A 113,444-nucleotide genomic window follows, 5' to 3' on the forward strand; every position below is an offset into this window, starting at 1 on the left:
TTCTCGTGTGACGTACTTCCCGTGTGACGTCGAACCGTGACAGCCGAAGGATGACCTCCCGTGCAAAGCCCACCGGGCGACAGCGCCCTCCTGCGTGACATCGCGATCGCCGAGATCGGACGGGTCCCGGCCCGCGACTGGTCGGTCACCGACGGGGAATTCTGGTGCCTGGTCGTTCCCGGCGGACACGCGATGCCCGCGCAGGGCTGGAAACTCCATGTCTCCGCGACGATGCTCTCCGCTCCGATCGTGCTTTCGCGGGTCGTACGAGTGCTGGCCGCCGAGGGGTGCGCCTTCAAGTTCCCCGCGCGGCTGGGTGACTACTGGGAGCTCCTCTCCCCCCACTGCGCCCGCGCCCAGGCCGGGAAGTTCGTCACCGCCTACCCGGCGGGCAGCGCCGAGGCGGCCCGGCTGGCGCCGCTGCTCGACCAGGCCACCCGGGGGCTTCCCGGTCCGGCGATCCTGTCGGACCACCCCTACCGGCCCGGCGGGATCGTCCACTACCGCTACGGGGCCTTCGGCGGGCACCGGGTGCTCGGCAACGACGGTTTCTACGAGATCCGGATCCGCACGCCGGAAGGGACGACGATCCGCGACGAGCGGCTGCCACGCTTCTCCCCACCCTCCTTCGCCACCTCGCCCTTCACCACCCCCGGCGCCTCGGGAGCGACGGACCGCGTCTCCGGGGTCTCCGGGACACCGGAGCGGCGGCCCGCCGTGATGCTGAACGGTCGTTTCGTGGTCCGCGAGGCGGTGCGACACGCCAACAGGGGCGGCGTGTACATCGCGGAGGACACCGAGAGCGGCGCCGAAGTCGTGATCAAGGAGGGCAGGCCGCACGCCTCGTCCGATCTCGGGGGCCGGGACGCGCGCGACCGGCTGGCGGCGGAGAGGTCCCGGCTGGAGGCCCTGGCGTCCAGCGGGGTCGTCCCGGCCGTGGTCGACTTCTTCGAGCAGGGCGGCCACGCGTTCCTCGTCGAGGAGCGCGTGCCGGGGACGACGCTGCGACGCTGGTCCGAGGGGAACGCCGGGCCCCTCGGACGCGACGGCTTCGGGAACGGTGCCGCCGAGGTCCGGCCGATCCTGCGGCGTCTCGTCGACGCGCTGCGGGCCGTCCACGACCTCGGCCACGTCTTCCGCGACCTCTCGCCGGACAACGTGATGCTCCTGCCCGGCGGTGACCTGCGACTCGTCGACCTGGAGTACGCGACGGTGCCGGGCGCCATCGTCATGATCGGCGGAACCCCCGGCTACCTGGCCCCGGAGCTGGTGCCGCACACCGGCGAACTCCGGGCGGCGCCGGGAGAGACGGCCGACCTGTTCGGCCTCGGCGGGCTGGCGTACTTCCTCGCGACCGGCTCCGGGCTGGAGCTCCCCGAGGACGGCACGACGGGCCCGGCCCGCGGTCGGCGCCTCCTCGACCACGTCGCCGCGGTGTCCGGGGCCAACCCCACCCTCGCCCTCCTCCGCCCCTTGGTGGAGGGACTGGTCACCGAACCGGAGGAGCGCTGGTCACTGAACCGCTGCGCGAGGTATCTGGACACGCTCGCCCCGGCCCCCGCCACCGACCTCGTGACGGCGCGGGGGACGGGCAGGGCGGGCGGCCTCGGCGGTCCCGTCCTCTCGGGGATACGGGCGGACGGGGTACGACGGGCGGACCTCCTGGTGGCGGACGGGCTCGCGCGGCTGGTGGGGACCATGGACACCCGGCAGGACAGCCCGTCGCCATGGCCCAACGCGGTCGGCGGGGCCGGCGGGGCCGAGGCGGACCCGTGCTCGGTGAACGGGGGCGTACCGGGCATCCTGGCCGTCCTGACGCTCGACTCCCGCGCGATCACCACGGGCAGCGCGGTCACCGGCAACACCGTCACAGGCAACACCGTCACGAGCGACACCATCACAGGCAGCACCATCACAGATAGCACCGCCGCAGGCAGCACCGCCACGGGCGACACCTTCATAGACGACACAGCGGACGCGAGAGGCGCGGCGGAGGTCGCGGCCGGGTGGCTCCGCCGACGTCTCTCCGACGAGGACGTCTGGCCCCCCGGCCTGTACTTCGGGCGCTCGGGAGCCGTCTGGGCCCTCTACGAGGCGGCGGAGGCCGCGGGTGACGACGAGACGAGGGAGTTCGCACTGCGAGCGGCGGCCCGGCTTCCGGTGGACCACCCGAGCCCCGACGTGACGCACGGGCTGGCCGGGTCCGGCATGACGGTGCTGCGCCTCGCCCTGCGTTCGGGCGACCCCGTCCTCAGGAAGCGGGCCGTGGAGACGTTCGAGAACCTGCACGGCGCGCGGTCCTACCGGATGGGGCACCCTCGGTGGCCGACGCCGGAGTCGTTCGACTCCGGTCTCGCGGGCGCCGACCACCTCGGCTTCGCGCACGGGATCGCCGGGGTCGGCACGGCGCTGCTCTACGCCGCCGTCACCCTCGGCCGCCCGGAGTGGATGGCGACCGTGCGCGAGGTCGCCCGCGCCCTGTACGAGCACGCCGACGTCGACGGCGACACCGCCTGGTGGCCCACCCTCGCGGGGGATCCTCGGACGGTCCTGCCGCGTCGGCCGCACTGGTGCAGCGGCTCGTCGGGGATCGGCTCGTTCCTCGTCCGCTACTGGCGCGCCACCGGCGACCCGGACGCCCTTCGGCTCGCCGGTCAGGCGGCGGTCGCGGTGCACAGGACCCGCTGGCAGTCGGGGGCGGTGCCGTGCCACGGCCTGCCGGGCGACGGCGAGTTCCTCCTCGACATGGCCGGGTTCACGGCCGACGAGCGGTATCTGCGCTGGGCCGGGGACCTGGCCGGATGCCTGGAGGCCAGAGCCGTGACCCGCTCCGGCAGGCTGCTCGTGCCGGACCCCTTCTCGAAGGTCGTCCCGACGTTCCTCGGCGGTACGGCCGGGATCGTCGCCTTCCTCCTCCGGCTGCGCCACCGGCACGCGCGGCCGTGGATGCTCGACGACGTCGTGGGGGACGCCTGGCGTCCTCCCGTCCCAGGCTCGCCGCCCGCTCCGGGGCGGCGGAAGGAGAAGCGGTCCGCGCTCGGCGCGGCCACGAGATCGGCGAGGGGGTGAAATCGATGTCGTTCGACGTTCAGGACCTTCAGGGTCTGGAGGAGCGTGAGCCGGCCTCCAGCGAGGCGGGCCGCCTCACGAACTGCCGTATCCACATGTTCTGCACCGACAACTGATCACACGGGTCCCCTGCCCTCTCCGCGGCCGGGCAGGGGACCCTCGGCCGCCACGCGTCCTAGCTCCGCGACGATGACCTCCAGGGCGGACCGGGGAGCCCTGCCGAGCAGGTCGCGCAGGTCGCCGTCCGTCGCGTCCATGAACCCGTTCGCGATCGAGGAGTAGGTGCTCACCAGCATCGGGACCTGGAAGGGCGCCAGGCCGAGGGCGGTGAACGCCTCGCGGGCCCCGGCGAGGGTGCCGGGCTCGTACGAGACTGCGCCTCTGCTCACCGCGGTCACCGCGGTCACTTCGGCGGGCGGGGTGCCGGGTTCGTACGAGACAGTGCCTCCCGTGGCCCCGCTGAAAGCCTCGGCCAGCTCCGCGCCGCCGACCGCCTCCTCCCCGACCAGTTCGTAGGTCCGGCCCGCGTGCGCGGAGGCCCCGGTCGTGACCAGGGCGGCCACGTCGGCCAGGTCCTCGCGGGCCACCGCGGCCAGCCGTCCGGAGCCCAGCGGCGCGGTGATCCTGCCGTCCACGACGGGCGCGAGCGTCGCCAGCAGCTCGGCGTAGAGGCCGTTGCGCAGGATCGTCCAGCTCGCGGCCCCCTCGCGGAGCCTGCGTTCGGTCCAGCGGTGGGCGAGCGCGTAGGCCAGGTGGTCTCCGGCGGCGCTGAGGCTGGTGTAGACGATGTGCGAGACCCCGGCCTTCTCCGCCGCGTCGATCGCCGCGCCGTGCCTGGCGATCACCACGTCGTCCTCGCCATAACCCGCGGAGATCAGCAGGAGCGTGTCCGCCCCGGTGAAGCCCTCCTCCAGCGAGGCGGGATCCTCGAAGTCGATCAGGCGGGCCGGTGTCCCGGCGGGGACCGCCTCCGGGGCGCGGCTCCCGGCCACCACGTCGTCCCGCCCGGCCAGCCGCGCGGTGACGAGCCGCCCCAGCGCGCCCGTCGCCCCCGTCACCAAAATCATGGAATCTCCCCAGAGTGAGTGGTTCTCTTCGGTAACCGGGTCCATCATCGACAACCAGGACGCGTGACATAAGGAGGCACTTCGATGTCAGTGGGGCACACCGCGGTAACCACGGAGCCGGTCGTCTCCTGCGGGGGTGAGGACTGCGGCATCCGCGAGGTCCTCGACCGGATCGGCGACAAGTGGTCGGTGCTGGTGGTCGTGGAACTGGCCCAGGGGGTGCGCCGGTTCCGCGAGCTCCAGCGGGCCGTGCCCGGCATCTCGCAGCGGATGCTCACCCTGACCGTGCGCCGCCTGGAGCGCGACGGCCTGATCTCCAGGACCGTCCACGCCGTCGTCCCGCCGCAGGTCGACTACGAACTGACCCCGACCGGGCACAGCCTCACCCACCTGGTACGGGCCCTCGCCGACTGGTCGGCCGAGCACCGCGACGGCATCGCCGAGTCGCGCCGCCGCTGGGACGCCGCCCACCCCGACTCCGGGATCCACTGAGGCCCGCCGAAAACCGTCCCGGACTCCCCGGAAACCGGCCACCGCGCACCGGCCACACCGTCCAGCGAGGAACCGGCCACGGGGGTCCGGCCCTCCGGACGTGGGTTTCCCCCGCCACCGGCCACACCATCCGACGAGAAACCGGCCACGGCGAACCCGACTCCCCGGACGCGGGTTCACCCCGCCACCGGCCCCCGGACCTGGTCCACCTGGTCCACCTGGTCCATCTGCCGTAAACGAGGCCCTGCTCACCGGGGACCGGTCGTGGTCTCCGGTTCGGTGATCCGGTCGAGCAGCGCCTCCAGCGTCTTGTCGTCCGTGGCGGGGGCCATGACGGTGATCCGCAGGTGGCGGACCCCGCCGACCTCCGCCGAGGTCAGGTGGAAGGCGCCGTCGTCCATCAGTCGCTCGCGGATGCCCACCTGGTCGCCGGTGCCGTACCAGAAGCAGACGATGTTGCTCTCCGGCTCGTACGGGCACTCGAAGCCCGGCCGCTCGCGGGCCAGTTCCCAGAAGCGGTGCGCGGTGGCGTACTGGCTCGCGACGTACTCGCCCAGGCCTCGCTCACCCCGCCAGGCCAGGTTGAGGAAGATCTTCAGCCCCAGCTCGGCCTTGCTGCACTCCACGGTCCTGCCGATGAGGTCGAAGCCCTGCTCCCCGTAGAACAGGTAGCTGGCCCGCTGCCGGAAGGCCGCGTCCAGGTCGCCCTCGCGCCGGGTCAGGACCGCCGCGGCCAGGCTGGAGGTACGCAGCATCTTGTGCGCGTCCCAGATCAGCGAGTCGGCGAGGTCGATCCCGTCGAGCAGGTGGCGGTGCCCCTCGGAGAGCAGCGCGGAGGCGCCGTGGGCGCCGTCCACGTGGAACCAGACACCGTTGGCGGCGCAGAACTCCCCGATCCCGCGCAGGTCGTCGTAGAGGCCGGTCCCGGTCGCGCAGGCGTTCGCCACCAGGGCCATCGGCCGCCGTCCCGCCCGGCGCACCCGCTCCAGGGCCTCGGGCAGGCGGGCGACGTCGATCCTGCCGAGCGCGTCCACGTCCAGCGACATGACCGCGCGCTCCCCCAGCCCGAGGATCGCGGCGGCGCGGGTGAGCGAGTAGTGGGACGACACCGGGGCCAGCAGTGCCAGGTCACCGGGGACGCCCTCGGTCCACGCGCCGGGTGCGGCCGAGGCCCGCGCGGCCAGCAGCGCGGTGAGGTTGGCGAGCGAGCCGCCGTGGGTGAGGACCCCGCCGCCCGCCTCGCCGAAACCGGCTTTGCTCAGCATCCAGCGCAGGACCTCGAACTCGACCGTCGCCGCCGAGGCACCCATCTCGTAGATCGCCATCGGGTTGTTGTGCGCGCCGTGCACGAAGTCGGCGAGCGCCGAGGGGAAGTCGGGGGCGGCGACCTGATGCCCCAGCTGGGCGGGGTGGTGCAGCCGGGTGCCCTCGGCGAGGTAGACGCGGAGGAACTCCGCGTACCCCTCCGGCGTCATCCCGCCTTCGCGGATCCACCGCGCGAGCCCGAGCCGCCCGGCCAGCTCGCGCGGGGGTGTGCGACGGATGACGGGCGCCACTCCCCGCTGACTCTCGTCCACGTAGGCGGCCAGCTCGTCAACGGTCACACCCGCCGCGCGTACGAACTCTTCGACATTCCACATCACACCGGGATCCTGCCAGCCACGTCGTCCGGCGCGTACGAGGGCTCCGAGGGCTCCGAGGGTGACCTTGACGACCCCGGTGGCCCCGGGGTCCTCACTTCAGGTGGAGCGTCTTCATGATTTTGAAGGCGGTCGCGAGGGTGTCGGCGTACTTCTCGTACGCCATGCCGAGGATCGGCTCGAAGCCCAGCCAGGGCGCCTGGCTGGAGACGGTCTGCCCCTCGGTGTATCTCAGCAGCCCCTCGGTCCCGTGGCGGCGGCCGAGACCCGAGGACTTCATGCCGCCCATGGGCGCGTCGTAGGAGGCGTAGGCCGACCCGTAGCCCTCGTTGATGTTGACCGTGCCCGCCCTGATCCGGGAGGCCAGCGCCCGCCCGCGCGGCACGTCGCGGGTCCAGACGGAGGCGTTGAGCCCGTACGCGGTGTCGTTGGCCCGCTCGACCGCCTCGTCGTCGTCGCCGACGCGGTAGATCGCGACGACGGGGCCGAAGGTCTCGGCGCGGCACAGCTCCATGCTCTCGTCGACGCCGGACAGGACGGTGGGCTCGTAGAACAGCGGGCCGAGGTCGGGGCGGGCCCTCCCTCCGGCGAGGACCCGGGCGCCCTTCGCGACGGCGTCGTCCACGTGGGCGCCGACCGCCTCCAGCTGCCTCGGGGAGGAGAGCGAGCCCATCTGCACGTTCCAGTCGAGCCCGGCACCGAGCCGCATGTTCCCGACCTGCCGGACGAACCGCTCCACGAACGCGTCGTACACGGAGTCGTGGACGTAGAGCCGCTCGACGGACAGGCACAGCTGCCCGGCGTTGGTGAAGCAGGCGCGCAGCGCGCCCTGGGTCGCGGCGTCGAGGTCGGCGTCGTCGAGCACGAGCATCGGGTTCTTGCCCCCGAGCTCCAGCGAGCAGCCGATCAGCCGTCTGGCCGCCTCCTCGGCGACCTTCCGGCCGGCCCGGGTGGAGCCGGTGAACGCGATGTAGTCGGCGTCGTCGAGCAGCGCCTCGCCCACCTCCGAAGGGTCGCCGAGGACGACCTGCCAGATCTCGCGGGGCATGCCGAGGGAGACCAGCAGGTCGATCGTCCACAGCGTGGACAGCGCGGTCTGGGTGTCGGGCTTGTGGACGACGGCGTTCCCGGCGAGCAGCGCGGGGACGACGTCGGTGACGCCGAGCGAGAGCGGGTAGTTCCACGGCGAGACGAGCGCCACCGTTCCCCGGGGCTGGCGCGTCTCGACCGTCCTGGTGGCGACGGGCAGGATCCCGGCCCGCCTCCTCGGCTCCAGCAGGCCGGGGGCCCTGCGCGCGTAGTACAGGGTGCAGCCCGCGACGTCGAGGACCTCCTCGAAGGCGTGCCTGCGGGCCTTGCCGGTCTCCCACTGGACCACGTCGAGGATCTCCTCGCGGCGGTCGAGGATGGCGTCGTGCAGGCGCAGGAAGGGCTCGGCACGCTCCCGCGCGGGCCTGGCCGCCCACGCCCGCTGTGCCTCCCGCGCCGCGGCGTGGGCGGCGCGGACGTCGTCGGCGGTGGAGACGGGCAGCTCGGCGAGGACCTCACCGGTGAACGGCGCCGTGATCTCCCGCGTCTTCCCGCCGGAGGTCACGTGCCGTACGACGCGCTCGATCATGCGGGGGTCGAGAACCCGTGTCATCTCGGCCCGTGTCGTTTCAGGGGGAACGGCCATGTTCGCAGGGTAATCGCGGGAGGCATGCCATGACTACCAGTGAGTAGCGGGGTGTTGAACCGCGCGGCCCCCCGATCCGTCGTAGGGGCATGAGGACATCGATTCGTACGGCCGGCGCGGTCACCCTCGCCGCCGCGCTGCTCGCCACGGCGTGCACCTCGACGGGGACGAAGACCGCGGCGGGCCGTACGGCACCGGTCGATCTGGGGAACGTCAAGCTGGTCTCCTACAGCGGCTGTGACGACATGCTGGCCGGGCTGCGCGCGGCGACGGCGAAGAACGTCGGCCCCTGGGGCATCGGCGGCCCCGCGGTCATGTACGCGGAGGCGCGGTCGGACGCCGCCGCCAAGAGCACGGCCGGGGCGCCCGAGCACTCCACCACGAACACGCACGAGGCCGGGGTCGACGAGCCCGACCTGGTGAAGACCGACGGCGACCGGGTCGTCACCGTGAACCGCGGCGTGCTGCGGGTGGTGGACGCCGCGACCAGGAAGGTCACCGGCACGCTCAAGCTCGTGGACGCCGAGCAGGTGTGGGCCCCGGCCGACCTGCTGGTCAGCGGCGACAGGGCGCTGGTGCTGTTCTCCGGTGGCGGGATCATCCCGTACGGCGCGACGGCCAAGCGCGCGGCGAGCCCGGGACCGCGCTACGTCCTCGTCGACCTGTCGGGGAAGCCGAAGGTGATCGGCTCGCTCACCCCCGACGGCTCCCACGTGGACGCCAGGATGGTCGGCTCGACCGTGCGGATCGTGGTCCGTAGCCAGCCGAGGATCGAGTTCCCCGACGCCGGGCCCGACCTGTCGGACAACGAGCGCACCCGGCGCAACGCGGAGATCGTGGCCAAGGCGCCGATCGAGGCGTGGCTGCCGAAGTACGAGCTGACAACTGCGGACGGCGAGACCTCGGAGCGCACGGTCGACTGCGGGCGGGTCAGCCACCCCGCGGAGTACACCGGGACGTCGATGCTGACCATGCACAGCCTCGACCTGTCCCAGGCGCTCACCGAGACGGCCCCGATCAGCGTCGCGGCCGACGGCGACACCGTCTACGGAACGGCCTCCAGCCTGTACGTGGCGAGCAACCCGCGCTGGTGGTGGCCCCGGCCGATCGACTCGATGGTCGTCGAGGACACCCCGGCGACCCCGGCTCCCACCCCGGTGACCCCCGCGCCGTCCGGCTCCGTGAGCCCGTTCGCCACCCCCGCGGCGCCCGATCCCGCGAGCCCACCCGTGGCGCCCGGTTCCGCGAGCCCACTCGCCACGCCCGGTTCCGCGAACTCGCCCGCGACGCCGGAGCCGGTGCCCGCGACGCCCGCCGCCGCGTCGGGCCTCGACCCCGCTCCGAGCCTGCTCCCCGAGCCCTCGTCGGGCCAGACCGTCACCGTCACCCCGACCCACACCCCCGCGCCGTCCCAGAGCCTCAGCCTCCCGGCGTCCCCGATCCCCTCGCCCACCGAGACCGCCCCGCCGACCCCGACGGCCGAGGTGACCCCGGAGCAGCCGCCGGAGGAGACCGAGGTCCACCGGTTCAACATCACCGCGGCCGGGGCGCCCCGCTACGTCGCCTCGGGCAAGGTTTCCGGCAGGCTGCTCAACCAGTACTCGCTGTCGGAGTACGAGGGACACCTGAGGGTCGCCACCACCTCGACCGCCACGCAGAACGCCTCGGCCGCTCCCCCTACCGCTCCCCCGGACACCTCCAGCGCCGTCTACGTGCTCGACGCCGACACCCTGGTCAAGACCGGCGAGGTCGGCGAGCTCGGCCAGGGCGAGCGGATCTACTCGGTCCGCTTCATCGGCCCCGTCGGCTACGTCGTGACGTTCAGGCAGGTGGACCCGCTCTACACGCTCGACCTGCGCGACCCGGCGGCACCGAGGAGGACGGGCGAGCTGAAGATCACCGGCTACTCGGCGTACCTGCATCCGGCGGGCGACGGGCGGCTGATCGGCGTGGGCCAGGAGGCCAGCGAGGAGGGCCGCACGCTCGGCACCCAGGTGTCGCTGTTCGACGTGAGCGACCCGGCCAACCCGCGCCGCCTGTCGCAGATGTTCCAGAAGGACTCGGGCTCGGAGGCCGAGTGGGACCCGCACGCCTTCCTGTACTGGGCGAAGACGGGGATGGCGGTCCTCCCGCTGAGCTCGTGGACGGGTACCGAGCAGACCAACGGGACCGCCCTGGTCCTCACGATCGACGACTCCGCGGTCACCAGGACCGGCACGGTCGTCCACCCGAGGCCCAAGCCGGCGAAGAACACCGGCTTCGCCCCGTACGACCCGGGCATCCGCCGCTCGGTCGTCATCGGCGACAGCCTGTGGACGGTCTCCGACCTCGGTCTCAAGGTGAGCGACATGAAGGACCTCGCCGACCGGGCCTGGATCCCGTTCTCCTGAACCCCTCGCGACCTGGCGAACTCCCGCGTCCCCGGCCCGACCGCCGGGGGCGCACCCGTTTGCACGCTCCAAAGCCCCTATAACACTGACATATACACCTTTACAAGATCTTGTCATGACACTTGAATCGGTGTTACTTCTTGCGCAACACACGCGATCTGCGTGTGGCATGGCCGGCGACGGCCATATTTCGCAGGAGGATCGGTGTCGACCAAACCCTGGTCACGCGTTACCGTCATCGCCGCCGCCACCGCGGCGCTCGTCATTCCCCTGCCGGGGGTCGCCCAGGGCGAACCCGGCGGCCAGCCCCCCAAGGTCCACGACTTCCAGGCCGAACACGGCGCCAAGCCCGACCTGGACAACCGGCGCGGCAGCGTCGCGCCCCCGACCACACTCTCCAGGTCGGCGGCGGCGAGCATCGCGACGATCCGGTGGAACTCCCTCGGTACCCCGGCCGTCATCTCCGGTTCCGCTCCCCTCGCCGAGGGCCTGGACGCCGACCCCGAGCGGGCCGCGCGGGCCTACCTCAAGGCGAACGAGAACCTCTTCGGGCTCTCCGGCGAGGCCGTGGACGCGCTTGAGAAGATCGCCGCCAACCCCATCGGTGACGGGTACGCCGTACTGCTGCGGCAGAAGTTCGGCGACCTGCCCGCGGGAGTGGACGGGCAGGTCGTGGTCGGCGTGAAGGGCGGCAAGGTCCTCCACGTCACCTCGACCCTCTCCCGCTCCTCCGAGGCGCCTCCCGCCGCCAGGCTCACCGAGCAGCAGGCGCTGGAGATCGCGGCCAGGGACGGCGGGATCGACCTGGCCACGGCCAGCGTCAAGAAGGCCACCGCCACGGCGGTGCCCGCGCCCGACGGGACGCACAACGCGTTCCAGATCACCCTGATCGGCGGCGGCGAGGGCGAGCCCGCCGCGTACACGACGCACGTGGACGCGGTGAGCGGCGAGATCCTGACCCGCGAGAACCTGGTGGACCACCACAGCGCGCCGGACGACCCCAGGTGGAAGGCGTTCACCGCCAATCCCCCGGCCGACTACTCCTCCACCGACACCCGCGTGACGTGGTGCTCCAAGACCGGTCCCGGCTGCGCCGTCGTCGGGGCCGACCCGGCCACCGGCAAGGCGTGGGACGTCGACCACACCACGGACACCCCGACGAACACGAGCGTCGGCAACGCCGCCAAGACCGTGGAGAACCGCGCCAGCGGCGACGCGTTCTCCGTCGGCACCCGCAGCAACGTGGCCACGCCCAGCCGCGAGTACGTCTACCCGTGGACCAACAAGTGGTACACGGCCAAGTGCGACCCGGCCTCCCTGGACCAGCCCGGCGAGGCCGACCTCGAAGCCGCCATCTCCAACCTGCACGTCATGCACAACCGCATGCACGACTGGTCCTACCGGCTCGGCTTCACCGAGACCGCCTGGAACATGCAGAACGACAACGGCGAGCGCGGCGGCCTCGGCGGCGACCCCGAGCAGGGCAACGCCCAGGCGGGCGCCCGGGTGCTCAGCGTGCGCGACAACGCCAACCAGATCACCGGTCCCGACGGCGTCGCGCCCATCACCAACATGTACATGTGGCAGCCGATCGCGGGCTCGTTCTACTCGCCCTGCGTGGACGGCGACTACGACATGTCGGTGATCGGGCACGAGTACACCCATGCGATCTCCGGCCGCATGATCGGCGGCCCGAACGCCGGGTGGAGCGGCGCCCAGGCCGGGGCGATGAACGAGAGCACCTCCGACCTGTTCGCGATGGAGTACCTCTCCGAGTACGGCTTCCGCCCCGCGGGCGACACCCCGTACGTCACCGGCGGCTACGTCACCGGTGACAAGAAGGCGGGCATCCGCAACTACGACATGTCCGACTCCCCGCTGAACTACAGCGACATCGCGTACGACATCGTCGGCCAGCAGGTACACGCCGACGGTGAGATCTGGTCGGCGACCCAGTACGACGTGCGCAAGGGCTTCCTGCAGAAGTACGGCCAGGGCACCCCGGCCAGGCAGAAGGCGTGCGCCGACGGCACGACCCCGCTCGGGGAGTGCCCCGGCAACCGCCGCTGGGCGCAGGTCTCCTTCGACGCGCTGCTGCTGATGGCGACCGGCGCGGTCAGCTACGTCGACCACCGCGACGCGCTGCTCGCGGCCGACGCCATCCGCTTCGGCGGCGCGAACCAGGCCATCATGTGGCGCGCGTTCGCCGAGCACGGCCTCGGCCAGGGCGCGGCGAGCGTCGGGGCCAACGACCCCGACCCGACGCCGAGCTTCGTCGACCCGTCCGGCAAGAACGGGAAGATCCAGCTCAAGCCGCTGCTCGACGCCAAGGACGCCGCGCTGCGGCTCTACGTCGGCGACTACGAGGGCCGCGTTGTGCCGGTGGCCGACACCGACCCGGCGACCCCGCTCGGCGACACCGTCGAGATGACCCCGGGGCTCTACGACTTCGTGGTCGCGGGCAACGGGTTCGGGCACACCCGGGTGAAGTTCGCGGTGCTGCCCGGCCTGAAGCTGCCGCTGCCGCTCGCGATTCCGAAGAACCTCGCCTCGGCGGCGCTGGGCGCCACCGCGACCGGTGACGGCGTCAACCAGGCGAAGCTGATCGACGAGACGGAGGCGACGAACTGGGCCTCGCTGACCGGACCGGTCAAGGGCAAGGGCGTCACCGTGGACCTGGCCGGTACCAAGCCGGAGAAGATCCGCCGCGTGCAGGTCAGCGCGATGCTCCGGCCCCCCGCCGCCACCGACCCGGCCGACCCCGGCACCCAGAACCGCTTCAGCGCCCTGCGCGCCTTCGAGGTCCTGGCCTGCGACGCCACCAAGAAGGACTGCTCCTCCCCCGCGTCCTTCTCGGTCGTCTACACCAGCCCGTCCAACGCCTTCGACACGCGCAGGCCACGTCCTCGCGGCGCCGACCTGGTCATCGAGTCCTTCAAGATCCCCACGACCACCGCGACCCACCTGACCCTGCGGGCCGTCTCCACCCAGTGCACCGGCAACCCGGTCTACGCCGGTGAGCAGGACGCCGACCCCAACTCCGCCACCGACTGCGCCACGGCCAGCCCCGCCAGGGACCACCTGCGCGCGGCCGAGTTCCAGGCCTTCACCCGCTAGTCCTCCCGGAGCCCGTCAGTCCCTCCGGAGGAATCCCCGGGTCCCGAGCTTCTCGGGACCCGGGGCTTTCGGGTTTCTGGGGCTTCCTTCGGGTTTCTGGGGCTTCCTGAGGGCTCTCCGGGTCCGAGGGATCCGGTTTCTGAGACTTTCCGGGGCCGGGGGCACCTTCCGGGTGAACAGCACCGGGATTGCCGGAGGCTTTGGCATGCCCCTGGTCTTGTGGACCCGAAGCCTTCGACCCACCTGAAGATCCGAGGTCCATACAGGCCCTAGTTGGTTCCGGCGGTGAGCTCGCCGAAGAGCTTGTTCGCCGTGGGAGAGGTGAACAGGCGCTGCAGTTCAGCTCGGGCGACCTGCTTGCGGAACTCCCCTTCGTAGGAGGCGTCGCCGGCGTTGTGCATGAGGTCGGTGATCCATGAGGCGAACGCCTGGTAGTTCCAGATGTGGCGCAGGCAGTCCGGGGAGTAGCTGTCGAGCAGGCTCCGATCACCCTGCCGGACCTGGTGGATGACGGCGCGGGCGAACACTTCGGTGTCGTGGAGGGCGAGGTGGATTCCCTTCGCGCTCATCGGCGGGACGATGTGGGCGGCGTCCCCGAGCAGGTACAGGTTGCCGTAGCTCATCGGGTCGAAGACCACGCTCCGAAGAGGGACGATCCGCTTGTCGATGATCTGACCGGTCGATGGCGGGGTGCCGAAACGGGCTTCCAGTTCGCTCCAGATACGCTCGTCCGGCCACTGCTCGGGGGTGTCGTCGAGCGGGCATTGAAGGTAGAGGCGGGTGGCGTGGGCGCCGCGGTGGATCATTCCCGCGAGGCCGCGCGAGTGGATCGCCATGCCTGAGGGGCTGGTCGGTGCCGCGGCGAGGACGCTGAGCCAGGAGTATCCGTGCTCGTGGGAGTAGCGGGTCAGGGCGTCGGCGGGGATGGTCGCCCTGCTGATCCCGTGGAAGCCGTCGCAGCCGGCGATGAGGTCGCAGGACACGCCCCTCGCCGAGCCGTCCGCGTCGCGGTAGCGCACCAGGGGACGGTCGCCGTCGATGTCTTCGAGGGACACGTCGGCGGCCTCGTAGCGAAGGTCGCCGCCGTCGCGCAGGAACACGTCGGTGAGATTGCGGACGAGGACCTGCTGAGGGCAGAACATGCTCTCGTTGTCCTCGTCCTCCATGTCCATCGGCACCCCGTGCCCGTCGATGAAGAAGCCGCCCTCCTCGCGCGGGATGGGGTCGCCCTCCAGCACCTCCTGGAGTCCCCACTCGCGGAACATGCGTACCCCGAAGCCGTCGATGGTCCCGGCCCGCTGGCGCTGCTCGACGTAGGAACGGCTGTGCTTTTCCAGCACGACGCAGCTGACGCCGTTGCCCAGCAGGAAGTTGCCGAGCGTCAGACCGGCCACCCCGGCTCCGACGATGACGACCGTGGTGGTCTCGTATGTTTCGGCCATGAAGTCCCGACCCTCCTTGAAGAACACGGTGGTCGAACACGCCCGAGGCGTGAACGACGGCGCCGCGCCGGACGACGCGGCACGCGTTCGACCACTGTGGACCCGGTACGGAAAGGCAGCCAACCGTTAAATAGACACTGAATACCGGAAAACCGCCAACTGTCTCCTTCGCCCCATGCAGGATCGACAGGAGCCACCTCTCGCGCCCGGCGTCGTCGAGTGGCTACTTCGGGTCGTCGCGCAGACCTGCCTGGTAACGGCCGGGGGTCTGGCCGACGACCTCGGTGAACGCGTCGATGAAGCTGGACGGATTGGACCACCCGCACGCCATGGCGGTGTCGGTGACCGACAGGCCGTTGGCGAGATGAGCCAGAGCGTGGTGGATGCGCAGGGTGGTGCGCCAGCGGTGGAAGCCCATGCCGAGCTCGGTGTGGAACAGGCGGCTCAGGGTTCGCTCGCTCGCTCCGACGGCGCGTCCCAGCTCGGCCAGGGGGGCGGGCCGGCCGGGATCGGCATGCAGGAGATCGGTGGCGGCGCGCAGCCGGTCGTCGCGGGGTTCGGGCAGGTGCAAGGACTGCTCAGGGGTATCGGCGAGCTCGTCGACCGCCACCGCCAGCAGTCGCTCATAGGCGCCGGGCCGGAACCGCTGTCTGTCGGTCAGCGCCAGCAGGCATTCGCGCAGCAGCGGGCTGACCGCGAACACACTGGGATGAGCTACCAGCCCGCCACATAGCCCGACCGGGATGGTGAGGAGGCGAACGTCGGTCCTGCCGTAGAAGCGATGGGAGTGGACGAACCCCGGCGGCGTCCACGTCACGCGGTTGGCCGGGGCGACCCAGGTCCCGCGTTCGGTCGTGGTGGCCAGGGTGCCGGCGGCCGCGTACACCAGCTGGCCCTGGATGTGGGAGTGAGGGTCGAGGTGGTAGCCGTGCGGAAGCCATCCTCCACCGGAAGATGTCATCTCCCATGGTGTCGAGGACTCCGGGACAACGTGGCGGCTTTCCGGCATCAGCCGACAGTTTACCGGTGGCCGCGCGGCCACGGCATACGCGACGGTGGTTCCCATGATCGTGGTCCTCATTATCGACACAGCAGCGCGCGCCACGGGGAGTGGATAGCGATGGCAGCCAGGAACCGGCGTCCGCACCACCGGCGCATGCTGACGCTGACCGTCCGGGACACCGAGCGGATCAGCCCGCACTTCGTGGCCGTCACGCTGGGCGGAGACGATTTTCACCATCTGGAGCGGACCGGGTACGACCAGTCGGGCCGCCTGTTCTTCGGCGACCCCGGACAAGACGAGGTCGTACTGCCCAGCAGTGAGAGATGGATGCTCCAACGCACCCTGCAATCGGCTCGACAGCGTCCTCGCGTCAGGTCGTATTCGATCCGGCGCTTCCGGCCGGAGGCGTCCGCGTTCGACATCGAAATCTCCATCCATGGACCGCACGACCCGGCCGCCGCGTCCGGGACCACCGCGCCGGGGAGCGTCTGGGCACTGGCCGCCGAGCCCGGCGACGAGGTCGCCTTCCTTGACGAGGGCCACAGCTACCGGCCTGTCCCACAGGCGGCCTGGCAGCTTCTCGTCGGCGACGAGAGCGCGCTACCGGCGATTCTCGCCATCTTGGAGAGCTCCGCCGACGCGCTGCCCGCCGTGGTCTTCCTCGAAGTTCCCGGCAGCGAGGACATCCGTAGCGAGGTCACCGCGCCCACGGGAACGAAGATTCACTGGCTGCCCCGCGACGACTCCTCCGTCAGGCCGGGCACCCTCGCCCTGCGAGCCGTGAAGGACGCGCGACTGCCTCCCGGTCCCTTCTACGCCTGGGCGGCGGGCGAGTCCTCGCTGGCGGGCGGCGTTCGCAGGCACCTGGTCGGCGAACGCCACGTCTCCAGGTCCGACATCACTTTCCATGGCTACTGGAGATACGGCAGAGCCAGCCTCTGACCGCGTCGCGCCCTCACGCTCTGGCGTCGGAGCAGGGAGTCGCGCCCCCATGACGGCCGGCACCGGTGGGGCCGGACGAGGCGAGTTCACCTTCGATATCGACATCGAGGCCGAGCCGGCCAAGCTCGATGGCGGGTGGCGGTCGCCGCGCCCCACGCGGGTTACCGAGTCCGGATTGGCCCCGAAGCCGCGGGCGAAGGTCTGACGACCTTGGTGAACTCCGGGGCCGTCATCCCCGAAAAGAGCGACCGGGCGGCCAACCGTGAGACCCGCGGTTCCCAGGCTTCCCGGTTCTCGGGGACTACACCGGGTTCGTCTCGGGACTGGCCACCGGCACGATCTCCGGGGCGCCGAGGCGGATGGCGTCGGCCTCCTGGTCGGTGTCCTGCTCCTGGGAGAGGCGCTCGGACTCGACGCGCTTGGTGTAGTACTCCACCTCGCGCTTGATCTGCTCGGCGTCCCAGCCCAGCGGCTCGGCGAGGAGCTGGGCCGCCTCCTCGACCACGGCCAGCCCCCGATGGAAGGTCTCGATCGAGATGTGCGTACGGCGGGTCAGCACGTCGTTCACGTGCCGGGCGCCCTCGTGGGTCGCCGCGTAGACCACCTCCGCCCGGAGGTAGTCGTCGGCCCCCGTCAGCGGCTTGGCCAGCGACGGGTCCCGCTCGATCAGCGCCAGGACCTCGTCGATCATCGACCCGTACCGCTGGAGCAGGTGCTCGATCCTGGCCACGTGCAGCCCGGAGGACTGGGCCAGCCGCTGCCGGGAGTTCCACAGCGCCTGGTAGCCCTCGGCCCCGGCGAGCGGGACGCGGTCGGTGCAGGAGGGCGGGACCCGCTGGTCCAGGCCGTGCGCCACGGCGTCGACCGCATCCTTCGCCATAACACGATATGTCGTGTATTTTCCACCGGCCACCATGACCAGCCCCGGCACGGGGTGGGCCACCACGTGCTCGCGGGAGAGCTTGGACGTCTCCTCCGACTCCCCCGACAGCAGCGGGCGCAGCCCGGCGTAGACGCCCTCGACGTCCTCGCGGGTGAGCGGGACAGAGAGCACCTCGTTCACGTGGTCGAGGACGTAGTCGATGTCCGACCGCGACGCCGCCGGGTGGGCCCGGTCCAGCTCCCACCGGGTGTCGGTGGTGCCGACGATCCAGTGACGGCCCCAGGGGATGACGAACAGCACCGACTTCTCGGTGCGCAGGATGATCCCGGTGAGGGAGTGGATCCGGTCGCGCGGCACCACCAGGTGGATGCCCTTGGAGGCGCGTACGTGGATCTGCCCGCGCCCGCCGACCAGCTCCTGGATGTCGTCGGTCCACACGCCGGTGGCGTTGACCACCTGGCGGGCCCGTACGTCCATCTCCCTGCCGGTCTCCAGGTCGCACACCCGGACCCCGGTCACCCGCTCCCCCTCGCGGAGGAAGCCGACCACCTGCGCCCGCGAGGCGACATTGGCCCCGTACGTGGCCGCCGTCCGCAGCAGGGTCATGACATAGCGGGCGTCGTCGACCTGGGCGTCCCAGTACTGCACCGCGCCGGAGAAGGCCGTCCTGCGCAGCGCGGGCGCGAGCCGCAGCGCCCTCGTACGCGACAGGTGCCGGTGGCCGGGCACCCCCCGGGTGAGACCGGCGGAGAAGCCCATCGTGTCGTACATCACCAGGCCCGCGCCGACGTAGGGCCGCTCCCAGCCGAAGTGTGTCAGCGGGAACAGGAACGGCACCGGCCGCACCAGGTGCGGGGCGATCCGCTGCAGCAGCAGGGCCCGTTCCTGGAGCGCCTCCCTGACCAGCTCGAAGTTGAGCTGTTCCAGGTAGCGCAGCCCGCCGTGGATGAGCTTGGACGACCTGGAGGAGGTCCCCGAGGCGAAGTCGCGCGCCTCCAGCAGCCCGACGGACAACCCCCGGGTCGTCGCGTCCAGCGCGACCCCCGCTCCGACGACCCCGCCTCCGATCACCACCACGTCGAGTTCTTCGGCGCTCATCTGCGCCAGTGCGGCGGATCGCTCGGCAGGACCGAGCCGTCCGGTGCCCATTCGCGCCGTCATTCTGCAACCCCCTGGGGTACGGCTTGTCGCCTTACGTGAGGTATCTACCCATATACCCTAGGCATCATTACCGACCAGTAGGAAACGGCCGCGGTGATTCACGCCATACCCCCGTGAACAGCGAGAATACAACGAGCGACCAAAGGGAGGGCAACGCCGCGGGAACGCCTCGCCGAGATTGGTGAACTCCAGGCCGGGCACCCGCCGACCAGCCCACGGGAACGGAAAACCGGTCTCGGCACCGGCCGGAAGCGACGGACCGCACTTCCCGGCGTGATCTTGAGTAGGCGTGACCGCGTGAGGCCCCTCCAGATCTCACACGGCCACGCCGTCTAACGGGCGCTTCCGGACAGCAGCCCTGTCCAGATCGCCCGAGCTTCACCGATCGAATAGACGAAGGTGTCGTGGATTTCGGGACTGCGGTCGAGCTGGACGGTTCGCCGGATGAACGCCTTCCCACCGCCCTCGTACAGCTCGTAGACCGTGGCACGACACAGGCAGGTCCACCGCACCGAGCGAGCCCGCTCAAGCACCGAATCCGCGTACCGTCGCCGCCACTCCAGCCGCACGTGATCCCGCTGAACCATGGCCACGTGCGGACTCAGGCACTCGTCAAGCAGGATCACAACGCGCTCCCGCCGTCAGCTCGGACGGGGGATGGACCTCGCGCAGCTCCACATAGCGGAACGCGATCCGACGAGCGGCCTGGACAGCGTCCCCCGCCGGATGCCAGGCGTAGACGGGCCGGTGCCGTCGGGCGTCCCAGCCGGTACGCCACCAGTAACGATCGTCCTTGCACCAGACGACCAGCCCCACCCACACCGACACCAGCGCCAGCCCGTACCCGTCATGGACGTCGGCCACGATTCCCTGGCGCTCCAGTTGGATTCGGAGTTCTTCGGCGATGTCAAGCGAGGTTATCGAGGTAGAGCCGGAACCGGTCATTGACGGCTTCATGTACCCGACCCCCAGATGGTCACAGTGTGTGATGGTCCGCTAACCATCGGAAACAAGTGAACCGAAGCGGAAGGGATCTTTGAACTTCGCCGAAGGCCGTTGTGAGGACGTGTTGGCGACCATGAAAACGTCCCAAGAAGGGCTTGAAACGTCCCACAGGGTCCTGTCCACTGAGAGCGTGAACGAGCGCCTACGTACAGCGATGCTGCGTCACGGTGTCGCGCTGGAGGATCTGGCCAAAATATGCGGAGTCGAGCCCAAGACCGTCGAACGCTGGATCAACACCGGCCGGGTTCCGCATCGCCGTCACCGCTGGGCAGCGGCCAAACTACTCGTGGCCGACGAGACCTATCTATGGCCTGACGTGCTGCGACACAGCGACACTCGTAAAAGTGCAGCCAATCGCTCCGAACTGCTAGAAATCTACGCCGACCGGGCGAGCGTCCCGCGTGAGCTGTGGCTGCGTCTTCTCAGTGCGACCCAAGAACGCATAGACGTCCTGGTCTTTTCCGGGACGTTCTACGCCCAGACACAACCGAAGATAGCCCGCATGCTCACTGAGGCGGCTCAACGCGGCGTGACGGTTCGCCTATGCTTCGGCGACCCCGGCTCCCAAGCCGTCGAGATCCGCGACCGCGAGGAGGGATTGGGAGGCACACTCGCGGCGAAAATCCGTTCTTCTCTCACCTACTACCGTCCCCTCACCGACCTTGACGGGTGCGAGGTACGGCTCCACTCGACGACGCTATACGCCTCCCTTTTCCGCTACGACGACGAGATCCTCATCAACCCGCACGCTTACGGCGAGCCCGCGTCGGCTAACGCGACCTTTCACTTCCGCCGACTCGACGGAGGAACGGTCGCAGACCACTACATGACATCATTCGACCGAGTGTGGGCCGGGGCCGTGCCGTGGTCCGGCGCCGAGATCTGAGGAAGACCCATGGGACGAGTCGAGTTCTGGAACGACCCGAACGCGCCGAAGGCCAACACCCTGGTCCCCGCCTGCGGAACCGTCACCGTCGACGACACCGGCCGCATCCTCCTGCAACGCAGGCGCGACACCGGCCAATGGGCACTGCCGATGGGCAAGATGGAGATCGGCGAGACACCCTCGCAGTGCGCCGTACGCGAGACCGAGGAGGAAACCGGGATCACCGTCGAACCGGTGAGCATGCTCGGCGTCTACTCCGACCCCGGTCACATCGTCGCCTACACCGACGGAGAGGTTCGCCAGGAGTACGAGGTGATGCTGATCGCCCGACCGATCAGCGGTCAGCCAGGAGCCAACAACGAGGCCAGCGACGTCCGATGGGTGGCGCCCCAAGACCTCCCAGCCCTCGATATCCACCCGACGCAATGGCGCCAGCTCAACGACTACCTGAACGGCGCGTACCCGCACATCGACTGAGACCGTCACCATCACTGAAACGATGCTCGACCGGATACAGGGCATGGAGTCCGAACGCATCGCCGAACGGATCACCATGGTGGCCAACGCTCTGCGGCCCTTCGACGCCCGCGTGGTCGAAGAGTTTCCGACACGTGCCCTTGTAGCGTGGTGCCGAGATCAGGTATCCACGCTGGGAGTACGCCGCATGCGCTGGCAGGTCCACTCCGAAGAACCTCTCTACACCGATCCGTGGCTTGATGTCCGAGTGGCGGATGTGGAGCTGCCCGACGGCAGGCACCTGAACCACCGGCTGATCCGTACCGCGCCGGGGGCCGGGGCCGTCGTCACCGACGATCGGCAGCGGGTGTTGCTGATCTGGCGGCATCGCTTCATTACCGACTCGTGGGGGTGGGAGATCCCCATCGGCAAGATCGAGGACGACGAGGAGCCGATCGCCGCTGCCGCGCGCGAGGTCGAGGAGGAGACCGGATGGCAGCCCGGACCGCTCCGCCCGCTGCTGCGCGTCCAGCCAACGAACGGCATCTCGGACTCGGTCCACCACATCTTCCGCGCCGACAGCGCCATCTACACCGGCCCGCCGACCGAGGCGTGGGAGGCCGAGCGCGTCGAGTGGGTACCTCTCGCCGACATCCGCGACCTGGTCGGCAAGGGCGACATCGTGGGCGGCACCAGCATGGTCGGACTGCTCTACGTCCTCACCGAGCCGTAGAAGGCGAAGCGCTCCGTGCCTGATCGGAGGTGGCTGTCAGCCAGAGCCCAGATGATCACGCTCATGAGCCATCCGACGTCGTTCCCGCCACAAGATCCCGGCGCCGGGAGTGCCGGGAGCCGGTTTTCGCGGGGACCCGCGAGGATGGGGAGCATGAGCATCACACTCGCCGACGCCCGCGTCGTGACCCCCGAAGGTGTCCACGAAGGCTGGCTCACCATCGAAGACGGCCACATCACCCACGTGGGCCAGGGCTCGGCCCCCGGCGCCGGGCTCGGTCTCGGCGGCCGGTACGTCGTGCCCGGCTTCGTCGACATCCACAACCACGGCGGGGCGGGCGGTTCCTTCCCCACCGGTGACCCGGACCAGGCGAGCCGGGCCGTCGACCTGCACGCCCGCCACGGCACCACCACGCTCATGGCCAGCCTGGTCACCGCGTCCACGGACGATCTGGCCAGGGCCGCCGCCTCCCTCGCCGACCTGTGCGAGGACGGCCTGCTCGCCGGGATCCACTTCGAGGGCCCCTACATCTCCGCCGCCCGGTGCGGCGCGCACAACCCGGCGCTGCTGCGCGACCCCTCGCCGGTGGAGCTCACCGGGCTGCTCAAGGCCGGACGCGGCCACGTGCGGATGGTCACCATCGCCGCCGAACTGCCCGGCGCGCTGGACACCGTACGGGAGGCGGTCGCCAACGGCGTGATCGCCGCCCTCGGCCACAGCGACGCCACCTACGAGCAGACGGTCTCCGGCATCGAGGCGGGCGGCAGCGTCGCGACCCACCTCTACAACGCGATGCCGCCGCTGCACCACCGCGACCCCGGGCCGATCGCCGCGCTGCTCCAGGACGAGCGCGTCACGGTCGAGCTGATCAACGACGGCGTGCACCTGCACCCAGCCATGACGCGCCTGGCATTCGAGGTCGCGGGCCCCGGCAGGACCGCGCTGATCACCGACGCGATGGCGGCGGCGGGCATGGGCGACGGCGTCTACGGGCTCGGCCCGATGACGGTGAACGTCGTGGACGGGGTGGCCCGGCTCGCCGAGGGCGGCGCCATCGCGGGCAGCACCCTGACCATGGACGTCGCGTTCCGCCGCGCCGTGCGCGAGGTGGGCCTGTCGCTGGCCGAGGCGTCCGAGATCGCCTCCCTGACCCCCGCGCGGGTCCTCGGTCTCGCCGACCGCCTGGGATCCGTCTCGGTCGGCAAGCGGGCCGACCTGGTGGTGCTCACCGACGACCTGGAGGTCTCCGGCGTCATGCGCGGGGGCGCCTGGATCACCGAGCCCCGCTGACCCCGCTGACCCCACTGACCACGCCGACCACCTAGATCACCGTCCCCGCGCGGGGCCTCCGGCGCCCCCGATCCGGCGCTCTTGAACCCGCGCCCCGGACCCGTGTCCCGGACCCGTGTCCTGGGTGCCCTGGACCCGCGCCCCGGCCGGAAAGCCGGGGCCGGAGAGCTAGTGTCCTGCGCCAGAAATTCGTCGGCAATATCGGGCTAAGGATTCGAGGATCTCCTCGGCGGTCTTCTTCCAGACGAACGGGCGCGGGTTGTCGTTCCAGTCGTCGATCCAGGCGCGGATGTCGGCCTCCAGGGCTTGCACGCTTTTGTGCGCTCCGCGCCGGATCATCTGGTCGGTCAAGAAGCCGAACCAGCGCTCGACCTGGTTGATCCAGGAGGAGCCGGTCGGGGTGAAATGCATGTGGAAGCGGGAATGACGGGCCAGCCACGCTTTGATCGCCGGGGTCTTGTGCGTGCCGTAGTTGTCGCAGACCAGATGAACGTCCAAGTCCGCGGGGACGCTCTTGTCGATCGTGATCAGGAATTTCTTGAACTCGGCGGCGCGATGCTGGCGGTGCAGTTCACCGATGACGGTGCCGTCGGCGACATTGAAGGCGGCGAACAGGCTGGTGATCCCGTTGCGGACGTAGTCATGGGTGCGCCGCTCGGGCATGCCCGGCATCATCGCCAGCACCGGCTGTGAGCGGTCCAAGGCCTGGATCTGGGACTTCTCATCCACGCACAACACCACGGCCCGCTCGGGCGGGTTGTGATACAGCCCCACGACGTCGACGACCTTCTCCACGAACAGCGGATCACTCGACAGCTTGAAGGTGCCGGCCTGGTGGGGCTTGAGGCCGAAGTCACGCCAGATCCGCCCGATCGTGGACTTCGACAGTCCGCTTCGGGTGGCCATCGAGGTCCTCGACCAGTGGGTGGCGTTCTTCGGCACCTGCTCCAAGGTCGTCACCACCACCTGCTCGACCTGATCCAGGGTGATCGAGGGCGGGCGGCCGGGGCGTTGTTCGTCCATCAGCCCCTCCAGTCGCAGCCGGACGAACCGCCGCCGCCATTCGGACACCGTGTCACGGTGAATCCGCAAGGCGGCGGCGATCTCGATGTTGTCCAGACCGTCCGCGCACGCCAGCACGATCTTCGACCGCATCGCCAGGACTTGTGAGGACTCCGCACGCCGGGCCCAGCGTTCTAATGTGGCACGTTCATCAGCGGAAAGTGTCACCGGAGTCTTGGGCCGTCCCGTCCGCGCCATGCAGCCCATTCTAGACTTAGCCGACGAACTTTAGACGCAGGACACTAGGTCGGCGAAGGCGTCGTAATGGGCGGCGGCGTGCTTGCTCAGCCAGGCGACGTAGGCGGCGCTCTGGCGCCGGTAGGCCTTGATGGTGTTGGTCGCCAGCTTGCACCGAACCCATCTGCGGTCGGCGATCGCGCCCAGTCTGTCACCGATCAGGCCTGGCACCGAGATCGAAATTGATTTTAATTTTCATGTTTATAGAAATTCAGTACGGCATTGCGTTGATCTTCGATGCTCACGACTTCAGACGGTTCTGCCGGTGAAAATATATCCACCATATCCTCGGAAGTGATTTTCCTGTCTCGCCTAAGATGATAGGCGAATCTCCCGTCTCCCATCTGTCTGGCCATGCCGGAAGGAAAAACATCAGGCCTTGCCCCCTGGCAGCACAGGAGAATTCCTTTGCTTTCTAGATCCTTTCTTATTTCTATTAGGCACTCGAAGAGATCGACGCCATGGACTTCCCAGGCAGGTCTTTTTTCATGCGCCACCATGACTGTTAATGGAGGACGGTCTGGGATTTCCAGAGTTACATGTCCACGTAGGCCGGAGCTGTTTATAGTTGTTAGGGTAACTCGATCGGTCATAATTATCCCTTGAAGTTAGGGTTTGCGACCCACGATCCGTCAAGGAGTGTGCATCCTACGATATTGCACGGACTAACGGGTCCTGGAATCGCTATCTCTTTCTCGTGAGAGAAAGGATTGCCTGGAAATTCCTTGTTGACATCAACTCCGTCCTTGCCGCTGATAGTGTAAACATTTCCGCCTCGTCTAGCTGCGATCTTCTGTTCGGTGGTGGTGGAAATAAACCCAGAATCTTTAGACCAGCCCGAAGCGTGTTCCAGGACATCCATGTTGTTTCCGCGAGGCTCAAACCCATTAGTGAAAATCTCATCTGGGTCCCGAGTGTCACTGCGAAAAAGGTCATCACAGTCATCGTTGTGGACAAGGATGGCTTGTTCGTTTGCGAGGACATGGTAGGTGTGGATGTCATCGACGGTGAGGTTGTGGACGCGCCGGGTGGTGGTCCACTTCTTGATAGCGGCGATCTGAATGTACGTGCCAGCTGAGGTTTGCAGCCACATGCCGGGCTGAAGCTCGCCTGCGTCGGTCCACTCGCGCAGGGAGGGTATCCAGAAGGGGTGTTCGTCGGTCGCGGTGATCGGGGCGGTGGCGTCGCCTCTGTCGCCGTCGGTGTCCACGGTGATCTTGACGAAGTTCTTGGTGCCTTCGCCTGGGATTAGGACGGTGACAGCTCTGGCTTCGGTGCGGCCGGTTTCGGGATCGGTGGCGAGCACGTAGTCGCCGACCTCGACGTCTTCGATGGGTTTTTGGGTTCCGTCGCCCATCAGGACGAGGGTGCCGGCCACGAAGCTGTTGCGCTTGCATGCCTTGGCGGCTGTCTCCGCGCCCTTGGCGAGTTTGCTACCTACTTTAGCTGCCGTGGTGGCGATTTTTCCGCCGGGGATGAATCCGATCACCGTCATCGCGCAGCTGCCCAGGGAGGGGTTGGTCACGCAGTCGATGGCGTCCCCGACAAAGAAGTTGCACAGGAAATTACCTGAGCATCCGTCCGCAATGCTGGTCAGGAAGGTCGGGGGTTCTTCTGGACTGGTCGAGATCGTAGGCGAATCGGGCTGAGTGTCACTGACTGGTTTTACGGAGCTTGTTTCGCATGAGTGTTTGAAGCCGCCTTCGGCCACGTACGTTTTTCCAGCTCCGCAGATGCCTCCGCCGCCTCCGCCGCCTCCGCCTCCGCCTCCGCCTCCAATGATCTCAATGCCAACATGGCCTGGGTCGCTCGGGCACGGTCCTTGGGCGCATTGATAGGCAATCCACTCTTTTGGGGTTCGGTTCGAGCCAGGGCCCTTGTCGTGCGTAGCATTATTTTTATCGTTTTTGAATGCTTTGCTGTTCGGGTCCGGGTTCGGAGGGGTTTTGTTTCCCCCGCTGCAATTCTTAGTGCACTTTCCTGTGCCGGTTGGGTTGTTACTTCCGGGCCCCCCTCCGGTGCATTTTTGGACACACTGTCCGCCGCCGCCTCCGCTACCAGTGCAATTGCCTGTGCATTTTCCGCTTCCTCCACCGGAGCTACCGTTGCAGCCGCTTCCGGAACATCCGCTGCTGCTGCTACTACTGCTACCACCACTACTGCCTTTGCTATCGACGTTTTTGGGAGTAGTAGGCGGCCCCTGTGGAGCAGGCTGAGGCGGGGGCGGTGTGTTGTCGACTTTTACCGTTGTTGTCCCGTCACCTCCGTTATTAAACCAGCATCGAACATTAACCCAGCCGTACCATGCATCGCAGTCCCAGTGACCGCCAGGGTCAGTTCTCGTCATGGGATTCGCGCTTGCATACGTGTATCGGTTGAGGCGCATGGAGGACTGAGGGGGAAGGGTCCAGTCGTCGCGTGAGGTGAAGGTGCCGGTGCCGGGCTGGTACCAGCGAGCGTGCATGTTGACTTTGCCGGTATCAGGATCGGTGTATTCGCCCTGGTAGCCGAGAGTGCGCCGGGTGCCGGAGTGATGGATGACCTCGCCGAAGGGGTCGTAGGCGACCGAGTCGACCAGCGCGGTACCGGAGAAGGTGGCGACCACGTCATCGTGCAGGTCGGTCATGACGGCGAGGGCGGGGCCACTGCCTTCTTGCAGGCTGAGCAGGCCGCCGAAGGGGTCGCGGCCGTACTTGGCGAGGGCGGCGCCCGCTCCGTCGGTGACGGCGACGATGTCGTTGTCCAGCCCGGAGTAGGTGAAGCGCTGCTGATCGGTCCCCTTGGTGCGCGACATCATTCGGCCGAGCGCGTCGTAACCGTAGGTGGCCTCTCCGTCGGAGATCAGCCGGTCGAAGGCGTCGAAGGTGAGGTTGCGGGTGACGCCGTCCTTGGTTTCTGAGGCCACGGTACCGCGGGGGGTGTAGGTGTAGTCGGTGCCGCCACCGGAGATCAGCCGGTTACGCTCGTCATAGACGAAGGTCTTGTTCCCGGCTTTGGTGCGGTTACCGGAGTCATCCCATTCGTAGGCGGTGACGGCGCCGCCAGGGGCGGTCCAGGAAGTCAGCCGTCCGGCGTGGTCGTAGCCGTAGGTGTTGGTGCCGGCTCCGGCGGTGCCGGAGGTGGTTTTGGTGGTGAGGTTGTCGTCCTTGTCCCACCCGTAGACGATCTTCGACAGTTCGGTGCCGGAGCTGTTCTTCAGCGTGTGGGAGGTAGGCCGATCTACGGCGTCGTAGGTGTAGATCTGGGTGTTGACCGGACTGGCCGAGGTTTTGCTGGTGAGGCGGTCGGCGTTGTCGTAGCCATAGGTCCAGGTGCGCCCGGTTACCGGGTCAGCCGCTGTTTTCAGGCGGCTGGCATCGTCCCAGGTGTAGTTCGCGGTGCCGGTGGCATCCACGCGCTGGGTGGTGTTGCCCAGGGCGTCGTAGGTGTAGGCGGCGATCTGGTTGGTCGCCTTGGACGTCTTGGTCATCAGGCCACGGTCGTTGTAGTCCAGGGTGTAGTCGCCGATCGCGGTCAGACGCCCCACCTGGTCGTAGGTGATGTTTCGCTCAGGAGTGGCCACTGATCCGCCACTGCCGGTCTCCTTGACCACCTGTCCCAGGGGATCGAAGGTCCGGTCGATGCGTACCCCGCCGGGCTGCAGTGTGGAAACGGCGTTGCCTGCTGCGTCGTAGACGGTGGTCCAGGTCCGGTCGGCCGCATTAGGGTGGGCCGCGGTCGGCGGCTCGATGAGTGATTCGGGCAGGCCGAGGGTGTTGTAGCCGGTCCAGGTCGCGTTGCCGCGGCCGTCGGTGGTGCGGGTACGAGCGCCGACGGCGTCGTAGCCGAACGTCGAAGTGATCGACTTGCTGGCGGAGACCGGCTCGGTCAGCGCGGTCATCCGCCCCAGAGCGTCAAATTCCCTGCGGGTGATGTGCCCCTCGCCGGAGGTGCGGCTGGTCAGGTTGCCCGTCGAGTCGTAGCTGAACCCGAAGGTGCGCACGAGCGCTCCGGTGCTGGTCAGGTCCCTGGCGGCGATCTGGCGACCGGCCAGGTCGTATTCGGCTTCGGTGGCGTTGCCCAACGGGTCGGTCACCTTGGCGGTGCGGCCGAGAAAGTCGTATCCGACGGTGGAGGTCTTGGTGAGCGGGTCGGTGATGGCGGTGACCTGCCCGGCGGCGTTGACCGTGTAGCTGGTGGTCTTGTTACCCGGTCCCGGTGCGACGGTTTTGGTGAGGTTGCCCGCGGTGTCGTAGGTCAAAGTGGTGGTCAGGGCGACGGTGGTGGGCTTGCGCTCTATCTGGGTGGTGGTGATCCTGCGGCCAAGATCGTCGTAAGTGGCCTCCCGGCGCGCACCGGTGGGGTCGATGGCCGCGCGCGGCTCGCCCAGCAAGTTGTATTCCGACACCCATTGACCACCCGGCCCGGACGGGCCAGGATCGGTCACCCGGACTTGACGACCCAACGCGTCGTACTCGGCGGAGGTGACATGGCCTCGCTGGTTGGTGACGCTGATCACCTGGCCGGCCGCGTCATAGCCATAGCTGATCTTGGGAATCAGGGCGGTTCCGCCCGGCGGGGTGTAGGACGGCAGGGTGGTCGAGGCCAGACGGCCGACCTTGTCGAACGTCGAGGTGACCGTGCGGCCCTCCGCGTCGACAACCTGGGTGGTGAGCCCTGCACTGTTGTAGCCGTACTTCACCGTTGGGCGGCCATCGGCGACGGAACCAGCTTTGCTGATCTTCACCTGCGGGGATTTCGACTCCACGAGTTGTCCGGCGATGTCGTAGCGCAGCGTGGTGGTGAAGTCCGCAGGCGTGGCTCCGGCGGCGTTACCTCGCGGGTCAGTCGCCTCGACAGCCAGGCCGCGGTCGTCGTAGGTCCAGGTGGAGACCAGATCGTCCGCGCCGTTCTCCACGGTCTGCCTGGTCACCTGGTTCACGGCGTTGTAGGCATACAGGGTGGATTCGGTCCGGGTACTGCCCGCGCCGGTGAAAGCCTTTTTCGAGACGTTCCCGGCCGCATCGTACTCGTAAGCGATTTTGCGCCTAAGGGTGGCGGGGTCGAACGTGGTGGAGGTCACCTGGTTGGCGGCGTCGTAGACGTAGTCCTCGGTGACCTTACCGCCACCGGTCACCTGCCTGGTCAGGTTGCCAGCCGCGTCGTAGGTGTTGTCTTCCAGCACCACGTCGGTCGTAGCGGTGGAACCGTTCAGCCGGGCATCGTCGGCGGTGGCTTGGGATAGGCGGTTGTCGGTGAAGTATTTGTAGGTGGTCTTGCGGCCCATCGCGTCGGCCTCGCCCGCCAACCGGCCTGCCGGGTCATAGGAGTAGGACTCCAGCACCACGTCCTGCGGGGCCTGCGGAGCCACCGGACTACCCGTCCAGTTCTTGAGTGTCCGAGAGGCGAGCTCGCCACGCTTGGTGTAGACGTAGGTGTAAAGCGTCCCCCTCTCGTCGGTGAGACTGGCCTGGGCCCCCACCGTATTCCACGTCACGCGGGCCACGCCGCCCTCAGGCGCGGTGACCGTCTCCAGCCGGCCTCCGGAGTCGTAGGTGTAGGTGATCTTTCGCTCAGGGTCACCGCCGGTCAGGTCTGTGACCGTCTCGGTGAGCTTGTTGCCGTCCGGGTCATAGGTGTAGCTGGTCTTGGCAGTGTGGGTGACGTTGGTGACCTCGTTCTTCACCCCGGCGCCGGTATGGGTGATCAACCGGCCCAACCCGTCATAGGTGGAGGTGGTGACCACACCAGCGGGGTGAGCCTGCGAGACCTCTGTCCGTGAAACCACCCGGCCCAGCGCGTCATAGGCGAATTGGATCTTCAATCCCAAAGAACTGGTCTGCTCAACCTGATCACCAGTCGCGTTGTAGCGATACGTCGTCTCGCTGTTTCTGGCGTCCTTGACCGACTTCACCAGGCCTGCCGGGGTAGTACCGCCACCGACGGCGGGCTCGGTGCCATCGGTGTAGGTGGTGCTGGTCGAGCGGCCGTTCGGGAAGTCCGGGGTGGCTGGGGTGGTCTGCTTGGTCACCTCCCCTTGGGGGGTGTACTCCCACTTCGTGGCGTAGGTGGCGTCGAAGGAGTGGGCGGAGCGGGCGTCGCGGCTAGCGGTCACCTGGTCGTTGCGCGGGTCGAACTCATCGGCGCTGTTGCGGTAGAACTCCCGGTAAGTGCTCTGACAGTTGCCCGTCGCCCGGCAGGTTTTAACCTCGATCGGGTTGCCCTGCTCGTCGTTGACCTGCTCGGTGACGACGCCGTTAGGATCGGTGATCTTTGCTGTGAAGCCGCCGGTGTCGTACTCGTACTTAGTGACCTTCTCCAGTTGGTCCGTTCGGCTGACCGGGCGGTGGCCGCGCCAGGCGTCGTGGACGTATTTGAGGGTGTTGTTGTTGGGGTCGGTCACCGAGACCGTCATCAGCTCAGTGAAGTCGACCATGTCGAAGGAGTAAGCAGGTTCGCCGAGTTTCCAGGTGCCGCCGTGCTGGTCGACGTGAGTGGCGACCCGGTCGTTGGCCGGGTTGTAGGTGGTGGACATCCATTGGCGCCCCGAGGGCAGCGCGATCGCGTTCAGCTTGAACGGCGCTTCGGCGCGGGCGGCGTAGTGAGCGCTGACCTGGGCGGGACTGAGCACCTGGTCGTAGACGGCGACCTCGTCGATGGTCCCCTTGAAGCCGAATTCGGTGGGATTGGGGCGGCCTGCCGGGGAGCCGGGCAGTGATGAGTCGGCGGCGCCGCTGCCGATGACGGTGCTGCCCATCCAGCTCATCGACTCCACGCCCAGGTTGACCGAGCCGGCGGCGGCGCCGTCGACATACAGCTTTGTCACACCGGCACCGGCGGTGATCACCGCGTGGTGCCACTGGCCGTCGTTGACCACCTGCGGTGAGGTGACGGGGGTGGATGGGCCCTCCATCGTCGATTGCAGTTGCCCGCGCAGTTTGCCGTCGGTGCCCACATACAGGCCGGGAACCCCGTGCCAAGGCGAGCTGGGGTTCCAGCTGCCGCCCCCGGCCCAGAAGATGAAGCCCGAGTTGGTGGTCTTGAACCACGACTCCACCGACATGCTCTGGCCCAGCTTGGGAAACAGCCCCCACTGCTCGATTCCTGAGGAGGTGCCGCTGCCTTGGAAGTTGGCGGAGGCGTTCGTGGTCCCGCTCAGCGCGCCGGGCTTGCCGGTCTGCACCCCCGTAGGCAGGGGGTTGCAGCCGTTTTGGCCGCTCTCGTCGGGAAAACAGGTATAGCTCCATCCGGCGTCGTTGACGGTACGCACCTCGCCCATCCGCCAGTACCCCAGCGGGCGGTCATCGAGCACAACACCCCGATACCGCGATCCGGTGGTGTAGCCGTAGGAGGTGCAGTTAGGGGCCGCCACCGGGGCGCAGACCTGGCTCAGACGCTGTGCGTCGTAGATGTAGGTCCACGTCAGTGGCTGGCCGTTGACCGGGGCGGTGGACACGGCCGTGACGCGATCCCCGGTCCAGGTGAAGGCCAGGGAGCGTCCGCCGGTGGCGGTGACCGTGGTCAGCTTGCCACCTGCGTCATAAAGCAGCGTTTGTGCGCGGCCCCGGCTGTCGGTCAGCGTGGTCAAGCGCCCTTGAGCGTCGAAGAGGTAGGAGGTCGACGCGGAGTCCTTCAGCCGCCAGCCGCCACCGGAGACGGTGGCCAGCGTGGCGTTGATGCCCGGCGGAGGCTGAAAGGAGATGATCCCTCCGGCGGTGCGTTTGTGGGCGAAGCGGAGCACGCGGCCATCAGGGTAGGTCACCAGCAGCGACTGCGGCGTGCCGGCCTCCGGCTGGATTTTCGTGTCGAACCGGGTCGACCAGCCGGCCCCGAACATCCCGTCGGTGCGCGCGTCGAGGCTGTTGTAGGAGCGCACCACCGACAACGGCGGGCCCGCGGTGGGAATGGAGGCGTCGGTGAAGGTGGTGGTGTAGTTACCCGCGAGCTGGTGGAACTCCTGGCCGTTGGCGCCGCGGGTGGCGAGCTGGGAGCTCACCACGGGCTGACGCACCGCGGTCAGAAAGCTCAGATTCGACAGGGTGGCGGTCTCCTGGGTGGTGGTGTCGCGGATCGTCACCTCCCACACGTACGTCTTGCCCCACTTCAGCACGCCCGCCGGAACCTTCCACCCGGCCTCGGTGAAGTACCGCCACTCCGATAGCGTGCAGAGGCCGAGGTTGCCGTTCTCCAGCAACGGGCAGACCTTGTACCGGTACTCGTAATACGGCCCTCCCAATCCGGTGTTGTAGCCGTCGGCACGCAACTCCGGAGTGAGGGTGTCCACCAGGGACCGATCATCGGGGTAGTAGCTCGCGATCGTCATGCCCATCAACGACGCGCTGTCACGCGCCTGCGGCGACAACACCCCCGCACCCGGCTTACCCGGCGAGGAAAGGGTGAACTTCTTACCGGGCACAACGTCTTTGACATCAACCGACAACGACCCCGGAGGTCTTTTCCGGTCCTTGGCGGCGCCATCAGGGGCCACTTTCACCGTCGTCGCCGTGGCCGCCGAATCGACCAGCGACGGAAAACCCGCCGCGGAACCCGTCAACTGCTCAGGAGTGACCGGTTCGCCGTCAATGAGCACGACCGGCTGCACCGCAGCCGAAGCCGTAGCGGGGAGTGCCTGAAATAGCAGCAGGCCCGGCATCGCCGCGGCGATAACCGCCACTACTTGCCAGGCTCTGCGGCCGACTGGACGCGGTCGCGACAGACTGCGGCGCATACGCCGTCACCCTCCGAACAAGTCAGCGCGAGAGCCAACCGCCCCCGCGTTACCCCAGCCCGCCACCAGGCCCACAGCAGGGCCAGGTTCGACGGTTCGGAGCGCGCAACAAGCAAACGATCAGAAATTACCCATAGATCACTTAAGCGCGCAAGATCTACATAAGGAGCAAATAAAGGACACAAAGCTATGTTTGAGATGAAAGGATCATGTAAGCGTACACGAGCGACCCCCGTGGGTAACCAAACCGGAAAGTCTAAATTCAACGCAGAGGTGGTGTGCGGTGACGTTTCGCTCAAACAGTGAGGTCTCCGGCCTGCCCGAGCGAGACTATTCTCGGATCGCGTCCGACGGCGCTCATTTCGCGCAGGTCGCGGCATGTCCGGATGTGGACATGGGCGAGAACCTCTCGCGAGCCGGTACTCCCTGGATAAGTGACATTATCCAGGGAGTCTGAGTGTGATCTCCCCGGATAACCTCCGGGCGGCGTGTGACCTTCGGGGCTTGATGACCGGTAGTTTGCAGAACTATCTGGCAGGCTCGCGGTTGGTGGGATGCTCGCTGAGTGCAAGGGCGATCCGGCGTCGGGCGAGGTCGACTTCGATGATTTTCACGGCGAGGATGTCGCCTGTTTCTACGGTGCCGTCGGTCAGTTCGGAGGTGGGCAGGAGGCCCTCGAAGCCGTGGGCTGCGTCTTCGATGCGGACGAAGGCGCCAATGGGAGCGACCTTGGTGATGGGGCCGGTGACAGTCCGGCCGATCTGTTTTTGGAGATCAAGTAGTGGGTCTTCCTGGAGCGCTTTGAGAGAAAGAGATACGCGCCCGCGTTCGGTATCGATGTCGAGGATTTCGGCGGTGACCTCTTGGCCGACGGCGACAACGTCGCAGGGGTGATGGATGGGCCGCCAGGACAGTTCGGGGATGTTGATCATTGCGGTGAAGCCGCCGATGTCAACGAAGGTGACTCCGAAGCTGGCGATCTCGGTGACCGTTCCGGTGATGATCTGGCCTTGGTGCACTGTTCGGAGGAAGGCCGACTCGCGCTCGTTCAGGACCGGGTTCGGCATGTCATTACTCCTGGACCTTGGCGGGGGCGTCGGCGAGGTAGCGGTGCAGGGAGGTTTTGGGGATGCCGGTCTTGGCCGCGACTTGGCCCAGGGTGTTGCCTTGGGCTTTGAGCAGGCGGGCGTAGTCGATTTTGTCGGCTGGGTGGGCGACGGGGCGGCCGATGTGGCGGCCGGCGGTTTCGGCGACGGCGCGGGCGTGGGCGGCGCGCTCGGCGGTGAAGGTGCGTTCCATCTCGGCGAACAACGCGAGCAGCAGGAAGGCGATGCGACTCATGCCTTCGTCGGTGGTGTTGATGGGCAGCGGGTCGGCCAGGGAGCGTACGCCGATGCCGCGCTCGGACAGCTCGTGCACCAGGTTGAGAACTTCGCGTAGGTTGCGCCCTAGCCGGTCCAAGGTGTGGACCACGATGGTGTCGCCCGCTCGGGTGTAGGCGAGCAGGGCGGCCAGGCCCTCGCGGTCGATGCTGGTGCCGGTCTTCTTGTCGGTGTAGATCCGCTCGGCGGGGATGCCGGTCGCGTTCAGGGCGTCGAGTTGGCGCTCCAGGCTCTGTTTGGTGGTCGAGACGCGGGCGTAGCCGAGTTCGAGGCCGCGCGAGGGGTGATCGGAAGCCGATGCCATCGGCCAACCATACCGGAGGTCATCTCCGTACTACTGTTGTGGAACAGTTGTTGTGGAACGATTTCCGGAACGCTCCGAGGCTGGTTTTCGAAGCTTGGCGGCCGACACGGGCGGGGTGTTCCACTTCCAAGGTTGTGGAACAGCAAGCAGGCGATCATCGGGGCGGCGATTCTGACGGTATGACCTCACTCGCGGCGAACCAACCGGAAGATCCACCCCAGCCGCTCACCACGCCGCCTGCGCTGACTGAACTGACCGAGCCCCAGCGACAGTCGGCGATGGACCGCTTGATGATCCTTCGGCCTCATCTCGATGACGCCGTCCCGATCGTCCGCTTGGCCGAGACGGCGGGCATCCCGGAACGAACGCTGCGGCGATGGCTGAGCGCCTACCGCCGCGACGGCCTAACCGGTCTGGCCCGGCAACCGCGTGCTGACAAAGGCCGACGCCGGATACCGGATGAGCTCGTCCTGCTGATCGAAGGCCTCGCCCTGCGGCGGCCGCGGCCGAGCATCGCGACCGTACACCGCCACAGTGCCGAGGTCGCCGCCCAGCGCGGCTGGCCCATCCCCTCCTACGCCACCGTGTACGACATCACCCACCGCCTCGATCCCGCCCTGTCGGTACTCGCCCACGAAGGGACCGCCCGCTACCGGGAATTGTTCGACCTGATCCACCGCCGCCAAGCCGAGCGGCCCAACCAGATCTGGCAGGCCGACCACACCCAGCTGGACCTGTGGGTGATCACCCCTTCCGGAAAACCGGGGCGGCCCTGGCTGACGGTGATCGAGGACGACTACTCGCGAGCGGTCGCCGGCTACGCCGTCAATCTCAGCGCACCCTCAGCACTGACGACCGCGCTGGCCTTCCGCCAAGCGATCTGGCGAAAGGCCGAGCCCGACTGGCACGTGTGCGGCATCCCCGAGGCCTTCCACGTTGACCACGGATCCGATTTCACCTCGGTGCATCTGGAGCAGGTGATGGCCGACCTGCGGACCCGCCCTTTCTTCTCCCTGCCGGGGCAGCCGCGCGGCCGCGGGAAAGTCGAGCGCCTCTTTCGCACCGTCAACCAGCAGTGCTTGGCGCACCTGCCCGGATACGCCCCGCGCGGCACGCCCGACCGTGCCGGGCGGGCGCAACTGAGCCTGGCCGAGCTGGAGGAAGCCATCGGCCGCTTCGTCCGAGAGGTCTACAACCTCACCCCGCACAGCGAAACCGGCGCCCCACCGCAGCAACGCTGGGAATCAGGTTCCTTCCTGCCCCGTCTGCCCGGCTCCCTGGAGCAGCTGGACCTCCTGCTGCTCACCGTCGCCAAGCCGCGCACGATCCACCCCGATGGGATCCACTTTCAATCCCTGCGCTACCTGGACCCGCTGCTGGCCGCCTACGTCGGCGAGCGCGTCATCATCCGCTACGACCCCCGCGACATGGCCGAGGTCCGGGTTTTTCACCGCGAGCAGTTCCTGTGCCAGGCCATCTGCCCCGAGCTCGCCAGCCGCACGATCAGCCTGAAGGACATCACCGCGGCACGCAACGCCCGGCGTCGTGATCTGCGTTCTCAGCTTCGTGAGCGGGCCAGCGTGGTCGATCGCCTGATCGACGTTCATCGCCCATCTCCATCCGACCTGCCCCTACCTGAGGCACCCGCCGCCGACCCGGCGCCACCGGTTCCCGCGCGGCCGCGGCTCAAGCGATATCGAGAGGAATGACCACGACATGGACACCGCCCCGCCCCCCGAACAGAAACCTTCGCCAGATAATGAGCGGCCGTTCCTTGTAACCAAGGAGCACCGGCGATTCACCGAGTTCGCCGAGGCCTGCCGCCGCGAGCGCTACATCGGCCTGTGCTACGGACCTCCCGGCGTCGGCAAGACCCTGTCGGCCCGTCACTACGCGAGATGGGACCTCATCGAGCGCTACCTACCGCAGCGTTTCTGCGACGATTCGCCCCTTCCGCCGCAGGCGCTGGCCGTACGCACCGCGATGTACACCGCACCAGTCGTCGCCTCCCTGCGTCAGATCAGCTCCGAACTGCGCGGCATCAGCTCCCAGCTCAGCTCGGCGATCGAAGGCCACCTGTTCCCCGACCGATACACCAGCACCTACACACCCCACGCCTACACCGACCTGGTGATCGTGGATGAAGCCGACCGGCTCAAGACCACCGCGCTGGAGGTCGTCCGCGACCACTACGACCGAGCTGAGCTGGGATTGATCCTCATCGGCATGCCCGGCATCGAAAAGCGCCTGGCCCGCTACCCGCAGCTGTACAGCCGGATCGGCTTCGTCCACGAATACCGGCCGCTATCGCCCGACGAGCTCACCTTCGTCCTGCACCACCACTGGAACCGGATCGGACTTCCCCTATCGGTCGGCGACTTCACCGATACCGAAGCCCTGGCTGCGGTCTACCGGATCACCGTCGGCAACTTCCGCCTCGTACACCGCCTATTCGCGCAGATCACCCGCATCCTAGAGATCAACGACCTGCGTACCATCACCAAGGAAGTCGTCGAAACCGCCCGCGAATCGCTGGTCATCGGCACGCTTTAGCGCAACAGCGGCCAACCTCAGCGCGATGCCCACCGTCGAACAAAGCAGCCACGTCAGGCGAGCAAGAAAGAGGTGCCAGCGCTGTGAGCCGGCAACGTCCCGAGGAACAATTCGCCTTCGAGGTGGTACGCCACGTGCTGAACGCCAGGGTGGAGCACTTCGACACCGGCGGACGGCAGCGCGTCGTCGACGCGATGGTCCACTACCCGGACGGGCGGACCGCGGCACTGGAGGTCTCCTCTATCGGGTCACGCGACGAGGCGATCACCGGCTATCTGAACAGCAGAGGAAGCCGCCGAGCCATCTCCGGCCTGACACGCGTCTGGTACGTGCAGGTCCCACTGCAATTCCACCCCTCCGACCTGCGCCTGATCGACAAGATACTGCCACGCTGCGAGGCCCTGGGCGTCACCGAACTAGATCATGCAGCAGCACAGGATGCTGACGCCGCAGCACTGTTCCACAAAGGCGTGCGGGCCTTCGTCATCCCACCCCTGGCCGGGGCGACGCAGATGTCTGAGGCCCGAGCGTATGTCTGCGTCCGCGGCGTCGGTGGTTTCCTGAAAGAGGGCATCGAACCGCTGGTCGAGGAACTGTCGGCGGTCCTGAACACCCCGACGATGCAATCTAAGATCGACAAGCTCGCCGCGACAGGCCTTGAGGAGCGGCATCTTCTCCTCCACGTGCGTCCATCAGCATTCAGCTTCCCCGTCTACGACGGATTGTCTTTCGGTAGACCGCTCCCCAGCAGGTCCCCGCGACTACCCGACGGGCTAAGCCAGGTATGGCTGCTTAGTGGATGGAAAGCCGGCGGCGTAGTACGGGCCATCGCCAACGACAGATGGCATCGAGACCATCCATTCGACCCGCCCAGCCACGCCACCACCTGAAACGCCAGAAGATCACTAAGCAGCACAACGTCACCAGGCTGACGGCAGAACATGCCATTTACCAGCGAAGATCCTCTGCCAATGATCACTGAAAGTCACAGGGCGGCGGGACGGCTAACGCCGGAAAAACTCCCCGGATAATAAGGAGAGGGGTCCGGCGAGTGACCGCGAGCGCCGACAGCAAGATCAACAACGGTGGCGACGGCGAGACCGGCAACCAGGTTGACGATCACAATGGCGAGCGAGACGGCAGCCGAGTCGACAACCGCGTTGCCGATCAGGGTGGCTCCGGGGCGGGCAACGTGGTGCTGCTCCGGCCGGGCCGTGAGCCGGGGTCGGTGGCGGCCGCCGCGGAGATGGCGTTGGCCGCGTTCGGCACGCATCTCGATCGGTGCGCGCTCGCGAAGAACACCGTGACCGCCTACCGGCGCCAGGCGTTGGCCTACCGGGAGTGGTTGCTCGCTCAGGCGGCCGAGCACGCGGACGCGTTCGTCGACCTGGTCGGCGCCGAAGCCGCCGTCACCGCCTGGCGCCGCCACCTGCTGGCCGCGGGGGCGTCGCCAGCGACGGTGAACCAAGCGCTGGCCGCCGTCACGCTGCTGTATGAACACGGACCCGCACTGCGGCTGGCGGTCAAGCGCGCCCGGGTGCCCAAGCCCGGGGCTCCGGAGGCGTTGTCACGGGCGCAGGAAAACGCGGTCCGCCGCGCCGCCGACCGGCGCGGACCCCGCGACACAGCCCTCATTGCCCTGCTGCTCGGCGCCGGAGCCCGCGCCGAGGAATGCCAGCGCCTACGCGTCGGAGACGTTCCCATCACCGCGCGCAGCGGCACCGCCCGCCTGCACGGCAAGGGAGATGAGGTCCGCACCGTCCCGCTGCCCGTCCCGGCCCGCGAACGGCTGACCGCATGGCTGCAGGTGCGGGCCGAGCTGTTGGCCGCGCGGCCCGCCCTGGCGGAGACGGTCGAGGACGGGCTGTGGGTCGGCCAGCGCGGACGGCTGTCGGTCGATGGCGTCACCGACGTGGTCCGCGCGGTCGGCAAGGACGCCGGCTTGCCGGGTCTGCGCCCGCACCGGTTGCGGCATACCTACGCCACCCGGCTACGCGAAGCCGACGCCGACCACGCCCAGATCCAAGCCCTCCTCGGCCACACCTCCATCGAAACCACCGCCCGCTACTTCCGCGCCTCCCCCACCGAAGTCGCCGAACTGATCGACCGCGCCCCCGACTACTGATGGGTTACGCCGTAGATGCGAGAAGCAACAGGCAGAGCGTATTACCAGCATGGCGCGGGACTATCCCCGCGCTTGCGGGGAGCACGCCACCGGCAACGCCGACGACCCCAACACCGAGGGACCATCCCCGCGCGTGTGGGGAGCACACGCTTCATCTCAGTCAGCCACTCACGGTGCAGGGACCATCCCCGCAGGCACGGGGAACACTTCGAGTTGAAGGTGTTGTCCTTCCCGCCGAAGGGGCCATCCCCGCGGGCGCGGGGAGCACTCAACACTAGTGTCCTGCGCCAGAAATTCGTCGGCAATATCGGGCTAAGGATTCGAGGATCTCCTCGGCGGTCTTCTTCCAGACGAACGGGCGCGGGTTGTCGTTCCAGTCGTCGATCCAGGCGCGGATGTCGGCCTCCAGGGCTTGCACGCTTTTGTGCGCTCCGCGCCGGATCATCTGGTCGGTCAAGAAGCCGAACCAGCGCTCGACCTGGTTGATCCAGGAGGAGCCGGTCGGGGTGAAATGCATGTGGAAGCGGGAATGACGGGCCAGCCACGCTTTGATCGCCGGGGTCTTGTGCGTGCCGTAGTTGTCGCAGACCAGATGAACGTCCAAGTCCGCGGGGACGCTCTTGTCGATCGTGATCAGGAATTTCTTGAACTCGGCGGCGCGATGCTGGCGGTGCAGTTCACCGATGACGGTGCCGTCGGCGACATTGAAGGCGGCGAACAGGCTGGTGATCCCGTTGCGGACGTAGTCATGGGTGCGCCGCTCGGGCATGCCCGGCATCATCGCCAGCACCGGCTGTGAGCGGTCCAAGGCCTGGATCTGGGACTTCTCATCCACGCACAACACCACGGCCCGCTCGGGCGGGTTGTGATACAGCCCCACGACGTCGACGACCTTCTCCACGAACAGCGGATCACTCGACAGCTTGAAGGTGCCGGCCTGGTGGGGCTTGAGGCCGAAGTCACGCCAGATCCGCCCGATCGTGGACTTCGACAGTCCGCTTCGGGTGGCCATCGAGGTCCTCGACCAGTGGGTGGCGTTCTTCGGCACCTGCTCCAAGGTCGTCACCACCACCTGCTCGACCTGATCCAGGGTGATCGAGGGCGGGCGGCCGGGGCGTTGTTCGTCCATCAGCCCCTCCAGTCGCAGCCGGACGAACCGCCGCCGCCATTCGGACACCGTGTCACGGTGAATCCGCAAGGCGGCGGCGATCTCGATGTTGTCCAGACCGTCCGCGCACGCCAGCACGATCTTCGACCGCATCGCCAGGACTTGTGAGGACTCCGCACGCCGGGCCCAGCGTTCTAATGTGGCACGTTCATCAGCGGAAAGTGTCACCGGAGTCTTGGGCCGTCCCGTCCGCGCCATGCAGCCCATTCTAGACTTAGCCGACGAACTTTAGACGCAGGACACTAGGGCCGGAGGGATAGGGCCGGAAGGCCGGGCGCGGACGGGTCAGGGCCAGTCCCAGCGGATGCCGACCAGGCCGGGTTCCAGCGACCCGGCCACCAGGTGCACGGCGTTGTGGGCGTTGAGGGAGAGCTCACCGAGGTCCCGCTCCCCGGCGCCGGAGCCGTGGCGGGCGAACCGCCGGACGCGCACCGGGAGGGCCTCCGGGGCGAAGTTCACCCGGAGCACGTACTGCCCGGCCGGATACCGGAAGCCCCGCTCGTACTCGACGGTCTCCACCCCGCTCGGGTCGGCCAGCTCGTAGCGGATGATCTGCGTCTCGCCGATCCCCAGCACCCGGTCGAACAGCAGTTCCGCCACGACCAGGGCGGTCGGCCCGTCGCGGCGGACCCGGCCGACCCGGCAGTCTTCCAGGGCCCGTACACGCACGCGCTCCACGTCGCATCCCAGATCACCCCGGTAGACCATGATGTAGCGGTCGGTGGTCTCCTCCTGCGCCTGCACCACCTGGAGCGTCTCGCGCCGCACAGTGCTGCGGTCCGGACCGATCCTCAGCGTCTCGTACATCCCGGCGATGTGCAGGCGCCGGTCGTCGGCCACCCCGTTCAGGTCGTGGATCATCGCCGACAGCGTGTGGGAGGACTCCATGATCGCGGAGTAGGGCAGGGCGCCCACCGGCAGCTCCCTCGCGTCCCGCCCGCGCGGCCGGGGCGGGCCGAGAAGGGCCATGAGAGAGCGCGGCGGCAGGACGAGGATCTCCTCCAGGGCACGCACCGCGCGCAGCGACTCGGGGCGCTCGGGACGGCGCAGGCCCTGCTGCCAGTAGCTCAGGCTCGTCAGCCCGACCCGGAGACCGCGTTCCCCGAGATGCTGGCGGAGCCCGCTCAGGGTCATCCCACGAGCCTCCACCGCGGCGCGCAGCGCGGCGTGGAAGGGACCTTCCTTGAGGGCGACCCGGAGTTCTTGATCATTTGGCACGTATGAATGCTCACAGATTTCGTCCCGCACGTCATTTGGAAATCTCACCGGCGCGGGAGACGGCGAACACCCGGCCCGCCCGGCCGGGTGTTCGCGCACGAGACCTCGACCGGCCGGGCCGCGAGATCCGTCCGGCCTCGCAACAGCCCGCCCTCGCGCGACAGGGCCGGATCACGTGAGATCCGGCCCTGCCCCGCGAGGTGTCAGCCGATCTGCGGGGCGACGACGACCTCGACCCGCTGGAACTCCTTGAGGTCGGAGTATCCGGCGGTGGCCATCGTGCGCTTGAGGGCGCCCATCAGGTTCATCGAGCCGTCGGCCACCGAGGAGGGGCCGTGCAGGATCTGCTCCAGCGTGCCGACCGTGCCGAACTCGACCCGCTTGCCCCTGGGCAGCTCGTGGTGCTGGGCCTCGGACCCCCAGTGGAAGCCCTTGCCGGGAGCCTCGACGGCCCTCGCCAGCGGCGAGCCGACCATGACCGCGTCCGCGCCCACCGCGATCGCCTTGGCGATGTCGCCGGAGGTGCCCATGCCGCCGTCGGCGATGACGTGGACGTACCGGCCACCGGACTCGTCCATGTAGTCGCGGCGGGCGGCGGCCACGTCGGAGATCGCGGTGGCCATCGGCACCACCACGCCCAGCACCGTGCGGGTGGTGTGCGAGGCGCCGCCGCCGAAGCCGACGAGCACCCCGGCCGCGCCGGTCCGCATCAGGTGCAGCGCCGCGGTGTAGGTGGCGCACCCCCCGACGACCACGGGGACGTCGAGCTCGTAGATGAACTGCTTGAGGTTGAGCGGCTCGGCCCTGCCGGAGACGTGCTCGGCGGAGACCGTGGTGCCGCGGATCACGAAGATGTCCACGCCCGCGTCGATGACGGCCTTGTGGTACTGGACCGTGCGCTGCGGGGACAGCCGGACGGCCGTCGCCACCCCGGCGGCGCGGATCTCCTCGATGCGGCGGCCGATCAGCTCCTCCTTGATCGGCGCGTTGTAGATCTCCTGCAGCCGCCTCGTGGCGGGCTCGCCCTTGAGCTCGGCCACCTCCTCCAGCAGCGGCATCGGGTCGTCGTACCGGGTCCAGAGCCCTTCGAGGTCGAGCACGGCGAGACCGCCGAGCCTGCCGACCTCGATGGCGGTCTTCGGCGAGACCACGCTGTCCATCGGGCTCACCACGACGGGCAGCTCGAAGCGGTAGGCGTCGATCTGCCAGGCGATCGAGACCTCCTCCGGGTCGCGGGTGCGCCGGGACGGAACGATGCCGATCTCGTCGAGCGCGTAGGCACGACGGCCGTTCTTGCCGCGGCCGATCTCCACCTGAGTCATATGTCTGTCTTTCCCGTTCCGTGCGTGCACAGCGCACGCCGCGTTCCATGCGTGCGCAGCGCACGCCCGTTCCGTGCGTGCGCCATGCACGCCGCGTTCCATGCGGTACGGCCGGGCGCGCGGCGTCTCGTGCGTGCGGGGCGCACACCACGTTCTTCCGCGGGCGCGGCGCGCGCCGCCCTAGCGACCGTGGTAGTTGGGAGCCTCGACCGTCATCTGGATGTCGTGCGGGTGGCTCTCCTTGAGGCCCGCCGCCGTGATCGGCATCAGCTCGCACCGCACGTGCATGTCGGTGACCGTACGGCACCCGGCGTACCACATGCCCTGGCGCAGGCCACCGATGAGCTGGTGGGCCACCGCGGCGACCGGGCCTCGGTAGGGGACCTGTCCCTCGATGCCCTCGGGGATGAACTTGTCCTCGTTGCCGACGTCACCCTGGGCGTAGCGGTCCTTGCTGAAGGAGGCGCCGCCGCGCTCGCGGTTGCGGACCGCGCCGAGCGAGCCCATCCCCCGGTACGACTTGAACTGCTTGCCGTTGATGAAGATCAGCTCCCCCGGGGACTCCTCGCAGCCCGCCAGGAGGGAGCCGAGCATGACCGTGTCGGCCCCGGCCGCGATGGCCTTGACGATGTCGCCCGAATACTGCAGGCCGCCGTCGCCGATCACCGGCACCCCGGCGGGACCGGCGGCCAGGGACGCCTCGTGGATCGCCGTCACCTGCGGGGCGCCGACACCGGCGACCACGCGGGTGGTGCAGATGGAGCCGGGCCCGACCCCGACCTTGACGGCGTCGACCCCGGCGTCGACCAGCATCTGGGCGCCCGCGCGGGTGGCGATGTTACCGCCGATCACGTCGACCCGGCTGTTGGACTTGATCTTCGCGATCATGTCGGCGAGGCCCTTGGAGTGGCCGTGCGCGACGTCCACCACGATCACGTCGACCCCGGCCTCGATCAGCGCGATCGCCCGCTTCTCCGCGTCGCCCCCGACACCGACGGCCGCCCCCACGACGAGCCGGCCGTCGGCGTCCTTGGTGGCGAGGGGATACTGCTCGCTCTTGGTGAAGTCCTTGACGGTGATGAGCCCGCGCAACCGCCCCCCGGCGTCGACCAGCGGGAGCTTCTCGATCTTGTTCTGCTTGAGCAGCGCGAACGCGTCGTCGGTGGAGACCCCGACCGGCGCGGTGACCAGCGGCATCGGGGTCATGACCTCGCGGACCGGACGGTTCTCATCGGTCTCGAAGCGCATGTCGCGGTTGGTGACGATGCCGACGAGCACGCCGGTCTCGTCGGTCACCGGAACGCCGGAGATCCGGTACGTCGCGCAGAGGCGCTCGACGTCGGCCAGCGTCTCGTCCGGGGAGCAGGTGACCGGGTTGGTGACCATCCCGGCCTCGGAGCGCTTGACGAGGTCGGCCTGCTGGGCCTGGTCCTCGATCGACAGGTTGCGGTGCAGGACGCCGATGCCGCCCTGGCGTGCCATCGCGACCGCCATGCGGGCCTCGGTCACGGTGTCCATCGCCGCCGAGACCAGCGGGATGCGCAGGGTGATGCCCCGAGACAGCCGCGTGGTGGTGTCGGCCTGCCCCGGCTGCAGGTCCGAATACGCGGGAACGAGGAGCACGTCGTCGAACGTGAGCCCCGGCTCGGTGAACTTGGCCATCTGCAACCCTCCTGCCGCGGCGCTCTCATGACGGGGAAAGGCGCCGACCCCCGGATCACAGTTTAGAGTCTGGCGCCAAACCCGGTGGACCCGGGGGAAAGGCGAGGCAGGAAGGTCGCGGGGAGAGGGCCGAGGGAAACGGGGAGAGGGCCGAGGGAAGAGGCGGGTCCCGGGGGGCCCGGGGGAAAGACGGGCCCCCGAGGACCCGGGGGAATAGCGAGGGACCGAGCGGTCGGTGACCCGCTCGGCCCCTCGGATCACCGGCGTCGGCGCGGAGACGCCCTGACACCAACCGAACCCCCCTCCGCATCCGGATGGTGGTGTGATCCGCGCCTTGTGCCGACGCTGCGTCAAGGGTGCGTCACGATGCGTTCGCCTCGCAATGTCCAAACGTGCAATTGCACGAAGCTGCACACGACGGCGGGCGAGCGGAGGCCGAGCGGGAACCGAGTAGAAGCAACGCCCGGACAGGGATGATTCGCCGGGTTATCCTCGCCAGACCTCGTGTCACTTGCAGGAGTCCCTCACCGATGCGCACCGACACCCCCGCACTGCCCGATCCGCTGGAGACCCTGGGGCTCACCCCGGACCAGACGGCCCTCTACAACGCGGTCCTGCGCCTGCACCGCGCCACCTGCGCCGAACTCGCCCAGGCCACCAACGGCTCGCCCGATCTGCTCGGCCGCGAGCTGGCCACCCTGGTACGTCTAGGGGTGGTCGACGAGCAGGCGGGTGAGTACCTCGCCCGCCACCCGGCCGCGGCCCTCGGCCATCTGATCGCGGAAAGGCTGGACCGGCTGGCCGCCGAGAGCCGCAGGATCGACACCGTGCTCGGCTCGATCCGCGGCTTCATCCACCAGTACGACGCCGGGCGCGACTACCAGAGCGGCCAGTTCTCCGTGGACCTGGTCGGAGGGGCCGAAGAGCTCTACGAGAGCGTGATCGGCATGGCGGTCCAGGCCCCGCCGCTGAAGCTGCTGTCGGGCATTCCCGACAGGCGGACGATGAGCGACTTCGCGCACCGCTACGCCGACCAGTGGATCGGGGCCCAGCGCGCCGGTCTGCTCTCCTGCCGGGTCGCCATCCCGGTCCACACCCTGGAGATCCCCGGTCTGCGCGACAAGCTGGACCAGTTCGAGGAGGCCGGGGCCGAGGTGCGCACCCTCGACACGCTGCCGAGCTGGTTCCTCGTCGCGGGGGACGACGCCGCGGGCATGCCCGCCCAGTGGGGCGGCGCGCTGGCCGAGAACGCCTACAACTTCCACCTGGTCAGGGCTCCCGTCGTGGTGGCCGCGCTGCGCTCGCTCTTCGAGGAGCTGTGGGCCCGCGCGGCCCGCCTGCCCTGGACCTACCGCGACGACGGGGTGGTCCGGGTGCTGCGGCTCGCCGGCCAGGGCGTCCCCGACGAGATGATCGCCCGGCAGCTGGGCGTCTCGGTCCGTACGGTGCGCGCCAGGTTCGCCGACGCGATGGCCGAGCTGGGGGCGCAGTCGCGGTTCCAGGCGGGGGTGGAGGCCAGCCGGCGCGGCTGGCTCGTCTAGGGTCTCCCGCTTCACGGGGTCTCCGGCCTGGGGCCGAGCGGTGGTTCGGAAGCAGGAGGCGGAGATCTCCCGCCCCTACGAAGCCTCCGGCCTGGGGCCGAGCGGTGGTTCGGAAGCGGAAAGCGGAGATCTCCCGCCCCACGGGGCCTCCGGCCTGGGGCCGAGCGGTGGTTCGGAAGCGGGAAGCGGAGATCTCCCGCCCCCGTAGGGCCTTCGACCTGCCTGGCCCGCCCTGTAGCGTCCTACTTGTACAGTTCGCAACCTGTCTGTCACATCCAGGCCATAAGGTGGGAGCGTGCTCGACGATGTCCCTCGCGACCCGTTCGCGGATGACCCCGACGACCCGGCGGCGGCGCTGGGCGGTCCCGACGATCCCGAGCCGCTGACGACCGACGAGCGTGACGAGGCGATGACCGACCTCGCCGACGTGGAGGTCTTCCGCTCATTGCTTGAGCCCCAGGGCGTGCTCGGCCTGGTGCTCGACTGCCCCGAATGCGGGGAGCAGCACTACTTCGACTGGGAGCTGCTGCGCGGCAACCTGCGCCAGATGATCGAGAACGGTAAGCCCCAGGTGCACGAGCCCGCCTACCAGCCCAACCCCACCGACTACGTGAGCTGGGAATACGCCCGTGGTTACGTGGACGGCGTGATCGACACCGAGGAACACCGCTGATCCACGTCGTCGATCAGGGCCGCCAGCAGGGCGACCGCGGCGTCTGAGGTGGAGACGGGCGTCCTGCCCGAGAGCGCCTCCACGAGCTCGTCGGTCTCGGCTACCGACGGGTCCTCGTCCGGCCCGTATCTCCGAGCCGGACGTCGCGGGTGAACCGTTGTCATGATCGTTCTCGCTCCGGGTCGTCGCGAGCCCCGCCCCGCGGTTCGGGCTTCCGCTCGCGCCCCCTGCTCGACAGCTCCGCGGTCAAGCTATCGACTCCAGCTCCGCCATCGCTCGTAGCCGGGCCAGCGCCCTGTGCTGGGCCACGCGAACCGCACCTGGTGACATGCCAAGTACATTACCGGTCTCCTCGGCGGAAAGGCCCGACACCACCCGAAGCATGAGGAGCTCGCGCTGGTTGTCCGGCAGCCTCGACAGCAGCCGGCGGGCGTGCTCGGCCTCGATGTAACGCACCACGGTCTCCTCCGGCCCCGGCCCCTCGTCGGGCCCGTCAGGAAGGTCCTGGGTGGGCACGGCGGATCGCACGGAGCTGCGCAGCGCGTCGGCCACCTTGTGAGACGCGATGCCGAAGACGAAGGACGCGAACGGGCGCCCCATGTCACGGTAGCGGGGCAGTGCGGAGAGCACCGCTATGCATACTTCCTGGGCCACGTCGTCCGCGATGTGATACTGACCGGAAACCCGGCCCAGACGACCACGGCAATATCGGACGACCATCGGCCGCAGTTGCGCGATCAGAGATTCGATCGCGGTGCGATCCCCCTGAACGGCGAGGCTCGTCAGATCCTTGAGATCATCCCTATGGGCGACCCCATCGGACCTCGTCGCAAGCCTCACCCCATTTTTGGCGTCGGCGACGCATCCCTCGGTCACGTTAGGCATGATGCCCGCCCCGATAGTGACTGTCGTCATCGCAAACGGCTACGGATTGGTCACATTGAGGCGGAGATAACGGGGCGTAATCAAACGGCGACGGCGACGACTACAGAATGTGCAAATATTTCATTCGATTGCCAAATACGTCGGCTATTCGTTAGAACCGCGTTTGGTCTTCCGCCCGGCGGGACGCCTGAGATCGTTTTTGGTTTACCGCAAAACGCGAACGGCTCGCGCCTCCGGGGAGACGCGAGCCGCGCGGAACCGTACGGGGATCAGTGACCGTGACCGTGGCCGTGACCCTGGCCGCCGGCGGCCGGGGCCTCCTCCTCGGGCTTGTCCACCACGAGGGCCTCGGTCGTCAGCAGCATGCCGGCGATGGAGGCCGCGTTCTGGACGGCCGAGCGGGTGACCTTGACCGGGTCGATGACGCCCTGGGCGATCAGGTCGCCGTACTCGCCGGTGGCGGCGTTGAGGCCCTGGCCGACGGGCAGCTCGACGACCTTCGCCGTCACGACGTAGCCCTCGAGACCGGCGTTCTCCGCGATCCAGCGGGCCGGCTCGACGAGAGCCTTGCGGACGATGGAGACACCGGTCGCCTCGTCGCCGGTCAGGCCCAGGTCGTCGAGGACCTTGGAGACGTGGATGAGCGCGGAGCCACCGCCGGAGACGATGCCCTCCTCGATCGCCGCACGCGTCGCCGAGATGGCGTCCTCCAGGCGGTGCTTCTTCTCCTTCAGCTCCACCTCGGTGGCCGCGCCGACCTTGAGCACGCAGACGCCGCCGGAGAGCTTGGCGAGACGCTCCTGGAGCTTCTCGCGGTCCCAGTCGGAGTCGGACTGCTCGATGGCGAGCTTGATCTCCTTGACGCGGTCGGCGATCGCCGCGGCCTCACCGGCACCGTCGACGACGGTGGTGGAGTCCTTGGTGATGACGACGCGCCGGGCGGTGCCCAGCACCTCCAGGCCGACGTGCTCCAGCTTGAGGCCGATCTCCTCGCTGACGACCTGGCCCCCGGTGAGGATGGCGATGTCCTGCAGCATGGCCTTACGGCGGTCACCGAAGCCCGGCGCCTTGACGGCGACGGAGGTGAAGGTGCCACGGATCTTGTTCGTGACGAGGACCGCGAGGGCCTCGCCCTCGACGTCCTCGGCGATGACCAGCAGGGCCTTCTTCGTCTGCGCGATCTTCTCGAGCAGCGGCAGGAAGTCCGCGACCGAGGCGATCTTGCCCTGGGTGATCAGGATGTAGGGGTCCTCCAGGATCGCCTCCATGCGCTCCTGGTCGGTCACCATGTAGGGGGACAGGTAGCCCTTGTCGAACTGGAGACCCTCGGTGAACTCCAGCTCCAGGCCCATGCTGTTGGACTCTTCGACGGTGATGACACCGTCCTTGCCCACCTTGTCGAACGCCTCGGCGATCAGCTCGCCGATCTTGGCGTCCTGCGCGGAGATCGTCGCGACGTTCGCGATCTCCTTCTTGTCCTCGACCGGGCGGGCCGACTCGATCAGCCGGTCGCTCACGGCCTTGGCCGCGATGTCGATGCCGCGCTTGAGGGAGAGCGGCTGCGCTCCGGCGGCCACGTTGCGCAGACCCTCGCGGACCATGGCCTGGGCCAGGACCGTCGCGGTGGTGGTGCCGTCACCGGCGACGTCGTTGGTCTTGGTCGCCACTTCCTTGGCCAGCTGGGCGCCCAGGTTCTCGTACGGCGTCTCCAGCTCGACCTCGCGGGCGATGGTGACGCCGTCGTTGGTGATGGTCGGCGCACCGAACTTCTTGTCGATGACGACATTGCGGCCGCGCGGGCCCAGCGTCACCTTGACCGCGTCCGCGAGAGCGTTCACGCCGCGCTCGAGAGCTCGGCGCGCGTCCTCCTCGAACGACAGGGTCTTCGGCATGACAATCCTCTCTATAAGTACGTCGGCGCATCAAAGCCCCGGGCGCTGCTGCGACCCGGGGCTCGATACGTCATCTTTGTGAAGCGAGAACTACTTCTCGATGATGGCGAGCACGTCACGGGCGGAGAGCACGAGATACTCCTCGCCGTTGTACTTCACCTCGGTGCCGCCGTACTTGCTGTAGAGGACCACGTCGCCCTCGCTGACGTCGAGCGGAATCCGCTTCTCGCCTTCCTCATCCCAGTTGCCGGGACCCACCGCGAGGACCTTGCCCTCCTGCGGCTTCTCCTTGGCGGTGTCCGGGATGACCAGACCGGAAGCGGTGGTCTGCTCGGCCTCAAGCGGCTGGACCACAATGCGGTCGCCGAGCGGCTTAACGGGAACCTTGGTGGCGGTCGTCACGTCGGACCTCCCCTTCAGATTTGAATGATCTAGAAGAGGCGACCAGCGGTCTGCCGTCGCGGGTGTCAGACCTGCCTCGTCGCATGTATTTGGCACTCTCACCGGGAGAGTGCCAATACGGAACAGTATGCAAGGTGGCCTTGACAGTCAACACGAAGCACCCCTTCTCCGCTTCACGCGAACGTCAAACCAGGTGGAAGCCCCTCGCGAAGCCCTACGGCCGAGGCGGTAGCGTCGGCCGGTGTGAATCTCGACGCATTCCGGGAGCTCCTGACCCCGCGCGGCCAGGAGGCCCTGGGCGCGGCGGCCGAGACCGCCGCCGACGACCCGGTGGCGGCGGTGACGAGGCTAAGGAAGATCTACGACGCGGACCTGACCTCCGCGGCGCTCACCCAGGCCACGCTCCGGCTGCGCGCGCGGGAGAAGTTCGGGGCCGACGCCGACCTCATGTACTTCACCCGGACCGGCCTGGAGCAGGCCACCCGCCGCGAGGTCGCCGACCACAGGGCGCGGCGCGTCCCCGCCGGGTCGCGGGTCGCCGACGTCTGCTGCGGCATCGGCGGCGACCTCCTCGCCCTGGCCAGGGCCGGGTGCTCCGTCGAGGCCGTCGACACCGACCCGCTCACCGCCGCGATCGCCCAGGCCAACGCGGACGCCCTGGGCCTCGGCGACCGCGTCTCGGTCCGCGCCGCCGACGCCTCCACGCTGGACCCGGCCGCCTTCGACGTCCTGTTCGCCGACCCCGCGCGCCGTACGGCGCGGGGCAGGACCTTCGACCCGATGGGCTACTCCCCGCCCTGGCCCGCCGTGCTGGAGATGGTGGCCCGAGCCGGGGTCGCCTGCCTGAAGGTCGCCCCCGGGATCCCGTACGAGTTCGTCCCCGAGGGCGCGGAGGCCGAGTGGGTCTCGTACAGGGGCGACGTCAAGGAGGCCGTGATCTGGTGCGGCACGCTGGCGGGCGAGACGGCGCGCAGGGCCACGATCCTGCCGTCCGGGGCCACGATGACGCCCGACCCCGCCCTCGGCGAGCCCGGCACCGGCCCCGTGGGCCGCTACATCTACGAGCCGGACGGCGCGGCGATCCGCGCCCACCTCGTCGCGGAGATCGCCGCGATGGTCGGCGGGCGCCTGCTCGACCCGCAGATCGCCTACATCACCGGCGACACCGCGACGCCGACACCGTGGGCGTCGCGGTACGAGGTCCACGAGACGCTGCCGTTCTCGCTCAAGCGGCTGCGGGCGGCGCTCCGCGAACGCGGCGCGGGCAATGTGACGATCAAGAAGCGCGGCTCCGCGGTGGACGTCGACCGCCTCAGGAAGGATCTCCGGCTTTCCGGCGGCGAATCCGCGGTGGTCATTCTCACCCGGATCGGCGACCGGCCGTTCGCCTTCGTGTGTAGTCCCGGCTAACCGGCGAATCAGCCCGGTCTGACCAGCCAAAATAGTCAATTCTTCCGCACAACCGACAATTCCTCTCTTTTAATCTCGCTGTCGGAAAACCTTGATCCAGGGGCTAAGGTTGCCGGGCGGGAGTTCTCTCTCGACTGCGGTTTCATCTCGTTCATCAGCGAATACCATCAAATCCAACCGCGCGGCTGAGCGTCGGCGAGCGAAGGAGCTCTCGTGGATCACTCCGACCACACCCTGCTCCAGGCGGGCAGCCAGACCGCCATCTCCGACCGGATGCGCGAGCTCCTCGCCCGCGCGGCACAGGACCACGTCTACGAGCAGCGGACCCAGGGCGCCGTGCTCGACGAGATCCGGCAGCGACTGGAGGGCATGGAGTGGCTGCTGCGCGAGGTCAGGGAGCGTGAGATCGGCGGGCTGAACGGCACGCTGGAGTCCGTCCACGGGCGGCTGGACGACATCGCCGCCCGCCCGCCCTCCTGGGCCGAGGGCCTGGCCCAGCACGTCGAGGCGGTACGCGACCACGTCGACACCGTCGGCGAGCGGATCGACTCCCTCGGCCGCCGCGTCGACACCGTCCGCGACCGGGTCACCCCCCTCGGCGAGCTGCCGAACCTGTGGACCGACCTCGGCGCCGTGGGCGAGAGCGTGGACGAGGTGCTCACCCGCCTGCGGGCGATCTCGGACGGCACCCAGGGTCTCGACGAGCAGGTACGGGAGCTGGCCGAGCACCTCGGCAGGCTCCAGGCCGACATGGGCGTCGCGGCGCACCGGTTCAGCCGCCTGGACAGGGCCGTGGCCGACCTCTCCCAGCGCACCGGGCGCGTCGAGGCGGGGATGCTCGACCTGGCGGCGAGCCTCCAGCAGACCGTCGGCACGGCCACCGACCGGATGCTCGCCGCCGTCGAGCAGGTCAACGGCAAGGTGGACCTGATGAGCGGCAGGATCGAGCAGGTGGGCGCCAGGGTCGACCTGGTCGTGCCGAGGATCGACGAGCGCGCCGCCGCCGTCGAGAGCCGCATCGACAGCCGCATCGACCGGCTGGACGGCCATCGCATGGCGGCCGGAGGCCGCTTCGACACCCTCGACGAGCGCCTCGACGACATCGAGGGCCGCCTCACCGGCCGGATGGACGTCATCGACTCCCGGCTGTCCACGCTGGACGGGCACGCGGAGAAGTCCGCCGAGCGCCTGGAGAGCCTGGACGAGCGCCTGGAGGACCTGCCGGTCGTCCTCGGCGTCGGCGCGCTCATCGGCGTTCAGACCGACGAGCAGCGCGAGCGCTTCGACTCGCTGGACGAGCGCGTCATCAGGGCCGAGGCCGCGCTCGCCCCCCTCGCCGAGACGCTCCGCACCCTGCCCGACCGCGACCAGCTCTCCGAGGCCCTGAGCGAGACCGTGGAGCCCGCGCACACCGACCTCACCCGCCGCCTGGGCGCCCTGGAGGAGACCATGCTGGCCCTGGCCGAGGCGCTGCTCCGCCCCACCAGGGCCGACAAGGACTGACCCGGCCTCCCTCGTACGGGGCGCGGACGCCGTTCAGCCGAGGCGCGCGGCGCCCACCGGGTGACTCCCCGGCCCTCCCTCGTACGGGGCGCGGACGCCGTTCAGCTAACGCGCGCGGCGCCCACCGGGTGGGCCTCCGGGCCTTCGACGACCCGCGCCTCGCGGCACAGGTTGTCCCTGACCACGGTGAGCAGGGACGACAGCTCGTCGGTCTGCGCGGCCGTCAGCCCCTGGGTCATCCGGTGGTGCATCTCGGCGAGGACCCGGTCCACCTCGGGGCGGAGCGCGTGTCCCCTGGGCGTGATGTCGACGATGCTGATCCGCCGGTTGGCGGGGTCGGGCCTGCGGCTGACGAATCCGCTGCGCTCCAGGCGCTGCAGGGTCTTGGTCATGGTGGACACGTCGATGCCGACGATCTTCGCCAGGGCGTTCTGCGACTGGGGGCCGTTGTCCCACAGGGCGCCCATCACGCGCTCCTGGCCCGGGTAGAGGTCGATCTCCCCGAGGAGGCTGGCGAGCAGCACACGGTGGCCGCGAGTCGCGTAGGTCATCAGACAGTTGAGGCCGCTGCCGTACTCGACGCAGCCCTTGACCGTCTCATCGTCCGCGGCGCCTCCTTGGGGCGCGGGGCACGCCTCGGTCGCGTCGCACTCTTCGTCGATCAGCGGCTCCGCCATGGTCAGGTCCTTCCGTTCTCCCCCCGAGACTACCCGCTTGCATGTTGGCCGACCAAGTTGTAGAACTACTTATTGGCTAGCCAAGTTGGCCAGCCAATAAAGGGAGTCACCATGCCGTTCTCACCGTTCACGCTCGCCGGTCTCCAGTTGCCCAACCGCCTGGTGATGGCGCCCATGACACGCTCGCGGTCCTATGTCGACGGGATCCCCTCGTCGCTGACCGCCCTCTACTACGCCCAGCGGGCCTCGGCGGGCCTGATCGTCACCGAGGGGGTGCAGCCCAGCCAGGCCGGACAGGGCTACATGAACACCCCGGGGCTGCACACCGACGAGCAGGTGGCCGGGTGGCGCGAGGTCACCGACGCCGTCCACGCGGCGGGCGGCAGGATCTTCGCCCAGATCATGCACTCCGGCCGGATCGGTCACCCCGACAACACCGGCGCGCTGCCCATCGGGCCGTCCGCCGTACGACCGGCGGGCCAGATCTTCACGCCCTCCGGCCTGCAGGACTACCGGACCCCGCGCGAGCTGACGACCGCCCAGGTGGAGTCGACCATCCAGGACTTCGCCGACGCCGCCGCGCGCGCCGTGGACGCGGGCTTCGAGGGGATCGAGCTGCACGGCGCCAACGGCTACCTCATCCAGCAGTTCCTGTCGCAGAACGCCAACCTGCGCGAGGACTACTTCGGCGGTTCGGTGGAGAACAGGATCCGCTTCGCCGTGGAGACCGCGCGGGCGGTCGCGGACCGGATCGGCGCCTCCAAGGTCGGCATCCGGCTCTCGCCCGGCGTCGGCGCGGGCGACCTGGTCGAGGAGGACCGGCACGAGGTCTACCCGGCGCTGGTCTCCGAGCTCGCCGGGCTCGACCTGGCCTACCTGCACCTGGTGACGGGTCCCTCCGACGACCTCAACCAGGAGATCCGCAAGTCCTGGCCGAACGCCCTCATCGTCAACGACCCCTCCGTCGCCGACCCGGCGACGAGGATCGCGCGGTCGCTGGAGCGCGGCGCCGACCTGGTCTCACTGGGCCAGTCGTTCCTGGCCAACCCCGACCTGCCGGTCCGCCTGCGCCTCGGCGCCGAGCTCAACCAGGCCGACTTCGCCTCGGCCTTCGGCGGCGACCACCGCGGCTACACCGACTACCCGGTGCTGGCCCTGCACTCCGCCTAGGGGAAGCCCGAAGAGCCCAGGGGAAGCCCGAAGGAGGCCCCCCGAAGGAGGCCGCCGGGAGGAGCCCGCACAGCCGCCGCCCGACGGGGGCGCGACGGCCGGCGGGCACCCGCGGAGACGCGCCCCGGACAAGGGCCCGTCAGACGTTGACGGTGGTGACGGGCATCGAGGAGTCGGCGGGGATGTCCGGCCGCGAGGGCGCCACACCGGCCGCCACCAGGTCCGACCCCAGGGCCGCCACCATGGCGCCGTTGTCCGTGCACAGCACGGGGCTGGGAACCCGCAACCGGACCCCGGCCGCGTCACAGCGCTCCTGGGCCATCGCCCGCAGCCGGGAGTTGGCCGCCACCCCGCCACCGATCAGCAGGTCCTGGACGCCGTGCTCGGCGCAGGCGCGCAGCGCCTTGCGGGTCAGCACGTCGACAACGGCCTCCTGGAACGATGCCGCCACGTCGGGCACGTGGATCGACTCCCCCGCCTTCTCCCTGGCCTCCACCCACCGGGCCACGGCGGTCTTCAGGCCGGAGAAGGAGAAGTCGAGCGTCCCGTCGTCGTACTTGCCGCGCGGGAACGCGATGGCCGCGCCGGAGCCGTCACGGGCCACCCTGTCGATGTGCGGCCCGCCGGGGAAGGGCAGGCCGAGCACCCTGGCCACCTTGTCGAACGCCTCGCCCGCGGCGTCGTCCACCGTGGACCCCAGCGAGATGACCTCCCTGGCGACGTCGGGCACCAGCAGCAGCGACGAGTGCCCGCCGGAGACCAGCATCGCGATGCAGGGCTTGGGCAGGGCCCCGTGCTCCAATTGGTCCACCGCGACGTGGGCGGCCAGGTGGTTGACGCCGTACAGCGGCACGCCCAGGCCCAGCGAGTACGCCTTGGCGGCGGCGACGCCGACGAGCAGTGCGCCGGACAGGCCGGGCCCGGCGGTGACCGCGATCGCGTCGACGTCGGCGAGACGCAGGCCCGCCCGCTCCAGTGCCCGCTCCACGGTCGGGGTCATCGCCTCCAGGTGCGCCCTGGAGGCGACCTCGGGCACCACCCCGCCGAAGCGGGCGTGCTGCTCGACGCTGGAGGCGATGGCGTTGGCCAGCATCGTGTGCCCCCTGACGATGCCGATCCCCGTCTCGTCGCAGGAGGTCTCGATGCCCAGGACCACCGGTTCGTCACGCATGGAGATCCTTCCTCATCATGATCGCGTCAGTGCCGTCCTCGTAGTAGCGGCGGCGCAGGCCGATCCGCTCGAACCCGAACCTGTCGTAGACGGCCTGCGCGCCCAGGTTGTCGGCGCGCACCTCCAGGAAGACCGACCCGGCGCCCCTGCGGGCGGCCTCGGCCAGCAGCTCGGTCAGCATGGCGCCGCCGACCCCGCTCCCGCGCCACTCGGTCAGGACGGCGATGGTCTGCACGTCTGCCTGGTCCCCCGCCGCAGCGAGGCCCGCGTAGCCGACGATCACGCCGTCGACCAGGGCCACCACGTAGTGCCTGGTCCTCGGCTGGTCGTTGAGCTCGCCGCGGAGCATGCCCTCGCTCCAGGCGTCGGCGGGAAAGGTCTTGCGCTCGACCTCCATGACCGCGGGCAGGTCGTCGGCGGTCATCTGGCGCAGCACGGCGGTCATGTGGAGACCTTCTTGGGCGCCGAGGGCACCGTGGCGTCGGGGCGGCGCAGGTAGATCGGGCGGGGCGGGCCGAGCACGGGATGGGCACCGCTCTCCACGGCCTCGCGGACGCCCGGCTCACCCAGCCACCCGGCGGCGAGCGCCGCCATCGCGCCCGCGTGGGGATACTCCGGCGCGTCCGGCAGCCGGGAGGCGCCGACGACCTCGGCGTACATCCGCGCGCCCGCGCCGACCAGCGGGAGCTCCCCGGGCAGATCCTGGGGCCTGTCCACCGCGGGACCCGACAGCCGGGTGTGCGGGTCCCCGTAGTGGGCCCAGAACACCTCCTTGCGCCGGGCGTCGGTGGCCACCAGGAACGGCCCGGCCAGCCCGCTGCCGTACGCGAGCGCGTCGAGGGTGCACACGCCGTACGCCGGGACGCCCAGCGTCGTCGCGAGGGCCTGGGCGGTCACCAGGCCGACCCGGAGGCCGGTGTAGGGGCCGGGTCCCGACCCCGCGACGACGGCGGTGACGTCGCGGAGCGAGGCTCCGGCCTCCCGCAGGACCGTCTCGATCGTGGGCACGAGCAGCTCACCGTGGCGGCGCGCGTCAATCGTCGTCGACTCGGCGAGGACCCTCTCACCGTCGTGCAGAGCTGCGGTGACGGCGGGGGTGGCGGTGTCAAAGGCCAGGACCAGCACGAACAGTTAGCCTATCCCGTCCCGCGAGGGCTCAGGCGCCATACCCCGGCGCGATCCAGAGCTGGGCCGCGCCAGGATGGGTGAGCGGAGCTCAGGTCTTGACCAGGGTGGCGTAGACGATGAGGTTGTCACGGTACTCGTTGCTGTCCCAGTCGAAGGCCCCGCCGCAGGTGATCAGCCGGAGGCCATCCTCCAGATAGACCTTGTCGGCCGGGAACCGGTTCTTGCTGATCTGCTCGACCGTGTCCACCCGGTACTGGGCGATTTTGCCGTCGCTGCGCACGACCTTGATGACCTGTCCCTCCCGCATGTCCTTGAGCTTGTAGAAGACCGCGGGCGCCGTCTTGGTGTCCACGTGTCCGAGGATCACCGCGGACCCCTCGTCGCCGGGGACCGCGCTGTCCTTGACCCAGCCCGCGACGTTCGGCTTCTCGTACGGCGGCAGGTCGACCCGGCCGTCCGTCACGCCGAGCTTCATCAGGGGCGCCTTGATCCCCAGGGACGGGATGTCGATGCGGCTGGGCGCGATCGAGGCGCGGGCGGGCGCCTTCTCCTTCTCGACGTCGCCGCCCCTGTTGCCGAACGCGACCATGACGGCACCGGTGATGACTCCGGCCAGGACGATCCTGGACCAGCGGGTGGAATCGGCCATCGGGAACTACGAACGGCGGCGACGCACGATCGCGATGCCGATGCCACCGGCCAGGGCGGCGGCGAGCAGGACGCCCGTCGTGCCGATCGGAGCGCCCGAGTCGTTGGGGCCTCCGGCGGCGGTGCCGCCGCCGCCCGTACCCGGCGCCTCGGTGCTGATGATCGTCCTGGTCGGCCTGGAGGTGGGAGTGGAGCTCGGCTCGGTGTCGGCCACGATCCTGAGGTTGGCCTTGCCGGTGTCGTTGGTCCCCTCACACCTGGCGTTGACCTCGTGGACCCCGGTGGCGGCGCCCTCGGCGACGGTGGCCTGACCGCGGACCCACGGGCGCGGCGCCGGGGTCGCGGTCGAGGCGGGGTCGGGCGTGGGCGTCGCGAGGATCGGGTCGAGGGTCACCGGGGTGCGGAAGATCCGGGAGGACGCGGTGCCGCGATGCTCGGGACCGCCCTGCGGGATCGGGCAGTTGGCCAGGATCCACACCTTCTGCCCGGCCCTGGCGCGGGCCGGCTGGAGCTGGACCTCGATGTCCTGCCGGCTGATGCCGGAATCAGGCGGGGTTGGGGTGGGTGTGCCCGACGGGTTGGCCGATTCGGCGCCCGCCGAGCACCCGACCAGTCCGAAAAGGACGATAGCTCCCAGAACCGCGACACGCTTGACGCTTGGCACCGTCGAACTCCACTTCGCCCTCCGGCCGACGACCCTCGCCCGGCACGATTTCCCACCTGTTCCCCATTAAACATGGGCAAACCCGCCAGAGTCGATCATCACGCCTGACGATCTAGACCAATGGGGAGTAGTGCCAGCGTGCCAGGATTTTCCCGTCTTCGTAGGCACATCAGAGGACCCCGTGCCAACGCGGTCCGACTCCCCGGAGGGTGACGGTCCGCTCCTCGCCGGGCTCACCGGAGGCGCTCCTGCCGATGAGGATCTCCAGCCGGTCGTCGGCGAGCCCCTCCACCAGGCCCTCGCCCCACTCCACGACCGTCACCGACTCCTCCAGCGAGGCGTCCAGGTCCAGGTCGTCGACCTCCAGATCGCCCCCGAGGCGGTAGGCGTCGGCGTGGACCAGTGCCGGGCCTCCCGAGAGCGAGGGGTGCACCCGGGCGATGACGAAGGTCGGCGAGGTGATCGGGCCGCGCACCTTGAGCCCCTCGGCGATCCCCTGCACCAGGGTCGTCTTGCCCGCGCCGAGCGGGCCCGTCAGCACCGCCAGGTCTCCCGGGCGCAACAGCGCCGCCAGCTCCTCGCCCAGCTCCCGCATCTCCTCGGCGGTCGCCACGATTCTCACCGCTTCGTCACTCCTGTTCGATACCTCTCGACTGTTTCGACCTCACCCCGCGCCGTACGCGTGCCCCGGCTCACTGGTCGGCGTCGCCCGCGTCCGCCCGCTTGAGCAGGTCGTGCAGGGCCTCGTTGACCACGGTAGGACGCTCCAGCTGGACCAGGTGCGAACTTTCCGGAACCTCGGTGAACCGGGCAGTGGGCAGCGCCGCCGCCATCGCCCTGCTGTGCTCGACGGGCGTGAGCCAGTCCTTGTCGCCGACCATGATGGCGGTCGGGACGCGGTCCAGGACGCCCAGCGCGCTCAGCTTGTCGTGCGACATCAGCGCCGGGTAGAACTCGGCGATCACCTCGAAGGGGGTGGAGCGGATCATCGACTCGGCGAAGTCGACGACCGTGGGGCTCACGTTCTTGGAATCGCCGAAACCCAGGTGGCGCAGGGCGAGGAAGGCCACGTCGTTGCCGACCTGGCGGCTCTTGTCGACGAGTGCGCCACCGCGCCGCAGGATCGACACCGTGCCCGGCGTGGCCTTGTGCACCGCCTTCGACAGCAGCGCGGGCAGACCCAGGGAGATCTCGCCGAGCTTGCCGGTGGAGGTGGAGATCAGCGCGACGCCCCTGATCTTGTCGCCGAACAGCTCCGGGTGCCGGTCGGCGAGCGCCATGATCGTCATACCGCCCATGGAGTGGCCGACGAGCACGCACGGGCCGGGCACCAGCGCCTCGATGACCTCGGCCAGGTCGTCGCCGAGCCGGTCGATCGAGCAGTCCTTCATCGGGATGCGCGGCGAGCGCCCGTGGGAGCGCTGGTCCCACAGGACCAGGCGGTGCGTGCCGCCCAGGTCGCGCCGCTGGTAGTGCCAGGAGTCGAGGTTGAGCGTGTAGCCGTGGCAGAACACCACGGTCAGCGGGGCCTCCTCCGGGCCGTCGACCTCGGCGTACAGGGGAACGCCGTCGGAGGTGGTGACCGTGGTGGGGCGGCCGCGCAGCTCTCCGAGCGGCTCGCTCGCCTCCAGGTCCGGGCGGAGCCTGATGCGCCCGACGGCGTACCGCTTGGCGAGGGCCCCGGCGGCCACTCCCGCCGACGCCACACCGACGATCGTGCCCGCGATGCCGACCCTGCGCCGTCTGGTACTACTCATGCGACCCCCTGAGCTGCCTCTCATCGGTAAACGCGCGGGACCCGCGAACCGATCCTGGTCACGATCTCATGCGTGATCGTGCCGAGGGAATCCGCCCACTCCTGAGCGGTGGGCTCACCTCGCGATCCGTCACCGAACAGGATCACCTCGTCACCCTCCGCCAGCGGATCGTCTCCCACATCGATCATGAACTGGTCCATGCAGACCCTGCCCGCGATCCGCCGCCTGCGGCCACCGGCCAGAACCTCCGCCAGGTTGGTGGCGTGCCGCAGGACCCCGTCCGCATACCCGAGGGGGACGAGGCCAAGCGTCGTCTCCCGATCCGTGACGTACAGGTGTCCATACGACACGCCCGATCCGGCGGGCACCCGTTTGACCAGCGCGATCCGCGCGGCGAGCGTCATCGCGGGACGCAGCCCGAAGTCTCCGAGCCGGGGCACGGGACTCAGCCCGAAGGTCGCGATCCCCGGGCGGACCAGGTCGTAGCGCGCTCGCGGCAGGGTCAGGATGGCCGCCGAGTTGGCGATGTGCCTGATCACGTGGGAGCCCCCCGCGCCCGCCTTCTCCGCGATGAGCAACGCCTCGTCGAACGCGGCGATCTGGGCCGCGACGGACGGGTCTCCCGGGATGTCGGCGCAGGCGAAGTGGGACCAGAGCCCGACGATCTCGACCGTGCCCTCGGCCCGGTGCCGCAGCGCCCGGTCGACCAGGGCCGACCAGTCCGCCCCCGTCGCGCCGCCGCGCGACATGCCGGTGTCGGCCTTGAGGTGCACCCTGGCCGTCCCGCCGGTCCTCGCGGCGGCGTCGGCGATCGCGTCGATCCTGGCGACAGAGCCCGCCGACAGCTCGACGTCGTAGCCGACGGCCCGCTCCAGCGGCTCGCCCGGGGGGATGATCCACGCCAGGATCGGCGCGGTGATCCCTGCGGCCCGCAACTCCAGGGCCTCGCGGACGTAGGCGGTGCCCAGCCGTGTCGCCCCGGCCTCCAGGCAGGCGCGCGCGACGGGAACCAGCCCGTGCCCGTAGGCGTCGGCCTTGACCGCGACCATCATCTCGGCGCCGGGGGCGTGGCTCGCCAGCAGCGCCAGATTCTCGCGAATCGCCGAGAGGTCCACCCGTGCCTCGGCGGGAGTCATCGGGAAACTCATGCCCCCAGTTTGGCAGGTGGGAAGGTGTGCCGGGATCCGTCGACCAGGGAGCGCACCACCTCCGGCAGGGCCTCGGCGACGCCGGTGGCGGTGAGAGGGCCTTCCCTACCGGCGATCCCGTGCAGGTAGGCGGCACAGGAGGCCGCGTCGTACCCGCTCAGCCCGGCGGCCAGCAGCGCGCCCGCCAGACCGGCCAGCACGTCGCCGGTGCCGCCGGTCGCGAGCCAGGGGCTTCCGGTGGGGTTGATCCTGACCGGCCGCTCGTCCTCGGCGACCAGCGTGGTCGAGCCCTTGAGCAGCACGGTCACGCCCAGCTCCGCCGCCGCCCGCCGTACGTTCTCCAGGCGCCGCGCCTCGATCCGCGCCCTCGGCACGTCGATCAGGCGGGAGAGCTCGCCCGCGTGCGGGGTGATCAGGACCGGCGCGGCGCGGCGGAGCAGCGACCTGTCCTGGGCCACCAGGGTGAGCGCGTCGGCGTCGACGAGCACGGGGACCGCGCTCGACAGCACCGAGCGGGCGATGGCGCGCGCCTCGTCGCCGGTGCCGAGGCCGGGGCCGAGCACCCACGCCTGGACGCGGCCCACCTCCTCGATCCCCTCGCCGGGGGCGAGCGTGGTGATCACTGCCTCGGGCCAGCGGGCCCGCACCTGGGCCACCGGTTCCGCGACCCCCGCGTAGCGGACCATGCCCACCCCGGCCCGCAGCGCCCCGCCCACGGCCAGCACCGCGGCGCCGGTGTAGCGCTCGCTGCCTGCCGCGATCCCGACGACGCCCCGGCGGTACTTGTCGGAGGAGGCGCCGGGCCTGGGCAGCATCGCGGCCACGTCGGCGGCCGTCGGCGCGGCCGTGTCGGGGTCGGGCAGGTGGGGGCCGAGGCCGATGTCGACGAGTTCCGCACGGCCCGCGTGCCCGGAGCCGGGATCGACGAGCAGCCCGGTCTTCCACGCCCCGAACGTGACGGTGGCGTCCGCGACGACCGCCGGGCCCTCCGTCCGGCCGCTGCTCGCGTCCACACCACTCGGCACGTCCACCGCGAGGACCTCGCCGGGCGCGTCGTTCGCGAGCCTCGCGAGGGTCGCGTACGGCTCCCTGAGCGCCCCGGCCCCACCGATCCCGAGCATCCCGTCCACGATCAGGTCCGCCGCGTCGAGCAGGGCGCGGACGCGCGCTCCCGCCGGGTCCTCCGCGGGGCCGTGGCCGGAGTTCGGGTCGGGGCGCAGGCCGGTCGCCCGGCCGCCCGCGCGGCGCAGGGCCTCCAGGCCCGCCGCGTGGACGCGCGTCCCGGCGAGGAGCGCGTCGACCCTGGCTCCCCTGGCCGCCAGACGGGCCCCGGCGTAGAGGGCGTCGCCGCCGTTGTCACCGCCGCCGACGAGCAGCACGACGCGGGAGCCGTACACGCCGCCGAGCATCCTGGCGCAGACCACCGCGAGCCCGGTGGCCGCCCGCTGCATCAGGGCGCCCTCGGGCAGCGTCGCCATCAGTGCCGCCTCGGCCGCCCTGATCTGATCGGAGGTGTACGCGGTCCGCATTCCACCGAATCTATCCCTCGGCGATCACGTAGGCGATGGCGACGCCCCCGTCATGGGTGAGGGAGACGTGCCACCGGGTCACGCCCAGGGCCCTGGCGACGTCCGCCACCCGGCCGGTCACCCGCAGCTCGGGGCGTCCGTGCTCCCCGCTGATCACCTCGGCGTCCAGGTGCCGCAACCCGGGAGGGGCGCCCAGGGCCTTGGCGACGGCCTCCTTGGCCGCGAACCTGGCGGCCAGGGACCTCGGGGCCAGCGTGCTCTCCCCCTCGGTGAACAGGCGCCCCCGCAGCGCGGGCGTCCGCGCCAGCGTCGCCTCGAACCTGGCCACGTCCACGACGTCGACGCCGATACCAACGATCACCCTCCCAGGCTAGCCAGGCCAGAGGGGACGGGAGGTCAGAAGCCGCCGCGCTGCCAGGGGCCCCAGATGGCGAAGCTCGTCCCCTTGGACGACTGGACGTTGACGTAGAGGGTGTGGCCGCCGGGGCCGAAGGTCGATCCGGCGAACTCGGCGCCGGAGTCGCCGTCGACGGGGACCAGGCGGGAGAAGTCGAAGATCTCCCCCTTGCGGGTGAGGCCGCGCAGGTAGTTGTCGCCCGAGCCGTCCTCGCAGAGGACCAGGGTACCCCGGGGGCTCGCGGTGACGTTGTCGGGCAGGTCGAGGGTGACCGAGCCCGGCGACTCGTAGACGAGCCTGAGCCGCCCGCTCCACGTCTCGTACGCCCACACCTGGCCGCGTCCCTTGCCGAAGCCGCTGGGCGGGGTGTCGCCGGACGCGGTCGCGCCGCCCTGGGTGGAGACGAAGTAGATCGTGCCGTGGTGGTTGATCGCGCCCTCCAGCCGGGAGAAGAGCGCCGCCCCCTTGGCCCTGCCCTGGTTGCCGACGGCCTGGACGGCGACGTCGTTGGCGGGGGTGCCGATGAAGGCGGGATCGGGGTCGTCGATGTCCACCCAGGTGGTCGCGTACGAGGCCCCCTTGGGCTGGCCGAGCGAGAGGTCCTTGCCCGGGGCGCCCCGTACGGCCAGCATCTGGAGTTTGCCGCCGTCGAGGATGCGGCCGGCCGTCAGCGGGTTCTTCGGGGGCAGGTAGCGGTAGAAGCCGGAGGCGAAGCCGAAGTTGTCCTCGGTGAGGTAGATCGCGCCGGTGAACCCGTCGAACGCGGCCGACTCGTGGGCGAACCGCCCGGCGCTCCTGATCGGCCCCCTCGCCCTGCCGTCGATCGGGACCTCGAAGATGTAACCGTGCTTCTGGGTGAGCTTTCCGTTGTCCTGGCCGCTGAAGTCGTTGCCCACGTCCGGCCCGTTGACGGTCTCCTCGCAGCTCACCCAGGCGCCCCAGGGCATCGGGCCGCCGGAGCAGTTCATCTGGGTGCCGGTCAGGCTGGGCGCGGACTTGAGCACCTTGCCGTAGCGGGTGACCCGCAGGGTCGAGGTGCCGCCGCCCGCCGCCGGGTCGTAGGCCCTGGCCGGGTCGCCGAACGCGCCGACCGGGCCGTTGACCTCGTGGTTGCGCACCAGGATCGCGGTGCCTGAGGGGCCGCGGAAGGCGGCCATGCCGTCGTGCCGGGAGGGGACGGCGGATCCGTCGCCGTACTTGTCACCGGCCGAGCTGAAGGACCTGTAGTGGAAGCCGTCGGGCAGGTGGAGCCGCACCACGCCGTCCCGCTCGTCCTTGGCGGGCTTCAGCGGCCCGTATCCGGCTCCCGGGAGGATCTCCCCGTTCGCTCCCGCCCGTGCGACACCGGCGAACGGGCCGGCCACCCCCAGGGCGGCCAGCGCACCGCCTCGGGCGAGGAAACGACGACGATCCATCTTGCGGCTCCCTTGGGTCCGGTGGATTCACGCCACGTTAATCCGCCCCAGTAAACCGCCATATGGCATATATAGACAATTAATCGGGCACGAGGGCGGGCAGCCTCCATACCCACTTGTGGTTGTGATTAATCCATAGACTTTATCCACAGGCTGTGGAGAACTCCCGGGGAGGGCTTACTCCACCGTGACCGACTTGGCGAGGTTGCGGGGCTGGTCGACGTCGTGCCCCTTGGCCGTGGCCAGCTCACAGGCGAAGACCTGGAGCGGCACCGTGGCGACCAGCGGCTGCAGCAGGGTCGGCATGGCCGGGATGTGGATCAGCGTGTCGGCGTACCGCCCGACCGTGAGGTCCCCCTCCTCGGCGATGACGAGGGTCCTGGCCCCCCGGGCCCGGATCTCCTGGATGTTGGACACGATCTTGTCATGGATCACCCGCTGGCCGGACGGCGAGGGGACGACGACCACGACGGGGAGCCCCCTGTCGATCAGCGCGATCGGGCCGTGCTTCAGCTCCCCCGCCGCGAAGCCCTCGGCGTGCATGTACGCCAGCTCCTTGAGCTTCAGCGCCCCCTCCAGCGCGACGGGGAAGCCCACGTGCCGCCCCAGGAAGAGCACGCACCGCTCGTCGGCCAGCGACCTGGCCAGCGCGCGCACCGGCTCGACGGTCGAGAGGACCTCGCTCACCTTGGACGGCGTCTCCGCCAGCCGGTCGACGATCTGGGTGATCTCGTCGCCGAACTTCGTCCCCCTGACCTGGGCGAGATAGAGCGCCACCAGATAGCACGCCACCAGCTGGGTGAGGAACGCCTTGGTGGAGGCCACCGCGACCTCGGGACCGGCGTGCGTGTAGAGGACGGCGTCGGACTCGCGGGAGATCGTGGAGCCGTTCACGTTGCAGACCGCCAGCACCCGCGACCGCTGCCCACGCGCGTGCCGTACCGCCATGAGGGTGTCCATCGTCTCGCCCGACTGGCTGATCACGATCACCAGCGTGTCGCGGGTGAGGATCGGGTCGCGGTAGCGGAACTCGCTCGCCACCTCGACCTCGCAGGGCAGCTGGGCCCAGTGCTCGATGGCGTACTTCGCGATGAGCCCGGCGTGGTACGAGGTCCCGCAGGCGACCAGAATGATCTTGTTGATGTCGCGCAGCTCCTGGTCCGACAGCCGCATCTCGTCCAGCACCAGCCTGCCGTCGGGGCCGATCCTGCCGAGCAGCGTGTCGGCGAGGACCCGGGGCTGCTCGGCGATCTCCTTGAGCATGAAGTGGTCGTAGCCGTCCTTCTCGGCGGCGGAGGCGTCCCAGTCGACGTGGTAGTCACGCGTCTCGGCCGGGAGCCCCTGGAAGTCGACGACCGTGATCTTCGAGGGACGCAGCTCGACCACCTGGTCCTGGCCGAGCTCCACCGCCTCGCGCGTGTACGCGATGAAGGCCGCCACGTCCGAGCCGAGGAAGTTCTCCCCCTCGCCCCTCCCGACGACCAGCGGCGAGTTGCGCCGCGCCCCCACCACCACGTCGGGCTCGTCGGCCGAGACCGCGAGCAGGGTGAACGCCCCCTCCAGCCGCAGGCAGACCCGGCGCATCGCCTCCATGAGGCCCCCGGCGGCGAACTGCTCCAGCAGGTGCGCCACCACCTCCGTGTCGGTCTCGGAGACGATCCGGTGCCCCGCGTTCTCCAGCTCGGTCCTGAGCGCGGCGAAGTTCTCGATGATCCCGTTGTGGATGACCGCGATCCGCCCGTCGCAGTCGGTGTGCGGATGGGCGTTGCGGTCGGTGGGGGCCCCGTGGGTGGCCCACCGGGTGTGCCCGATCCCCGTGGTCGCCGCGGCCTGCGGCACGGGCCGCGAGACCAGAGCCGCGCGCAGGTTGGCCAGCTTTCCCGCCCGCTTCTCCACGACCAGGCCGTCCGCCCCGACCAGGGCGATCCCCGCCGAGTCGTACCCCCGGTACTCCAGCCGGCCGAGCCCCTCGACCGCGACCTCGATCGCCTGCCGCTGTCCGGTATATCCCACTATTCCGCACATTGTCATACCCCCTCCCTGAGAGATCGTCCGCAGCGTCTATGGAGAACCCCCAGGACAGACCAAGAATCCCGCCCGGAACCCGTTCTCGACGGACCAACACCCACCGGGAACCCGCCCCCGACAGACCAACACCCACCGGAAGCGGGGCCCCGACGGACCAACACCCACCGCAAACCCACTCCCCGACGGACCAGCACCGGCCAGGAGCCGCTTCCCAGCCGACCAACACCCGCCAGGAACCCGCCCCCGGCGGATCAGTAGGCTCTCTGAACATGGCCAACGGTTTGGACACCGCGACACCGTACGTGCAGCTCAGCCGGGCTCAGTGGAGCGAACTCCGCAAGAACACGCCCCTCACGCTCACCGAGGACGAACTGGAGGAGCTGCGCGGCGTCGACGATCCGATCGACCTGGCCGAGGTCACCGACATCTACCTGCCGCTCACCCGGCTGCTCAACCTCCACTTCACCGGCGCCAGGCAGCGCAGCGCGGCGCTCAACACCTTCCTCGGCGGCGGGCAGCGGACGGCCCCGTACGTCCTGGGCATCGCCGGGAGCGTCGCGGTCGGCAAGTCGACCACGGCCAGGCTGCTGCACACCCTGCTGGCCCGCTGGCCCGAGCACCCGCGGGTGGACCTGATCACCACCGACAGCTTCCTGTTCCCGAACGAGACCCTCACCGCCAGGGACATCATGCACAGGAAGGGTTTTCCCGAGAGCTACGACCGGCGGGCCCTGGTCAGGTTCGTCGCCGACGTCAAGGCGGGCCTGCCGGAGGTGACGGCCCCGGTCTACAGCCACCTGGAGTACGACATCGTGCCCGGCGCGACCCAGACCGTGCGCCGCCCCGACATCCTCATCGTCGAGGGCCTCAACGTCCTCCAGCCCGCCCCGCCCGCCGCCCTCGCGATCAACGACTACTTCGACTTCTCCATCTACGTGGACGCCAAGGTCGAGCACGTCCGCGACTGGTACGTGGACCGCTTCCACAAGCTCCGGCGCACGGCCTTCGAGGACCCCAAGTCCTACTTCAAATACCTCGCCGACCTGTCGGAGGAGGAGGCGACCGACTTCGCCAGGAACGTCTGGCGCGACATCAACGAGCGCAACCTCGTCGAGAACATCGCCCCCACCAGAGGCCGAGCCGACCTGGTCCTCCACAAAGGCGCCAACCACTCCATCCAACGCATCCGCCTCCGCCGCATCTGACCTCCTTCGGCGCTCCGCACTGTGTCCCGTGGGGCTCCGCCCCACACCCCGGACGAAGGGCCTCCCGGCCCCTCGCGCTCCCCGGCCAATAGCCGGTTGCTCAGTTTCGAGGCATACCGACCCAATCTGATGTACCCGCAGCCACCCGCCGGACCTCCCGGCCGTTTCGGGCGGGGGCGCGTGGATAGTTTCGGGGGCAGGAGCGGGTGAGGTTCGGGAGCGGGTGAGGAAGGCGGGTGGCGTGCGCGAGACGGTGAGCGATCGGGTGATCGTGAAGGTCCTGGGCCCGGAGGAGGCCAAAGCGATCACCGAGGAGGTCGGCACGGCGTACCGGGAGTCGTTCGGCGCCCCGCCCAACAACGAGGGGGCCGCCGAGTTCGCACACCAGCGCGCCTCCTACGCCGACCTCCTCAAGCGGCGGGGGTTCCGGCTGTCGGTCGCCCGGCGGGACGGGCTGCTGGTCGGCTTCGCCTACGGGGCATTCCTGCGGGAGGGCGGCCGCTGGTGGAACGGCATGCGGGACCCGCTCCCCGCCGGGTTCACCGACGAGTCGGGGTCCCGCACCTGGCACCTGGTGGACCTGGGCGTGCTGCCGGGCCACCGCGGGCGCGGCGTCGCCAGACGGCTGACCGAGGCGGCGCTGGCCGGGTGCGGGGCGCGGCGGGCGGTGCTGGCCGTGGAGCCTCGGCTGGAGGGCAACCAGCGGCTCTACCGGTCGTGGGGCTGGCGACGGGTCGGGACCGTGGACGCCCCGGCGTCGTCCGTCAACGACGTCTACGACATCTACGTACTGGAAGACCTGCCCGCGGGCAGACCGTAGGAGCGCAGCCGCTCGTCCAGGCGCACCACGGGGTCGGCGTGGTTCCAGGGTGACAGGGCCTGGCGGGCGTCGGCGGTGGCCGCGACCAGTCGCGGGGACCGGTTACGACCGGCGAGCTCGGCGGCTCGGGCCAGCTCCGCGCATGCCTGGTCGATCTCACGTTTCTGGGCGAACGCGCGGCTGAGGTACAGGTGACCGAACGCCAGGTTGCGGGGGAAGGCCGTCCCTATCGAGGTCATCGCCTCCCGCGCGCAGGCGATCGCGCTGTCGGGTTCGCGCATGTCGAGGTGGCACAGGGCCCGGGTCAGCGTGAGCATGGCCGGACCGAAGAAGTACGTCAGGTTCCGGCCGGGGTCGTCCTCCGTGGAGTCGTCCAGCCCCGCGCGGGCGGCCGACAACGCGGCACGGCACCGCGCGCGGTCCTTGGCCCGGTTCTTGTCGTTCTCGCGGCGCAGGACTCCCGCGTAGGCGCGGGCGCCGACGTCGTTGGCGTAGGCGATCAGGATGGGACTGCCGCCTCGCTGTGCCCAGGCGAGTGCCCCGAGGGCGTGCTCGACCCCGAGGCGCGGGTCACCCGACCAGGTGGCCAGGTGGCTCCACTGGGCGAGCACGTAACTGGACATGAGGTCGTCGTCGGCTTCGTGGGCGGCACGCCTGGCCTGGCCGTAGTAGTGCTCGGCTCCGGCGAAGTCACCGGAGTTGAACAGCAGCCACCCGATGAAGCGGGATATGTCAGCCAGCAGCGACATCAGCCGGTGCCGCAGATCCTCGTCCGCGGTGCCGGTCAGAAGTCGGCGGACCAGCCCGTGCTGCGCCAGAGCCGTCTCCAGCACGGCCTGGGGACCCAGGATGTCCTCCTGCCTGATGGCGTGGTGAAGGATCGTCTCCACGTGCCCGACCACCTCGCCGTCGACCCGCGAGGGCGCCCGGGAGGCCAGCGTCAGGCGTTCGAGGGCGTCGCGGTCCAGGTGGGCGAGGAGAGGAGAGGCGTGCGCCGTGGCGGCCGCGGAGGCGATCACGGCCAGGAGGTCGCGGCGTTTCATCCCGTCCGCCCACTGGGTGAGAGCGGCGACCAGGTAGCCGAACTCCTGCCCCCGCAGATCCGCGACGGCGAGGACCCGATCGGCCTCGTCGCCGGGCGACCGTGTCGGTAACCCGCCCAGAAATGAGGCGATATCGGTAACGGTGAGTACAGGCCGGGGAGCGGGCTCGTCCGTGGCCGCCGGGCGCCTGCCGGCGCGGTCGTCGTCACGGCTGTGGTCCTCCCCATGGACCAGGTCCCCGGCCCGGCACTGGTAGATGCGGGCCAGGCGCTCCAGGCCGGAGATGGGAGGCTCGTTGCCGGTCACCGAGGGCCAGGCCTCCCACGCCCCGAGCCGGCGTTCGCTGAGCACGTCGTCGGGCCAGCGCAGATTCCATAGTTGGACCACCTTGGACTGCGTGTATCGGTGTGCCTCGCGGAAGCCGCGCAGCGGATTGAGCTTGAACCGGAGCTGGTAGTCAGCGGCGATCTGGCTCCACGTCGCCCCGTGCTCGCGCATCTGGGTCGTGAGAACGTCCATCTGCCGCTTGAGGCTGCGGGGTCTGGGTGGCATCGCTCGCCCCTTCCGGGCGTCAACTCCCCCGAGGCGGTGTGTTGTTTTGCAAACGCTACGGCATCGCTTACGCCAAGTGACGGCCGATTCAAAAACCGGCGACCAGATCGCCGATTTTGGTCACGGGGGTGCCGGACAGGTGATGGCACTCGCCGGAAACCACGGCCGCACGGCTCGACGCACTCGCCGGGGCAACCTCTGCGTCAAGGTGGCCCCGGCGTCAGGGGCTCCGGCATCACCACCGCCCGGTGTGATCCGTTGCGGGCGGGTCACCGGAAGGCGTCGGCGTTGCGGCGCGCCCAGTCGGCGAAGGCGCGGGGGGCGCGGCCGAGGATCCGTTCCACGTCGGGGCTCACCCGCCGTTCGGCGGCCGACGGCTCGCCCAGGATGGCGAGGGTGCCGTCCACGACCGGCTCGGGCATGAACCGCAGCATCTGCTCCCGGGCCTCCTCGCGGCTCTGCTCGACGAACCGCACCGGCTCGCCCAGCGCGTCCCCGATCGACTGGGCCCGCTGACGCGGAGTGGTCGGTGCCGGGCCGGTGATCTCGTACGTGTGGCCGGAGTGCCCCCTCTCGCGCAGGACCACGGCCGCGACCTCGGCGATGTCGGCCGGGTCGACGGTCGGCAGCCCGACGTCGCCGAACGGCGCGGCGGCCGTCCGCCGCGAGCGGATCGTCTCCGCCCACGCGAACGCGTTGGAGTCGAAGCCTCCCGGCCGCAGGACGGTCCACTCCAGGCCCGACCGCCGGACGGTGTCCTCCAACGCCCGGAGGGGTGAATGGGAGCCGGACTCCGGTCGCGTCCCGGCGGCCTGGGAGGACTGCAGGACGATCCGCCGGACCCCGGCCGCCTTCGCGACGTCGAGGATGCCCCGCGGGTTCAGGTGCTCACCGGCACCGGCGACGAGGAGGAACAGCGCGTCGGCCCCGTCGAGGGCCGGTTCGAGGCTCTCCGGGTCGGCCAGGTCGGCCACGTGGTGCGTCACGCCCTCCGGCATGTCCGAAGGCCGTCGCGAAACCGCCGTCACCCGCTCTCCGGCCTCGGCGAGCGCCCGTACGAGCACCCGTCCGACGTTCCCGGTCGATCCCGTAACCACGATCATGAAAGTTCCGTCCGTCGTTTATGAGTTAGTCAACTGACTAAATAGACCATAGCCAGCCCTCGCGTCGGCTGTCTACACTTGTCAGTGAGATGACTGACTCAGTTGAAACGAAGCGGGGAAAGAGGGAGCGGCTGGTGGCAGCCGCGTCCCGGGTCCTGCACGAGCAGGGTGTCGAGAAGACGACGCTGGCCGACATCGCCCGCGTGGCCGAGGTCCCCCTGGGCAACGTCTACTACTACTTCAAGACCAAGGACCAGCTCGTCGAGGCGGCGATCGACGCGCACGCGCTCAACTTCCACGCGATGACCGCCTCACTCGACCTGCACACCGCCGCCCCCCGGGACCGCCTGAAGGCGCTCCTGCGCGGCTGGGTCGAGCAGCGCGAGCTCACCGCGCGGTACGGCTGCCCCACCGGCACCCTCTGCTCGGAGCTCGACAAGCGCACCGACGGCCTGGACCGGGTCGCCGCCGAGGTCATGCGGTTGCTGATCGACTACGCCGAGCGGCAGTTCAGGTCGATGGGCCGATCCGACTCCCACGAGCTCGCGATCGCGCTGGTCGCCGCCTACCAGGGCATCTCGCTCCTCACCAACACCTTCAGGGACCCCGAGCTCATGACCGGGGAGTGCCGTCGCCTGGAGCGCTGGGTCGACTCACTCGCCTGAAAGGGCCCCGGTCTCCTATCTCTGACCCACGGCGCAAAGTAGGCCGCTGGGCTTGCTGACGGTCCCGTTGCTTCGCGTCCGCCTCCTTCGTCAGGCCGAACGAGTAGTCGGCGGAGGGGCGGGAGCGTTCATGCGGCGGGAGTGGTCCCCGGAAGACGTGGTGGCGTGCTGGACACCAGTGAGCGGTGACTGGGACCTGGTCGCGAACGCCCGATACGTGTTGGCGCCGAAGACCATCTGCTGCTCCTCGCCGTACAGGGCGAGGCGGTGGTCGAGCAGCTCGGGTCCTTGCTTGCCCCGGTAGCCGGTCCAGCTGCCGCCGGCGGAGCCGTAGCCGTCGAGGCCGGAAAAGACATCGAAGGTGTAGGCAGCGGTCATGATGCCCTCCTGAAGTGCGATTGATCGCCAGCACATGGGAAGGGTTCATTGCCGCCGTCCATGCTGCGCGGACAGCTAGGACGGCGACCACATGAACAAACCGCCCGAAAATGCCATGTCACGTCGTCAAGGACGACCCTGTCTAATTCGCACGTGCCGCGGTGCTCGACGACGGCGCCGACGAGATCGTCCGGTGTGACGCCACACGCTGCGGGCCGGGCATCAGCATCCGGACCCACCGGATTGCGGGCGGCTTCACTAGCGGCGCACCTTGAACCTCAGGTGCAGCACCCGGTTGCCCTGGATGACCACGTGGGGATCCTCCAGCAGCTGCTGCCCGTCGAAGCTACCGAAAAAGCGCTTGCCCGACCCGAACACCACCGGCACCACGTCCATCGCCACCTCGTCCACGAGGCCGGCGGCGAGGATCTGGCCGCCTACTTCGCCGGCGCTCACGGCGACGACCCGGTCGCCGGCGAGCTCCTGGGCCTTCTCGATCGCGGCCTTCACGCCATCGACGAAGTGGTACGGAGCCTCGGGGTGCCAGCCCTCGGGCTTGGGCCGGTGGGATACCACGACCACGTGGTCGCCCGCGGGCTGCTGGCCCTCCCAGCCGTTCACCAGGTCGAACTGGTGGCGGCCCATCACGATCACGCCGATCGAGTCCCACATCGGCTGGACGTACGCCGCCGAAACACGCGAGAGCTTGAAGCCGCCTCCACTCTGGGAGTGGTCGTAGTCCCCGCCCCCTGCACCGGTTTTCGTGAGCTGGGTGTCCCCACTGAAGTACCAGTCGTGGAGCGGCCCGACTCCGTCGTTCTTGTCGGCAATGAAGCCGTCCACCGACACCACGTTGTGCATGATCACTACGCCCATGGGGGTTTCCTTAAGTCTTCTGGAATGGTCACCTCCGATTGTGCTGGCCCCGGAAAGGGCTGCGCTTGTAGAAAATCAAGGAGCAGGCATCGGACCGTCGTCCGGCGGGAACTCCCGCTCGGCCGGCATCCGGCGTCTCAGCGCCAGGTACTCCGTCGGGGTGTGGCCGGTGAAGTCCTTGAACTCCTTGCTGAAGTGGGCCTGGTCGAAGTAGCCCGCCACGAGAGCGAGCTCCGACCAGTCGACCGGGCGCAAGGCGTCCACGGACCTGATCAGCTGCGCGAAGCGGTATATCCGAGCCACCTTCTTCGGAGTGACCCCGACGTGCGCCTTGAACTGCGTGGCCAGGGTGGTGCCGCTGACTCCGGCGGCGTCGCTCAGCGCACCGACAGGGATCGCACCATGGGAGGTCTCCAGCCACCCGCCGACGTGCTGGACCAGGTCGAGCCCGCGCGACGGCGCCTCGACCAGGCGCGAGCGCAGCTCCTCCTCCAGGATCCGCAGCGTCTCGGCGGCGGACGTGGCCTCGCCGACCCTGTTGCGGATCCGGTCCACGGACCCTTGCCACACGGCGTCGACGGGCACCCACCGGTCCCGCAGATCGGTCGCCGGCATGTCGACAAACGCCGCCATCCCCCAAGGCTTGAAGTGCACCCCGACGAGCCTTGCCCGCGTGGGGTACTCATAAAGGAAACGCCTGGTCCACAGACCCACGAACCACCCGTCCGACACCACTTCCGGAGGCACCGAAGGGTCGGAATCCCACAGGCGGGCAGGTTCGCCCAGGTTGATGACCAGGTGCGCCGACGGCATCGGCGGGACAACCATCCGACGGTGACCAGGCACCCCGGTCAGGCAGTAGATGTCGTCTATGAACCGGTCGAGCGGCGGGGCGGGCACCCGGCCGACATACTCCATGGACCCAGTATCGCCGACGAGGGTTCGGCCCGCCTCAGGCGATTCGCACCCACCGCAGGCGTCAACGACCGGAGGCGCGGGTGAAATTCGTACCTGGGCAGGGACCCCGGCTGCCGTCCGGCGGGCTCACACCGGCAACTACGACGCTCAGTGGCCAACCGGAACGCTCAGTCACACCGAGTCGCCGAGGCCGGGGTGACCCGGGTCTTCTCGGAGAAGATTTCTACCCGGGCCGCGCGGCGCCCCGATCTGGAGGCCGCCGTGAAACTCGCCGGGGAGATCCGTTCCTCCGGTGTCGCCGTCACCCTCGTCGTTCACGAGCACAAGCGGCTCGGTCGCGGCATCGAGCTGGCCATGCTCGCCGAGGAGCTGAAGGCCAGCGACGTCGGCCTGGAGTTCCTCACCGGCGAACTCAAGGGATCGCACGACCCCTCCGGCATCGTCTTTACCGTGCTCGCGGCCATGTCCGGCATGGAGCGCGAGTACATCCGCGACAGCACTCTTGAAGGCCACGAGTCCGCCCGCAAGCGCGGCAAGACCATCGGCGGCGCCGGCGTCACCGACCCCGACATGCTGTCCATGGCCCTCCACCTGCGTGACCAGGAGATGAGCCTGCGCGACATCGCCAAGCGGCTCGTCATCACCACCGGCGCAAAGAAGGGGCAGCACCCCTCACCCGCCACCGTCACGCGGATGCTCCGCGAGCACGACGAGCAGACTGCGGTCTCGACGAGCGCATGACCTCGGTCTCTACTTTGCACCGTGGGTCAGGGATAGGAGGCCGGGGCCGAAAGCCGCCGTCGAACATGCCGGACGCGGCACCGGTCCGGCGCCCAAGGTCACGCCCGAGGTCACATCCGAGGTCACGTCCGAGGTCACGTCCGGGGAAGAACCTCGTTCAGTCGGCCCGGCGGGCGACGTACAGGATCCGGTCGTGGCCGTCCTCGTCGGCCGGTTCCCGCGCCGACGTCCCCACCAATCCGCAAGTGGCCACGACGCGCAGCCCGGCCCGCTCGGCCACCCGGCGCACCGTCCGGTCGGAGTGGTGCCGCTGCACGTGCCGCATCGACACCCGCTCCCAGCCCGCGCCGGCCCGCTCGAACAGGTCGAACTGGGTGACCACGACCGCGTCGGCCTCGATCCTCGGGGACACCGCGAACCACGCCACGTACCGGTCACCGCGGTCGGCGACCGTGGGGACGCCGAACGCGCGCCGGTAGTAGCCGATGGTGCTCAGGTCGAAGACCAGCACCCCGTCCCCGGCGAGCTGGTCGCGCGCCGACGCCAGCGCCCGCCGCAGTTCGTCCGTGCCGGTCAGGTACGCCATCGGCAGGTCCACGCAGGCGACCACGTCGAAGCCGGTCAGCCCCGGCGGGGGTTCCTGCAGCCGTCCCACCAGGAACCGGACGTCCTCGGCTCCGGGCCTGCTCCTGGCCATCGCCACCATCGCCGGGGACAGGTCGTAGCCGGTCACCTCGAACCCCCGTGCACGGAAGGCCACACTGCTGCGGCCGGTCCCGCACCCGGCGTCCAGCAGCCGCCGCCCGCCCGTACCGTACCGGTCCGCCATCTCCACGTAGCGGTCCACCAGGGTGGCGGTGTCCATCCGCGCGTTCAGCTCGTCGTACCGGGCCGCGACGCTCTCGTACGCCGCCAGCGTCTCGTCCACATCCGTCATGGGCGCCTCCTGTGCGCGGACGTCCCGTCGGGGCCGCGCCGGGCCGTCGGGCCCGGCGCGGCCGGGGGGGCGAAGACTTACCAGATGAACCACGCCTGCCGGTTGACCCGGCGGCCGGTAACCCGGCGCAGCAACTTCCTCACGGAGTTCACCTCCTTTCCCGGTGGCCGCTGGCGGTCAGGGTCTGATGGGGGTCCGGCGCAGCTGGAACGGGGGCGGGGTGATGATGCCCGCGACGTGGGGGCGCCCGTGGCCGCCGCGTACCTCCAGGCGGGCGCCGTCGGTCACGGCGGTGAGCAGGCCGGTGGCCAGGGTCTGGGCGACGGCGGCCCCGGCGCAGGTGAACGGGCCGCCACCGAAGGGCAGGTAGGCCCCGCGGGGGCCGGGGCCGTCCCACCGGCCGGGCCGGAACCGGGCGGCCTGCGGCCAGTGCCGGTCGTCGCGGTGCAGCAGGTAGACGCAGACCGACACGCTCTCCCCCGGCTCCAGCCGCACGCCGCCGATCCGGTGGGCGCGGTGTACCGGCCGGCCCAGCAGCCACGCCACCGGCCACAGCCGCAGCGACTCCCGTACGGCCGAATCCGCGGGCACGTCCGCCAGGTCGACGCCGTGGGTCGCGGCCGCCAGCAGCGCCCAGGCGACCACGTGGCCCACCGGCGCCACCGAGGTCCGGAACAGCAGGAGGTACACCTGGGCGACCTGCGCGGCGGGCGTGTCGGGCGGGGTGGACCCGAGCACGGCGTCCAGCAGGTCGCCGGTTCCGCCGGGCCTCGCACGAATCCTCCGGGCGCGCACCTCACCGGCGACGGCCCGCACCACGCGCACCCACAGCGCCGTCCGCGCCACGCGTGCCAGCCGGCCGCCGGGACGGATCAGCACGTCGCGCTCCACCACCCGCGCCATCAGCTCCCGCAGCGCCGGAGAGCTGTCCGGGCGCAGCAACATCCCGGCCAGGAACCGGTGCACGGCGGCGCGCCCGGCCGACGGCCACTCGCTGACCTCCCCCAGCCCCGCCACGACGGCGGGCAGCCGCTCGCGGTGGGCGGCCAGGTGGGCGCGCACCGTCGCCCGCGCCGCGCGCCCGATGGCGACCTGCGTCTCCCTCGGCCCCAGCCGTCCGCCGCGGACGTGGAAGAAGTCGGACACCTCGTCGTAGTGGCCCTCCTCGTTGTGCAGCACCCGCAGGGCCTCGACCGGGTCGGCCACGCACAGCGACCCGTCGTCGGGCAGCCGGAACACCGGGCCGTGCTCGCGGGCCGCCCGCTCGACGAAGCCCAGCGGGTCCCGGCGGTACCGGCGCGCCGCGCCGCCGGAAGCGGTCCGATCCGATTCGCCGGTTGTCGCCATCCCACCCCCATGCCGTCCGTGACCTCGGGTGCACGCGCGGGTGGTGCCGCCCGCCACCTTCGCCGGGCGGGCGACCGGGCCTTCGGGCCCGCCGGTACGCGGCGACGACGGAAAGGGCGACACCAAACCAGGAACAGCGGAAGCCTATACCTGCGAACCATTCTCGATGGTCATTAAGTGAATGGTGGGGAATATCAGTGTTTTATTTGCAGAATTGGCTGGATAAACGTTGCGGAGATATCCCCGGAATAGGTCGTCCGTTCCCGCCCCGATGAGATGGGAGCGCACGCCCACCCCTTCCCCGAAACCGCGCGACGAGACGCGACTGGTAACCGTCCGGTTACCAGTCGGCACGTCAGGGCAATGATCGCGACGCAGCGGACCCTTGGCGTAACGCCCCGTTACCTTTCCGGCCCCCGATTCGGCCGATCACCCATCGGAGGTAAAAGACTTCCCCGCCTGCGGTTATGCATGCCGTAACAGCGCCAAGTCCCGGCCAGTGGGGTGAATTAGTGTCTTATATGTGAGCATCTCATCCCATGGTCCGCTGAGGCTGAGTGTTGGCGCGAGCACCGGCATGAAGATCGGCGCCATCCTCCTGGCCGTTCCCTTCGTCGGTATTCCGCTGTTCGCGATCTCGAAGCTCGAACGGGCCGCCGAGCTGTCCGCCGGAGGCTCCGCCCTCGAATCCCAGATCCTGATGGTGCCCTTCGTCGTCATCCTGACGGTCTTCCTCGTCGTCCTCCTCGGCATCCTCCGCTTCCGGGCGGAGATGGAGGGAAGCGTCGTGGAGGTCCACGGCGCGTTCACGACGCGCAGGGTGGATCTCGCGCGGGCCCGCGTCTGGCTGGACTCCTTCCCCGAATGCTCACGGGCCCGTGACCTGACCGGCCACCGGCTCCCGTACCTGTACCTGTACGCCCAGGAGCGGGGCGGTCGCAAAGTCCTGCTGCGGCTGCGCGCGGCGCGCGCCTTCCTGCCGCCGCCCGAGCTGGCGGTCCTGGCGAACGCCATCGAGTCGGATCACCGGACCGGCCAGGACGCCGAGCGGGCCTCCCGGACGGCCGACCTGCTCCGGCGGCTGAGCGCCGACCCCGCCATCAGGGTCCCCTGAGGCATGTCGGCAGGGGACCGGCGCGAGACGGCGGCCAGGCGATCCCGACCTCCCCGAAACCTGACCCGGGGCGCCCTCCGGCCGACGGCGAGACCGGCTTCGACAAGAGGCTTCGGGAAGGCGGGCAGCCGCTCGACCGGCGTGCGGCGTGCGGCGGTGGCCCACCGGGGGTGCCGGATCGGGATGCTCCCCCCGGGACGGATCCCCAACCGGGGCACACGTCTAAGGTTGGCCCGTGCTGCATCTACGTGTGATCAGTCCGCCGGAGCTGTCGGACAAGGTGCTTGAGGTGCTCGACGGATGCGTAGGCGTCGTCAACATCGTCGTGTTCCCCGGTGCCGCGCGCTCCCCGGCCGGGGACCTCGTCCAGTTCGACATCGCCCGCGAGGCCGCCAACGAGGTGATCGAGCGGCTGCAGGAGCTCGGCCTGCACACGGAGGGCTCGATCGCGGCCGAGCAGATCGACCTGTCGATCTCGGAGGTGGCCGAGCGCGCCCAGGAGGAGGCGCCCGGCGACAGCGAAGACGCCGTGGTCTGGGCGGAGTTCGCCCAGCGGGTCGACGACGACACCCGGCTGACCTGGGCGTTCCTGGCGTTCCTGGCGATCGCCACCCAGCTCGCGGCGATCGGTGTGATCGTCAACTCGCCGATCCTCATCATCGGCGCGATGGTGCTGGGGCCGGAGTTCGGCGCGATCGCGGCCATCTGCTTCGGCCTGCTCCGTACCGACCGGGGCCTCATCGGCCGCGCGGCCAAGGCCCTGGTCCTGGGTTTCGCCGCCGCCATCGCGATCACCTTCGCCTGCGCGCTGGTCTCGCGGGGGCTCGGCTGGATCGACGTGGGCACGCTGACGACCGGGCACGAGGAGATCGAGTTCATCGTCAAGCCCGACAGGTGGTCGTTCATCGTCGCGCTGCTCGCCGGGGCCGCCGGGGTGCTCTCGGTCACCGCGGGCAAGTCCTCGGCCCTGGTCGGCGTCTTCATCTCGGTCACCACGGTCCCGGCCGCCGGATACTTCGCGGTCGCCGCCGCGCTGTCGCGCTGGGACGACATGGCCGCCTCGGCCGTCCAGCTCGGGGGGAACGTCGCGGGCATGGTCATCTCCGGTGTGGTGACGCTTCTCGTGCAGAAGGCGTACTGGTCCCGGTTCGGCATGCGGCTGCCGCCTCGCCCGGGTGGGAGTTAGGGACTGAAGAATTGCCCTTTCGGACGAGGGGCGACTCCTTCGCATGACGGAGGTACGCCCCGGTGGCGACGGATAGTGTCCGAGCATGACTATCCTCGCCACCGAGGGACTAACCAGACGTTTCCCCCGGGTGACGGCGCTCGACCAGCTCACCGTCACCGTCGGCCCCGGTGTGACCGGCCTGGTCGGCGCCAACGGCGCGGGCAAGTCCACGCTGATCAAGATCCTCCTCGGTCTGCTCGAACCCAGCGCGGGCAGTGCCCATGTCCTGGGCATGGACGCGACGACCCAGGGCGCGGAGATCCGCCGGACCGTGGGCTACATGCCCGAGCACGACTGCCTGCCCCCCGACCTGTCCGCCACCGAGTTCACCGTGCACATGGCCCAGATGTCGGGCCTGCCGCGCACCGCGGCCCGCGAGCGCGCCGCCGACGTCCTGCGCCACGTCGGGCTGTACGAGGAGCGCTACCGGGCGATGGGCGGCTACTCCACCGGTATGAAGCAGCGCGTCAAACTGGCCCAGGCCCTGGTGCACGACCCGCGCCTGGTCCTGCTGGACGAGCCCACCAACGGCCTCGACCCCCGGGGCCGCGACGAGATGCTCTCGCTGATCCGCAGGATCGGCTCAGAGTTCGGCATCAGCGTGCTGGTCACCTCCCACCTGCTGGGCGAGCTGGAGCGGGTCTGCGACCACGTCATCGTGATCGACGGCGGCAAGCTGCTGCGCTCCTCGTCCATCGGGGAGTTCACCCAGATCACCCAGACCGTGACCGTCGAGGTCGAGGAGGGCCAGGACGCGCTGGCGGCCCGCCTGACCGAGCTGGGCGAGACCGTCACCCCGCACGGCAGGATGCTGCTCGTCCAGGTCCGCGCGCCGGAGACCTTCGACGCGCTCCGCGACGCCGTCTGCGAGCTCGACCTCTGCCTCGTCCGCGTGGAGCAGGGCCGCCAGCGCATCGAGGACGTCTTCAGGGAGCCCGTCAATGCCTGAGCCCATCTCCGAACCCATCTCCGCGCCCATCTCCGAGCCCACGGGTGTCATCCACGACATCGGATACCGCCACTACGAGGGGGCGCGGCTCGGCCGCGGCCACGCCACCGCCGCGCTGACCCTGCACAGCCTGCGCGGGATCTTCGGGCTCGGCCGCACCGCCCGCTCGAAGATCATCCCATTCGCGCTCCTGGCCGTCATGCTCCTGCCCGCGGTCGTCTCCATCGCGATCATGGCGCTGGCCAAGGAGGAGGGGATGCGCTACACCGAGTACGCCGTCATCATGCAGGCCGTGCTCGCGATCTTCCTGGCCTCGCAGTCGCCGTACGCCGTCGCGCCCGACCTGCGCTTCCGGGTGCTGCCGCTCTACCTGTCGCGCCCGGTGACGATCTGGGACTACATCGGGGCGAAGCTCGCGGCGATGACGACCGCCATGTTCCTGCTGCTCGCGGCCCCGCTCACCGTGCTCTACATCGGCGAGATGGTCATCGACCTGCCCGGCGACGCCCACACCGCCGAATACCTCACCGCCATGGCCGGCGCGGCCTGCTACGCGCTGCTACTGGCCTGCCTGGGCGTGGCCATCGCCTCGTTCACCCCCAGGCGCGGCCTGGGCGTGGCCTCCGTCATCGCCTTCTACCTGCTCGCCTCCGCCGTGTCGACCGTGCTGTTCGCGACGCTGGAGTCGATGGGCGACGACACCGCCGCCGCCTGGGCGTGGCTGATCAACCCCTTCTTCCTGGTGGACGCCGCCGTACACGTCGGGCTCTTCGGGGCGGCACCCACCGCGGGCGTCGTCTACCCCTCGGACGGCGGCACCCTGGTCGCGGGAGCGATCATCATCGTGCTGATCGCCCTGTCCCTCACGGCCCTGATCGCGCGCTACCGTAAGGCGGCCTCCCGATGAAGATCGAACTGGCCCAGGTGTCCCGCTGGTACGGCAACGTGGTCGCCGTCAACGACATCACCATGACCGTCGGCCCCGGCGTCACCGGACTGCTCGGCCCGAACGGCGCGGGCAAGTCCACGCTGCTGCACATGATGGCCGGGTTCCTGGCCCCCTCGGGCGGCACCGTCACCCTCGACGGCGACCGCATCTGGCGCAACCACCAGATCTACCGCTCCATCGGCCTGGTCCCCGAGCGCGAGGCCGTCTACGGCTTCCTCACCGGCTGGCAGTTCGTGCTGTCCAGCGCCAGGCTGCACCGCCTCCCCAACCCGGACGACGCCGCGCGCAAGGCACTCGCCCTGGTGGAGATGGAGAGCGCCAAGGACCGCAGGATCGAGACGTACTCCAAGGGCATGCGCCAGCGCGTCAAGGTGGCCGCGGCCCTCGTCCACGACCCGCAGGTCCTGCTGCTCGACGAGCCGTTCAACGGCATGGACCCGCGCCAGCGCCTGCACCTGATGGACCTGGTCCGCGCGATGGGCACCGCGGGCAAGACCATCCTGTTCAGCTCGCACATCCTGGAGGAGGTGGAGCGGGTCGCCCAGCACATCGAGGTGCTGGTCGCCGGGCGCCACGCCGCCTCCGGGGACTTCCGCGAGATCCGCCGCCGGATGACCGACCGGCCGCACCTGTTCAAGGTCCGCTCCAGCGACGACCGCCGCCTGGCGTCCGCGCTGATCGCCGACGCCTCCTCGGGCTCGGTCTCGCTGACCGAGGCGGGCCTGGAGGTGCACGCCGTCGACTTCCGGCGCTTCACCCGGCTGCTGCCCAGGGTCGCCAAGGACGCGGACATCCGGATCCTGCAGGTCTCCCCCGCCGACGAAGACCTGGAGAGCGTCTTCTCCTACCTGATCAACAGGAGCAGCTGACCATGAACGGTGTCATCGCCGGAATCTCCTACCGGGCGCTCCTCGGCCGCCGCCGGATCTGGCTGCTGATCATGCTGCCCCTGGTGCTGATCGCCATGGCCGCGCTGCTGAGGTTCATCGGCGCCGCCGACGAGCGGACCGCCGTCGTCCTCATGCAGACCTTCGCCATCGGCACCATGCTGCCGCTGCTCGGCCTGATCGCGGGGACCGGGGTGATCGCCCCCGAGATCGACGACGGCACGATCGTCCACCTGCTGTCCAAGCCGATCTCCCGCCCGGTGATCGCCCAGACCAAGTTCGTGGTCGCCGCCTCGATGCTCGCGCTGTTCGCCGCCGTGCCGACCTTCGTCGCGGCCTACCTCCTGGTCAACCTCGAATCCGGTATCGCGTACGGCTTCGCGCTCGGCTCCCTCATCGGCGGGATCGCGTACGCGGCGGTGTTCATGCTGCTGGGCGTGCTGACCCGGCACGCGGTCACGATCGGCATCGTCTACGCGCTCGTCTGGGAGGGCGTGGTCGGCAACTTCGTCCCCGGCGCCCGCAGGTTCTCCATCCAGCAGTGGGCCCAGACGATCGCCGACCAGCTGTCGTCCTCGGCGTTCTTCTCCACCGAGATCACCCTCGGCTTCGCCGTCCCCGCCCTGGCCGTCGTCACCGTCGGCGCGGTCCTCTGGGCGGGCAGGCGCCTGCGGAGCTTCTCCCTCACCGGCGACGAGTAGCCCGGGGCGTCCGGTCGCCCTCCCTTCGGGGACCGTCGGCCGGGACAGCCGGGAAGCACGGAAAAAGAGCGCGGCCCGCACCTACAGGTGCGGGCCGCGCTCTTTCACATGCTCCGACGGCCCGAAGACCTCCGGCTCAGACGCAGGCCGTACGGACGACCTCGGCCAGCCGACCGGCCAGCTGCTCGGCCTGTTCCGCCGACGCGGCCTCGACCATGACGCGGATCATCGGCTCGGTGCCGCTGGGCCGGATCAGCACGCGCCCGGTCTCCCCCAGCTCCGCCTCCGCGGCGCTGACCGCGGCGGCCAGCTCGGGAGCCGAGGCCTTGGACCGGTCGACGTCCTTCACGTTGACCAGGACCTGCGGCAGCCGGGTCATCACCGAGGCCAGCTCGGCCAGTGACTTCCTCTCCCGCGCCACGACCGCCAGCAGGTGCAGCGAGGTCAGCAGGCCGTCCCCGGTGGTGGCGTGGTCGAGCATCAGGACGTGGCCGGACTGCTCGCCACCGAGGTTGTAGCCTCCGGCCCTCATCGCCTCCAGGACGTAGCGGTCGCCCACGGCGGTCTCGACGACGTCGACACCGGCGTTCTTGAGCGCGATCTTGAAGCCCAGGTTGGACATGACCGTGGCCACCACGGTGTCACCGGCCAGCTTGCCCTCGGCGTGCATGGCCATGGCCAGCACGGCCATGATCTGGTCGCCGTCGACGATCTCGCCGGTGTGCGAGACGGCCAGGCAGCGGTCCGCGTCGCCGTCGTAGGCGATGCCCACGTCCGCGTCGCGGGAGACCACGATCTGCTGGAGCCTGTCCAGGTGGGTGGAGCCGACCCCCGCGTTGATGTTGAGACCGTCGGGGCGCGCCCCGATCGTCTCCACGGTGGCCCCGGCCCGCAGCAACGCCTCGGGAGCCACCATGTGGGCGGCGCCGTGGGCGCAGTCGAGGACCACGTTCAGGCCGTCGAGACGGCCGTCGACGGTGGACAGCACGTGGGACACGTAGCGGTCGGCCTCACCGTACGCCTCGCGTACGCGGCCGACCGAGGCACCGACAGGACGCTCCCACTTCTCGCCGAGCCGCTGCTCGATCTCGTTCTCCACCGCGTCGGGCAGCTTGTAGCCGCCCCGGGTGAGGAACTTGATCCCGTTGTCGGGGGCGGGGTTGTGGGAGGCGGAGATCATCACGCCCATGTCGGCTCTGAGAGCCGTCGTCAGGTAAGCGACCGCCGGGGTGGGCAACACGCCGAGCCGGAGAACATCCACGCCAGACGACGCGAGGCCGGCGACCACCGCGGCCTCCAGGAATTCTCCTGAAGCCCGAGGGTCCCGGCCCACGACGGCGACGGGGCGGCCTCGCCGCCCGACGCTGGCGTTGAACGCCCCGGCATCGCCGAGGACATGAGCCGCGGCCACGGACAGGTCCATGGCGAGCTCGGCCGTGAGGTCGCGTCCCGCGACCCCACGTACCCCGTCGGTGCCGAAGAGGCGCCCCAACGCTTAACGCTTGCTGTACTGCGGAGCCTTGCGGGCCTTCTTGAGGCCGTACTTCTTGCGCTCGGTGGCGCGGGCGTCACGGGTCAGGAAGCCGGCCTTCTTCAGCGGCGGGCGGTTGACCTCGACGTCCAGGACGGTCAGCGCGCGGGAGAGACCCATGCGCAGGGCACCGGCCTGGCCGGTGACGCCGCCACCGTTGATGCGGGCGATGACGTCGAACTGGTCCTCGGCGCCGAGCACCACGAAGGGCTCGTTGACGATCTGCTGGTGGACCTTGTTCGGGAAGTAGTTGTCGAGCGTACGACCGTTGATCGTCCACTTGCCGGTGCCCGGAACGATGCGCACGCGGGCGACGGATTCCTTGCGGCGGCCCGTGCCGTACGAGTTGCCGGTGGTGATGGGCTTGCGGACGGCGACGTCGCCGCTGGCAGTGGACTCGGAGGTGTACTCGGAGGGGAACTCCTCCGCGGAGTACGCTTCCTGCTCGCCCTCGACGGGCGTCTCGACACCGGTGGGCTCAGCCACGGTTCTCCTCTAACTTTCCTACTCGGCGTCGGCCGTCGGCCAACGCTGCTGGCGACAAGCAGCTAGTGACTACTGGGCGATCTGGGTGAGCTCGAAAGACACCGGCTGCTGCGCCTGGTGCGGGTGCTCGGAACCGGCGTAGACCTTGAGCTTCTTGATCATCTTCCGGCCGAGGGCGTTCTTGGGCAGCATGCCCTTCACGGCCTTCTCGACGGCGCGGTCGGGACGCTTGTCCATGAGCTCGCCGTAGGTCATGGAGCGCAGACCGCCCGGGTAACCCGAGTGGCGGTAGGCCTTCTTCTGCTCAAGCTTGTTACCGGTCAGCGCGACCTTGTCGGCGTTGATGACGATGACGAAGTCACCGGTGTCGACGTGGTTGGCGAAGGTCGGCTTGTGCTTACCGCGAAGCAGGATCGCGACGTGGCTGGCCAGCCGGCCAAGCACGATGTCGGTGGCGTCGATGATGTGCCACTGACGCTCGACTTCGGCAGGCTTGGGTGTGTACGTGCGCACGGTCGTATGCCTTCTTTGGTCGCGTCTTCGGCGCTGTCGGAGAGGACAGCAACATGGTCGGTAGGTGCGGGCACACGACAGCCCGGACCTTCCGTCTCCAAAAAAGAGGAGATGACGCCGGACGCGCCGCGTATCGGTCTGCGAGAGGAGACCAATTCGCACACAACGAACTAGCAGGATACCGGCGCGGGAGAGTGCTTGCAAAACGACAGGACTCTCCGCCGGTACCCCAGGCAGTCTACCCGCCGCCGGGCAGTGCCCGGGAACCGCCACGCGCGGGGGCCACCCGATCCCCCGCGATCTCCGGCCTCGCGGCCCTCACCCGCGCGGGACACGGGGATATCGAGGATGTACGGGACCGCCGGTCCTCACGTGCGACGTACGTCAGCCGAGGGGATTCGTACAACGCCGCGCCGGCCCTCACGCGGGGTACGTCAGTCGAGGGAATTTGGCGCGCGTATCGCGTACAACGCCGCGCCGGTCCTCACGCGCGGGGCACGGGATCCACGGCCGTCGGAAAAGGGCTCACCGAAGGGGCCTCACCAGGGCGGGGAGCCCTCAGGCGCGGGGCCGGGCCACGGAGGCGCGGCACCCTCGGCGGGGGGCGCCGGACGACGATCTCGGGAACGCCATCCCGGAGGCTTCACAGAACGGTTCCAATATGTTCTCAACATTCCCTTCTTCCTCACCGCAAACATCTCTATCTTTGATAGCGGTATGTGGCAGCTTCCTCACCCCGGGCATACCCAGCGAGCGCGTCTGCGTCGCATGGGGGTGTTCGCGTGTCTGCTCGCGGTTCTGCTGGTCGGTTTCATCATCGGCCGGGGCAGCCGCGACGAGGAGGCCGCCGACCAGATCTACCTGAACGACACCGGTCCGGCGAGGCCCACACCCAGCGGCGCCCTGGCCGGGCAGGTCGAGCGCGCCCCGCTCGCCCGGGTCGCCCGATCCACCCCCACCCCCGCCCCCCAGGACCGGCGCTCGCGCTCCACCCCGACCCCCGGCACGTCGCTCGGCGGCTCCGGCGACGACGGCCCCTCCCGCTACCTCCTCAACGGTGACGGCGACGGCGCCACCTCCGCGCTCGGCGCGATGGAGCGCGAGGTCGTCCGGCTCGTCAACGTCGAGCGCAGGCGGGCCGGGTGCGCGCCGCTCCGGATCGACAGGAGGCTGACCGTCTCGGCCAGGAGGCACTCGGCCGGGATGGCGTCCTCCGGCAGCCTCTCCCACACCTCCGCCAACGGCACGTCCCCCTGGGAGCGGATGGAGGCCACCGGCTACCGCGACGGCGGCGCGGAGAACATCGGGCGCGGCTACACCTCCCCCGACGACGCGGTGCGCAGCTGGATGGGGACCAGCGGCCACCGGCGCAACATCCTCAACTGCGAGCTCAGGGCCACCGGGGTCGGTGCCGTACAGGGGGCCGACGGGCCCTGGTGGACCCAGGACTTCGGATACTCCTGAGCCAACCGGCTCCGATACCGGGCTACGCTCGGCGCATGGGTTTTCCCGTGGAGCCGCCGCGCCGCCAGCCTTACAACCGGCCTGACGCGTCGCCGCCCGCACAGGGCCGGCAGCAGGGCCAGCACTGGTTCGACGCCTCACCGAACAACCGCGCCCCCGAGGCTCCCGAGCCCCTTCCACCGGCCTCCCAGCCCACCAGGCCGCAGGGACGGCCCTCGGAGCCGCCCAGGGAACGGCCTCGCCAGGAGAGGTGGAGCCCGTACGACGAGGGGCCCCGCTCACGCCGCCCGATCTTCATCGCGGCCGGGGCGTTCGCCGCGCTGGTCGCGGCGGGCGTCGGCCTGGCCGTGCTGGCCAACTCCGACCCTGCCCCGGTGCCCGGCGCGACGGGCCCCACCGCCGCGGCCCCCCTCCTGCCGCCCGCCAACATCTCGGAGGGCAAGTTCGGCTTCGCCTCCTCCCGTGCCACCGACCCGCACGCCCTCACCTTGAACGAGGTGTTCAAAAACAAGAAGGTGAAGATCGGCGGGCAGACCTACCTGATGACCACGCGCAGGACCGACGAGAAGTGCGACAAGGCGGTGGTCGGGACCAAGCTCCAGAAGGCCCTCACCTCGGCCAAGTGCACCCAGCTCCTGCGCGCCAGCTTCCGCGACGCCTCGGGGAAGGTCATCGGCACCGTGGGGGTCGCCAACCTCAAGACGTCGGCGGGAGCGTCCAAGGTCGTCTCGGTCGGCTCGGGCAAGGAGCGGGAGGAATACATCAAACCGCTGCCCGGTAAGGATAAGGTCACCAAACTTCTCGGCACCGGTGAGGCCTTCGTGGGCGAATGGCGCCACGGACACTACGCGGTAATGGTCTGGTTCCAGTACAAAGACGGCCATCTACCGAAAAAGACCGAGGCCAAGAAGCTGAACCAGGCGGCCTTCGGCGCGGCGGACGCGACCATCACCCCCGCCCTGGAGGCACGGTCGCTGACCGGAAAACGCCCCTGACCATGGGGTCACAATTACGCTTTAAGGCATGAATCCGACAGACGATACGGCCATACTCGCATGACGATCTCCGACGGTCGCTAGGCTGCGTCGTATGCGTGGCCAGGAATCCGGGTCCGAGCACCAACGTGAAGCCGAGGGTTCGGCAGCACCGGCGACGCCGCCGCCGAGTTTCGGCCAGCCCTCGCCCCACGTGCTGCGGACCGATCTCACAGGTGACGAGCAGCTCCACAGCCCCTCCGCGTGGCCGGAGGTGACCCCGGGGGCGGCTCAGCCATGGACGGTCCCCGGCGACGGGGCCCCCTATGACTGGTACGCCCAGCCGGAGGCCGACCCGCCCGCCTCCTGGTCCGGCCCCGCGCACTCCGCGCCCCAGCCGGGCCCGCTCCCGTACCCGGAGCCCTCCGGCCCCCCGGCGCCCGCGTTCCCTCCCGGACCCGGCTTCCCGCCCGGCCCCCCGGAGGCCACCAGGCCGGACCTTCCCCGCGACCCCTCGGGCCCGCGACCCGAGTTCCCACCGAGCCCCCCGGGTGCCGCCCCGCCGGATCCCTCCCGCGACGTTCCGGGCCCACGGCCCGATCTCTCCCCCGGGCCCGCCGATCCCGCCCGTCCCGGGTTCCCGCCCGGCCCCCCGGGAGCCTCCCTGCCGGATCCCTCCCGCGACGTTCCGGGCCCACGGCCCGGGTTCCCGCCCGGTCCCCCGGGCCCCACCTGGTCCGAGTTCTCCCGGCCGGAGCCGGCCCCTCCGGCGTGGATCAACTCCCCCACGCCCCCGGAGCCCTCCCCTCCCGCCTGGCCCACCGCGCGGAACCCGACCGGTCCCACCGCCCCGACCGGCCCTTCCGGCCCGTCCTGGCCCGGTGCCCCCACCACCTCGGACGCGACCTCCCCGGCCTGGCCGGTGGAACCGGCCGTCCCCCCACGGCCCGGAGGGACCGGCGAGCGCCACGAGCCCGCAGGCCCCGCGCCGAGGGACGAGCAGACGCTGTCCACCGCGCCCATCGTGCCGGGGGCGCCGCCCTGGCAGCCGCCGCCCGCCTTCACCGCCGCGGCGGCGGGCATGCAGGTCTGGCCCTCGTCCGGCCAGGAGGCCCCCTGGCCCGCCGCGACCGGCGAGCCGGTGTGGACCGACCCCGAGGAGAGCGCCGCCCGCCCGGGAGAGCCCGGCGACGTCGCCGTCTGGCCGCCGGACGCCACCCCCCAGCAGGAGCCGGACGAGACCGACGACACCACGGCCGACGTCCGCGCCGCCGTTCCCGGCGCATCGGGACGATCCGCGCGGGGGGACCTCCTGGAGCCCGACCACGTCCCCCCACCCCCGCCGCCGGTGCAGGCCCCCCAGCAGGCTCTCCAGCAGACCCCGCCGCCCCCGCCCGCCGGTCCGCGGGACGAGACCGTCCCTTCCGGGCCCGCTCCGGCGGCCCCCATGCCCGCGCCCGTGACCCAGCCCGTCACGCGACCAGAACCGGAGCTGATCTCACAGGTGCCCGCGCCTCCCTTCGAGCAGGACACCCGCGACAGGACACCGCCCCAGGCGGCCGGTCCCGGCCCGGCGGCGCCGCCCTTCCCCCCCTCGGACCAGGAGACCCCGCCCGGCGGGATCCCCGTCGTCACCGGCCTCACCGGCGCCGCGCCGTCGTTCCCGGTTCTCCCGCCCCCGCCGGTGACCTCACCGGCGGGCTCACCGGCGGGCGAGCCGTCGGCACCCCCCGGAGGCGGACCGGCGGCGACGCGCGGGGCGTTCACCCCGCTCTCGGAGTTCGTCCCCGAGCCTCCGCCCCCGCCCCCCGTTCCGGCCCGCAGCAGGGCCAGTACGACGCTGCTCGCCGCCGTGGTCGCGGTCGTGGTGGTCGGCATCGGCACCGGCGCCTTCTTCGCCTACCAGTCCTTCAGCGCCAAGCAGTCGGCGAACGCGACGGATCCGATCCCCAGCTCGGGAACCCTCGACCCCACCGACGACCTGGACATCACCGGCGAGCCCGAGCCGATCAACACCACGATGCTCAACTCCGAGAAGACCGACCCGGGCACGATGACCGTGGCCGACGCCTTCGGCAAGAAGGTGTCCGTGGCCGGGACGACGTTCAAGCGGGTCAAGACCAACGTCACCGAGCAGTGCCAGAAGGCCGCGTCCGGCAGGTTCGCCGGCACCCTGCGCAGCCAGGAGTGCCGCCGCGTGCTGCGGGCGACGTACGTGGACAGCAAGCGGAAGTACGCCGTGACCACCGGGATCGCCGTGCTGCCCACCCGCGAGTCCGCGGTGGCCGCCGACAAGGCCAAGGACCTGAACGACAACCTCTGGTTCCGCGGCCTGCCCTCCGCCGCCGGCACCGGAGGCGAGCGGGTGCACATCGCGGGCGGCTACGCGGCCGGGATGGTGTGGGGCCGCTACATCGTGTTCAGCTACGCCACCTTCAGCGACGGCCACACGCCGACCGCGAAGGAGAAGTCCCTGGGCAAGGTCAGCGGCGCCTTCCGCGACCAGACCGCGAAGGTCGTGGAGCGCCGCGTCACGAACTGAGCGTCCGCACCCGGCGGGTCTCCGCGGCCCGCCGGGCGAGCTCCTCGACGCCGGGGTAGCGCACCTCCTCCAGGCAGAGCCCGTGCGCGGGCGCGACGTGCACCCCCGAGTCCCGTACGGCCCGCGCCAGCACCTCTCCCGGCCAGCCGACCGGGAGCCGGCCCTCGCCGACGGGCAGCAGCGATCCGACGAGCGCCCGGACCATGGAGTGGCAGAACGCGTCGGCCATCACCGTCGCGACGACGAGCCCCTCCTCACGGGCCCAGTCGAGCCGCTTGAGCTCGCGGATCGTGGTCGCGCCCTCGCGTCGCCTGCAGAACGCGGCGAAGTCGTGCTCGCCGAGGAGGGCGGCGGCGGCCGCGTTCAGCCTGTCCACGTCGAGGGGCCTGCTGTACCAGACGACCTCGCGGCGGCGGAGCGGGTCGACACCGCCCGGGGCGTCGGAGATCCGGTAGGCGTACCGCCTCGACAGCGCCGAGAACCGTGCGTCGAAGCCCTCAGGAGCCACCGTGACGCGATGAACACGGACATCTTGCGGCAGGACTCCGGCGAGCCTTCTGCGCATGGCAGAGAGCCTCTCGTCGAGCTCCCCCGAGGATCCGGGCTCCGGACCCCCCTCCGTGGCCCCTCCCCGGCGGGCGCGGCCGTCCAGCGCGGCGAGCGCGCCGGGATCCAGGTCGACGTGGGCCACCTGGCCGCGGGCGTGCACGCCCGCGTCGGTCCGCCCGGCCACGGTCAGCGCCGGAGACTCGGGAAGCCGCAGGATCCTGCCGAGCGCCTCCTCGATCTCCCCCTGGACCGTACGCCGCCCGGGTTGCCTGGCCCAGCCGGAGAAGTCGGTGCCGTCATAGGCGAGATCCAGCCTCAGCCGTACCACGATGGTTCCTTTCGGGGATCACGAGCTCTCCGTGGCCTTCTCCGGAGGTTTCGGAGGTGGGAGAACGGAACGGGCCCGGCGCCCCCGCAGAGGGGGTGCCGGGCCCGTTCACGGGGCCTGGGAGATCAGGCGTTGTCCTTCTTGGCCTCGGTCTCCTCGGCGGGAGCCTCGGTCGTCTCCTCGGAGGCCTTCGTCTCCTCGGTGGTCTCGGCCTTGGCCTCGTCGGCCTCGGTCTTCTCGACCTTGGCCTCCTCCGCCTTGGTCTCCTCCGCCTTGGGCGCGGTGGCCTGGGCGGCGGCCGGGGTCTGGCCGACCTTGACCGTGTTCAGCGGCTCGGACACCAGCTCGATCACGGCCATGGGGGCGGCGTCGCCCTTGCGGAGGCCGATCTTGGTGATCCGGGTGTAGCCACCGGGACGCTCGGCGAAGGTCGGGGCGATCTCGGTGAAGAGGTGGTGGACGACGCCCTTGTCCTTGACGATCGTCAGCACCTGGCGACGGTTGTGCATGTCGCCCTTCTTCGCCTTGGTGATCAGCTTCTCCGCCACCGGACGCAGACGCTTCGCCTTTGCCTCGGTGGTCTTGATCCGGCCGTGCTGGAACAGCTGGGTGGCGAGGTTCGCCAGGATCAGCCGCTCGTGGGCCGGGCTGCCGCCGAGACGGGCACCCTTGGTGGGCCTAGGCATAACGTTCTCCTTGGGAGTAAACCCGCCCCGGCCGTACGAGGTACCGGGGTCGGGCCGGGGGCCGGAAGGGCCCCCGTCATCGTGAAACTCGGTGACACACGACGTGACGGTGAGTCACCCGGTGTCACGGAACGCCATGAGGCGTCCCGGGACTCAGTACTGCTCGGTCTCGGCGTAGGCGCTGTCGTCGTCGTCGTAGCCGCCGCCGGCCACCGCGCTCGGGTCGAACCCGGGCGGGGAGTCCTTGAGCGCGAGCGTCATCTCGTGCAGCTTCTGCTTGACCTCTTCGATGGACTTGGCACCGAAGTTTCTTATGTCGAGAAGGTCCTGCTCGCTGCGGGCCACGAGCTCACCCACGGTGTGGATGCCCTCGCGCTTGAGGCAGTTGTAGGAGCGGACCGTGAGGTTCAGCTCCTCGATCGGCAGCGCCAGGTCGGCGGCGAGGGCCGCGTCCGTCGGCGACGGGCCGATGTCGATGCCCTCGGCCTCGACGTTCAGCTCGCGGGCGAGACCGAACAGCTCGACGAGGGTCTTACCGGCGGAGGCCACCGCGTCGCGGGGCTTCATGCACGGCTTGGTCTCGACGTCCAGGATCAGACGGTCGAAGTCGGTGCGCTGCTCGACTCGGGTCGCCTCGACCTTGTAGGTGACCTTGAGCACCGGGGAGTAGATGGAGTCGATCGGGATGCGGCCGATCTCCTGGCCCGGCTGCTTGTTCTGCGCGGCGGAGACGTAGCCGCGACCGCGCTCGACGGTCAGCTCCATCTCCAGCTTCGCCTTGCCGTTCAGGGTGGCGATGCGCAGCTCGGGGTTGTGCACCTCGACACCGGCCGGGGGCGCGATGTCGGCGGCGGTGACGTCACCGGGGCCCTGCTTGCGCAGGTACATCACCACGGGCTCGTCGTGCTCGGAGGAGACGACCAGGTCCTTGAGGTTCAGGATGATGTCGGTGACATCCTCCTTGACGCCCGGCACGGTGGTGAACTCGTGCAGCACGCCCTCGATGCGGATGCTGGTCACGGCCGCGCCCGGGATGGACGACAGCAGCGTGCGGCGCAGCGAGTTGCCGATGGTGTAGCCGAACCCCGGCTCCAGCGGCTCGATGATGAACTTGGACCGGGTCTCCTCAAGGGATTCCTCAAGGAGGGAGGGACGCTGAGCGATCAGCATGTGAAAATCTCCCTTGCGTGGCGACGCCCGCTATTTGACGCCGCTCGAACAACAGCATAGGTGCCGTACGGCGAATCGCCGCACGGCACCTGAGGAGCCGCTACTTGGAGTAGAGCTCGACGATCAGCTGCTCCTGGACCTGGGTGTCGATCTGCTGACGGACCGGGAGCTGGTGGACCAGGACGCGCAGCGCGTCCGGGACGACGCCCAGCCACGCCGGGTACGTCTTGTCACCGGCGGTGGCGCGGGCCACCTCGTAGGGCAGGAGGTTGCGCGACTTCTCGCGGACCTCGACGATGTCGTGCTCGCGCACGCGGTACGACGGGATGTCGACCTTCTTGCCGTTCACCAGGATGTGCCCGTGACGGACCTGCTGGCGGGCGGCGTCGCGCGACTCCGCGAAACCGGCGCGGTAGACCACGTTGTCGAGACGGCTCTCCAGGATCTGGAGGAGGTTCTCGCCGGTCTTGCCGGTCTTGCGGTTGGCTTCCTCGTAGTAGTTGTGGAACTGCTTCTCGAGGACGCCGTAGATGCGGCGGGTCTTCTGCTTCTCACGAAGCTGGAGCTGGTACTCAGACTCCTTGGGACGGCCGCGGCCGTGCTCACCCGGCGGGTAAGGACGGATCTCGATGGGGCACTTCGCGGACTCGCACTTCTTGCCCTTGAGGAAGAGCTTGGTCTTCTCCCTGCGGCAGAGCTTGCAGTCCGCACCCGTGTAACGAGCCATTTTCTATCTTCTCCTGGGCGTCAGACGCGGCGGCGCTTGGGCGGGCGGCAGCCGTTGTGCGGCACGGGGGTGACGTCCTGGATGGACCCGACCTCGAGGCCGGTCGCCTGCAGCGACCGGATCGCGGTCTCACGGCCGGAGCCGGGGCCCTTGACGAAGACGTCGACCTTGCGCATGCCGTGCTCCATGGCGCGGCGGGCGGCGTTCTCCGCGGCCATCTGCGCCGCGAACGGGGTGGACTTACGGGAGCCCTTGAACCCGACGTGGCCGGCGCTGGCCCAGGAGATCACGTTCCCACTCGGGTCGGTGATCGAGACGATCGTGTTGTTGAACGTGCTCTTGATGTGGGCGTGCCCGTGAGCGACGTTCTTCTTTTCCTTGCGACGCACCTTCTTGGGTGCGCCCTGGCGGCTCTTAGGAGGCATTCTTTGCCTTCACTCCTGAGGTCTTCGGTCCTGCGGCTACGCGGACTACTTCTTACCGGGCTTCTTCTTGCCGGCCACGGTCTTCTTCTTGCCCTTACGGGTGCGCGCGTTGGTCTGCGTACGCTGACCGTGCACGGGAAGGCCACGGCGGTGCCGGATGCCCTGGTAGCACTGAATCTCGATCTTGCGACGGATGTCGGCCTGAACTTCGCGACGGAGGTCACCCTCGATCTTGTAGTTCGCCTCGATGTAGTCGCGCAGCGGCACCAGCTCTTCGTCGGTCAGCTGGTGAACCCGCAGGTCACCGCTGACGCCGGTGGCCTTGAGGGTTTCGAGCGCACGGGTGCGGCCGATTCCGAAAATGTAGGTGAGAGCGATCTCCAGCCGCTTGTCGCGGGGGAGGTCTACACCAACCAGGCGAGCCATGGTCGGGCATTCTCCTTCGTTGTGGCGGAGGTCCTGCGCCTCACTTCCCCTCCCCATGCCCGGGGTGAGGGCCCCGGCCTCCGACCGGGGGTCTCCTGCGGGGTACGGCGCGAGCCGCCTGCGCAGGTGTGAGACACGATTACGTGAAAGCCCCACATGGATCGAGTCCGCCTCTTGGAGCGGACTCTTACGGGGCCTTGTTTGGAGCGACTAACCCTGACGCTGCTTGTGGCGCAGGTTGTCGCAGATCACCATGACGCGACCGTGCCGGCGAATCACCTTGCACTTGTCACAGATCTTCTTGACGCTCGGCTTGACCTTCATAGTCCTATTCGTCCCTCAGACGCGCTTACTTGTATCGGTAGACGATCCGCCCACGACTGAGGTCGTAGGGGCTCAGTTCGACGACAACCCTGTCGTCAGGAAGGATCCGGATGTAGTGCATCCGCATCCGCCCGCTGATGTGGGCCAGGACCTTATGGCCGTTGTCGAGTTGCACCCGGAACATCGCGTTCGGGAGCGACTCAACCACAGTGCCCTCGATCTCGATGGCGCCGTCTTTCTTGGCCATGTCCCTCGCGTTTCACTGATCGGTCGTCTGAGGCTTCGGAACACTAAGCAGCCGCGACCCAGCGCTTCGATGAGAGCGGCGGTTGCGACACCGCCGATGCGCAATGGTCATAGTGAACCGAAGAAGGAGTGTACGGCACCGGGCGAGGAAATGCGAAACACACGGCCGGCACCTTGACACAACCGCTACAAAGGATACCGCAGATCCCGAGCGGGACGGGCGAGACGGCTCGACGTGCGAATACTCGTGCCCCCATTGTGGCATGTCCGGCCAGGTCAGGCCAGCATCGCGGCGGCGGGGCCGACCGGGTCGGGCCGTCGCTCCCCGCCCCGATCGGGCCCGTCTACCGCCCGCCGCGTCCCGTCGCACCCGCGACACGGAAAGGCCCCCCGGCGACCCGGCGCCGGGGGGCCTGTTCGGCCAACCTTATCGATCATCGTTCGTCGGCCGGTTTTCCGTGATCGAGACTTCTCGATCGACGTTCCCCGCCCGACACTCCTCGGTCACGTCCCGCCGAAGTCCCGCCGAAAGGGTCACCTCCCGCTGAAAGGCCCCCCCGCCCTCACCGGGCCTCCCTTCCGGCGGCCGCCGGAAGGCCTCAGAAGGCGTCGCCCCAGCGGCCGCAGTCGTCGAACCTGTCGGTGCCCTCGCAGACCCGGATCTTGAAGTCGTCGAAGCCGCTGCTCTTCTTGAACCCGCCGAACTTGTTGAAACCGGAGTTGCCGAAGGTGTTGAACACCTTGGTGTGCGAGCCGAACCTGTCGTGCCACTTGAACCACACGTAGCTGCGCTGACGGTCACGGTCACGGTCGAACAGGTCGCCGTAGAACCAGTAGCGGCCGCCGCTGCTGGTCCAGTAGCCCTTGAAGTAGGAGCGCTTGCCGAAGCTCTCGCCACCGCCGAAGCCCGAGTAGTACGGACCGAAGAAGTGCTTGTTCGACGCCTGGGTCTCCTGGACCGCGGCGGCGGACCCGGCCGAGGCCATCGCCGACGGGGCGGCGACCACACCCGCGGCCAGCGAACCCGCCAGGGCCGCTCCGACCAGGGCTGTACGGATCTTGCTCATGGGATCTTCCTCCTGTGAAACGGGGTCTCGCTGTTCGGACACCGCTCACGTTAGGAAGATTCGACGCGCCCTTCTGTGGAGGAATGCACACTCAACGCCCAGGGTGCACTATTACCGGTTCTTCTCCCGCCCCTGGCCGCCGGCGATCGTCGACACCAGCAACACCACGCCCCAGGGGCCCATGACCCACAGGGGCCACGGATAGGGAAAGTCGTCGCCGGTCAACCCGATGATGAGCCAGATCATCCAGTTGACGCCGCTGGCCATCGCCCAGACGGCCCAGGCCTCCGACAGCTTCTTGTTCCCCGCCTCCTTCCCCGCGCCCGCCCTGGCACGCTCAGGGGCGCGGGAAGGGACCTCTGGGAGCAGGCGCAGGTCGACGTCGGGAAGATCGGAGGTCAGCACGGCGAGCTCGCCGTACGTCTTGCTGGTGTAGAGCTGTTCGAGGCGCTCGTCGAACTCCTCCGTGGTCAGGCGGCCCTGCGCGTAGTGCTCCCTCAGGACCGAGGCGACCTTGTCGCGATCTCCGTCGGAGGCTCGCATCTCCGGACCAGCCGCCATGTCAACCACATCCGCTCGCCGGCGGGCCCGGACTAGCCCGCGTCTCCCAACAGGTCGGCAAGCCGCTCTCTTCCCCCGTCAAGGGCGGTCAGTACCCAAGGACCATTATGTGTCACGGCGACGCTGTGTTCGAAGTGCGCGGAGACCTTCCCGTCGATCGTGACCACGGTCCAGTCGTCGGCCAGCACCTTGGTCCTGTCCGTCCCGAGGTTGACCATCGGCTCGACGGCGAAGCACATGCCCGGCTCGAACTTCGGGCCCCGGCCCGGCTTGCCGTGGTTGGCCACCCACGGGTCCATGTGCATCTCGGTGCCGATGCCGTGGCCGCCGTACTCCTGCGGGATGCCGTAGCGCCCCTGGGAGCGGACGTACTTCTCCACCTCGTGCCCGATGTCGGACAGGTGGCGGCCCACGGTGAGCGCGGCGATGCCCCGCCACATGGCCTCCTCGGTCACCCTCATCAGCTCGGTCAGCGTGGGATCCACCTCACCCACCGGGACCGTGACGGCCGAGTCGCCGTGCCAGCCGTCCAGGATGGCGCCGCAGTCGATCGAGATGATGTCGCCCTCCTCCAGCGGACGGCGATCACTCGGGATGCCGTGGACGACCTCGTGGTTGACCGAGGCGCAGATCGTCGCGGGGAAACCCTGGTAGCCCTTGAAGGAGGGGATCGCCCCCTCGTCCCTGATCGCCTTCTCCGCGATCGCGTCGAGGTCCAGGGGCGTCATGCCCGGCTGGACGCTCTCGCGCAGGAGCTGCAGGGTACGGCCGACCACGAGGCCGGCCGCCCGCATCTTGTCCACCTGCTCGGGCGTCTTCATCTGGATTCCATGCTTGTTCTTCTTGAACACGTGCACACCCCCTGGGGGTTCAACGGGCGGTTCGGGACCCCAATTCCCCCGATTCTGCCCTAAATGACAGCACGCCACCCATGGGAAACCCACGGGTGGCGTGCACTACCTGCTATCGCTTCGCTAGTCGATGAAGGGGTTCAGAGCCTCCATCGCGCGCTGGGTGACCTCTTCCACCGGACCGGTGGCGTCCACGCCGACCAGGATGCCCTCGTCGGCGTAGAAGGAGACCAGAGGCGCCGTCTGCTCCTGGTAGACCTCCAGGCGGTGCCTGACGGTCGTCTCCTTGTCGTCGTCCCGCTGGTACAGCCGGCCGTTACAGGCGTCGCAGATGTCGTCCTTCTTGTCGTCGAAGTCGACGTGCCAGATGGTGCCGCACTGGCTGCAGGTCCGGCGACCCGCGAGCCTGCGGACGACCTCCTCGTCTTCGACCACGAGCTCCAGGACGACGTCCAGACCGACCTCGAGCTCAGCGAGGATCTTCTTCAGGATCTCGGCCTGCGGCACGTTCCTGGGGAAGCCGTCGAGCAGGAAACCGTCCTGCGCGTCGTTCTCGGCGAGACGGTCGCGGACCATCGCGATGGTGACCTCGTCGGGCACGAGGTCGCCGCGGTCCATGTATTCCTTGGCAAGCTTGCCGAGCTCCGTGCCGCCCGAGACGTTGGCGCGGAAGATGTCCCCTGTCGAAATCTTCGGGATCGACAGGTTCGATGCGACGAACTGGGCCTGTGTCCCCTTACCCGCTCCGGGGGGCCCGACCAGGACGAGGCGCACTACTTCAGGAAGCCTTCATAGTTGCGCTGCTGCAGCTGGCTCTCGATCTGCTTCACGGTGTCAAGGCCGACACCAACCATGATCAGAATGCTCGTCCCTCCGAACGGGAAGTTCTGACTCGCGCCGACGAGCGCCAGCGCGACGATCGGCACCATGGAGATCAGGCCCAGATACAGCGCGCCAGGAGCGGTGAGTCGCGTGAGCACGTAGTTCAAGTACTCAGCCGTCGGGCGACCCGGGCGGATGCCCGGGATGAACCCACCGTACTTCTTCATGTTGTCGGCGACTTCAACGGGGTTGAAGGTAATCGACACGTAGAAGTACGTGAAGAAGACGATAAGCAGGAAGAAAGTGATCATGTACGTCGGGGTGGTCCCGCCGCCGCCGAACTCCTGCGAGATCCACTGGATGATCGGGTGCGGCTCTTCCTGGGTGTTCGTGAAGAGCGTCGTGATCAGCTGCGGGAGGTAGAGCAGCGAGGAGGCGAAGATGACCGGGATGATGCCGGCCTGGTTGACCTTCAGCGGGATGTAGGTCGACGTCCCGCCGTACATCCTGCGGCCGACCATGCGCTTGGCGTACTGCACCGGGATCCGGCGCTGTGCCTGCTCCACCATCACGACCAGGGCGATCATCGCGATACCGACGACGATGACCACGGCGAAGACGAAGCCGCCCTTCTGGCGGGCGATGTTCAGCAGCTCGGACGGGAAGACCGCGATGACCTGCGTGAAGATCAGGATGGACATGCCGTTGCCGATGCCGCGATCGGTGATCAGCTCGCCCAGCCACATGACGACGGCGGTGCCGGCGGTCATGGTCAGCACCATCGTGACGATGGCGAAGACGTTGTCCTTGTCGAGGAGGATCTCCTCGCGGCACTGCGGGAACAGCTGGCCGCTGCGGGCCAGGGCGATGAAGGCGGTCGATTGCAGGACCGCCAGGCCGACCGTCAGGTAACGTGTGTACTGCGTGATCTTGGTCTGCCCGGCCTGTCCCTCCTTCTTGAGGGCCTCCAGGCGCGGGATGACCACGACGAGCAGCTGAAGAATGATGCTCGCGGTGATGTACGGCATGATGCCGAGAGCGAAAACGGAGAGTTTCAGCAGGGCGCCGCCGCTGAACAGCTGCACCATTCCGTAGATGTTGCCCGCGTCCCCCGCCTGCGCCTGGGTGAGACAACGACTGATGTTCTCGGTATGCACACCCGGAGTCGGCAGGACCGACCCAAGTCGGAACAGCGCGATGATGCCCAAAGTGAAGAGCAGCTTCTTACGCAGGTCCGGCGTACGGAACGCTCGGGTAAATGCGGTCAGCACGGTCCCTCCTGCGCGCCTGAAAGGCGAGGTCGGTCAGCGATGGTGCGGGGGTGTTCCATCTTTGCCATATCCAGTCAATGAGCCCAAGGAAATGAGTCGAGGCCCACTGTCCAGCGAACTCTAACGCACTACGGGCGCGGGAGCCCATTACGAGCCCCCGCGCCGCGTGATGATAGCGCCTACAGCTCGGAGACGGAGCCTCCGGCAGCGGCGATCTTATCCTTGGCGCTCGCCGAGAAGGCATGCGCCTCCACGTTCAACGCCACGGAGATGTCACCGGTTCCCAAAACCTTGACGAGCTGGTTCTTGCGAACCGCGCCCTTGGCGACGAGCGCCTCGACGGTGACGTCGCCACCGTCGGGGAACAGCTCGCCGAGCCTGTCGAGGTTGACGACCTGGTAGGTCGTCTTGAACAGGGCGTTCGAGAAGCCCTTGAACTTGGGCAGGCGCCGCTGCAGCGGAACCTGGCCACCCTCGAAGCCGAGCGGGACCTTGTTCCTGGCCCTCGTGCCCTTGGTGCCACGACCCGCGGTCTTGCCCTTGGACGCCTCGCCGCGACCCTTGCGGATCTTCGACTTGTTGGCGCCGGGGGCCGGACGCAGGTGGTGGATGCGGAGCGGAGTGTTCTCTGCCATGTCTAGTCGACCTCTTCCACGGTGACGAGGTGCGTCACCACGGTGACCATGCCGCGGATCTCCGGGCGGTCCTCCTTGACGACGACGTCGCCGATTCGCTTCAGACCGAGCGAGCGCAGCGAGTCACGCTGGTTCTGCTTGCCACCGATCTTGGAACGGACCTGGGTAATCTTCAGGCGTGCCATGAACTAGCTCACCGCCTTCGCGGCCGCGGCCTCCGCGAGGCCCTCGGCGCGAGCCTTGAGCATCCTCTTGGGGGCGACGTCCTCGATCGGGAGGCCACGGCGGGCCGCGATCTCCTCGGGGCGGCTGAGGCCCTTCAGGGCCGCCACGGTGGCATGCACGATGTTGATCGGGTTGTCCGAGCCGAGCGACTTGGACAGCACGTCGTGGATACCGGCGCACTCCAGCACGGCGCGCACCGGGCCACCGGCGATGACGCCGGTACCGGGCGAGGCCGGGCGCAGGAAGACGACGCCCGCGGCCTCCTCCCCCTGCACGATGTGCGGGATGGTGCCCTGGATGCGGGGCACCTTGAAGAAGTGCTTCTTGGCCTCTTCGACACCCTTGGCGATCGCCGCGGGCACCTCCTTGGCCTTGCCGTAGCCGACGCCGACCATGCCGTTGCCGTCACCGACGATGACGAGGGCGGTGAAGCTGAAGCGACGACCACCCTTCACGACCTTGGCGACTCGGTTGATCTTCACAACGCGCTCGATGTACGAGACGCCCTTGTCAGCGTTTCCACCGCGGCGATCGTCACGACGACCGTCACGCCGCTCGCCACCGGCGGCGCCACCGCGACGCGGTGCTCCAGCCATTAGTGGTTCCTCTTCTCATTCGTAAGACGGGCCATCGGTTGCGATCCTGGATTGCGATCCTGGGACGGAGTCATCAGAACTCCAGTCCGCCTTCGCGTGCGCTGTCCGCCAGCGCCGCGATGCGGCCCGCGTAGCGGTTGCCACCCCGGTCGAACACGACCGCGGTGATCCCGGCTGCCTTGGCCCGCTGAGCGAGAAGCTCGCCGACCTGCTTGGCCTTGTCGGTCTTGGCGCCCTCCGCCGAGCGCAGGGAGGCGTCCATGGTGGACGCGCTCACCAGCGTGTGGCCCTGGGTGTCGTCGACGATCTGCACGAAGAGGTGCTTCGTGGAGCGGTTGACGACCAGGCGCGGACGCGTGGCCGTACCGGCCACCTTCTTGCGGACTCGGCCGTGGCGGCGGGCCCGCGAGACGGCGCGGGCGGCCGTGTGCTTGCCGAACGCAGTCTTGCCAGCCATGCCTACTTACCAGCCTTTCCGACCTTGCGGCGGATAACTTCACCCTGGTAGCGCACGCCCTTGCCCTTGTACGGGTCGGGCTTGCGCAACTTGCGGATGTTCGCGGCGATCTCGCCGACCTTCTGCTTGTCGATGCCGTCCACGTGGAACAGCGTCGGCCTCTCGACGCGGAAGGTGACACCCTCGGGGGCGTCGACGATCACCGGGTGGCTGAAGCCGAGAGCGAACTCGAGCTGAGTCGGGCTCTTGGCCTGCACGCGGTAACCGACGCCCACGATCTCCAGGGTCTTCGAGTAACCCTGGGTCACACCGGTCACCATGTTGGCGACCAGGGTGCGAGACAGGCCGTGCAGCGCGCGGACCTTGTTCTCGTCGTTGGGACGGGTGACGTTCAGGTTGCCGTCGTCACCCTTCGCGATCGCGATCGGTTCCGCGACCGTGTGTGAGAGCGTGCCCTTGGGGCCCTTGACCGTGACGTCCCGGCCGTCGATGGCGACGTCCACTCCGTTCGGTACGGGGATGGGCAGCCGTCCGATTCTTGACATGCTGTTCGTTCTCCCCTCTTACCAAACGAAGGCGAGGACTTCCCCGCCCACTCCACGCTTGCCGGCCTGCTTGTCCGTCATGAGACCGCCGGACGTCGAGATGATCGCGACGCCCAGTCCGCCCAGGACTCGGGGCAGGTTGTCCTTCTTTGCATAGACCCGCAGGCCGGGCTTGGAGACCCGGCGCAGGCCCGCGAGGGACCGCTCACGGGTCGGCCCGAACTTCAGCTCCACCACGAGGTTCTTTCCGACCTTGGCGTCTTCGACGCTCCAGGACTGGATGTAACCCTCCTGCTGGAGGATCTCGGCGATGTGCGCCTTGATCTTCGAGTACGGCATCGCCACGCTGTCGTGGTACGCCGAGTTCGCGTTTCGCAGACGCGTCAGCATGTCTGCGATCGGGTCGGTCATCGTCATGGCCGGTGGCCTTCCTCACCGCGGTTTCCACAGGGGACCTACGGTGCGGTCGTGGGCGCCTGTGATCGGCGCCCGGTGAATACGACTATCTATGTGCGGCCGGTGCCGCGCGCGGGCCCGTGATCGCTCACGGGGCCGCGCGGAGGGCTACCAGCTCGACTTGGTGATGCCGGGCAGCTCGCCCCGGTGCGCCATCTCGCGGAAGCAGATGCGGCACAGGCCGAACTTCCTGTAGACGGCGCGGGGACGACCACAGCGCGAGCACCGAGTGTACGCCCGGACCTCGAACTTGGCCTTGCGAGCAGCCTTGACCTTGAGCGACGTCTTCGCCATGATCAGGCCTCCTTGAACGGGAATCCGAGCTGCTTCAGCAGCGCCCGGCCCTGGTCGTCGGTCTTAGCGGTGGTCACGACCGTGATGTCCATGCCACGCTGGCGGTCGACCTTGTCCTGGTCGATCTCGTGGAACATGACCTGCTCGGTGAGACCGAAGGTGTAGTTCCCGTTGCCGTCGAACTGCTTGGGCGACAGACCGCGGAAGTCACGGATGCGGGGCAGCGCCAGCGAGAGCAGCCGGTCGAGGAACTCCCACATGCGGTCACCGCGCAGCGTGACGTGCGCGCCGATCGGCATGCCCTCGCGCAGCTTGAACTGGGCGATGGACTTGCGGGCGCGGACGACCGCCGGCTTCTGGCCGGTGATCACGGTGAGGTCGCGGACGGCGCCTTCGATGAGCTTCGAGTCGCGCGCGGCCTCGCCGACGCCCATGTTCACCTTGATCTTGGTGATGGTGGGCACCAGCATGATGTTCTCGAACTCGAACTGCTCGTTCAGCTTCGCGATGATCTCTTCGCGGTAACGCTGCTTGAGGCGCGGGAGGGCCCGCTGTCCGGTCTCGGTGGTGTTAGCGGTCATCGGTTGTCCTCACCCGTCTCCTCGGAGGCGGCCTCGGCCGACTCCTTCTTGGCGGGCTTGTCGTCCTTGGCGGGCTTCTCATCCTTGAGCTTCTTGACGTTGCTCACGTGGATGGGGGCCTCCATGGTCTGCACGCCACCGGCCTTGGCGCCGCGCGGACCCTGGTTGGTCTCCTTGGAGTGCTTCTTGACCATGTTGACGCCCTCGACCACCACGCGCTCGTCGCGCGGGTGGGCGGCGATCACACGACCCTTGGCACCCTTGTCCTTGCCGGCGATGACCAGGACGAGGTCACCCTTCTTCACATGAAGCTTCGGCATTACAACACCTCCGGCGCGAGCGAGATGATCCGCATGAACTTCTTGTCACGCAGCTCACGTCCGACGGGACCGAAGATGCGGGTGCCCCGGGGGTCACCGCTGTCCTTGATGATGACGGCGGCGTTCTCGTCGAAGCGGATGTAGGAACCGTCGGGACGACGGCGCTCCTTGACGGTGCGGACGATGACGGCCTTGACCACATCGCCCTTCTTCACGGTGCCGCCGGGGATGGCGTCCTTGACCGTGGCGACGATGATGTCGCCGATTCCCGCGTAACGGCGGCCCGAGCCACCGAGAACACGGATGCAAAGGACTTCCTTCGCACCGGTGTTGTCGGCGACCTTGAGCCGCGACTCCTGCTGGATCACTTGAACTCCTGTTTGTCTCGCCGGTTCTCACCCGTCGCTCCGTGGGTGAGCCTTGCGGAACCTGCTGGTCTTTTTCCCCCGGCGACAGCCCGTCTCAGGACCGCCGCCGCAGGCGGGGCGAAGATCGCTTCGCCCCCTTGGACGCCGTCATGGGGGGTGACGGTGTCACCCCCCACGAGGCGCGTTGCCTACTTGGCCTTCTCGAGGATCTCGATGACCCGCCAGCGCTTGCTGGCGGACAGCGGCCGGGTCTCCATCAGGAGGACACGGTCGCCGACACCGCAGGTGTTGGCCTCGTCGTGCGCCTTGTACTTGGTCGTCCTGCGGATGACCTTGCCGTACAGGGGGTGCTTGACGCGGTCCTCGACAGCGACCACGACAGTCTTGTCCATCTTGTCGCTGACGACCAGACCCTCACGGGTCTTGCGGTAGTTCCGCGTCTCGGTCGTGGTTTCCGTGGCCTCAGCCATCGATCGACTCCTTCTCTACCGTGACGATTCCGAGCTCCCGCTCGCGCATCACGGTGTAGATACGGGCGATCTCGCGGCGGACGGCGCGCAGCCGCCCGTGGCTCTCCAACTGGCCGGTCGCTGCCTGGAAGCGGAGGTTGAACAGCTCCTCCTTGGCTTCCTTCAGCTTCGTGACCAGGGTGTCCTGGTCTTCCACCCGCAGCTCACCGGCGGTCAGGCCCTTAGCCATCACGCCTCACCCACTTCACGCTTGACGAACCGGCACTTCATCGGCAACTTGTGCATCGCACGACGCAGGGCTTCGCGAGCCACCGGCTCGGCGACACCCGACAGCTCGAACATGATGCGGCCGGGCTTGACGTTGGCGATCCACCACTCCGGCGAACCCTTACCGGAACCCATGCGGGTCTCGGCGGGCTTCTTCGTGAGGGGGCGGTCCGGATAGATGTTGATCCAGACCTTTCCGCCACGCTTGATGTGACGGGTCATCGCGATACGAGCCGACTCGATCTGGCGGTTGGTCACGTAGGAGTGCTCAATCGCCTGAATGCCGAACTCGCCGAACACGACCCTGGTGCCACCCTTGGCGGCGCCGTGACGGTCGGGCCGGTGCTGCTTGCGGTGCTTGACCCTGCGCGGGATCAGCATGGTCAGCTCCCTTCAGCACCCGGCTGCGCAGCCGGGCCGGTCTCGGGGGCAGCCTGCGAGGCCGCCTCGTTCCTGGGGGCGGCGGAGCCGCCGGCACGCTCGCCACGACCGGCACCGGCGCCACGACGGGCGCCACCGGCGCCGCCACGACGGGGACGGTCGCCGCCACCGGCACCGGGGCCGCGACGGTCGTCGCGGTCACGACGCTGGCCGGCGCGAGCACCGGCGGCGGCCGCCTCGCGCTCGGCGCGGCTGGTCGGAGCCTCACCCTTGTAGATCCACACCTTCACGCCGATGCGGCCGAAGGTGGTGCGGGCCTCGTACAGGCCGTAGTCGATGTCCGCGCGGAGGGTGTGCAGGGGCACGCGGCCCTCGCGGTAGAACTCCGAACGGGACATCTCGGCGCCGCCGAGACGACCGGAGCACTGCACCCGGATGCCCTTGGCGCCGCTCTTCATCGCCGACTGCATCGCCTTGCGCATGGCACGGCGGAACGAGACACGGCTGGACAGCTGCTCGGCCACACCCTGGGCGACGAGCTGAGCGTCGATCTCAGGGTTCTTGACCTCGAGGATGTTCAGCTGGACCTGCTTCTTGGTCAGCTTCTCGAGGTCACCGCGGATCCGGTCCGCCTCGGCGCCGCGGCGGCCGATGACGATGCCCGGACGGGCGGTGTGAATGTCGACCTGTACCCGGTCGGTGGTCCGCTCGATCTCCACCTTGGAGATGCCGGCCCGCTCCATGCCCTTCTTGAGCATGCGGCGGATCGCCACATCCTCGGCGACGTACGACTTGTAGAGCTTGTCGGCATACCACCGGCTCTTGAAGTCGGTCGTGATGCCGAGGCGGAACCCGTGCGGGTTAACCTTCTGACCCACTAGCGGGTCCTCCCCTTCGGCTCGCGGGACTCCACGATCACGGTGATGTGGCTGGTCCGCTTGTTGATCCGATAGGCACGACCCTGAGCACGGGGACGAAACCGCTTCAGCGTCGGGCCCTCGTCGACCCAGGCACGGCTCACGAAGAGCGTGTCACGGTCGAGTTTGAAGTTGTGCTCCGCGTTGGCAATGGCGCTCGAGAGCACCTTGTACACGGTCTCGCTCGCCGACTGGGGAGCGAACTGCAGCACGGCCTGCGCCTCCGAAGCGGGCAGCCCGCGAATGAGGTCCACCACACGGCGGGCCTTCATGGGCGTGTGGCGCGCGAACCGCGCCTGAGCCCTGGCTTCCATCGCTTACTCCTCTTACCCTTCGTTTCGGTCGAGTCCGTCTCTCGACGTCCTCTTCCTGAGGCGCTTATCGCCGGCTGCGGCGGTCTTCCTTGACGTGGCTGCGGAAGGTTCGCGTCGGAGCGAACTCACCCAGCTTGTGGCCGATCATCGACTCGGTGACGAACACCGGGACGTGCTTGCGGCCGTCGTGAACGGCGATCGTGTGACCGAGCATGTCGGGCACGATCATGGAGCGCCGCGACCACGTCTTGATGACGTTCTTGGTGCCCTTCTCGTTCTGGACATCCACCTTCTTCTGAAGGTGGTCGTCCACGAAGGGACCCTTCTTAAGGCTACGTGGCATTTTGGCTGCTCCTACCGCTTCTTCCGCTTGGTACGACGGCGGATGATCAGCCGGTCGCTGGCCTTGTTCGCCGCACGGGTACGTCCCTCGGGCTTGCCCTTGGGGTTGACGGGGTGACGACCGCCGGAGGTCTTACCCTCACCACCACCGTGCGGGTGGTCGACCGGGTTCATCGCGACACCGCGGACGGTGGGGCGCTTGCCCTTCCACCGCATGCGTCCGGCCTTACCCCAGTTGATGTTGGCCTGCTCGGCGTTGCCGACCTGGCCGATCGAGGCCCGGCAGCGAACATCGACCTGGCGCATCTCACCGGAGGGCATACGCAGCGTGGCGTACTGGCCCTCCTTGGCGAGGAGCTGGATCTGCGCGCCGGCGGACCGGCCCAGCTTGGCGCCACCGCCCGGACGGAGCTCCACCGCGTGGATGAAGGTACCGGTCGGGATGTTGCGCAGCGGGAGGCAGTTACCCGGCTTGATGTCGGCCGTGGGGCCGTTCTCGATGTTGTCGCCCTGCTTCAGGCCGGTCGGGCAGAGGATGTAGCGCTTCTCCCCGTCGGCGTAGTGCAGCAGCGCGATGCGGGACGTGCGGTTCGGGTCGTACTCGATGTGAGCGACCTTGGCCGGGATCCCGTCCTTGTCGTGACGCCGGAAATCGATGATCCGGTAGGCGCGCTTGTGGCCACCACCCTGGTGACGGGTGGTGACTCGGCCGTGGACGTTACGGCCACCCTTGCTGTGCAGGGGTGCAAGCAGCGACTTCTCGGGCGTGCTGCGCGTGATCTCGGCGAAGTCCGAGACGCTGGCGCCGCGGCGACCCGGGGTCGTCGGCTTGAGTTTACGGATGCCCATCTTTTTCGTTCATCCTTCGTCGGTTAATCCGGTCGAATGCCCCTCACCAGACGGTGAGGGGCGTTCTCCCTGTACTTACTGAGCGAGCGCGTCAGCCGATCTGGCCGAAGATGTCAATCCGGTCACCCTCGACCAGGCTGACGATGGCTCGCTTGGTGGCCGGGCGCTGGCCGTAGCCGAACCTGGTCCGCTTCCGCTTGCCCTGGCGGTTGATGGTGTTGACGCTGGCGACCTTGACACCGAAGATCTTCTCAACGGCGATCTTGACCTGCGTCTTGTTGGCCGTCTTCCGCACCAGGAACGTGTACTTGTTGTGCTCGTCGATCAGGCCGTAGCTCTTCTCGGAGACAACCGGCTTGATGATGATGTCGCGCGGGTCGGCGATCTTCTCCATCAGGCGTCTTCCTTCCCGCTCTTGCCCAGGCGCGCCACGATCTGGTCGTACGCGTCCTGAGTGAAGACGACGTCGTCGTAGCAGAGCACGTCGTAGGTGTTGAGCTGCCCGGCGTCCAGGAGGTGGACCTCGGGAGCGTTGCGCAGGCTCAGCCAGCTGAGCTCGTCACCCTCGTCGACGACGACCAGGACGCTGCGGGCCTTGGTGATCCTGCGAAGCGACTCGAGAGCCGCCTTGGTCTTCGGGGTCTCCCCCTCGACCAGACCGCTGACCACGTGAACGCGGCCGCCGGTCGCCCGGTCGGACAGGGCCCCGCGCAGGGCGGCGGCCTTCATCTTCTTGGGAGTCTTCTGCGAGTAGTCCCGCGGGACCGGGCCGTGGACGGTGCCACCGCCGGTGAACTGCGGGGCGCGGGTCGAACCCTGGCGGGCGCGGCCGGTGCCCTTCTGGCGGTACGGCTTCTTGCCGCCGCCTCGGACCTCACCGCGGGTCTTCGCCTTGTGGGTGCCCTGCCGGCGAGCGGCGAGCTGGGCCACGACGACCTGGTGGATCAGCGGGATGTTGACCTTCGTGCCGAAGATGTCCTCCGGCAGGTCGACGGTGCCGGCCTTCTCACCGCGTACGTCGAGGACGTCAATGGTGCTCACTTGGCAGCCCCCTTCTTGGCGGCGGTGCGGACCAGGACCAGGCTGCCGTTGGCGCCGGGGATCGCACCCTTGATCAGGATGAGACCCTTCTCGACGTCCACGGCGTGAACCTTGAGGCTCTGGACGGTCGTGCGGACGTTGCCCATCCGGCCCGCCATGCGCACGCCCTTGAAGACGCGGCCGGGGGTGGCGCAGCCACCGATGGAACCGGGCGAGCGGTGCTTGCGCTGCGTACCGTGCGAGGCGCCGAGGCCCTTGAAGCCGTGGCGCTTCATGACACCCGCGTACCCCTTGCCCTTGCTCTTGCCCGTCACGTCGACGAACTGGCCGGCCTCGAAGGTGTCGGCGAGGAGCTCCTGGCCCAGGGTGTAGTCGCTCGCGTCGTCGGTGCGGATCTCCGCGAAGTAACGGCGCGGGGTGATGTCGTGCTTGCGCAGGTAGTCGCCGAGCGGCTTGTTGACCTTCCGCGGGTCGACCTGGCCGAAGCCCAGCTGGACGGCGGTGTAGCCGTCCTTCTCGGCGGTGCGGACGCGGGTCACGACGCACGGGCCAGCCTCGACGACGGTCACCGGGACCATCCGGTTGTCCGCGTCGAAGACCTGGGTCATGCCGAGCTTCTTGCCCAGGACGCCCTTGATCTTGTTAGCCATGTCAGTGCGTTCCCTCAGAGCTTGATCGAGATGTCAACGCCGGCGGGAAGGTCGAGTCGCATGAGCGAGTCGACCGTCTTCGGCGTCGGGTCGATGATGTCAATCAGCCGCTTGTGCGTGCGCATCTCGAAGTGCTCGCGGCTGTCCTTGTACTTGTGCGGCGAGCGGATGACGCAGTACACGTTCTTCTCGGTCGGCAGCGGCACCGGGCCCGCGACCTTGGCGCCAGTCCTTGTCACCGTCTCGACGATCTTCTTGGCCGAGACGTCGATGACCTCGTGGTCATAGGCCTTGAGCCGAATGCGGATCTTCTGTCCCGCCATAATGGCCTCGGTGTCCTTCACTGTCGTCTGAAAAAGTTACGTGCGGCCTGTTGCCGCTGTGTCATGGCCGGGCCCGTCTGGACGGTCCCGCCACGTCGTGCCGGAGCACGTCTCGCCCGGGGGGCGGCGTTCTCCGCACATGCCCCACGTAGCAGACGCTGTGAGTCCGCGCTTTCTTCCGTGATCTGGCAATTAGTTCGGTCATCCTTCGGCCGAACCAACTGCGAGATCACGGTTCGTGGGGTCCTGCCAGGCCCGCGCCCTGCGGCGCGGCCCTCTCGTGAGGCGGCGGCCGGCCCTGCTTCGAGGGCCGACCGCCACTCCGCGATCGTACTACTTGATGATCTTGGTCACTCGACCCGCACCGACGGTGCGGCCACCCTCACGGATGGCGAACTTGAGACCGTCCTCCATCGCGATGGGCTGGATCAGCGCGACGTTCATCTCCGTGTTGTCGCCGGGCATGACCATCTCGGTGCCCTCGGGGAGGTTCACCACGCCGGTCACGTCGGTCGTACGGAAGTAGAACTGCGGGCGGTAGTTGTTGAAGAACGGGGTGTGGCGACCGCCCTCGTCCTTGCTCAGGATGTAGACCTGGGCCTCGAACTCGGTGTGCGGGGTGGTCGTGCCCGGCTTGATGATGCACTGGCCGCGCTCGACGTCCTCGCGCTTGATGCCGCGCAGGAGCAGACCGACGTTGTCGCCCGCCTGGCCCTCGTCGAGGAGCTTGCGGAACATCTCGACACCGGTGACCGTGGTGGTGGTCTTGGTCTCCTTGATGCCGATGATGTCGACGGTCTCGTTGACCTTGACGATACCGCGCTCGATACGGCCGGTGACGACCGTGCCGCGACCGGTGATCGAGAAGACGTCCTCGATCGGCATCAGGAACGGCTTCTCGGTCTCACGGGTCGGCTCGGGGACGTTCTCGTCCACGGCGGTCATGAGCTCGATGATCGAGTCGCCCCACTTGGCGTCGCCCTCGAGCGCCTTCAGCGCCGAGACGCGGACGACCGGCAGGTCGTCGCCGGGGAACTCCTGGGCCGAGAGAAGCTCGCGGACCTCGAGCTCGACGAGCTCCAGGATCTCCTCGTCGTCCACCATGTCGGACTTGTTAAGGGCCACGACGATGTAGGGGACGCCGACCTGGCGGGCCAGGAGGACGTGCTCCTTCGTCTGCGGCATCGGACCGTCGGTGGCGGCGACCACGAGGATCGCACCGTCCATCTGAGCCGCACCGGTGATCATGTTCTTCACGTAGTCGGCGTGACCGGGGCAGTCCACGTGGGCGTAGTGGCGCTTCTCGGTCTGGTACTCGACGTGCGCGATGGAGATCGTGATACCACGAGCCTTCTCCTCGGGCGCCTTGTCGATCTTGTCGAACGGGGTCGCCTCGTTGAGGTTCGGGAAACGCTCGTGGAGCACCTTGGTGATCGCCGCGGTCAGAGTGGTCTTGCCGTGGTCGATGTGCCCAATGGTGCCGATGTTTACGTGCGGCTTGGTCCGCTCGAACTTGGCCTTGGCCACTGCTCTCTCCTTAGAGATTCTGACGTGACTTGCGTCTTCATATTCGGGCTTGGGGAGGCCGATCCTCTCGGAACCGGCCGACGAGAAAGCTCGCCCCGCACCCCTCCGGTGGCGGGGTGACGATCTCTCGCTCCCCGCACCCGGAACGGTGCTGGACTGCTCGCCCCGCACCCCTCCGGTGGCGGGGTGACGATCTCTCGCTCCCCGCACCCGGAACGGTGCTGGACTGCTCGCCCCGCACCCCTCCGGTGGCGGGGCGACGATCTCCTCGCCTCCCGCACTCGGAACGGTGCCGGACTTACTCGCCCCGCACCTTCGCGACGATCTCCTTGGCGATGTGCGCGGGCACTTCCGCGTAGGAGTCGAACTGCATGCTGTAGCTCGCGCGCCCCTGCGTCTTGCTACGGAGGTCTCCCACGTAGCCGAACATCTCAGAGAGCGGCACGAGCGCCTTGACGATCCGGGCGCCGGAGCGCTCGTCCATCGCCTGGATCTGCCCGCGGCGACCGTTGAGGTCACCGATGACGTCACCCATGTAGTCCTCGGGCGTGGTGACCTCGACGGCCATCATCGGCTCCAGGATTACGGCGTCCGCCTTGCGCGCGGCCTCCTTGAAGGCCATCGAGCCAGCGATCTTGAAGGCCATTTCGGACGAGTCCACCTCGTGGTAGGCACCGTCCTGCAGGGTGACCTTGACCCCGACCATGGGGTATCCAGCGAGGACACCGAACTCGGCCGCCTCCTGGGCGCCAGCGTCGACCGAGGGGATGTACTCCCTCGGGATGCGGCCACCGGAGACCTTGTTGGAGAACTCGTAACCGTCGTTGCCCTCGCCCAGCGGCTCAATGTCGATGATGACCTTGGCGAACTGGCCGGAACCACCGGTCTGCTTCTTGTGGACGTAGTCGACCTTCTCCACCTTGCGGCGGATGGTCTCCCGGTAGGCCACCTGAGGCCGGCCGATGTTGGCCTCGACCTTGAACTCGCGGCGCATCCGGTCGACGAGGATCTCCAGGTGGAGCTCGCCCATACCCCAGATGACCGTCTGCCCGGTCTCCTCGTCGCGACGGACCTGGAAGGACGGGTCCTCCTCGGCCAGACGCTGGATCGCGGTGCCCAGCTTCTCCTGGTCACCCTTGGTCTTGGGCTCGATGGCGACGCTGATGACCGGCGCCGGGAAGTTCATCGACTCCAGGACCACGGGGTGGGCCGGGTCCGACAGGGTGTCACCGGTGGTGGTGTCCTTCAGGCCCATGACGGCGACGATCTGACCGGCGACGGCCGACGGGCGCTCTTCGCGCTTGTTGGCGTGCATCTGGTAGATCTTGCCGATCCGCTCCTTGCGGCCCTTCACCGAGTTGACCACGGCGGTGCCGGTCTCGAGCGTGCCCGAGTAGATGCGGATGTAGGTGAGACGACCGAGGTGCTGGTCGCTCATGATCTTGAAGGCGAGCGCGGAGAAGGGCTCGTTCACGTCCGCG

The 113,444-nt window shown here is 69.0% G+C and carries 113 protein-coding genes (1 of these 113 running past the window's edge); 32 read left to right on the plus strand and 81 right to left on the minus strand.

All coding sequences use genetic code 11. The features are described 5' to 3' along the window. The first annotated feature begins 60 nt into the window (after nt 1-60). Nucleotides 61-3,069: a class IV lanthionine synthetase LanL gene (gene lanL, locus ABD817_RS00255; protein ID WP_344913555.1), complete on the plus strand. Its 3,009-nt coding sequence runs from the start codon at nt 61-63 to the stop codon at nt 3,067-3,069. 116 nt (nt 3,070-3,185) lie between these two features. Here the strand turns inward: lanL and ABD817_RS00260 are convergent, their stop codons facing one another. After that, entirely contained in the window at nt 3,186-4,136 is a 951-nt protein-coding gene (locus ABD817_RS00260; RefSeq protein ID WP_344913558.1) for an NAD(P)H-binding protein, read from the minus strand. An 84-nt stretch (nt 4,137-4,220) separates the two neighbouring features. Between ABD817_RS00260 and ABD817_RS00265 the strand changes: the two genes are divergently transcribed. Beyond that, entirely contained in the window at nt 4,221-4,628 is a 408-nt protein-coding gene (locus ABD817_RS00265; RefSeq protein WP_344913561.1) for a winged helix-turn-helix transcriptional regulator, read from the plus strand. Nucleotides 4,629-4,876: 248 nt separating this feature from the next. On the opposite strand, the gene ABD817_RS00270 is transcribed toward ABD817_RS00265, so the two are convergent. Then, complete coding sequence (locus ABD817_RS00270) at nt 4,877-6,268, minus strand: pyridoxal phosphate-dependent decarboxylase family protein (protein ID WP_344913564.1); 1,392 nt, start codon at nt 6,266-6,268, stop codon at nt 4,877-4,879. A gap of 94 nt (nt 6,269-6,362) precedes the next feature. Next, the gene (locus ABD817_RS00275) at nt 6,363-7,943 is read right to left on the minus strand and encodes a succinic semialdehyde dehydrogenase (RefSeq protein ID WP_344913567.1); all 1,581 of its coding nucleotides are present in this window, start codon (nt 7,941-7,943) and stop codon (nt 6,363-6,365) included. An 89-nt stretch (nt 7,944-8,032) separates the two neighbouring features. Here ABD817_RS00275 and ABD817_RS00280 point away from each other — a divergent pair, with 89 nt between their 5' ends. Beyond that, the gene (locus tag ABD817_RS00280) at nt 8,033-10,333 is read left to right on the plus strand and encodes a beta-propeller domain-containing protein (RefSeq protein WP_344913570.1); all 2,301 of its coding nucleotides are present in this window, start codon (nt 8,033-8,035) and stop codon (nt 10,331-10,333) included. A gap of 204 nt (nt 10,334-10,537) precedes the next feature. Next, nucleotides 10,538-13,450 (plus strand): M36 family metallopeptidase, encoded by a 2,913-nt coding sequence (locus ABD817_RS00285; protein ID WP_344913573.1) that lies wholly within the window; start codon nt 10,538-10,540, stop codon nt 13,448-13,450. Between the two features lie 269 nt (nt 13,451-13,719). Here ABD817_RS00285 and ABD817_RS00290 read toward each other — a convergent pair whose 3' ends face one another. After that, nucleotides 13,720-14,892, minus strand: a complete 1,173-nt coding sequence (locus tag ABD817_RS00290) for a 4-hydroxybenzoate 3-monooxygenase (RefSeq protein ID WP_344913575.1) — start codon at nt 14,890-14,892, stop codon at nt 13,720-13,722. 223 nt (nt 14,893-15,115) lie between these two features. After that, the gene (locus ABD817_RS00295) at nt 15,116-15,853 is read right to left on the minus strand and encodes a helix-turn-helix domain-containing protein (protein ID WP_344913578.1); all 738 of its coding nucleotides are present in this window, start codon (nt 15,851-15,853) and stop codon (nt 15,116-15,118) included. Between the two features lie 159 nt (nt 15,854-16,012). Between ABD817_RS00295 and ABD817_RS00300 the strand changes: the two genes are divergently transcribed. Next, nucleotides 16,013-16,837: a siderophore-interacting protein gene (locus ABD817_RS00300; protein ID WP_344913581.1), complete on the plus strand. Its 825-nt coding sequence runs from the start codon at nt 16,013-16,015 to the stop codon at nt 16,835-16,837. Between the two features lie 49 nt (nt 16,838-16,886). Beyond that, entirely contained in the window at nt 16,887-17,042 is a 156-nt protein-coding gene (locus ABD817_RS00305) for a hypothetical protein (RefSeq protein WP_344913584.1), read from the plus strand. A gap of 96 nt (nt 17,043-17,138) precedes the next feature. On the opposite strand, the gene ABD817_RS00310 is transcribed toward ABD817_RS00305, so the two are convergent. From ABD817_RS00310 to ABD817_RS00320, 3 genes are all read right to left on the minus strand, one after another. Then, on the minus strand, nt 17,139-18,881 hold the full coding sequence (locus tag ABD817_RS00310) for a glycerol-3-phosphate dehydrogenase/oxidase (RefSeq protein ID WP_344913586.1): 1,743 nt from the start codon (nt 18,879-18,881) through the stop codon (nt 17,139-17,141). Nucleotides 18,882-19,213: 332 nt separating this feature from the next. After that, a complete protein-coding gene (locus tag ABD817_RS00315) occupies nt 19,214-19,507 on the minus strand; it encodes a hypothetical protein (protein ID WP_344913589.1) in 294 nt (97 codons plus the stop codon). After that, nucleotides 19,494-19,745, minus strand: coding sequence for a hypothetical protein (locus tag ABD817_RS00320; protein ID WP_344913591.1), 252 nt, complete (start codon nt 19,743-19,745; stop codon nt 19,494-19,496). The genes ABD817_RS00315 and ABD817_RS00320 overlap by 14 nt, the downstream gene beginning before the upstream one ends. 271 nt (nt 19,746-20,016) lie before the next feature. Between ABD817_RS00320 and ABD817_RS00325 the strand changes: the two genes are divergently transcribed. From ABD817_RS00325 to nagA, 4 genes are all read left to right on the plus strand, one after another. Continuing rightward, on the plus strand, nt 20,017-20,772 hold the full coding sequence (locus tag ABD817_RS00325; RefSeq protein WP_344913593.1) for an XRE family transcriptional regulator: 756 nt from the start codon (nt 20,017-20,019) through the stop codon (nt 20,770-20,772). 9 nt (nt 20,773-20,781) lie between these two features. Next, nucleotides 20,782-21,249, plus strand: coding sequence for an NUDIX domain-containing protein (locus ABD817_RS00330; RefSeq protein WP_344913596.1), 468 nt, complete (start codon nt 20,782-20,784; stop codon nt 21,247-21,249). A gap of 187 nt (nt 21,250-21,436) precedes the next feature. Then, nucleotides 21,437-21,961, plus strand: a complete 525-nt coding sequence (locus tag ABD817_RS00335; RefSeq protein WP_344915552.1) for an NUDIX domain-containing protein — start codon at nt 21,437-21,439, stop codon at nt 21,959-21,961. A 153-nt stretch (nt 21,962-22,114) separates the two neighbouring features. Beyond that, nucleotides 22,115-23,251, plus strand: a complete 1,137-nt coding sequence (gene nagA / locus ABD817_RS00340; RefSeq protein ID WP_344913599.1) for an N-acetylglucosamine-6-phosphate deacetylase — start codon at nt 22,115-22,117, stop codon at nt 23,249-23,251. A gap of 168 nt (nt 23,252-23,419) precedes the next feature. Here the strand turns inward: nagA and ABD817_RS00345 are convergent, their stop codons facing one another. From ABD817_RS00345 to ABD817_RS00370, 6 genes are all read right to left on the minus strand, one after another. Then, nucleotides 23,420-24,511 carry an IS630 family transposase gene (locus tag ABD817_RS00345; RefSeq protein ID WP_344913602.1) on the minus strand — a complete coding sequence of 364 codons (1,092 nt, stop codon included), beginning with the start codon at nt 24,509-24,511 and terminating at the stop codon, nt 23,420-23,422. A gap of 30 nt (nt 24,512-24,541) precedes the next feature. Then, nucleotides 24,542-24,721: a hypothetical protein gene (locus ABD817_RS00350; protein WP_344913605.1), complete on the minus strand. Its 180-nt coding sequence runs from the start codon at nt 24,719-24,721 to the stop codon at nt 24,542-24,544. Nucleotides 24,722-24,738: 17 nt separating this feature from the next. After that, a complete protein-coding gene (locus ABD817_RS00355) occupies nt 24,739-25,143 on the minus strand; it encodes a hypothetical protein (RefSeq protein ID WP_344913607.1) in 405 nt (134 codons plus the stop codon). 2 nt (nt 25,144-25,145) lie between these two features. Beyond that, nucleotides 25,146-33,203, minus strand: a complete 8,058-nt coding sequence (locus ABD817_RS00360) for an RHS repeat-associated core domain-containing protein (RefSeq protein ID WP_344913610.1) — start codon at nt 33,201-33,203, stop codon at nt 25,146-25,148. A 581-nt stretch (nt 33,204-33,784) separates the two neighbouring features. After that, nucleotides 33,785-34,324 (minus strand): S1 RNA-binding domain-containing protein, encoded by a 540-nt coding sequence (locus tag ABD817_RS00365; protein ID WP_344913613.1) that lies wholly within the window; start codon nt 34,322-34,324, stop codon nt 33,785-33,787. A 4-nt stretch (nt 34,325-34,328) separates the two neighbouring features. Beyond that, nucleotides 34,329-34,943, minus strand: coding sequence for a recombinase family protein (locus tag ABD817_RS00370; RefSeq protein WP_344913616.1), 615 nt, complete (start codon nt 34,941-34,943; stop codon nt 34,329-34,331). Between the two features lie 179 nt (nt 34,944-35,122). On the opposite strand from ABD817_RS00370, the gene ABD817_RS00375 reads away from it, so the two are divergent. From ABD817_RS00375 to ABD817_RS00390, 4 genes are all read left to right on the plus strand, one after another. Beyond that, on the plus strand, nt 35,123-36,652 hold the full coding sequence (locus ABD817_RS00375) for a Mu transposase C-terminal domain-containing protein (RefSeq protein WP_344913619.1): 1,530 nt from the start codon (nt 35,123-35,125) through the stop codon (nt 36,650-36,652). Between the two features lie 7 nt (nt 36,653-36,659). Next, entirely contained in the window at nt 36,660-37,496 is an 837-nt protein-coding gene (locus ABD817_RS00380) for an AAA family ATPase (protein WP_344913621.1), read from the plus strand. An 83-nt stretch (nt 37,497-37,579) separates the two neighbouring features. Next, nucleotides 37,580-38,386 (plus strand): hypothetical protein, encoded by an 807-nt coding sequence (locus ABD817_RS00385; RefSeq protein WP_344913624.1) that lies wholly within the window; start codon nt 37,580-37,582, stop codon nt 38,384-38,386. 161 nt (nt 38,387-38,547) lie between these two features. After that, a complete protein-coding gene (locus ABD817_RS00390; protein ID WP_344913625.1) occupies nt 38,548-39,621 on the plus strand; it encodes a tyrosine-type recombinase/integrase in 1,074 nt (357 codons plus the stop codon). Nucleotides 39,622-39,895: 274 nt separating this feature from the next. On the opposite strand, the gene ABD817_RS00395 is transcribed toward ABD817_RS00390, so the two are convergent. From ABD817_RS00395 to guaB, 4 genes are all read right to left on the minus strand, one after another. After that, entirely contained in the window at nt 39,896-40,987 is a 1,092-nt protein-coding gene (locus ABD817_RS00395; RefSeq protein WP_344913602.1) for an IS630 family transposase, read from the minus strand. Between the two features lie 87 nt (nt 40,988-41,074). Further along, nucleotides 41,075-42,007: a hypothetical protein gene (locus ABD817_RS00400; RefSeq protein WP_344913628.1), complete on the minus strand. Its 933-nt coding sequence runs from the start codon at nt 42,005-42,007 to the stop codon at nt 41,075-41,077. Between the two features lie 203 nt (nt 42,008-42,210). After that, nucleotides 42,211-43,329, minus strand: a complete 1,119-nt coding sequence (locus ABD817_RS00405) for a GuaB3 family IMP dehydrogenase-related protein (RefSeq protein WP_344913631.1) — start codon at nt 43,327-43,329, stop codon at nt 42,211-42,213. 180 nt (nt 43,330-43,509) lie between these two features. Continuing rightward, nucleotides 43,510-44,991, minus strand: a complete 1,482-nt coding sequence (gene guaB / locus ABD817_RS00410) for an IMP dehydrogenase (protein WP_344913633.1) — start codon at nt 44,989-44,991, stop codon at nt 43,510-43,512. A 530-nt stretch (nt 44,992-45,521) separates the two neighbouring features. On the opposite strand from guaB, the gene ABD817_RS00415 reads away from it, so the two are divergent. Both ABD817_RS00415 and ABD817_RS00420 read left to right on the plus strand, forming a co-directional pair. Continuing rightward, nucleotides 45,522-46,532 (plus strand): helix-turn-helix transcriptional regulator, encoded by a 1,011-nt coding sequence (locus ABD817_RS00415; protein WP_344913635.1) that lies wholly within the window; start codon nt 45,522-45,524, stop codon nt 46,530-46,532. 295 nt (nt 46,533-46,827) lie between these two features. Beyond that, nucleotides 46,828-47,205, plus strand: a complete 378-nt coding sequence (locus tag ABD817_RS00420) for a DUF5319 family protein (RefSeq protein ID WP_344913637.1) — start codon at nt 46,828-46,830, stop codon at nt 47,203-47,205. Here the strand turns inward: ABD817_RS00420 and ABD817_RS00425 are convergent. The 4 genes from ABD817_RS00425 to groES form a co-directional block, all read right to left on the minus strand. Next, complete coding sequence (locus ABD817_RS00425; RefSeq protein ID WP_344913640.1) at nt 47,166-47,369, minus strand: anti-sigma-D factor RsdA; 204 nt, start codon at nt 47,367-47,369, stop codon at nt 47,166-47,168. The two genes, ABD817_RS00420 and ABD817_RS00425, sit on opposite strands and share 40 nt — an antisense overlap. A gap of 82 nt (nt 47,370-47,451) precedes the next feature. Further along, entirely contained in the window at nt 47,452-48,090 is a 639-nt protein-coding gene (locus tag ABD817_RS00430) for a sigma-70 family RNA polymerase sigma factor (RefSeq protein WP_329090055.1), read from the minus strand. A gap of 269 nt (nt 48,091-48,359) precedes the next feature. Continuing rightward, nucleotides 48,360-49,982: a chaperonin GroEL gene (gene groL / locus ABD817_RS00435; protein WP_344913646.1), complete on the minus strand. Its 1,623-nt coding sequence runs from the start codon at nt 49,980-49,982 to the stop codon at nt 48,360-48,362. A 90-nt stretch (nt 49,983-50,072) separates the two neighbouring features. After that, nucleotides 50,073-50,384 (minus strand): co-chaperone GroES, encoded by a 312-nt coding sequence (gene groES, locus ABD817_RS00440; protein ID WP_329090052.1) that lies wholly within the window; start codon nt 50,382-50,384, stop codon nt 50,073-50,075. Nucleotides 50,385-50,627: 243 nt separating this feature from the next. On the opposite strand from groES, the gene ABD817_RS00445 reads away from it, so the two are divergent. Next, on the plus strand, nt 50,628-51,794 hold the full coding sequence (locus ABD817_RS00445; RefSeq protein WP_344913649.1) for a class I SAM-dependent methyltransferase: 1,167 nt from the start codon (nt 50,628-50,630) through the stop codon (nt 51,792-51,794). A 213-nt stretch (nt 51,795-52,007) separates the two neighbouring features. Continuing rightward, the gene (locus ABD817_RS00450; protein WP_344913652.1) at nt 52,008-53,297 is read left to right on the plus strand and encodes a hypothetical protein; all 1,290 of its coding nucleotides are present in this window, start codon (nt 52,008-52,010) and stop codon (nt 53,295-53,297) included. 101 nt (nt 53,298-53,398) lie between these two features. Here ABD817_RS00450 and ABD817_RS00455 read toward each other — a convergent pair whose 3' ends face one another. Continuing rightward, entirely contained in the window at nt 53,399-53,974 is a 576-nt protein-coding gene (locus ABD817_RS00455; RefSeq protein ID WP_344913655.1) for a MarR family winged helix-turn-helix transcriptional regulator, read from the minus strand. 111 nt (nt 53,975-54,085) lie between these two features. On the opposite strand from ABD817_RS00455, the gene ABD817_RS00460 reads away from it, so the two are divergent. Continuing rightward, nucleotides 54,086-55,144 carry an alkene reductase gene (locus tag ABD817_RS00460; protein ID WP_344913658.1) on the plus strand — a complete coding sequence of 353 codons (1,059 nt, stop codon included), beginning with the start codon at nt 54,086-54,088 and terminating at the stop codon, nt 55,142-55,144. Nucleotides 55,145-55,283: 139 nt separating this feature from the next. On the opposite strand, the gene tsaD is transcribed toward ABD817_RS00460, so the two are convergent. From tsaD to glmS, 12 genes are all read right to left on the minus strand, one after another. Further along, the gene (tsaD, locus tag ABD817_RS00465; RefSeq protein ID WP_344913660.1) at nt 55,284-56,315 is read right to left on the minus strand and encodes a tRNA (adenosine(37)-N6)-threonylcarbamoyltransferase complex transferase subunit TsaD; all 1,032 of its coding nucleotides are present in this window, start codon (nt 56,313-56,315) and stop codon (nt 55,284-55,286) included. After that, nucleotides 56,308-56,760, minus strand: a complete 453-nt coding sequence (rimI, locus tag ABD817_RS00470) for a ribosomal protein S18-alanine N-acetyltransferase (protein ID WP_344913662.1) — start codon at nt 56,758-56,760, stop codon at nt 56,308-56,310. The genes tsaD and rimI overlap by 8 nt, the downstream gene beginning before the upstream one ends. Continuing rightward, nucleotides 56,757-57,440, minus strand: a complete 684-nt coding sequence (tsaB, locus tag ABD817_RS00475; RefSeq protein WP_344913665.1) for a tRNA (adenosine(37)-N6)-threonylcarbamoyltransferase complex dimerization subunit type 1 TsaB — start codon at nt 57,438-57,440, stop codon at nt 56,757-56,759. The genes rimI and tsaB overlap by 4 nt, the downstream gene beginning before the upstream one ends. A 91-nt stretch (nt 57,441-57,531) precedes the next feature. Continuing rightward, entirely contained in the window at nt 57,532-58,092 is a 561-nt protein-coding gene (locus tag ABD817_RS00480) for a class F sortase (RefSeq protein ID WP_344913668.1), read from the minus strand. 6 nt (nt 58,093-58,098) lie between these two features. Continuing rightward, complete coding sequence (locus ABD817_RS00485) at nt 58,099-58,755, minus strand: hypothetical protein (RefSeq protein WP_344913671.1); 657 nt, start codon at nt 58,753-58,755, stop codon at nt 58,099-58,101. A 169-nt stretch (nt 58,756-58,924) separates the two neighbouring features. Then, entirely contained in the window at nt 58,925-59,377 is a 453-nt protein-coding gene (gene tsaE, locus ABD817_RS00490; protein ID WP_425583212.1) for a tRNA (adenosine(37)-N6)-threonylcarbamoyltransferase complex ATPase subunit type 1 TsaE, read from the minus strand. A 70-nt stretch (nt 59,378-59,447) separates the two neighbouring features. Continuing rightward, complete coding sequence (locus tag ABD817_RS00495) at nt 59,448-60,512, minus strand: alpha/beta fold hydrolase (protein ID WP_344913674.1); 1,065 nt, start codon at nt 60,510-60,512, stop codon at nt 59,448-59,450. 20 nt (nt 60,513-60,532) lie between these two features. Then, nucleotides 60,533-61,660: an alanine racemase gene (alr, locus tag ABD817_RS00500; protein WP_344913677.1), complete on the minus strand. Its 1,128-nt coding sequence runs from the start codon at nt 61,658-61,660 to the stop codon at nt 60,533-60,535. Then, nucleotides 61,657-63,189, minus strand: coding sequence for an NAD(P)H-hydrate dehydratase (locus ABD817_RS00505; RefSeq protein ID WP_344913679.1), 1,533 nt, complete (start codon nt 63,187-63,189; stop codon nt 61,657-61,659). The genes alr and ABD817_RS00505 overlap by 4 nt, the downstream gene beginning before the upstream one ends. Before the next feature lie 10 nt (nt 63,190-63,199). Then, the gene (locus ABD817_RS00510; protein WP_344913682.1) at nt 63,200-63,550 is read right to left on the minus strand and encodes a holo-ACP synthase; all 351 of its coding nucleotides are present in this window, start codon (nt 63,548-63,550) and stop codon (nt 63,200-63,202) included. 35 nt (nt 63,551-63,585) lie between these two features. Then, on the minus strand, nt 63,586-65,001 hold the full coding sequence (locus tag ABD817_RS00515) for a PhoX family protein (RefSeq protein WP_344913685.1): 1,416 nt from the start codon (nt 64,999-65,001) through the stop codon (nt 63,586-63,588). 177 nt (nt 65,002-65,178) lie between these two features. After that, nucleotides 65,179-67,032: a glutamine--fructose-6-phosphate transaminase (isomerizing) gene (gene glmS / locus ABD817_RS00520; RefSeq protein WP_425583213.1), complete on the minus strand. Its 1,854-nt coding sequence runs from the start codon at nt 67,030-67,032 to the stop codon at nt 65,179-65,181. A 266-nt stretch (nt 67,033-67,298) separates the two neighbouring features. Here glmS and coaA point away from each other — a divergent pair, with 266 nt between their 5' ends. Together coaA and ABD817_RS00530 are read left to right on the plus strand one after the other, a co-directional pair. After that, nucleotides 67,299-68,234 carry a type I pantothenate kinase gene (gene coaA / locus ABD817_RS00525; RefSeq protein WP_344913688.1) on the plus strand — a complete coding sequence of 312 codons (936 nt, stop codon included), beginning with the start codon at nt 67,299-67,301 and terminating at the stop codon, nt 68,232-68,234. 241 nt (nt 68,235-68,475) lie between these two features. Beyond that, nucleotides 68,476-69,054, plus strand: coding sequence for a GNAT family N-acetyltransferase (locus ABD817_RS00530; protein ID WP_344913691.1), 579 nt, complete (start codon nt 68,476-68,478; stop codon nt 69,052-69,054). On the opposite strand, the gene ABD817_RS00535 is transcribed toward ABD817_RS00530, so the two are convergent. Both ABD817_RS00535 and ABD817_RS00540 read right to left on the minus strand, forming a co-directional pair. Then, nucleotides 69,018-70,649: an NsdA family TPR-like regulatory protein gene (locus ABD817_RS00535; RefSeq protein ID WP_344913694.1), complete on the minus strand. Its 1,632-nt coding sequence runs from the start codon at nt 70,647-70,649 to the stop codon at nt 69,018-69,020. The genes ABD817_RS00530 and ABD817_RS00535 overlap by 37 nt on opposite strands. 269 nt (nt 70,650-70,918) lie before the next feature. Continuing rightward, the gene (locus ABD817_RS00540; RefSeq protein WP_344913697.1) at nt 70,919-71,752 is read right to left on the minus strand and encodes an NAD(P)H-binding protein; all 834 of its coding nucleotides are present in this window, start codon (nt 71,750-71,752) and stop codon (nt 70,919-70,921) included. A gap of 134 nt (nt 71,753-71,886) precedes the next feature. Between ABD817_RS00540 and ABD817_RS00545 the strand changes: the two genes are divergently transcribed. Beyond that, a complete protein-coding gene (locus ABD817_RS00545) occupies nt 71,887-72,417 on the plus strand; it encodes a TetR/AcrR family transcriptional regulator (RefSeq protein ID WP_344913700.1) in 531 nt (176 codons plus the stop codon). A gap of 90 nt (nt 72,418-72,507) precedes the next feature. Here ABD817_RS00545 and ABD817_RS00550 read toward each other — a convergent pair whose 3' ends face one another. The 3 genes from ABD817_RS00550 to ABD817_RS00560 all read right to left on the minus strand — a co-directional run bounded on the left by ABD817_RS00550 (nt 72,508) and on the right by ABD817_RS00560 (nt 74,589). Next, nucleotides 72,508-72,795, minus strand: a complete 288-nt coding sequence (locus tag ABD817_RS00550; RefSeq protein WP_344913703.1) for a hypothetical protein — start codon at nt 72,793-72,795, stop codon at nt 72,508-72,510. 258 nt (nt 72,796-73,053) lie between these two features. Then, nucleotides 73,054-73,671 carry a dihydrofolate reductase family protein gene (locus ABD817_RS00555; RefSeq protein WP_344913706.1) on the minus strand — a complete coding sequence of 206 codons (618 nt, stop codon included), beginning with the start codon at nt 73,669-73,671 and terminating at the stop codon, nt 73,054-73,056. Between the two features lie 75 nt (nt 73,672-73,746). After that, nucleotides 73,747-74,589 (minus strand): helix-turn-helix domain-containing protein, encoded by an 843-nt coding sequence (locus ABD817_RS00560; protein WP_344913709.1) that lies wholly within the window; start codon nt 74,587-74,589, stop codon nt 73,747-73,749. A 150-nt stretch (nt 74,590-74,739) separates the two neighbouring features. Here ABD817_RS00560 and ABD817_RS00565 point away from each other — a divergent pair, with 150 nt between their 5' ends. Continuing rightward, complete coding sequence (locus ABD817_RS00565; protein WP_344913712.1) at nt 74,740-75,330, plus strand: recombinase family protein; 591 nt, start codon at nt 74,740-74,742, stop codon at nt 75,328-75,330. A gap of 157 nt (nt 75,331-75,487) precedes the next feature. Here ABD817_RS00565 and ABD817_RS00570 read toward each other — a convergent pair whose 3' ends face one another. Together ABD817_RS00570 and ABD817_RS00575 are read right to left on the minus strand one after the other, a co-directional pair. Then, on the minus strand, nt 75,488-76,267 hold the full coding sequence (locus tag ABD817_RS00570; RefSeq protein ID WP_344913714.1) for a class I SAM-dependent DNA methyltransferase: 780 nt from the start codon (nt 76,265-76,267) through the stop codon (nt 75,488-75,490). A 177-nt stretch (nt 76,268-76,444) separates the two neighbouring features. Beyond that, nucleotides 76,445-77,614: a cytochrome P450 gene (locus ABD817_RS00575; RefSeq protein ID WP_344913716.1), complete on the minus strand. Its 1,170-nt coding sequence runs from the start codon at nt 77,612-77,614 to the stop codon at nt 76,445-76,447. A gap of 523 nt (nt 77,615-78,137) precedes the next feature. On the opposite strand from ABD817_RS00575, the gene ABD817_RS00580 reads away from it, so the two are divergent. The 6 genes from ABD817_RS00580 to ABD817_RS00605 all read left to right on the plus strand — a co-directional run bounded on the left by ABD817_RS00580 (nt 78,138) and on the right by ABD817_RS00605 (nt 83,442). Further along, nucleotides 78,138-78,728, plus strand: coding sequence for a hypothetical protein (locus ABD817_RS00580; RefSeq protein WP_344913718.1), 591 nt, complete (start codon nt 78,138-78,140; stop codon nt 78,726-78,728). A gap of 235 nt (nt 78,729-78,963) precedes the next feature. Beyond that, entirely contained in the window at nt 78,964-79,914 is a 951-nt protein-coding gene (locus tag ABD817_RS00585) for a DUF389 domain-containing protein (RefSeq protein WP_344913720.1), read from the plus strand. An 85-nt stretch (nt 79,915-79,999) separates the two neighbouring features. Beyond that, the gene (locus tag ABD817_RS00590; protein WP_344913723.1) at nt 80,000-80,905 is read left to right on the plus strand and encodes an ABC transporter ATP-binding protein; all 906 of its coding nucleotides are present in this window, start codon (nt 80,000-80,002) and stop codon (nt 80,903-80,905) included. Further along, the gene (locus ABD817_RS00595) at nt 80,898-81,812 is read left to right on the plus strand and encodes an ABC transporter permease (RefSeq protein WP_344913726.1); all 915 of its coding nucleotides are present in this window, start codon (nt 80,898-80,900) and stop codon (nt 81,810-81,812) included. The genes ABD817_RS00590 and ABD817_RS00595 overlap by 8 nt, the downstream gene beginning before the upstream one ends. After that, on the plus strand, nt 81,809-82,723 hold the full coding sequence (locus ABD817_RS00600; protein WP_344913729.1) for an ABC transporter ATP-binding protein: 915 nt from the start codon (nt 81,809-81,811) through the stop codon (nt 82,721-82,723). The genes ABD817_RS00595 and ABD817_RS00600 overlap by 4 nt, the downstream gene beginning before the upstream one ends. Nucleotides 82,724-82,725: 2 nt before the next feature. Then, on the plus strand, nt 82,726-83,442 hold the full coding sequence (locus ABD817_RS00605) for an ABC transporter permease (RefSeq protein ID WP_344913732.1): 717 nt from the start codon (nt 82,726-82,728) through the stop codon (nt 83,440-83,442). A gap of 136 nt (nt 83,443-83,578) precedes the next feature. Here the strand turns inward: ABD817_RS00605 and glmM are convergent, their stop codons facing one another. From glmM to rplM, 3 genes are all read right to left on the minus strand, one after another. Beyond that, complete coding sequence (gene glmM / locus ABD817_RS00610) at nt 83,579-84,934, minus strand: phosphoglucosamine mutase (RefSeq protein ID WP_344913735.1); 1,356 nt, start codon at nt 84,932-84,934, stop codon at nt 83,579-83,581. A gap of 3 nt (nt 84,935-84,937) precedes the next feature. Beyond that, entirely contained in the window at nt 84,938-85,459 is a 522-nt protein-coding gene (rpsI, locus tag ABD817_RS00615; RefSeq protein WP_344913738.1) for a 30S ribosomal protein S9, read from the minus strand. 69 nt (nt 85,460-85,528) lie between these two features. Next, nucleotides 85,529-85,972: a 50S ribosomal protein L13 gene (gene rplM / locus ABD817_RS00620; protein WP_344746717.1), complete on the minus strand. Its 444-nt coding sequence runs from the start codon at nt 85,970-85,972 to the stop codon at nt 85,529-85,531. 768 nt (nt 85,973-86,740) lie between these two features. Here rplM and ABD817_RS00625 point away from each other — a divergent pair. From ABD817_RS00625 to ABD817_RS00635, 3 genes are all read left to right on the plus strand, one after another. Then, entirely contained in the window at nt 86,741-87,436 is a 696-nt protein-coding gene (locus tag ABD817_RS00625; protein ID WP_344913741.1) for a CAP domain-containing protein, read from the plus strand. A gap of 35 nt (nt 87,437-87,471) precedes the next feature. Beyond that, nucleotides 87,472-88,431, plus strand: a complete 960-nt coding sequence (locus ABD817_RS00630; protein WP_344913744.1) for a hypothetical protein — start codon at nt 87,472-87,474, stop codon at nt 88,429-88,431. Nucleotides 88,432-88,525: 94 nt separating this feature from the next. Continuing rightward, complete coding sequence (locus ABD817_RS00635; RefSeq protein ID WP_344913747.1) at nt 88,526-90,952, plus strand: hypothetical protein; 2,427 nt, start codon at nt 88,526-88,528, stop codon at nt 90,950-90,952. Here the strand turns inward: ABD817_RS00635 and truA are convergent. The 36 genes from truA to fusA form a co-directional block, all read right to left on the minus strand. Continuing rightward, on the minus strand, nt 90,942-91,829 hold the full coding sequence (gene truA / locus ABD817_RS00640; RefSeq protein ID WP_344913750.1) for a tRNA pseudouridine(38-40) synthase TruA: 888 nt from the start codon (nt 91,827-91,829) through the stop codon (nt 90,942-90,944). The two genes, ABD817_RS00635 and truA, sit on opposite strands and share 11 nt — an antisense overlap. Nucleotides 91,830-91,954: 125 nt before the next feature. Beyond that, entirely contained in the window at nt 91,955-92,515 is a 561-nt protein-coding gene (rplQ, locus tag ABD817_RS00645) for a 50S ribosomal protein L17 (RefSeq protein ID WP_344913753.1), read from the minus strand. A gap of 153 nt (nt 92,516-92,668) precedes the next feature. Further along, a complete protein-coding gene (locus ABD817_RS00650; RefSeq protein ID WP_344913756.1) occupies nt 92,669-93,685 on the minus strand; it encodes a DNA-directed RNA polymerase subunit alpha in 1,017 nt (338 codons plus the stop codon). 100 nt (nt 93,686-93,785) lie between these two features. Further along, nucleotides 93,786-94,412 (minus strand): 30S ribosomal protein S4, encoded by a 627-nt coding sequence (gene rpsD, locus ABD817_RS00655; RefSeq protein ID WP_030912875.1) that lies wholly within the window; start codon nt 94,410-94,412, stop codon nt 93,786-93,788. A 20-nt stretch (nt 94,413-94,432) separates the two neighbouring features. Next, nucleotides 94,433-94,837, minus strand: a complete 405-nt coding sequence (gene rpsK, locus ABD817_RS00660) for a 30S ribosomal protein S11 (protein ID WP_012887860.1) — start codon at nt 94,835-94,837, stop codon at nt 94,433-94,435. Nucleotides 94,838-94,882: 45 nt separating this feature from the next. Beyond that, the gene (gene rpsM / locus ABD817_RS00665) at nt 94,883-95,263 is read right to left on the minus strand and encodes a 30S ribosomal protein S13 (protein WP_344913759.1); all 381 of its coding nucleotides are present in this window, start codon (nt 95,261-95,263) and stop codon (nt 94,883-94,885) included. A gap of 210 nt (nt 95,264-95,473) precedes the next feature. Then, nucleotides 95,474-95,587 carry a 50S ribosomal protein L36 gene (gene rpmJ, locus ABD817_RS00670; protein ID WP_003956441.1) on the minus strand — a complete coding sequence of 38 codons (114 nt, stop codon included), beginning with the start codon at nt 95,585-95,587 and terminating at the stop codon, nt 95,474-95,476. Between the two features lie 25 nt (nt 95,588-95,612). Beyond that, nucleotides 95,613-95,834, minus strand: a complete 222-nt coding sequence (infA, locus tag ABD817_RS00675) for a translation initiation factor IF-1 (protein WP_012887858.1) — start codon at nt 95,832-95,834, stop codon at nt 95,613-95,615. Between the two features lie 598 nt (nt 95,835-96,432). Then, nucleotides 96,433-96,900, minus strand: a complete 468-nt coding sequence (locus tag ABD817_RS00680) for a hypothetical protein (RefSeq protein ID WP_344913762.1) — start codon at nt 96,898-96,900, stop codon at nt 96,433-96,435. 111 nt (nt 96,901-97,011) lie between these two features. Next, nucleotides 97,012-97,461, minus strand: coding sequence for a DUF1707 SHOCT-like domain-containing protein (locus ABD817_RS00685; protein ID WP_344913763.1), 450 nt, complete (start codon nt 97,459-97,461; stop codon nt 97,012-97,014). Between the two features lie 32 nt (nt 97,462-97,493). Then, on the minus strand, nt 97,494-98,312 hold the full coding sequence (gene map, locus ABD817_RS00690) for a type I methionyl aminopeptidase (RefSeq protein WP_344913766.1): 819 nt from the start codon (nt 98,310-98,312) through the stop codon (nt 97,494-97,496). A gap of 123 nt (nt 98,313-98,435) precedes the next feature. Beyond that, a complete protein-coding gene (locus tag ABD817_RS00695) occupies nt 98,436-99,086 on the minus strand; it encodes an adenylate kinase (RefSeq protein ID WP_344913769.1) in 651 nt (216 codons plus the stop codon). Further along, nucleotides 99,086-100,405: a preprotein translocase subunit SecY gene (gene secY / locus ABD817_RS00700; RefSeq protein WP_344913772.1), complete on the minus strand. Its 1,320-nt coding sequence runs from the start codon at nt 100,403-100,405 to the stop codon at nt 99,086-99,088. The genes ABD817_RS00695 and secY overlap by 1 nt, the downstream gene beginning before the upstream one ends. A 179-nt stretch (nt 100,406-100,584) precedes the next feature. Beyond that, nucleotides 100,585-101,040, minus strand: coding sequence for a 50S ribosomal protein L15 (gene rplO / locus ABD817_RS00705; RefSeq protein WP_344913775.1), 456 nt, complete (start codon nt 101,038-101,040; stop codon nt 100,585-100,587). A gap of 2 nt (nt 101,041-101,042) precedes the next feature. Then, entirely contained in the window at nt 101,043-101,225 is a 183-nt protein-coding gene (rpmD, locus tag ABD817_RS00710; RefSeq protein ID WP_012887849.1) for a 50S ribosomal protein L30, read from the minus strand. Between the two features lie 3 nt (nt 101,226-101,228). Continuing rightward, nucleotides 101,229-101,861: a 30S ribosomal protein S5 gene (rpsE, locus tag ABD817_RS00715; protein WP_329089955.1), complete on the minus strand. Its 633-nt coding sequence runs from the start codon at nt 101,859-101,861 to the stop codon at nt 101,229-101,231. 73 nt (nt 101,862-101,934) lie between these two features. Next, nucleotides 101,935-102,318: a 50S ribosomal protein L18 gene (rplR, locus tag ABD817_RS00720; RefSeq protein ID WP_344913778.1), complete on the minus strand. Its 384-nt coding sequence runs from the start codon at nt 102,316-102,318 to the stop codon at nt 101,935-101,937. Nucleotides 102,319-102,320: 2 nt separating this feature from the next. Continuing rightward, a complete protein-coding gene (gene rplF / locus ABD817_RS00725; RefSeq protein ID WP_344746701.1) occupies nt 102,321-102,863 on the minus strand; it encodes a 50S ribosomal protein L6 in 543 nt (180 codons plus the stop codon). Between the two features lie 18 nt (nt 102,864-102,881). After that, the gene (rpsH, locus tag ABD817_RS00730; protein ID WP_329089949.1) at nt 102,882-103,280 is read right to left on the minus strand and encodes a 30S ribosomal protein S8; all 399 of its coding nucleotides are present in this window, start codon (nt 103,278-103,280) and stop codon (nt 102,882-102,884) included. Nucleotides 103,281-103,427: 147 nt separating this feature from the next. Next, nucleotides 103,428-103,613: a type Z 30S ribosomal protein S14 gene (locus tag ABD817_RS00735; RefSeq protein WP_012887844.1), complete on the minus strand. Its 186-nt coding sequence runs from the start codon at nt 103,611-103,613 to the stop codon at nt 103,428-103,430. A gap of 2 nt (nt 103,614-103,615) precedes the next feature. Continuing rightward, nucleotides 103,616-104,194 carry a 50S ribosomal protein L5 gene (gene rplE / locus ABD817_RS00740; protein WP_329089947.1) on the minus strand — a complete coding sequence of 193 codons (579 nt, stop codon included), beginning with the start codon at nt 104,192-104,194 and terminating at the stop codon, nt 103,616-103,618. Further along, nucleotides 104,191-104,514: a 50S ribosomal protein L24 gene (gene rplX / locus ABD817_RS00745; RefSeq protein ID WP_344913783.1), complete on the minus strand. Its 324-nt coding sequence runs from the start codon at nt 104,512-104,514 to the stop codon at nt 104,191-104,193. The genes rplE and rplX overlap by 4 nt, the downstream gene beginning before the upstream one ends. Further along, nucleotides 104,514-104,882: a 50S ribosomal protein L14 gene (rplN, locus tag ABD817_RS00750; RefSeq protein WP_012887841.1), complete on the minus strand. Its 369-nt coding sequence runs from the start codon at nt 104,880-104,882 to the stop codon at nt 104,514-104,516. Before rplN ends, rplX begins: the two co-directional genes overlap by 1 nt. A gap of 188 nt (nt 104,883-105,070) precedes the next feature. Then, a complete protein-coding gene (rpsQ, locus tag ABD817_RS00755) occupies nt 105,071-105,352 on the minus strand; it encodes a 30S ribosomal protein S17 (RefSeq protein ID WP_326635528.1) in 282 nt (93 codons plus the stop codon). After that, nucleotides 105,345-105,581, minus strand: coding sequence for a 50S ribosomal protein L29 (gene rpmC / locus ABD817_RS00760; protein WP_030912909.1), 237 nt, complete (start codon nt 105,579-105,581; stop codon nt 105,345-105,347). Before rpmC ends, rpsQ begins: the two co-directional genes overlap by 8 nt. Further along, nucleotides 105,581-106,000 carry a 50S ribosomal protein L16 gene (gene rplP, locus ABD817_RS00765; protein ID WP_030912912.1) on the minus strand — a complete coding sequence of 140 codons (420 nt, stop codon included), beginning with the start codon at nt 105,998-106,000 and terminating at the stop codon, nt 105,581-105,583. Before rplP ends, rpmC begins: the two co-directional genes overlap by 1 nt. Nucleotides 106,001-106,002: 2 nt before the next feature. Continuing rightward, on the minus strand, nt 106,003-106,878 hold the full coding sequence (rpsC, locus tag ABD817_RS00770) for a 30S ribosomal protein S3 (protein ID WP_344913787.1): 876 nt from the start codon (nt 106,876-106,878) through the stop codon (nt 106,003-106,005). Continuing rightward, entirely contained in the window at nt 106,878-107,231 is a 354-nt protein-coding gene (rplV, locus tag ABD817_RS00775) for a 50S ribosomal protein L22 (RefSeq protein ID WP_030912916.1), read from the minus strand. Before rplV ends, rpsC begins: the two co-directional genes overlap by 1 nt. 64 nt (nt 107,232-107,295) lie before the next feature. Beyond that, a complete protein-coding gene (rpsS, locus tag ABD817_RS00780; RefSeq protein ID WP_012887835.1) occupies nt 107,296-107,574 on the minus strand; it encodes a 30S ribosomal protein S19 in 279 nt (92 codons plus the stop codon). Nucleotides 107,575-107,585: 11 nt separating this feature from the next. Further along, nucleotides 107,586-108,422, minus strand: coding sequence for a 50S ribosomal protein L2 (gene rplB / locus ABD817_RS00785; RefSeq protein WP_329089941.1), 837 nt, complete (start codon nt 108,420-108,422; stop codon nt 107,586-107,588). A gap of 91 nt (nt 108,423-108,513) precedes the next feature. After that, nucleotides 108,514-108,816 carry a 50S ribosomal protein L23 gene (rplW, locus tag ABD817_RS00790; RefSeq protein ID WP_030912923.1) on the minus strand — a complete coding sequence of 101 codons (303 nt, stop codon included), beginning with the start codon at nt 108,814-108,816 and terminating at the stop codon, nt 108,514-108,516. Continuing rightward, nucleotides 108,816-109,463, minus strand: a complete 648-nt coding sequence (rplD, locus tag ABD817_RS00795) for a 50S ribosomal protein L4 (protein ID WP_344913790.1) — start codon at nt 109,461-109,463, stop codon at nt 108,816-108,818. The genes rplW and rplD overlap by 1 nt, the downstream gene beginning before the upstream one ends. Further along, nucleotides 109,460-110,113 carry a 50S ribosomal protein L3 gene (rplC, locus tag ABD817_RS00800; protein ID WP_344913793.1) on the minus strand — a complete coding sequence of 218 codons (654 nt, stop codon included), beginning with the start codon at nt 110,111-110,113 and terminating at the stop codon, nt 109,460-109,462. Before rplC ends, rplD begins: the two co-directional genes overlap by 4 nt. A gap of 14 nt (nt 110,114-110,127) precedes the next feature. Continuing rightward, the gene (rpsJ, locus tag ABD817_RS00805; RefSeq protein ID WP_030912931.1) at nt 110,128-110,436 is read right to left on the minus strand and encodes a 30S ribosomal protein S10; all 309 of its coding nucleotides are present in this window, start codon (nt 110,434-110,436) and stop codon (nt 110,128-110,130) included. A 333-nt stretch (nt 110,437-110,769) separates the two neighbouring features. Then, nucleotides 110,770-111,963 carry an elongation factor Tu gene (gene tuf / locus ABD817_RS00810; protein WP_344913796.1) on the minus strand — a complete coding sequence of 398 codons (1,194 nt, stop codon included), beginning with the start codon at nt 111,961-111,963 and terminating at the stop codon, nt 110,770-110,772. Nucleotides 111,964-112,261: 298 nt separating this feature from the next. Further along, nucleotides 112,262-113,444, minus strand: partial view of an elongation factor G gene (gene fusA, locus ABD817_RS00815; protein ID WP_425583259.1) — the 3' portion only. The gene runs 866 nt beyond the window's last position; 1,183 of the gene's 2,049 nt are visible here — the last part of the coding sequence; the start codon falls outside the window, past its right edge; it ends in the stop codon at nt 112,262-112,264.

This window comes from Streptosporangium oxazolinicum, assembly GCF_039537505.1.
Lineage (GTDB): Bacteria > Actinomycetota > Actinomycetes > Streptosporangiales > Streptosporangiaceae > Streptosporangium > Streptosporangium oxazolinicum.

Bases quoted from the DNA above. Each gene is read 5' to 3' on its own strand.
- ABD817_RS00650 (WP_344913756.1), bottom strand. From the start codon at position 93,685: ATGCTGATCGCTCAGCGTCCCTCCCTCCTTGAGGAATCCCTTGAGGAG.
- ABD817_RS00590 (WP_344913723.1), top strand. From the start codon at position 80,000: ATGACTATCCTCGCCACCGAGGGACTAACCAGACGTTTCCCCCGGGTG.
- ABD817_RS00335 (WP_344915552.1), top strand. From the start codon at position 21,437: ATGCGCTGGCAGGTCCACTCCGAAGAACCTCTCTACACCGATCCGTGG.
- ABD817_RS00425 (WP_344913640.1), bottom strand. From the start codon at position 47,369: ATGACAACGGTTCACCCGCGACGTCCGGCTCGGAGATACGGGCCGGAC.
- ABD817_RS00275 (WP_344913567.1), bottom strand. From the start codon at position 7,943: ATGGCCGTTCCCCCTGAAACGACACGGGCCGAGATGACACGGGTTCTC.
- rpmJ (WP_003956441.1), bottom strand. From the start codon at position 95,587: ATGAAGGTCAAGCCGAGCGTCAAGAAGATCTGTGACAAGTGCAAGGTG.
- ABD817_RS00575 (WP_344913716.1), bottom strand. From the start codon at position 77,614: ATGGCGACAACCGGCGAATCGGATCGGACCGCTTCCGGCGGCGCGGCG.
- guaB (WP_344913633.1), bottom strand. From the start codon at position 44,991: ATGGCCAAGTTCACCGAGCCGGGGCTCACGTTCGACGACGTGCTCCTC.
- ABD817_RS00365 (WP_344913613.1), bottom strand. From the start codon at position 34,324: ATGCCGAACCCGGTCCTGAACGAGCGCGAGTCGGCCTTCCTCCGAACA.
- rplC (WP_344913793.1), bottom strand. From the start codon at position 110,113: ATGGCTAACAAGATCAAGGGCGTCCTGGGCAAGAAGCTCGGCATGACC.
- ABD817_RS00480 (WP_344913668.1), bottom strand. From the start codon at position 58,092: ATGGCCGATTCCACCCGCTGGTCCAGGATCGTCCTGGCCGGAGTCATC.
- ABD817_RS00630 (WP_344913744.1), top strand. From the start codon at position 87,472: ATGGGTTTTCCCGTGGAGCCGCCGCGCCGCCAGCCTTACAACCGGCCT.
- rplF (WP_344746701.1), bottom strand. From the start codon at position 102,863: ATGTCAAGAATCGGACGGCTGCCCATCCCCGTACCGAACGGAGTGGAC.
- rpsQ (WP_326635528.1), bottom strand. From the start codon at position 105,352: ATGGCTGAGGCCACGGAAACCACGACCGAGACGCGGAACTACCGCAAG.
- ABD817_RS00460 (WP_344913658.1), top strand. From the start codon at position 54,086: ATGCCGTTCTCACCGTTCACGCTCGCCGGTCTCCAGTTGCCCAACCGC.
- ABD817_RS00685 (WP_344913763.1), bottom strand. From the start codon at position 97,461: ATGGCGGCTGGTCCGGAGATGCGAGCCTCCGACGGAGATCGCGACAAG.
- rpsH (WP_329089949.1), bottom strand. From the start codon at position 103,280: ATGACGATGACCGACCCGATCGCAGACATGCTGACGCGTCTGCGAAAC.
- ABD817_RS00270 (WP_344913564.1), bottom strand. From the start codon at position 6,268: ATGTGGAATGTCGAAGAGTTCGTACGCGCGGCGGGTGTGACCGTTGAC.
- ABD817_RS00345 (WP_344913602.1), bottom strand. From the start codon at position 24,511: ATGGCGCGGACGGGACGGCCCAAGACTCCGGTGACACTTTCCGCTGAT.
- infA (WP_012887858.1), bottom strand. From the start codon at position 95,834: ATGGCCAAGAAAGACGGCGCCATCGAGATCGAGGGCACTGTGGTTGAG.
- rpsJ (WP_030912931.1), bottom strand. From the start codon at position 110,436: ATGGCGGGACAGAAGATCCGCATTCGGCTCAAGGCCTATGACCACGAG.
- alr (WP_344913677.1), bottom strand. From the start codon at position 61,660: ATGAGTTTCCCGATGACTCCCGCCGAGGCACGGGTGGACCTCTCGGCG.
- rplQ (WP_344913753.1), bottom strand. From the start codon at position 92,515: ATGCCTAGGCCCACCAAGGGTGCCCGTCTCGGCGGCAGCCCGGCCCAC.
- ABD817_RS00260 (WP_344913558.1), bottom strand. From the start codon at position 4,136: ATGATTTTGGTGACGGGGGCGACGGGCGCGCTGGGGCGGCTCGTCACC.
- ABD817_RS00370 (WP_344913616.1), bottom strand. From the start codon at position 34,943: ATGGCATCGGCTTCCGATCACCCCTCGCGCGGCCTCGAACTCGGCTAC.
- tsaD (WP_344913660.1), bottom strand. From the start codon at position 56,315: ATGCGTGACGAACCGGTGGTCCTGGGCATCGAGACCTCCTGCGACGAG.
- ABD817_RS00395 (WP_344913602.1), bottom strand. From the start codon at position 40,987: ATGGCGCGGACGGGACGGCCCAAGACTCCGGTGACACTTTCCGCTGAT.
- rplE (WP_329089947.1), bottom strand. From the start codon at position 104,194: ATGACCGCTAACACCACCGAGACCGGACAGCGGGCCCTCCCGCGCCTC.
- ABD817_RS00570 (WP_344913714.1), bottom strand. From the start codon at position 76,267: ATGACGGATGTGGACGAGACGCTGGCGGCGTACGAGAGCGTCGCGGCC.
- ABD817_RS00415 (WP_344913635.1), top strand. From the start codon at position 45,522: ATGCGCACCGACACCCCCGCACTGCCCGATCCGCTGGAGACCCTGGGG.
- ABD817_RS00555 (WP_344913706.1), bottom strand. From the start codon at position 73,671: ATGGGCGTAGTGATCATGCACAACGTGGTGTCGGTGGACGGCTTCATT.
- ABD817_RS00680 (WP_344913762.1), bottom strand. From the start codon at position 96,900: ATGAGCAAGATCCGTACAGCCCTGGTCGGAGCGGCCCTGGCGGGTTCG.
- nagA (WP_344913599.1), top strand. From the start codon at position 22,115: ATGAGCATCACACTCGCCGACGCCCGCGTCGTGACCCCCGAAGGTGTC.
- ABD817_RS00405 (WP_344913631.1), bottom strand. From the start codon at position 43,329: ATGACTCAGGTGGAGATCGGCCGCGGCAAGAACGGCCGTCGTGCCTAC.
- ABD817_RS00330 (WP_344913596.1), top strand. From the start codon at position 20,782: ATGGGACGAGTCGAGTTCTGGAACGACCCGAACGCGCCGAAGGCCAAC.
- rpsM (WP_344913759.1), bottom strand. From the start codon at position 95,263: ATGGCTCGCCTGGTTGGTGTAGACCTCCCCCGCGACAAGCGGCTGGAG.
- rplO (WP_344913775.1), bottom strand. From the start codon at position 101,040: ATGGCAGAGAACACTCCGCTCCGCATCCACCACCTGCGTCCGGCCCCC.
- ABD817_RS00280 (WP_344913570.1), top strand. From the start codon at position 8,033: ATGAGGACATCGATTCGTACGGCCGGCGCGGTCACCCTCGCCGCCGCG.
- rplP (WP_030912912.1), bottom strand. From the start codon at position 106,000: ATGCTGATCCCGCGCAGGGTCAAGCACCGCAAGCAGCACCGGCCCGAC.
- ABD817_RS00550 (WP_344913703.1), bottom strand. From the start codon at position 72,795: ATGACCGCTGCCTACACCTTCGATGTCTTTTCCGGCCTCGACGGCTAC.
- ABD817_RS00535 (WP_344913694.1), bottom strand. From the start codon at position 70,649: ATGCCACCCAGACCCCGCAGCCTCAAGCGGCAGATGGACGTTCTCACG.
- ABD817_RS00635 (WP_344913747.1), top strand. From the start codon at position 88,526: ATGCGTGGCCAGGAATCCGGGTCCGAGCACCAACGTGAAGCCGAGGGT.
- glmS (WP_425583213.1), bottom strand. From the start codon at position 67,032: ATGACAATGTGCGGAATAGTGGGATATACCGGACAGCGGCAGGCGATC.
- ABD817_RS00625 (WP_344913741.1), top strand. From the start codon at position 86,741: ATGGGGGTGTTCGCGTGTCTGCTCGCGGTTCTGCTGGTCGGTTTCATC.
- rpmD (WP_012887849.1), bottom strand. From the start codon at position 101,225: ATGGCACGCCTGAAGATTACCCAGGTCCGTTCCAAGATCGGTGGCAAG.
- rpsS (WP_012887835.1), bottom strand. From the start codon at position 107,574: ATGCCACGTAGCCTTAAGAAGGGTCCCTTCGTGGACGACCACCTTCAG.
- rpsK (WP_012887860.1), bottom strand. From the start codon at position 94,837: ATGCCTCCTAAGAGCCGCCAGGGCGCACCCAAGAAGGTGCGTCGCAAG.
- rimI (WP_344913662.1), bottom strand. From the start codon at position 56,760: ATGACCGCCGTGCTGCGCCAGATGACCGCCGACGACCTGCCCGCGGTC.
- ABD817_RS00595 (WP_344913726.1), top strand. From the start codon at position 80,898: ATGCCTGAGCCCATCTCCGAACCCATCTCCGCGCCCATCTCCGAGCCC.
- rplW (WP_030912923.1), bottom strand. From the start codon at position 108,816: ATGGAGAAGATCGCCGACCCGCGCGACATCATCATCAAGCCGGTTGTC.
- ABD817_RS00560 (WP_344913709.1), bottom strand. From the start codon at position 74,589: ATGGAGTATGTCGGCCGGGTGCCCGCCCCGCCGCTCGACCGGTTCATA.
- ABD817_RS00505 (WP_344913679.1), bottom strand. From the start codon at position 63,189: ATGCGGACCGCGTACACCTCCGATCAGATCAGGGCGGCCGAGGCGGCA.
- rpsE (WP_329089955.1), bottom strand. From the start codon at position 101,861: ATGGCTGGAGCACCGCGTCGCGGTGGCGCCGCCGGTGGCGAGCGGCGT.
- ABD817_RS00290 (WP_344913575.1), bottom strand. From the start codon at position 14,892: ATGGCCGAAACATACGAGACCACCACGGTCGTCATCGTCGGAGCCGGG.
- ABD817_RS00605 (WP_344913732.1), top strand. From the start codon at position 82,726: ATGAACGGTGTCATCGCCGGAATCTCCTACCGGGCGCTCCTCGGCCGC.
- ABD817_RS00310 (WP_344913586.1), bottom strand. From the start codon at position 18,881: ATGACGGCGCGAATGGGCACCGGACGGCTCGGTCCTGCCGAGCGATCC.
- ABD817_RS00495 (WP_344913674.1), bottom strand. From the start codon at position 60,512: ATGAGTAGTACCAGACGGCGCAGGGTCGGCATCGCGGGCACGATCGTC.
- ABD817_RS00375 (WP_344913619.1), top strand. From the start codon at position 35,123: ATGACCTCACTCGCGGCGAACCAACCGGAAGATCCACCCCAGCCGCTC.
- ABD817_RS00735 (WP_012887844.1), bottom strand. From the start codon at position 103,613: ATGGCGAAGACGTCGCTCAAGGTCAAGGCTGCTCGCAAGGCCAAGTTC.
- rpsD (WP_030912875.1), bottom strand. From the start codon at position 94,412: ATGGCTCGTTACACGGGTGCGGACTGCAAGCTCTGCCGCAGGGAGAAG.
- rpmC (WP_030912909.1), bottom strand. From the start codon at position 105,581: ATGGCTAAGGGCCTGACCGCCGGTGAGCTGCGGGTGGAAGACCAGGAC.
- coaA (WP_344913688.1), top strand. From the start codon at position 67,299: ATGGCCAACGGTTTGGACACCGCGACACCGTACGTGCAGCTCAGCCGG.
- rplR (WP_344913778.1), bottom strand. From the start codon at position 102,318: ATGGCTGGCAAGACTGCGTTCGGCAAGCACACGGCCGCCCGCGCCGTC.
- ABD817_RS00515 (WP_344913685.1), bottom strand. From the start codon at position 65,001: ATGGATCGTCGTCGTTTCCTCGCCCGAGGCGGTGCGCTGGCCGCCCTG.
- ABD817_RS00355 (WP_344913607.1), bottom strand. From the start codon at position 25,143: ATGACCGATCGAGTTACCCTAACAACTATAAACAGCTCCGGCCTACGT.
- ABD817_RS00380 (WP_344913621.1), top strand. From the start codon at position 36,660: ATGGACACCGCCCCGCCCCCCGAACAGAAACCTTCGCCAGATAATGAG.
- rplV (WP_030912916.1), bottom strand. From the start codon at position 107,231: ATGGAAGCCAGGGCTCAGGCGCGGTTCGCGCGCCACACGCCCATGAAG.
- ABD817_RS00600 (WP_344913729.1), top strand. From the start codon at position 81,809: ATGAAGATCGAACTGGCCCAGGTGTCCCGCTGGTACGGCAACGTGGTC.
- ABD817_RS00300 (WP_344913581.1), top strand. From the start codon at position 16,013: ATGGCAGCCAGGAACCGGCGTCCGCACCACCGGCGCATGCTGACGCTG.
- groL (WP_344913646.1), bottom strand. From the start codon at position 49,982: ATGCCGAAGACCCTGTCGTTCGAGGAGGACGCGCGCCGAGCTCTCGAG.
- rplB (WP_329089941.1), bottom strand. From the start codon at position 108,422: ATGGGCATCCGTAAACTCAAGCCGACGACCCCGGGTCGCCGCGGCGCC.
- ABD817_RS00455 (WP_344913655.1), bottom strand. From the start codon at position 53,974: ATGGCGGAGCCGCTGATCGACGAAGAGTGCGACGCGACCGAGGCGTGC.
- ABD817_RS00540 (WP_344913697.1), bottom strand. From the start codon at position 71,752: ATGATCGTGGTTACGGGATCGACCGGGAACGTCGGACGGGTGCTCGTA.
- rplX (WP_344913783.1), bottom strand. From the start codon at position 104,514: ATGCCGAAGCTTCATGTGAAGAAGGGTGACCTCGTCCTGGTCATCGCC.
- ABD817_RS00430 (WP_329090055.1), bottom strand. From the start codon at position 48,090: ATGCCTAACGTGACCGAGGGATGCGTCGCCGACGCCAAAAATGGGGTG.
- ABD817_RS00265 (WP_344913561.1), top strand. From the start codon at position 4,221: ATGTCAGTGGGGCACACCGCGGTAACCACGGAGCCGGTCGTCTCCTGC.
- ABD817_RS00305 (WP_344913584.1), top strand. From the start codon at position 16,887: ATGACGGCCGGCACCGGTGGGGCCGGACGAGGCGAGTTCACCTTCGAT.
- ABD817_RS00295 (WP_344913578.1), bottom strand. From the start codon at position 15,853: ATGACATCTTCCGGTGGAGGATGGCTTCCGCACGGCTACCACCTCGAC.